This is a genomic window from Pseudoalteromonas sp. ABE4_541 (assembly GCF_056312285.1).
In genome coordinates this window covers 57672-144668 of record NZ_JBSVEM010000012.1, presented here as the reverse complement: position 1 = coordinate 144668, position 86997 = coordinate 57672, and the positions used below count along the sequence as shown (strand labels likewise).

Annotated in this window: 70 protein-coding genes (1 of these 70 cut by a window edge); 38 read left to right on the top strand and 32 right to left on the bottom strand. The window is 43.0% G+C overall.

Annotated elements, in window-relative coordinates:
- Positions 1 to 183: 183 nt before the first annotated feature.
- Positions 184 to 9621, top strand: a complete 9438-nt coding sequence (locus ACW689_RS13260) for an Ig-like domain-containing protein (protein ID WP_476292092.1) — start codon at positions 184 to 186, stop codon at positions 9619 to 9621.
- An 85-nt stretch (positions 9622 to 9706) separates the two neighbouring features.
- Here the strand turns inward: ACW689_RS13260 and ACW689_RS13255 are convergent, their stop codons facing one another.
- Entirely contained in the window at positions 9707 to 11011 is a 1305-nt protein-coding gene (locus ACW689_RS13255; RefSeq protein WP_476292090.1) for an inosine/guanosine kinase, read from the bottom strand.
- 411 nt (positions 11012 to 11422) lie between these two features.
- Between ACW689_RS13255 and tadA the strand changes: the two genes are divergently transcribed.
- Positions 11423 to 11926 (top strand): tRNA adenosine(34) deaminase TadA, encoded by a 504-nt coding sequence (tadA, locus tag ACW689_RS13250; RefSeq protein ID WP_476292088.1) that lies wholly within the window; start codon positions 11423 to 11425, stop codon positions 11924 to 11926.
- Here tadA and ACW689_RS13245 read toward each other — a convergent pair.
- On the bottom strand, positions 11917 to 12075 hold the full coding sequence (locus ACW689_RS13245) for a hypothetical protein (RefSeq protein WP_476292086.1): 159 nt from the start codon (positions 12073 to 12075) through the stop codon (positions 11917 to 11919). The genes tadA and ACW689_RS13245 overlap by 10 nt on opposite strands.
- 93 nt (positions 12076 to 12168) lie before the next feature.
- Positions 12169 to 13536 (bottom strand): membrane-bound lytic murein transglycosylase MltF, encoded by a 1368-nt coding sequence (gene mltF, locus ACW689_RS13240; RefSeq protein WP_476292084.1) that lies wholly within the window; start codon positions 13534 to 13536, stop codon positions 12169 to 12171.
- Positions 13537 to 13767: 231 nt separating this feature from the next.
- Between mltF and purL the strand changes: the two genes are divergently transcribed.
- Positions 13768 to 17652 carry a phosphoribosylformylglycinamidine synthase gene (gene purL, locus ACW689_RS13235; protein WP_476292082.1) on the top strand — a complete coding sequence of 1295 codons (3885 nt, stop codon included), beginning with the start codon at positions 13768 to 13770 and terminating at the stop codon, positions 17650 to 17652.
- Positions 17653 to 17717: 65 nt separating this feature from the next.
- Here the strand turns inward: purL and ACW689_RS13230 are convergent, their stop codons facing one another.
- Positions 17718 to 18218 carry a lactoylglutathione lyase family protein gene (locus tag ACW689_RS13230; RefSeq protein WP_476292080.1) on the bottom strand — a complete coding sequence of 167 codons (501 nt, stop codon included), beginning with the start codon at positions 18216 to 18218 and terminating at the stop codon, positions 17718 to 17720.
- A gap of 94 nt (positions 18219 to 18312) precedes the next feature.
- On the opposite strand from ACW689_RS13230, the gene ACW689_RS13225 reads away from it, so the two are divergent.
- Positions 18313 to 19203, top strand: a complete 891-nt coding sequence (locus ACW689_RS13225; protein WP_476292078.1) for a LysR family transcriptional regulator — start codon at positions 18313 to 18315, stop codon at positions 19201 to 19203.
- Here ACW689_RS13225 and ACW689_RS13220 read toward each other — a convergent pair.
- Entirely contained in the window at positions 19200 to 19868 is a 669-nt protein-coding gene (locus ACW689_RS13220) for a hypothetical protein (RefSeq protein WP_476292076.1), read from the bottom strand. The two genes, ACW689_RS13225 and ACW689_RS13220, sit on opposite strands and share 4 nt — an antisense overlap.
- A gap of 249 nt (positions 19869 to 20117) precedes the next feature.
- On the opposite strand from ACW689_RS13220, the gene ACW689_RS13215 reads away from it, so the two are divergent.
- From ACW689_RS13215 to ACW689_RS13205, 3 genes are read left to right on the top strand one after another with little or no spacing between them, the layout of a single operon-like run.
- Positions 20118 to 22619, top strand: coding sequence for an intermembrane phospholipid transport protein YdbH family protein (locus ACW689_RS13215; RefSeq protein WP_476292074.1), 2502 nt, complete (start codon positions 20118 to 20120; stop codon positions 22617 to 22619).
- A gap of 11 nt (positions 22620 to 22630) precedes the next feature.
- Complete coding sequence (locus ACW689_RS13210; RefSeq protein ID WP_476292072.1) at positions 22631 to 22810, top strand: YnbE family lipoprotein; 180 nt, start codon at positions 22631 to 22633, stop codon at positions 22808 to 22810.
- Positions 22811 to 22820: 10 nt separating this feature from the next.
- Positions 22821 to 23141: a YdbL family probable chaperone protein gene (locus ACW689_RS13205; RefSeq protein WP_476292102.1), complete on the top strand. Its 321-nt coding sequence runs from the start codon at positions 22821 to 22823 to the stop codon at positions 23139 to 23141.
- Positions 23142 to 23178: 37 nt separating this feature from the next.
- Here ACW689_RS13205 and ACW689_RS13200 read toward each other — a convergent pair whose 3' ends face one another.
- Both ACW689_RS13200 and waaA read right to left on the bottom strand, forming a co-directional pair.
- Entirely contained in the window at positions 23179 to 23730 is a 552-nt protein-coding gene (locus ACW689_RS13200) for a DUF1415 domain-containing protein (protein WP_476292070.1), read from the bottom strand.
- An 8-nt stretch (positions 23731 to 23738) separates the two neighbouring features.
- Positions 23739 to 25001 (bottom strand): lipid IV(A) 3-deoxy-D-manno-octulosonic acid transferase, encoded by a 1263-nt coding sequence (gene waaA / locus ACW689_RS13195; protein WP_476292068.1) that lies wholly within the window; start codon positions 24999 to 25001, stop codon positions 23739 to 23741.
- A 148-nt stretch (positions 25002 to 25149) separates the two neighbouring features.
- Between waaA and ACW689_RS13190 the strand changes: the two genes are divergently transcribed.
- From ACW689_RS13190 to hldE, 3 genes are read left to right on the top strand one after another with little or no spacing between them, the layout of a single operon-like run.
- Positions 25150 to 26601 (top strand): capsule assembly Wzi family protein, encoded by a 1452-nt coding sequence (locus ACW689_RS13190; protein WP_476292066.1) that lies wholly within the window; start codon positions 25150 to 25152, stop codon positions 26599 to 26601.
- A 54-nt stretch (positions 26602 to 26655) separates the two neighbouring features.
- On the top strand, positions 26656 to 27246 hold the full coding sequence (locus ACW689_RS13185) for an SIS domain-containing protein (protein ID WP_476292064.1): 591 nt from the start codon (positions 26656 to 26658) through the stop codon (positions 27244 to 27246).
- Entirely contained in the window at positions 27246 to 28703 is a 1458-nt protein-coding gene (gene hldE, locus ACW689_RS13180; protein ID WP_476292062.1) for a bifunctional D-glycero-beta-D-manno-heptose-7-phosphate kinase/D-glycero-beta-D-manno-heptose 1-phosphate adenylyltransferase HldE, read from the top strand. The genes ACW689_RS13185 and hldE overlap by 1 nt, the downstream gene beginning before the upstream one ends.
- A 1-nt stretch (position 28704) precedes the next feature.
- On the opposite strand, the gene ACW689_RS13175 is transcribed toward hldE, so the two are convergent.
- A complete protein-coding gene (locus ACW689_RS13175; RefSeq protein WP_476292060.1) occupies positions 28705 to 29421 on the bottom strand; it encodes a 3-deoxy-D-manno-octulosonic acid kinase in 717 nt (238 codons plus the stop codon).
- Between the two features lie 124 nt (positions 29422 to 29545).
- Between ACW689_RS13175 and ACW689_RS13170 the strand changes: the two genes are divergently transcribed.
- The 6 genes from ACW689_RS13170 (at position 29546) to glpG (ending at position 34790) form a co-directional block, all read left to right on the top strand.
- Positions 29546 to 30592: a glycosyltransferase family 9 protein gene (locus ACW689_RS13170; protein WP_476292058.1), complete on the top strand. Its 1047-nt coding sequence runs from the start codon at positions 29546 to 29548 to the stop codon at positions 30590 to 30592.
- Positions 30589 to 31152: a D-glycero-beta-D-manno-heptose 1,7-bisphosphate 7-phosphatase gene (gene gmhB, locus ACW689_RS13165; RefSeq protein WP_476292056.1), complete on the top strand. Its 564-nt coding sequence runs from the start codon at positions 30589 to 30591 to the stop codon at positions 31150 to 31152. The genes ACW689_RS13170 and gmhB overlap by 4 nt, the downstream gene beginning before the upstream one ends.
- A 159-nt stretch (positions 31153 to 31311) precedes the next feature.
- Positions 31312 to 32508 carry a glycine C-acetyltransferase gene (locus ACW689_RS13160; protein WP_476292054.1) on the top strand — a complete coding sequence of 399 codons (1197 nt, stop codon included), beginning with the start codon at positions 31312 to 31314 and terminating at the stop codon, positions 32506 to 32508.
- A gap of 43 nt (positions 32509 to 32551) precedes the next feature.
- On the top strand, positions 32552 to 33577 hold the full coding sequence (gene tdh / locus ACW689_RS13155) for an L-threonine 3-dehydrogenase (RefSeq protein WP_476292052.1): 1026 nt from the start codon (positions 32552 to 32554) through the stop codon (positions 33575 to 33577).
- 68 nt (positions 33578 to 33645) lie between these two features.
- Positions 33646 to 33963, top strand: a complete 318-nt coding sequence (gene glpE / locus ACW689_RS13150) for a thiosulfate sulfurtransferase GlpE (RefSeq protein ID WP_476292050.1) — start codon at positions 33646 to 33648, stop codon at positions 33961 to 33963.
- A complete protein-coding gene (glpG, locus tag ACW689_RS13145) occupies positions 33960 to 34790 on the top strand; it encodes a rhomboid family intramembrane serine protease GlpG (RefSeq protein WP_476292048.1) in 831 nt (276 codons plus the stop codon). Before glpE ends, glpG begins: the two co-directional genes overlap by 4 nt.
- Here the strand turns inward: glpG and ACW689_RS13140 are convergent.
- Positions 34771 to 35166 carry a flagellar basal body-associated protein FliL gene (locus tag ACW689_RS13140; protein ID WP_476292046.1) on the bottom strand — a complete coding sequence of 132 codons (396 nt, stop codon included), beginning with the start codon at positions 35164 to 35166 and terminating at the stop codon, positions 34771 to 34773. The genes glpG and ACW689_RS13140 overlap by 20 nt on opposite strands.
- A gap of 178 nt (positions 35167 to 35344) precedes the next feature.
- Between ACW689_RS13140 and ACW689_RS13135 the strand changes: the two genes are divergently transcribed.
- Together ACW689_RS13135 and ubiA are read left to right on the top strand one after the other, a co-directional pair.
- Positions 35345 to 35890 carry a chorismate--pyruvate lyase family protein gene (locus ACW689_RS13135; RefSeq protein WP_476292044.1) on the top strand — a complete coding sequence of 182 codons (546 nt, stop codon included), beginning with the start codon at positions 35345 to 35347 and terminating at the stop codon, positions 35888 to 35890.
- The gene (ubiA, locus tag ACW689_RS13130) at positions 35868 to 36743 is read left to right on the top strand and encodes a 4-hydroxybenzoate octaprenyltransferase (protein ID WP_476292042.1); all 876 of its coding nucleotides are present in this window, start codon (positions 35868 to 35870) and stop codon (positions 36741 to 36743) included. The genes ACW689_RS13135 and ubiA overlap by 23 nt, the downstream gene beginning before the upstream one ends.
- A gap of 56 nt (positions 36744 to 36799) precedes the next feature.
- Here ubiA and ACW689_RS13125 read toward each other — a convergent pair whose 3' ends face one another.
- From ACW689_RS13125 to ACW689_RS13115, 3 genes are all read right to left on the bottom strand, one after another.
- The gene (locus tag ACW689_RS13125) at positions 36800 to 37699 is read right to left on the bottom strand and encodes a LysR family transcriptional regulator (RefSeq protein WP_476292040.1); all 900 of its coding nucleotides are present in this window, start codon (positions 37697 to 37699) and stop codon (positions 36800 to 36802) included.
- A 110-nt stretch (positions 37700 to 37809) separates the two neighbouring features.
- A complete protein-coding gene (locus ACW689_RS13120; RefSeq protein ID WP_476292038.1) occupies positions 37810 to 39336 on the bottom strand; it encodes a DUF3369 domain-containing protein in 1527 nt (508 codons plus the stop codon).
- Between the two features lie 63 nt (positions 39337 to 39399).
- A complete protein-coding gene (locus ACW689_RS13115) occupies positions 39400 to 39795 on the bottom strand; it encodes a DUF2721 domain-containing protein (protein ID WP_476292036.1) in 396 nt (131 codons plus the stop codon).
- A gap of 37 nt (positions 39796 to 39832) precedes the next feature.
- On the opposite strand from ACW689_RS13115, the gene ACW689_RS13110 reads away from it, so the two are divergent.
- From ACW689_RS13110 to tsaD, 3 genes are all read left to right on the top strand, one after another.
- The gene (locus tag ACW689_RS13110; protein ID WP_476292034.1) at positions 39833 to 40165 is read left to right on the top strand and encodes a putative signal transducing protein; all 333 of its coding nucleotides are present in this window, start codon (positions 39833 to 39835) and stop codon (positions 40163 to 40165) included.
- Positions 40149 to 40739: a YjaG family protein gene (locus tag ACW689_RS13105; protein WP_476292032.1), complete on the top strand. Its 591-nt coding sequence runs from the start codon at positions 40149 to 40151 to the stop codon at positions 40737 to 40739. Before ACW689_RS13110 ends, ACW689_RS13105 begins: the two co-directional genes overlap by 17 nt.
- Before the next feature lie 87 nt (positions 40740 to 40826).
- Positions 40827 to 41840: a tRNA (adenosine(37)-N6)-threonylcarbamoyltransferase complex transferase subunit TsaD gene (gene tsaD, locus ACW689_RS13100; RefSeq protein ID WP_476292030.1), complete on the top strand. Its 1014-nt coding sequence runs from the start codon at positions 40827 to 40829 to the stop codon at positions 41838 to 41840.
- Here the strand turns inward: tsaD and plsY are convergent.
- Positions 41837 to 42424 carry a glycerol-3-phosphate 1-O-acyltransferase PlsY gene (gene plsY / locus ACW689_RS13095; protein WP_476292028.1) on the bottom strand — a complete coding sequence of 196 codons (588 nt, stop codon included), beginning with the start codon at positions 42422 to 42424 and terminating at the stop codon, positions 41837 to 41839. The genes tsaD and plsY overlap by 4 nt on opposite strands.
- A gap of 113 nt (positions 42425 to 42537) precedes the next feature.
- On the opposite strand from plsY, the gene folB reads away from it, so the two are divergent.
- From folB to ACW689_RS13080, 3 genes are read left to right on the top strand one after another with little or no spacing between them, the layout of a single operon-like run.
- Positions 42538 to 42891, top strand: coding sequence for a dihydroneopterin aldolase (gene folB, locus ACW689_RS13090; protein ID WP_476292026.1), 354 nt, complete (start codon positions 42538 to 42540; stop codon positions 42889 to 42891).
- 2 nt (positions 42892 to 42893) lie between these two features.
- Positions 42894 to 43382, top strand: coding sequence for a 2-amino-4-hydroxy-6-hydroxymethyldihydropteridine diphosphokinase (gene folK, locus ACW689_RS13085; protein WP_476292024.1), 489 nt, complete (start codon positions 42894 to 42896; stop codon positions 43380 to 43382).
- Positions 43379 to 44182: an undecaprenyl-diphosphate phosphatase gene (locus ACW689_RS13080; protein WP_476292022.1), complete on the top strand. Its 804-nt coding sequence runs from the start codon at positions 43379 to 43381 to the stop codon at positions 44180 to 44182. The genes folK and ACW689_RS13080 overlap by 4 nt, the downstream gene beginning before the upstream one ends.
- Before the next feature lie 51 nt (positions 44183 to 44233).
- On the opposite strand, the gene ACW689_RS13075 is transcribed toward ACW689_RS13080, so the two are convergent.
- Complete coding sequence (locus tag ACW689_RS13075; RefSeq protein ID WP_476292020.1) at positions 44234 to 45337, bottom strand: tRNA nucleotidyltransferase/poly(A) polymerase-related protein; 1104 nt, start codon at positions 45335 to 45337, stop codon at positions 44234 to 44236.
- 103 nt (positions 45338 to 45440) lie between these two features.
- Between ACW689_RS13075 and ACW689_RS13070 the strand changes: the two genes are divergently transcribed.
- Together ACW689_RS13070 and ACW689_RS13065 are read left to right on the top strand one after the other, a co-directional pair.
- Complete coding sequence (locus tag ACW689_RS13070; RefSeq protein ID WP_476292018.1) at positions 45441 to 46355, top strand: ExeA family protein; 915 nt, start codon at positions 45441 to 45443, stop codon at positions 46353 to 46355.
- A 9-nt stretch (positions 46356 to 46364) separates the two neighbouring features.
- Positions 46365 to 47396 (top strand): general secretion pathway protein GspB, encoded by a 1032-nt coding sequence (locus ACW689_RS13065; protein WP_476292016.1) that lies wholly within the window; start codon positions 46365 to 46367, stop codon positions 47394 to 47396.
- Between the two features lie 3 nt (positions 47397 to 47399).
- On the opposite strand, the gene ACW689_RS13060 is transcribed toward ACW689_RS13065, so the two are convergent.
- On the bottom strand, positions 47400 to 48641 hold the full coding sequence (locus tag ACW689_RS13060; RefSeq protein ID WP_476292014.1) for an HD-GYP domain-containing protein: 1242 nt from the start codon (positions 48639 to 48641) through the stop codon (positions 47400 to 47402).
- A 148-nt stretch (positions 48642 to 48789) separates the two neighbouring features.
- Entirely contained in the window at positions 48790 to 52593 is a 3804-nt protein-coding gene (putA, locus tag ACW689_RS13055; RefSeq protein WP_476292012.1) for a bifunctional proline dehydrogenase/L-glutamate gamma-semialdehyde dehydrogenase PutA, read from the bottom strand.
- A gap of 289 nt (positions 52594 to 52882) precedes the next feature.
- Here putA and ACW689_RS13050 point away from each other — a divergent pair, with 289 nt between their 5' ends.
- Positions 52883 to 53368 (top strand): winged helix-turn-helix transcriptional regulator, encoded by a 486-nt coding sequence (locus ACW689_RS13050; RefSeq protein ID WP_476292010.1) that lies wholly within the window; start codon positions 52883 to 52885, stop codon positions 53366 to 53368.
- Positions 53369 to 53405: 37 nt separating this feature from the next.
- Here ACW689_RS13050 and ACW689_RS13045 read toward each other — a convergent pair whose 3' ends face one another.
- Entirely contained in the window at positions 53406 to 54041 is a 636-nt protein-coding gene (locus tag ACW689_RS13045) for a TIGR04211 family SH3 domain-containing protein (RefSeq protein ID WP_476292008.1), read from the bottom strand.
- Positions 54042 to 54216: 175 nt separating this feature from the next.
- Between ACW689_RS13045 and ACW689_RS13040 the strand changes: the two genes are divergently transcribed.
- The gene (locus ACW689_RS13040; RefSeq protein ID WP_476292006.1) at positions 54217 to 55737 is read left to right on the top strand and encodes a CYTH and CHAD domain-containing protein; all 1521 of its coding nucleotides are present in this window, start codon (positions 54217 to 54219) and stop codon (positions 55735 to 55737) included.
- A 169-nt stretch (positions 55738 to 55906) separates the two neighbouring features.
- A complete protein-coding gene (locus ACW689_RS13035; RefSeq protein WP_476292004.1) occupies positions 55907 to 56815 on the top strand; it encodes a DMT family transporter in 909 nt (302 codons plus the stop codon).
- Positions 56816 to 56880: 65 nt separating this feature from the next.
- Here ACW689_RS13035 and ACW689_RS13030 read toward each other — a convergent pair whose 3' ends face one another.
- A complete protein-coding gene (locus ACW689_RS13030) occupies positions 56881 to 57705 on the bottom strand; it encodes a sterol desaturase family protein (RefSeq protein WP_476292002.1) in 825 nt (274 codons plus the stop codon).
- A complete protein-coding gene (locus ACW689_RS13025; RefSeq protein WP_476292000.1) occupies positions 57695 to 58102 on the bottom strand; it encodes a hypothetical protein in 408 nt (135 codons plus the stop codon). The genes ACW689_RS13030 and ACW689_RS13025 overlap by 11 nt, the downstream gene beginning before the upstream one ends.
- 77 nt (positions 58103 to 58179) lie before the next feature.
- Between ACW689_RS13025 and ACW689_RS13020 the strand changes: the two genes are divergently transcribed.
- Positions 58180 to 59142 carry an AraC family transcriptional regulator gene (locus ACW689_RS13020; RefSeq protein WP_476291998.1) on the top strand — a complete coding sequence of 321 codons (963 nt, stop codon included), beginning with the start codon at positions 58180 to 58182 and terminating at the stop codon, positions 59140 to 59142.
- Positions 59143 to 59197: 55 nt separating this feature from the next.
- On the opposite strand, the gene metK is transcribed toward ACW689_RS13020, so the two are convergent.
- On the bottom strand, positions 59198 to 60349 hold the full coding sequence (metK, locus tag ACW689_RS13015; protein ID WP_476291996.1) for a methionine adenosyltransferase: 1152 nt from the start codon (positions 60347 to 60349) through the stop codon (positions 59198 to 59200).
- Positions 60350 to 60807: 458 nt separating this feature from the next.
- Between metK and tkt the strand changes: the two genes are divergently transcribed.
- Entirely contained in the window at positions 60808 to 62799 is a 1992-nt protein-coding gene (gene tkt / locus ACW689_RS13010; protein ID WP_476291994.1) for a transketolase, read from the top strand.
- A 66-nt stretch (positions 62800 to 62865) separates the two neighbouring features.
- Here the strand turns inward: tkt and ACW689_RS13005 are convergent, their stop codons facing one another.
- From ACW689_RS13005 to lptD, 7 genes are all read right to left on the bottom strand, one after another.
- Positions 62866 to 64881: a methyl-accepting chemotaxis protein gene (locus ACW689_RS13005; RefSeq protein ID WP_476291992.1), complete on the bottom strand. Its 2016-nt coding sequence runs from the start codon at positions 64879 to 64881 to the stop codon at positions 62866 to 62868.
- Positions 64882 to 64997: 116 nt separating this feature from the next.
- On the bottom strand, positions 64998 to 65798 hold the full coding sequence (locus tag ACW689_RS13000; protein WP_476291990.1) for a symmetrical bis(5'-nucleosyl)-tetraphosphatase: 801 nt from the start codon (positions 65796 to 65798) through the stop codon (positions 64998 to 65000).
- A 5-nt stretch (positions 65799 to 65803) separates the two neighbouring features.
- A complete protein-coding gene (gene apaG / locus ACW689_RS12995) occupies positions 65804 to 66193 on the bottom strand; it encodes a Co2+/Mg2+ efflux protein ApaG (protein ID WP_476291988.1) in 390 nt (129 codons plus the stop codon).
- On the bottom strand, positions 66177 to 66983 hold the full coding sequence (gene rsmA, locus ACW689_RS12990) for a 16S rRNA (adenine(1518)-N(6)/adenine(1519)-N(6))-dimethyltransferase RsmA (RefSeq protein WP_476291986.1): 807 nt from the start codon (positions 66981 to 66983) through the stop codon (positions 66177 to 66179). The genes apaG and rsmA overlap by 17 nt, the downstream gene beginning before the upstream one ends.
- A complete protein-coding gene (gene pdxA / locus ACW689_RS12985; RefSeq protein WP_476291984.1) occupies positions 66980 to 67978 on the bottom strand; it encodes a 4-hydroxythreonine-4-phosphate dehydrogenase PdxA in 999 nt (332 codons plus the stop codon). Before pdxA ends, rsmA begins: the two co-directional genes overlap by 4 nt.
- A 6-nt stretch (positions 67979 to 67984) precedes the next feature.
- Complete coding sequence (gene surA / locus ACW689_RS12980; protein ID WP_476292100.1) at positions 67985 to 69277, bottom strand: peptidylprolyl isomerase SurA; 1293 nt, start codon at positions 69275 to 69277, stop codon at positions 67985 to 67987.
- Positions 69278 to 69293: 16 nt separating this feature from the next.
- Positions 69294 to 71537, bottom strand: coding sequence for an LPS assembly protein LptD (lptD, locus tag ACW689_RS12975; protein WP_476291982.1), 2244 nt, complete (start codon positions 71535 to 71537; stop codon positions 69294 to 69296).
- An 87-nt stretch (positions 71538 to 71624) separates the two neighbouring features.
- Between lptD and ACW689_RS12970 the strand changes: the two genes are divergently transcribed.
- The 3 genes from ACW689_RS12970 to djlA are packed head-to-tail and all read left to right on the top strand — an operon-like array spanning position 71625 to position 74141.
- A complete protein-coding gene (locus tag ACW689_RS12970) occupies positions 71625 to 72638 on the top strand; it encodes an aminoglycoside phosphotransferase family protein (protein ID WP_476291980.1) in 1014 nt (337 codons plus the stop codon).
- Entirely contained in the window at positions 72635 to 73312 is a 678-nt protein-coding gene (gene murU, locus ACW689_RS12965) for an N-acetylmuramate alpha-1-phosphate uridylyltransferase MurU (protein WP_476291978.1), read from the top strand. Before ACW689_RS12970 ends, murU begins: the two co-directional genes overlap by 4 nt.
- Positions 73302 to 74141, top strand: coding sequence for a co-chaperone DjlA (gene djlA, locus ACW689_RS12960; RefSeq protein WP_476291976.1), 840 nt, complete (start codon positions 73302 to 73304; stop codon positions 74139 to 74141). Before murU ends, djlA begins: the two co-directional genes overlap by 11 nt.
- 1 nt (position 74142) lies before the next feature.
- Here djlA and ACW689_RS12955 read toward each other — a convergent pair whose 3' ends face one another.
- Positions 74143 to 74973 (bottom strand): DUF3530 family protein, encoded by an 831-nt coding sequence (locus tag ACW689_RS12955; protein ID WP_476292098.1) that lies wholly within the window; start codon positions 74971 to 74973, stop codon positions 74143 to 74145.
- 192 nt (positions 74974 to 75165) lie between these two features.
- Between ACW689_RS12955 and ACW689_RS12950 the strand changes: the two genes are divergently transcribed.
- Both ACW689_RS12950 and nhaD read left to right on the top strand, forming a co-directional pair.
- On the top strand, positions 75166 to 76092 hold the full coding sequence (locus ACW689_RS12950) for a polyprenyl-phosphate transporter (RefSeq protein ID WP_476291974.1): 927 nt from the start codon (positions 75166 to 75168) through the stop codon (positions 76090 to 76092).
- Positions 76093 to 76536: 444 nt separating this feature from the next.
- On the top strand, positions 76537 to 77913 hold the full coding sequence (gene nhaD, locus ACW689_RS12945) for a sodium:proton antiporter NhaD (protein WP_476292096.1): 1377 nt from the start codon (positions 76537 to 76539) through the stop codon (positions 77911 to 77913).
- Here the strand turns inward: nhaD and ACW689_RS12940 are convergent.
- The 4 genes from ACW689_RS12940 to ACW689_RS12925 form a co-directional block, all read right to left on the bottom strand.
- On the bottom strand, positions 77905 to 78900 hold the full coding sequence (locus ACW689_RS12940; RefSeq protein WP_476291972.1) for a 6-phosphofructokinase: 996 nt from the start codon (positions 78898 to 78900) through the stop codon (positions 77905 to 77907). The two genes, nhaD and ACW689_RS12940, sit on opposite strands and share 9 nt — an antisense overlap.
- Before the next feature lie 174 nt (positions 78901 to 79074).
- Positions 79075 to 79476: an MmcQ/YjbR family DNA-binding protein gene (locus ACW689_RS12935; protein ID WP_476291970.1), complete on the bottom strand. Its 402-nt coding sequence runs from the start codon at positions 79474 to 79476 to the stop codon at positions 79075 to 79077.
- A gap of 738 nt (positions 79477 to 80214) precedes the next feature.
- Positions 80215 to 82467, bottom strand: coding sequence for a bifunctional diguanylate cyclase/phosphodiesterase (locus ACW689_RS12930; protein WP_476291968.1), 2253 nt, complete (start codon positions 82465 to 82467; stop codon positions 80215 to 80217).
- An 83-nt stretch (positions 82468 to 82550) separates the two neighbouring features.
- Positions 82551 to 85223 (bottom strand): insulinase family protein, encoded by a 2673-nt coding sequence (locus ACW689_RS12925; protein WP_476291965.1) that lies wholly within the window; start codon positions 85221 to 85223, stop codon positions 82551 to 82553.
- 161 nt (positions 85224 to 85384) lie between these two features.
- Between ACW689_RS12925 and sixA the strand changes: the two genes are divergently transcribed.
- Complete coding sequence (gene sixA / locus ACW689_RS12920) at positions 85385 to 85852, top strand: phosphohistidine phosphatase SixA (protein WP_476291963.1); 468 nt, start codon at positions 85385 to 85387, stop codon at positions 85850 to 85852.
- A 402-nt stretch (positions 85853 to 86254) separates the two neighbouring features.
- Positions 86255 to 86997: the 5' end (the start) of a TonB-dependent receptor gene (locus tag ACW689_RS12915; protein WP_476291961.1), read on the top strand. Its footprint extends 1570 nt past the window's final position; only the first 743 of its 2313 coding nucleotides appear in the window; the start codon lies at positions 86255 to 86257; its stop codon lies off the right edge, out of view.

Sequence of the window (86997 nt, the reverse complement as noted above, 5' to 3'; positions counted from 1 at the left end):
AGTAGTACCGGCAACCAAACCATAACTTTGACCCAAACGGATAACTCAACGGCTTTGAGTGCAGGTACATACAGTAATTGTACGGTCACGGTGACAGACTCTTCTGGTAATGCCAGCAGTGCTTTGAGCGTTTCCAGTTTTACTATCGATACGACCGCGCCAACAGTAGCCGAAGTCACCGCGGTGACAACGCCTACCAATGATACAACGCCAAACTATACATTTAGCACGACCGAAACAGGCACGTTATCGGTTGGCGGTAGTTGTGGTACATCCAGCTCGACGACCATTAGCAGTACTGGCAATCAAACCATAACCTTAACACAAACGGATAATTCAACGGCTTTAGCCGCTGGCACATATAGCGATTGTACGATTACGATTACGGACGCTGCGGGTAATGCAAACACAGCCCTTGCCATTACCTCTTTTACCATAGATGCGAGTGCCCCGACTTTCGACAGTGCCAACTCAACACCCAATGACAATGCGACAAATGTGACCGCGAGCAATGATATTGTGATCGACTTCAGTGAAAATATTGCGCTTGGTTCTGGGAATATTACGATCCGTGATGTAACAGGCAGCAGTGACTTTGAAGTATTTAGTGTTACCACTGAAAGTGATGGTACAACCACCAGCCCGAGCGCGGGGCGAATTGGTATCACAAATGATAAAGTTTATGTAAATCCAACCAACAACTTAACGGGTAACCGCAATTACGCGATTCGCATTGATGCCACGTCGGTAGATGATAGCGCAGGTAATAGTTTTGCGGGTATTAGTGACGATACCACTTTCAACTTCTCGACAGCTAATACCGCGCCAGTCGTTGATTTAGACTCAGGTTCAGGCAGTGATAACAGTAGTGCTTCGTTCTCTGAAGCTGGTGGTGCGGTAAATATCGCTAGTAATGCAGCAGTGACAGAGTCTGATGGGGACACTATCACCACTATTACAGTAACGCTGACTAATGATCAGGATGGTGCCTCTGAGGGCTTAAATGTGACTGCAGCGGCCCAAAATGCGTTAACTGGTATATCTGGCTCGTCAGATATTACACTGCAAGACACCATCACCGTATCGGGTGCAACTGCAACGGCTTCCGAAGTGCAAACATTCTTACAAGCTGTGACTTATAACAATACAGCCAGCTCGCCCAACGAAACAGCCAGAACCGTGACTGTGGTGATCAATGACGGAACTGACAACAGCACCTCTCGCACTGCTACAGTATCAGTGAGCAATGTAACGGCGGCAAGTAGCACTGCAGCGAGCTTTAATACCACTAATGGTACAAATTTATCCCCAGCAATTACCTTTACCAGTGATGATGAAACGCTGACAATTGCAAATACAAGCCATATTTCAGGATCAACGGCTGATGGTGGCACAGGTACAGACACCTTGAATGTGCCTACAGGTGCAAATCTAGCAAACTTTACTTCACTCACCAACTTTGAAATTTTAACACCTGATAGTGGTGCATCTGTAACGCTAACGGAAACGCAGCATGACGCGTTCACGACGATTAACGGTGCAGGTACAAACCAATTTACCATCTCTAGTGCGAATGGTGATCAAGCGTTAACTGCTGATAGTGATATTGAAACCTATGTATTAAACAGTGCGATGAGTTTAACTTTATCAGCGGCAGGGCAGAATGTAACTGCTAGCAGTGGCGATGATACTATTAAAGTCGCAGGGTTTACTACAACGGGAACCCTGTCAGGTGGGTCTGGTACAGATACTCTACAAGCGGATACCGGTGCGAACATCAGTGGTGCCTCAGTGAGTAGTTTTGAGTCACTGACCTTATCAAGCGGTGCCTCAGTGACCATGACCGAAGCACAGCATGATAACTTTACTTCGGTGACAGCGGCGGGTACTGAGAGTATTACTATTACTAATACAAGCGACGGCCTAACGGGTAACAGCGCCATCGAAACGTATGTATTATCTGCTGCGAATACCTTTACTTTGGGTGCTGCGTCGCAGAATCTGACCGGAAGTAGTGGCAACGATACGCTAAACGTTGGCACATTAACGGCAACCGGTACACTTGCTGGTGGCAGTGGTACAGATACTTTATCTGTCGATAATGGCGGCAGTATTGCGAGTGCTAACGTCAGCAGCTTTGAAAATCTATCCGTAACGAGCAATGGTTCAGTGACTTTGACTGTTTCACAGCTATCGGGATTTACCGGCACGGTGTCTGGTAGTGGAACGGAGTCGTTAACGGTATCTGGTGATGGTGATGTTACTACGGTCTCTGCACTTGAAAATTATACTTTATCGGATGACTCTACTAACTCAAGAGCAATCACTATCAGTGGTGCAAGTCACTCTGTCACAGGCTCATCAACCACAGATGCAATTACCTTTAATGTGGGCTCGTTGACTTATACTGGAACGATAATTGGCGATAATACTGTTGCCGATACATTATCGTTAAGCTCTGGCGCAGATATTACAAGTGCCAATGTTTCAGGTGTAACTAACCTGACGTTAGCGTCGGGTGCATCGGTATCCATGACGACTAGCCAGCATGGCAGCTTTACCGGAACGGTTACCGCCGCTGGGTCAGAAACGATTACCATCAGTGGCAATGGTGACATTACGACTTTATCGAACGTTGAAAGTTACAGTGTTGGTGATGACACAACGAATACCAGAGCAATTACAGTTTCAAGTGGTACAACAAGTGTTACAGCAAATTCAACGACTGACGCAATTACATTCTCCATTGGTGGTAGTACTTATACTGGCACATTAACTGGCAATACGACAGTTGCCGATAGTGTACAAGCTACTGATGGTGCAGATGTCAGTGGCGGTGTGTTTAGCAGCATTGGCACGCTTAACTTAGGTAGCGGAGCAACAGTCGCAATTGATGTTGCTAACCTTAGTGACTTTGCCACGGCAATTACGGGCAGTGGTGGTAGCGAAACGCTGAAACTGATGGATGGTGGCTCATTCAATTTCTCAACAACCACCGTATCAGCTATTGAAGGCATTGCCATTGGCACTAACAATAATACAACAATCACATTGACCGATAATTTTAGTGCTGATGGGCAAACTGTGTCGGTAACAAATACAACTGGTAGTGCAATTTCCGCTGATTTAACTATCAATGCCTCGGCGTTTGTAAGCGATGTTTTGCAGATAACAGCAACAGATTTAGATGGCTCTGATACCATCACAGGCGGCAGTGGTGCAGATACCATTCGTCCTGGTGCCGGCACGGATACCATGACGGGTAATGCGGGCAACGATAACTTTTCAGGTGCTGCGAGTGATTTAAATGGTGATACCATTGCCGATCTGGCAGTGGGCGACACCATCACGGTCACAGGGATTACAGGTCTTTCTACTAGCAATGTGCGCTTTAATGGCTCTAGCACGCTTGAGATTGATACCAATGCGACGGACTTTTCTGGCGTAGAGGTATCGCTCTCACTCACTAACGCTCCGAGTGCTGACTTGGTATATACAGTAGCCGATTCGGGTAGTAATACATTGATCACTTTCGAAGCGGCGAATGAAGTCCCTGTATTTTCCAGTCTCAATGGTGGTAATACTTTCACTGAAAACGGCTCGACCGTCGTCATTGATAGTGATGTGACAGTTGCTGATACTGAGTTAGACGCATTAAATAGCAACAATGGTAACTATAGCGGTGCGTCACTTACGATTGCGCGCTCAGGAGGTGCAAGTTCACAAGATGTGTTCAGTAATACAGGTTTACTGGGGACTTTGACTCAAGGAAATACATTTGAATACAATGGCACCTCAATAGGCACGGTTACAACAAACTCTTCTGGTACTCTAGTGCTTACTTTCAACAGCAGTGCAACCTCAGCATTAGTTGACAGTGCGTTACAAGCTATCGGTTACACTAACAGCTCTGAAGACCCAGGCTCCTTTGTGACGCTGAACTATACCTTTAACGATGGCACCACAAATAGCACTGGTACAAACCAAGCCACGGTGACTATCAATGCAGTTAATGATGCGCCGACAGATATTGCACTGACTGCAACCAGCATCGCTCAATCCAGCACGGGCACATCTGCAACGGTTGCAACGGCCAGTAGTACAGACGTGGATAGTAGCAGCTTCACCTATAGCCTCGTCAACTCAGGTACAAGTGATAATGGTACATGTACTGCAAATTCAGGTAATGGCAGTTTCCAGTTTTCGAGCAGTACATTGCAAACTCAAGCTTCTACGTCGCCTGGTGATTATGTTATCTGTATTCAAACCAGCGATGGCGCAGCAAGCTATCAGGAATCATTTACTATTACAGTGAGTGATGATGTAGCGCCTAATGCGCCCAGTACACCGGATTTAGACACAGGCTCTGACACAGGAGCTTCGAGCACCGATAATATTACCAGCGACACAACGCCGACTTTCAGCGGCACTGCGGAGAGTGGTTCAACGGTTAAGTTGTATAGTGATCAAGTTGGTGGCGGGGCAACAGTCATCGGCAGTGCAACGGCGACAGGCGGAAATTGGCAAATCACGACCAGTGCGCTTACTACGGGCGTATCACACGCCATTAGCGCGACGGCGACTGACTCTGCCAGTAATGTGAGCGCTAGTTCAGCTTCATTGAATGTGACAATTGATAACACTGCACCTGCCACACCAAGCGTCCCTGACTTAGCGGCTGCTAGTGATAGCGGTAGTTCAAACACGGATAACTTGACCAATGATACAACGCCAACGTTTACAGGTACGGGCACGACGGGCGACACCATCACGCTTATTTCAAGTAATGGAGGGACGATTGGTAGTGCTGTGGTCACTAGCAGCGCTTGGAGCATAACACCTAGTGCCGCTATTAATTCAGGTTCTCACTCCGTTTTTGCAAGGGCTTCGGATACAGCGGGTAATACCTCGGATAGTTCGACTTTATCAGTAGTGGTTGATACTACAGCCCCAACGGGGGGGAATGCGACAATAAATCAAAGCCAAATCAATGCAGATAATGAAGCGGCGTTGAGTTTCTCTTTGAGCGGATTAGAAAGCTCAGGGACTTTCACTTATCAGATTTCAGATGGTACAAGTTCAGTTAGTAGCAGCAGTGCAATTGCCATTACGAGTACCACGGCGCAAGTAACGTCTGTTAATGTGACTAGTCTAAATGAGGGAACATTGACATTGACGGTATTGTTGACTGATGTTGCAGGAAATCAAAGTGGTACGTTTAGTGACACTGTGACCAAGCAATATAATGTTGCGCCAACAGCTGCAAATGACACGCTTACTACCAATGAAGATACCGCAGGCACAGTTAATGTTGTAGCCAATGATAGTGACCCTGAAAATGCGCTACAGGCTTCCTCGGTTACAGTCAAAACGTCGCCAACTAAAGGGCAAATTTCCATTAACAATGGCAGTGTGACCTATACACCGAATGCTAATGCCAATGGTTCAGACTCGTTTACTTATACGGTGAAAGATACAGCTCAAGCTGAGTCAAATGTTGCGACAGTTTCGATTACGATTACACCCGTCAACGACTTACCTGTGGCTGCGAATTTCACGCCCAGTATCAATGAAGATACACCAACATCCGCACTAACAATACGTGCAAGTGCAACAGATATAGAAGATACGAATCCTACTGGTAACATTGAAATTGCCACTGGGCCTAGCCAAGGCTCGGTTGCGATTAATCAGACTGCGGGTACACTCGTCTATACGCCAAGCGCCAACGTGTCGGGTTCAGACTCACTGAGCTATACAATTTTGGATAGTGAAGGCGGGCGTTCAAATACTGCGACTATTTCAATCACGATAGCTTCAGTGAATGATACGCCAGTGATTTCAGGTACGCCACTAACTTCAGTAGATGAAGATATATTATATAGCTTTACACCATTAGCCAGCGATGCGGATAGTGATAGCTTGACGTTCAGTGTAACCAACTTACCGAGTTGGGCTAGTTTTAACACTTCCACCGGAACGCTATCTGGCACGCCCACTGAGGGGCAATCAGGAACATATGCGGGTATCGTCATCACTGTTAGCGATGCTCAAAGTTCACAGTCGCTTAGCGCGTTTAGCATTTTAGTCAATGCAGTAAATGATGCGCCAACAATTAGCGGTATACCAAACGCAGCCGTAAAACAAGACGAAGCGTACAGTTTTACACCAGAAGTGGCTGATGTTGACTCTAGCGCGCTGACATTAAGCGTTACTAACTTACCGAGTTGGGCGAGCTTTAATAGTGGAACAGGTGAGTTATCTGGTACTCCAACAAGTGAGGATATCGGTACTTATACAGGCATCGTTATCACAGTAAGTGACGGCTCGCTACAAGCAAGTTTGCCTGCGTTTGATATTGTGGTTGAGTCTGTTAATGCTGCGCCGGTTGCCAACGATATGGCGCGTAATATTGACGAAGACAAGAGCACCAGTTTTGTTGCTGATGTGAGCGACCCCAACGGTGATACATTCACACTGAGTGTCCAAAACCAGCCGCAAAATGGGCAGGTAACCGTTCAGGGTAATTTACTCACTTACACGCCTGCGCCTAACTTCAATGGCACGGATGCGTTTACTTACAGCGCATCCGATGGTGAATTTGAATCGAATGTCGCCACGGTGACAATTACAATCGCAGCTATCAATGACAAGCCAGTTGCTATTGATGATAATTTTACGTTAGATGTGGTGCCGTCGAGTCAATACAGTTTATCTGTTCTAGATAATGATACTGATGCCGATGGTGATACCTTAGCCATAATTGGCGCCAAGGCCACACTGGGCAGCGTTATCATTTCAGGTAATACGCTGACATATACTGCGGTGCCGAACTCGCGAGGACCCATTGTTGTTAATTATGTCATTGAAGATGAAAATAAAGCACGGGCATCAGCAAAAGCGCTTGTCACACTAGTCGATGAGTTAGGTGGAGAAGCGCCAACGATTATTGCGCCAGATAATGTAACGGTAAATGCAACGGGCCTATATACCAAAGTTGATTTAGGTACTGCGGTGGCAACAGACTCGCAAGGAAATCCGTTGCCAGTGTCATTGGTGAATGGCTTTCCATTATTTGCTCCGGGTCAAAGCATTGCCTACTGGCAGGCAACAGATGAGCAAGGTTTATCGGCTACGGTGAGTCAAAATGTAAATGTTAATCCATTAATATCTCTACAAAAGAATAGTCGTATTGCGGAAGGAAGCAGACATTCGGTTGTTGTTTATCTCAATGGTCAAGCGCCAAGTTACCCTGTGGTGATCCCATATACAGTTTCGGGAACAGCTGATAATGCAGATCATGACTTAGTATCTGGTGAAGCAGTGATTAACTCAGGCTTTGAAACTCGTATTGAGTTCGCAACATTTGCAGATAGTGAAAGTGAAGGAAACGAGACGATTGTGGTTACTTTAGATGGAAGTTTGAACCTGGGTACTCGTTCGTCGTCAACAATCACTATCTCGGAAACGAACTTGGCGCCAGAGGTTGTCACACAAGTTTTACAGCAGGGTGAGGAGAGAGACTTAGTTACCGCAACGGATAATGAAGTATCCATCACGGCAACGATATCGGAGGCGAATCTAAACGATCAGGTAAGTGTTGTATGGAGTACCTCATCGCCGTTGCTCAATACATCGACTGATCCGACGAGATTTGTATTTAACCCACTTAATATTGAAAAAGGTATTTATAAAGTAAAGGTCACTGCGACGGACAATGGCACGCCAAGCTTGTCAACGCAAAAAGACGTCTACATTGAAGTTATCGAGTCGCTGGTTGCATTGGGTGAAGAAGACTCTGACGGTGACTTAATTCCTGATTCACAAGAAGGATATACAGACTCGGATGGTGATGGTATTCCAGATTATCAGGACGCTATTTCAGAGTGTAACGTGATGCAAGAACGAGCGCTTGAATCGACTCAGTTCCTTGTCGAAGGGGATCCTGGTGTTTGTTTACGCAAAGGTGCAACAGTTGCTCAAAATCAAACGGGTGGATTGCAGTTGTTAGATGAGGAGCTGCCAAATGATCCGAATGCCATTAATATCGGTGGGCTGTTTGACTATATCGCAAGTGGTTTACCGCAAGCTGGCGACACATACAGTATTGTATTGCCACAGCGAGTACCTGTACCGTTGAATGCTGTATACAGGAAATTTAAAGATGGTACATGGCATAACTTTGTTATTGACGGTGAAAATAAAGTATTGAGCTCGCAAGGAGAGCCTGGTTTTTGTCCTCCGCCAGGCGATAGTCAATGGGTTGATGGCATGGTAGAGGGCAGTTGGTGTGTTCAGTTACGTATTCAAGACGGTGGGCCGAATGATGATGATGGTATTGCCAATGGTGTCATCGTTGATCCAGGCGGTATTGCCGTATTGTTAAATGATAATGCGTTGCCAGTTGCTAATGCTGATGCCACGCAAATCATAGCGGGTCAAGCTATTGTTATTGATGTGCTTGATAATGATACTGACGCGGACGGTGATGCAATTTCGATTACGGGCGCAACCGTTGATTTTGGTACGGTTATCATTGAAGAAAATAAGCTATTTTATACTCCACCCTCCTTGTTTGTAGGTAACGCAACCATCCAATACAGCATAACCGATGGTCAAGGTGGTACAGCGTATAGCACCGTATTGGTTGCAATCATCGTTAATAAGGCGCCAGTGACAGTTACTGACACTGGGTTATCTGATGGTGCTACCTTGCTTCTTGATGTGCTTGCTAATGACAGTGATCCTGAAGGTTTGTCGTTATATTTAGTGTCCGCGAGCGCCGAGTACGGCACGGTAAGTGTGACCGCTGATAATACTTTGGAGTATCGACCACAAGCGCTCTTTACAGGTACCGACACAATTACATACCTTGTTAGAGATGAGTTTGGCGCGACTGCGCAAGGCACGGTAACTGTAACTGTTAAAGGTGTGCAAGAAACCAGTATTACTAACAGCTCTTCAGGTTCCTTGGGAGGATCATTCATGTTATTGCTATCAGCCTTGTTCATTCGTCGAAGCAAATTGTTTTTGCCCGTTTGTACTTTGATGGTGTGCGTTAGTTTGGTTCAAACCCAAGCTTATGCTGCGCAGTGGAAAGTGATGGGCACTGTAGGCCAATCGACTGCCGATATACAGGTACCGCCAACTGAGCTAACGGCAGTTAAGGTTGATGATAAGGGCACAAGCTGGTCTTTCGGCCTGTTCTATCAGGTTGTTGCCGATTGGCATGTTGGAATGAAATACATTAATTTGGGTAAAGGGAGTGTGGACTTCGAAGGCGCAGTCTCGGATCCTGCGTTAGTACAAAGCTCATTGGCTAGTGTGGCACCAGCTTTGCCTGAAGGCGTGTCAGTTGAAATAGATTTTTCTAAGAGTTTGTCAGATAAGTTTACGGGACGTATGTTTTTTGGTGCATTTAGTTGGGAGTATGAAATAGAGAGCTTACGTGATGGGAGTGCGCTTGAAACGGTAAAAGAAAATGATGTGAGTGGCTATCTTGGAGGTGGCATCCACTATGCAATTTCTTCACAGTTAACAGTGGGGTTTGATTATAGCTATTACTTCATATCCAAAAATGACATTGATGAAATTGCATTAAACGTGCAATATCGATTCTAACGATATCCGATTCGTTGACATAAAAAAGCCCCAATAGAAGGGGCTTTTTTATGTCAACGAATTTAGCTTCGCTCTACTAATGTGTTCACTTATCCCAATAAGACTGTTCTAATGAATCTTCACGTTCAGGTAAGCCACGAGAAAGACGTGGTGAATGCTGTACTAGCACTTCGTAGCTAGCACGGTTTGCGTACTTACTAATTTGCGCTAAAGAAGAGTAAGTGATTGCCTGTTGTTCATGTTTAGCAGAATTTGGCACATTTAGTTTGTGATATTCGTTTGCTGATAGATCATGAAGTACCGCAGCCAGTGCACAATCGCCCGCACCGTTGGTATTCTTGATTGAATCAGGGCCACCCATGTAAGGTGCTGTATGGCTATATGCTCTGATTGGATTCTTACAATCAGTTTTTCGCATACCACGAGAGAATTCGTAGCGGTTAAACTCAGCAATCGCACCCGGTAACAATGGATATTCAGTTTCACGTTTGAAACTGTCGTCAACGTAACCGGCCATAAATAGGCCTTTTGGTCCAGCGGTACAGATCACAAGGTCAACCCAATCGAGAGCTTTGTCAGCGGCCAAAAGAGGGTCATTAAAGCCAGTGATGGCTTCACCTTCTTCTTCGTTCATCGCCAGAATATCAACGTGTTTTTCAACAAACTCTGCCCACCAAGTAGGGTCTTGTTCGATTAAGAACTTAGTACCGAGCGTCAATACGACGGGGACGCCTGCTTGGTTGGCATAGTGAACCGCTTGCATTGTGGCTTGCGTCATGGTTTCGTCGCCAGTGGTGCGCATTAGGTAAGCGCTGATCACAAGTGCTGAAGCGTTCTCAATCAATGATTGAGAAATAGACTCTGGGCTCAGGTAGTTCATCAAGCCTGCACTAATTGCAAAAGTACGCTCACCTGTGTCGTCAATTAAAGTGAAACAACGACCAATTGGGCCATCAACCGGTTGCAAGTAATTGAGATCTACGCGGCTAGAGGTGTTACATAAGAACTTATAAGCGTAACTGCCAACGGTAATATTTTCACTCATTACACCGAGCAAAACCGAACGGTCATCAGCAAGCACAGAATAATTGTGCATGGTATTGCCAATTGTGCCGCCTGCAAACTCGTAGTCAATCATGTCATCGCGCTTTAAACGCTCGTATAAAGCGTTGGTAATATCGCTTGCGATTACTTGCGACATTCCACGTTGCAAACCAAACTCATCCAAAAAAGCTTGGTCAACTTTTGCTTCTATATCTACAACGATTTGGTCAATGCCACATATGTAGCTATGCTTTAAACCATTTTCACTACCTAATTTGTTGATTAGTGGGTCTTTATCTTCAACTGGAAAATAATGTTTATGCCTGCGGCGTCCCGGAAATTTCATGTTTTACCCGTGTGTGTTGAGCTCAAGAAATAAAAAAAGCGGCGAATTATAGCTTAAGTGTAGCCCCGAGAGCCACGTGATTTTTCGATTTTCTAGGTTGTTCGCACTAAATTGGCGAAAAACCATCAACTTTTTGTGGATTTTACCCAAATTAGGGTTTTTAACGGTCCATTTTTTGTAAGGTTGAAGGTGATGCTATTTGAAGCTACCTCATAGCGGCTTTTCCTCTATAGCGAACCTGAAAATAACTTCATATTCGCTTATCTAAGGCTGATCTCATATCACATCAACTGTGGATAAGAGTTTTGATGGCTCAGAATCGAGGCGTTGCAATCTCTTCATTGGGCAAATTCGCTTATGTGCAGCTGAGGTTATATAATACGCGCTGATTAAAAGTTGATACAAACAACCATGAATGACCTAGAACAAGATCAGTACTGGATGTCTCAGGCACTTGAGTACGCAGACAAAGCGCAGCAGCAGAACGAAATCCCGGTTGGTGCGGTGATTGTTAAAGACAATCAATTCGTCGCGGCTGGCTGGAATGAATCTATCTGCAATCACGACCCGTCGGCTCATGCCGAAATGCAGGCTATTCGTAAAGCAGGCCAAATCATAGAAAATTATCGTTTAGTTGATTGCACTTTGTATGTCACGTTGGAGCCGTGTCCGATGTGTGCGGGGTTACTTGTTCACAGTCGTTTAAAGCGAGTCGTATTTGGCGCTAAGGACGCTAAAACCGGTGCTGCTGGTTCAATTATGAACATTGTGAGAGAGCCTAAACTCAACCATCAGCTGGAAGTGACAGAAGGGGTGTTAGCAGAGCAATGCGCGCAAATGCTTTCTGCGTTTTTTAAGCGCCGTCGAAAAGAGATCAAAGAAGCGAAAAAGCAACAAAAAGCGGCTCAAGGTTGAGCCGCCATTTCTTCCATTTGTAGTAGTGCAAATAGCTTTCTTCGAAGTAGCACTTTTTTGTGTGTGTTTTTAAGCATGACACGACGTCTGTTTGGTGATGTATGTCGTGTATTACGTTTAAATTGATGAGTTCGACGTCTTTTTAGCATCGGAACCTCCTTATTATGTGTGAGAGAAAACACGTGTTGCAGCTTTACAGGAGAATATTGCAACTTTATGACATATACCTATTAAGATGCATTCTATTTGCCAAAGTTCCCAGTTAGTGCATTATTTTCATCTAACCAAACGAGAGCATCATAGTAACGGCGAATATTATCAACATATTGAACAGCTACATCTCCGCGCGCATATCCATATTTGGTCTTTCGATAGTAGCGCTTTTTAATCAGCAAAGGTAGTCGTTTTTTAACGTCAGCCCAGTTGTCCGGATCACCGCCTTGGCGCTGGGTTATAATACGTGCATCGTTCACATGCCCCCAGCCCACATTGTAAGACGCTAAAGCAAACCAAGTTCGGTCTGGTTGCGGTATACGCTTAGGTATACGCTTGACCAATTTAGCTAAATACATTGAGCCACCACGAATATTTTGCTCAGGTTCGAGTCTATTAGTGACGCCGACTTGTTTTGCTGTGGGTTGTGTCAGCATCATGATACCGCGTACCCCTGTTGGCGATTTTGCTCTTGGGTCCCACATTGACTCTTGATAGCTCAATGCAGCAAGTAAGCGCCAATCAATATTACCTGCATATTGTTTGAACCAAGCTTGGTACTTTGGCAGTACTTCATGGGCAGCCTCAACAAAAGCCAGCGCATTGACATAATTAAATGATTCAATGTGGCCGTAGTACTTTTCTTCCAAAGTATATAAAGTATCGGTGTCACTCAAATGCGAGAAAAACGACAGCATCAACGCATACAGGGAATCGTCATTATCATTACGTGTAACCCAAGCAACAGGTTCTTCTTTCGTGACTGAAAAGCCAATACTCACTGTTGGGTGGTAGCGCCTAAAAAGCGCAAGCGTGTGCGAATCGGCGATGGTGTAGTCAATTTGCTCATCAATTACACCCAATAATAGTTCTTCCTCATCTAAATCACTGATGGCATGCCACTGCAATTCAGGGTTATTTTGTTTCAGTGCTTGTAATGTCAAAATGTGACTGGAACCTGCTAATACAGAGATTGGCTTATCGATGTCTTTAATACTGCGTGGACGGGGTCGACCTTGCTTAAAAACGAGTTTCTGGCTGATGGTACGATACACTGGGCCAAATCTATATTTATCTGTGCGCTTTGAATGAAAGCTCACTCCTGAAGCTACAATGTCTAAATCACCGCTATCAAGGCGGGCAAACATTTCCGGTAGGCTAAAAAATGGCACCATTTGTAACTGTACGCCCAAATAGTTAGCAAATGCCTCACTGAGCTCATACTCATAACCTTGTTCACCATTGCGCGCTTGAAAGTAGTTTCCTGGGCCTGCCAGCGTCCCTACGCGTATTGTTTGTTTATGCTTGACTCGTTCAATTTGGCTTTGTGGTGATTGCTCGCAGGCCGCCAAAAAACACAATAATAAAACGATACATACTCGCTGAAGTACATGCATTTATCTGCTTCCTATTTTGCAATCGCCATACTTCCACGTTAGCTAAAATTACTTTTGAACGCAAAACTAATGCGACTCAACCAGCTTGAGTATGCGCATAACAAACTGGTTTTACATTAAAAGTGGTATTTTTGTGAGTTTTAGCATGATTAGTATTAAACCCAAGCGACATTTCTACTATAATGGCGGCCCTAAATATCGTTCAATCCCTAACCCCGGATGAAAATACCTATGTTGATCTTACGTGGTGCGCCAGCACTTTCTGATTTCAAAGTTCAAAAAATCCTTAAAACCTGCACTGAAGCAAATTTACCTGTAACTGGTATCTATGCTGAATTTATGCATTTTGCAGATTTAACTGCACAACTAAGTGACTCTGAACTAGATAAACTAAATAAACTACTCAAGTACGGCCCGACTATTGCCGAACATGAGCCGCAAGGTGTACTAATTTTAGTGACGCCGCGTATTGGTACCATTTCTCCGTGGGCATCAAAAGCAACTGATATCGCTAATAACTGTGGACTGGATAAAGTTCATCGTGTTGAACGTGGTATTGCTTATTATGTTGAAGGCAATTTAAGTGCAGAGCAGCTCAATGACGTTGCAAAACTTGTACATGACCGTATGACCGAATCTGTTCACAGCAGCCTTGAAGATGCAGGTCAGCTATTTCGCGTAGAAGAGCCACGCCCGATGTCTTCAGTGGACATCCTTGGTGGTGGCCGTGAAGCGCTAGTTACTGCTAACGTAGAGCAAGGTTTTGCGTTGGCGGATGACGAAATTGATTATCTAGTTGAGAACTTCACTAAATTAGGTCGTAACCCGAACGACATCGAATTATTCATGTTCGCACAAGCGAACTCAGAGCATTGTCGTCACAAAATCTTTAACGCTGATTGGACAATCGATGGCGTAGAACAGTCTAAATCGCTGTTCAAAATGATCAAGAATACTTACGAAACGCATCCAGAAAACGTACTGTCTGCTTATAAAGATAACGCAGCAGTAATGAAGGGTTCTAAAGCGGGTCGTTTCTTCCCTAATAATGAAGGCGAGTACAGCTACAATCAAGAGAACATTGAAATCTTGATGAAGGTTGAAACCCACAATCACCCAACGGCGATTGCACCATTCTCTGGCGCTTCGACTGGTTCTGGTGGTGAAATTCGTGACGAAGGTGCAACAGGTCGTGGCTCTAAGCCAAAAGCAGGCCTAGTTGGTTTTACTGTATCTAACCTTCGCATTCCTGGTTTTGAGCAGCCGTGGGAAACAAATTTTGGCAAACCAGGTCGTATCGTTGATGCACTCGACATCATGATTGATGGCCCACTTGGTGGCGCGGCGTTCAACAACGAATTTGGTCGTCCTAACCTACTTGGTTACTTCCGTACTTACGAAGAAAAAGTGAACAGTCACAATGGTGAAGAGGTGCGTGGTTACCACAAGCCAATTATGCTTGCAGGTGGTCTTGGTAACATCCGTACTGAGCACGTGCAAAAAGGTGAAATTCCAGTAGGTGCTAAGCTAATTGCACTAGGTGGCCCTGCGATGAATATCGGTCTGGGTGGTGGTGCTGCATCATCAATGGCATCTGGTCAGTCAAACGAAGACTTAGACTTTGCTTCTGTACAGCGTGAAAACCCAGAGATGGAGCGTCGTTGTCAGGAAGTTATCGACAAGTGTTGGCAGCTAGGCGATGAAAACCCAATCGCGTTTATTCATGATGTGGGCGCGGGTGGTCTTTCAAACGCATTCCCTGAGCTTGTAGACGACGGTGGCCTTGGTGGTAAATTCCAACTACGTAACATCCCGAACGATGAGCCTGGCATGGCACCACATGAGATTTGGTGTAATGAATCACAAGAACGTTACGTACTTGCAGTAGCGGCAGAAGATTTTGCACGTTTTGAAGAAATCTGTAAGCGTGAGCGCGCGCAATACGCAGTCATTGGTGAAGCAACTGAAGAGCGTCACCTAACAGTTGCGGATAGCCACTTTGATAACAACCCAGTTGATCTTCCACTTGAAGTACTACTTGGTAAAGCACCTAAGATGCACCGTGACGTTGAGTCAAAAAAGGTATCTGGTCAAGCACTTAAAACAGACAGCATCAACGTTGAAGAAGCGGCTAAGCGTTTACTTCGTCTACCGACTATCGCTGAGAAAACATTCCTAATCACCATTGGTGACCGTACGGTTACTGGTTTAGTAGCACGTGACCAAATGGTTGGCCCTTGGCAGGTACCAGTAGCAAACTGTGCTGTAACAGCCGCTGCGTTTGACACTTACCACGGTGAAGCTATGTCAATGGGTGAGCGTACACCTGCAGCACTTCTAAACTATGGCGCATCAGCACGTTTAGCAGTCGCTGAAGCGTTAACGAACATTGCTGGCGCAAACATTGGTGGTCTTGAGAACATCAAACTATCTGCAAACTGGATGGCAGCAGCAGGTCACCCAGGTGAAGACGCAGGTCTTTACGAAGCAGTTAAAGCTGTGGGTGAAGAGTTATGTCCTGCACTAGGTCTAACTATTCCAGTTGGTAAAGACTCAATGTCAATGAAGACAACATGGCAAGAAGATGGTGAAGACAAAGCGGTTACAGCACCTCTGTCTCTCGTTATCACTGCATTTGGCCGTGTAGAAGACATTCGTAAAACAGTAACACCTCAGCTTCGCACTGACAAAGGCGACTCAAGCCTGATCCTAGTTGATTTAGGTGCAGGTCAAAACCGTATGGGTGCATCAAGCCTTGCACAGGTTTACAAGCAGCTTGGTGACAAGACGCCTGACGTTGATAGCCCAGAGTTATTAAAAGGTTTCTATAACGCAATGCAGGCATTAGTAGCTGATGAGAAGTTACTTGCTTACCACGACCGTTCAGACGGTGGTTTATTCACAACTGTAGCTGAAATGGCGTTCGCAGGTCGTACAGGTGTAACTGTAAACCTTGATAGCCTAACAGGCTCGGATATCGAAGCACTTTATAATGAAGAGCTAGGTGCAGTAATTCAGGTTCGCAATGACGACCTTGCAGCAGTTGAAGCTGTGCTAGCAGATAACGGCCTTAGCGCAATCAGCCACACTATCGGTGCATTAAACGCAGAAGACAAAGTTATCTTCAACCGTGGCGGCGAAGCTGTACTTGCAAATACACGTACTGAGCTTCGTACTATTTGGGCTGAAACAACTTATAAGATGCAAGCACTTCGTGATAACCCTGAGTGTGCTAAGCAAGAATTTGATGCTAAGTTTGACGAAAAAGATCCAGGTCTTAACGTAAAACTAAGCTTCGACCTAAACGAAGATGTAGCTGCACCTTACATTGCAACAGGTGCAAAGCCTAAGATGGCTATCCTACGTGAGCAAGGTGTTAACTCACACGTTGAAATGGCTGCGGCATTTAACCGTGCAGGTTTTGCAGCGGTAGACGTACACATGAGTGACATCCTTGAAGGTCGCTTAACGCTAGACCAGTTCAAAGGCCTTGTAGCATGTGGTGGTTTCTCTTACGGTGACGTACTAGGCGCAGGTGAAGGTTGGGCTAAGTCAATTCTATTCAATGACATGGCACGCGATCAATTCCAAACATTCTTTGAGCGTCAAGACACGTTCAGCTTAGGTGTGTGTAACGGTTGTCAGATGCTATCAACTCTGAAAGAGCTTATCCCAGGCACTGAGCACTGGCCACGCTTTGTAACCAACAAGTCAGAGCGTTTTGAAGCACGTTTCAGCCTTGTTGAAGTACAAGAAAGCCCGTCAGTATTCTTCCAGGGTATGGCAGGCTCTCGTATGCCAATCGCGGTATCTCACGGTGAAGGTCATGCTGAGTTTGCAAACGACGCAGCAGTGAAAGTAGCACTTGAGTCTGGCACAGTAGCGGTTCAATATGTTGATAACTTTGGTAAGCCTACAACGCAATACCCGAACAACCCGAATGGTTCACCTGAAGGTATTACTGGTATTACATCAACGGATGGTCGTGCAACAGTCATGATGCCACACCCAGAGCGTGTATTCCGTGCAGTGGCTAACTCTTGGCATCCAGATGAGTGGAAAGAGGACAGCCCATGGATGCGTATGTTCCGCAATGCTAGAAAGAATATCGGCTAATCATTTAGTTTGATGAAAAAAGGTCACTTTGGTGACCTTTTTTGTTTTTAAGTAACTAGTAACAGCTAGTAAGCTCCTTCACTATAAATCAACTCATAACTGTGACTGTAGATCTCAAGGATGTTACCAAACGGGTCTTCCATGTAGATCATGCGATAGGGTTTTTTACCCGGATAGTAGTAACGAGGCTCTGCCATACGTTTTTTGCCTCCGGCTGCGACGATACGCTCAGCAAGGGCTTCTACGTTCGGGTCTTGCACGCAAAAGTGAAAGATACCTGTTTTCCAATACTCGAAGTTGTCCTCTGGGTTAGTTTGATTTTTAAACTCGAACAACTCGACACCAATCCTATCTCCCGTTGATAGGTGGGCAATGCGAAACCTGTCCCAGCCCGCGCCAAATACATCTGTGCACATTTGGCCTATTGCGCTGTTATCTTCGGTAATATCTGTTGGTTTCATAATTAAATACCAACCAAGTACTTTCGTATAAAACTGTACAGCCTTGTCTAAATCTGGCACAGAAATGCCAATATGCGAAAAGCTGCGTGGGTAAGTGTGATCCATTGCTTGCACTCCTAATTAGTGAATACAGGCAGGTTACAAATTCAATGTTATTAAGTAAAATTATCATTAATTATATTTTTAAGTATATTTAGAAATGATAAATGTCACTTGGCTAAAAACATTCTGCACCTTAGTAGAAGTTGGGCACTTCACTCATACAGCTCAAAAGCTCTTTATGACACAGTCTGGTGTGAGTCAGCAGGTCAAAAAATTAGAGCAGCAGGTAGGTGTGGAGTTGCTTATAAGAGAAGGTAAACGGTTTACCTTGTCCGATGCTGGGTACCGCTTGTACATGCAGGGGACGACAATTTTAGCGTCACTTTCGTCAGTGGCACAGGAAATAAAAGAAGACCCACCTTATCAAGGACGAGTTCGAATAATGTCGCCAGGCAGTGTTGGCTTGAAGTTATACCCAAAGTTACTTGAACTTCAGTCGAAATACCCTGAACTGTGCATTGATCACCGCTTTGCACCTAATAGCGATATTCAGCGAGCAATAAGCGATTCTAAAATAGAGTTTGGCTTTATGAGCACAAAACCAACGTTAGCAGAAGTGAGTTGTGAATTAGTGAGCAGTGAACCGCTGCTATTGGTTACACCAGCAAAGGTAGAGAGTGTTTCATGGGAGCGGTTAACTGAACTTGGTTTTATAGATCATCCCGATGGCGCACATCATTCGAGCCTATTACTCAGTGCTAACTTTCCAGAGTTTCAGCATAACCAGTTGATTAAAACAAAAGGCTTTTCAAATCAAATTGGGCTTATTTTAGAGCCGGTAAGTAAAGGTCTAGGCTTTACTGTATTACCGGCCTATGCCGTTGATGCGTTTAGCAAGCAGACACGGATTAAAGTACATACGTTGCAGGTGCCTGTTAAAGAACCAATTTACCTATGCACGCACAGACAAAAAAGATTACCAAGTCGAGCGAAAACAGTTCAGTTAGAAGCGCTGAGTTGCTTAACAGACAAAGGAAAATCTATTTAATCTAGATTTTGTGTATCGTAGTACAAAGGTTTTAACGAACCGCAATTTACAAACTTTAATGTCAATTCACTGTGTGGGGGGACACGTTGTGAAGTGCGATATTTTTGCATACATGCACTGGTTAAATCGACAAAAATTAAATGGTTGAAGCTAGGTGATTGCTCAATTTTATGAATATAAATTCGCTCACTTTCACCTAGCGTGATCATGTCGTATTCTTGCCATTGAGACGAGGGTTTGAGATCGGACAAGGCTCTAGAGTAGAGTTTTTTACTAAACACGATTGGCGCATCAGAAAGTAATTCGCTGCCACCTCTATCGTAATGGCCGCTAAACACTTGTGCTTTTACTTCCACTTCCTCTCCACGCATTAAGCGCTCAATATTGAAAGGCTTGGGCTTAATGGTTACCAGTTCTGAGTCACGTACTAGGCTTAAAAATGCCACCCCGGGGTTTTCAATTTTATAAACAATTTGCACATTGTTTGGGTACTTGTAACTGGGAAAATTTGCAGCATAAATGCTTGAACCACGATTTAATAACACCATGCCGTGCTCACCATAGTAAGCTGGGTTTAATGGTGGGGGCTCTTTCTTTTCATCCGCTTGAGAGGCGACTATTGGTAAAAATGTCAGCAAAAATATGGCGGCGTTACGTATCATCATTGAACTCTAGCCCATTATTGGTTTTAGATAGGTGTGCGGAACTTTCTAAGCACAATTTTTAAACTGAATAAAATATTATACGTTAAAGTAACTCGAATTGCTTGGTGAATATTGCGTTCATAACTAAGCCAATCGCTACAACTTATTACAATTACTTTGTCACAGGGTGCGTAATTTCATTTATGATATCTCTCATCATTAGAATATTGGCGGAAGATAAAAGGTATGCATTTAAAGCACTTAAAGTATATGTTTGTTTCTTTATGCTTAGTCTTACTGTGCCTTTATCTTGTTCGTTCACCTATTTCAGTTAGAATTGCCAATCATTTCTTAGCGCCGTTGAATGCGCAAGTGACTTGTTTAAGTTGGTCATTGCATAGTTGGCGCACTATCCAAATTGAGCAGCTATGCATTAATACTGAGCAGGGCGATGCGAGGGTTACTAATGCGTTACTAAGCCGCGATAATTTGTTCATTGCACAGCTCGATGTGAAGCCAAAGGTCGCGCAACAACAAAAGCAAAGCAAGCAAGCATTTAAGCCTTTATCACTGGTTTTACCTCAGCGTCCAACGCTAAATATTACGCGCTTGAATATTGCAAAAACGCCTTACACGCCGCCGTTGGCTTTAAGTGTGCAGGAAACTAAGCTCAATCACTTCTCAGTTACAGGTGATATTAAGGCGGCGATCGCATTGGCAAGTAGCGAGATAAATGCGCGACTCGATGCATCAAGTCCGCTAGTACAAAGCCAATTGCCTCAATTGATTTCATCATTGAGTGGTCACGCTGAGATTCAATTTTATGGCGATAAATTACAAGCAAATATTGCACATACTTTACAGGCTCAGGTGCAGTATCAAGCCTGTGAGGTTCGTTTAGATAGTACTGGTGCGAGCACGTTGTTTTTTGACTTGAATACACAAGTCGCTCAAGTCGATATGGCTAAACCAACAAACACACTTAGCCCGTCTGGTTGCGGTAGTTTGTTGCCAGAAGCTCACCGAGAGGCGCTTGAAGTATTGCTCACTAAACCTGTTAATATTCAATTCGCGCAACCGCTCCAATTTGACGATGGTCTGCTCAAAACGACAAATGTGAATGTTACAAGCTTGGATGAACTCACCCAGTTGCAAATATCGAATATACGCTTCGAACCTGCGACACTTTCTTTGTCTAGCGATGTGACATTTAAACATCAGGGAGCACATTTGGGGTCCCTACTTTGGCAAGGCTCAGTCAATTATCAAAATAAACAGCTGTTAAGTGAGGGCGCGTTTGAACATTCAGCGCAACACATGGGGTTGCTGCCTATGAAACATCAGGGGATCTCACTTTCGGGAAAAACACTTCTCTCTCAATTAGCAGGTGATGTAACGTTTAATTATCAAGGTCTTGGTCGGGTAGATTCGTTGAGTCATGATGCGTTTGAAGGAGAAGAGCTACAATTTGATATAGATGCTAATATGACACTCTCTGATGAGTTGCAGGGCGATGTCAATCTGGATGTATTATTAGATAGTGCACAATTCCAAGATGTTGCGCTTAAGCAAGCTAAAGCGCATGTTGTGGCTGTGCTTGATACCGAGCAGCAACTCACACTAGAAAGTAACTTGCAAGTGGCAATGCTTGCTCATCCGCACGTTTCAATTAGCGGCGTCAACTCAAACTACCAATTCAAAGCTGATGTTGGTGCTGGGGAGGTTTTTGTAGATATCGTTGGGCAAACAACGCTCGCAAAGCTAAAAACACCACAATTGACCCTGAGTAATTTGACCATTGATAGTAAAGGCCAGCAAAATCGAGGGGGGCGTTTTGAACATGTCATACAGGAGCTGGGATTCTCTGGTTTGTTTACGCATCAATATTCACCAATTCATCATGCTTTTGAATTCAATTTAACCTCTGACAATGTTACCGAGTTGCAACCTTTGGTGAGTCAGCTAAACCCCAAGTTAAAACTCGTGCAGGGGCAACTTTCATTGCATAGTCATGGCGATTTAAATTTACGAACGGCTGATTTTGAATCACAAGTAAAGAACCTGTCATTGCTATATGACACGCATTATATTGACGATATTGATACCCATATTGTTGGTACCTTTGATTCAGGAAAGGTTAATATCCCCGATTCTACAGTGACTGTAGGACAGGTCCGCTCTGGTGTGGTGTTATCTCAGTTGAAAACGCATTTGCAGGTTGAAGCGAACCAAGCTTATTTGTCACAAAGTCATGCCAAGGTATTTGATGGCTCGATTGACGTACCTATGATTAAATTGTCAACCGAGCCTCAAGTCATAGACGTACAAGCGCAGGCACTTGATTTGGCAGAAATTGCACAAGCGGGTCGAGATGCTGGTATTGAATTGACTGGGCGAGTATCTGGAAAGTTTCCGATCAAGCTTGAAGATATGCAAATGAGCATTGAGCAAGGTCAGTTGGTTAATTCTGGTATTGGACAGTTGAAGGTGGCTCAGAATGCGTCAATTGAAGCACTTAAAGCGCAGCAACCTAGCTTGGAATCTGTAATTGGTGTGCTAGACAATTTAACGATTGATAATTTAACCAGTGATGTGGCTTTATCTCCCGATGGTTGGCTCACCTTAGGCGTGAAAATCGTTGGAGAAAATAAGGCACAAGCACAACCCGTGAATTTTAATTACACACATCAAGAGAATGTTTTTATCCTTTTTAGGGCATTGCGATTGAGTGATGAATTGACCCAAAAAGTGGAAGACGCTTTAACTAAATAGGAGCAGAGCCAATGAAATGGACCCTAATGTTGATCAGCTTACTGGCCTTAAGTGCCTGTACGCATAAAGTACAGGTGGAAACCAAAGAGCCGATCACTATCAACTTAAACGTCAAAGTTGACCACGAAATTCGTGTCAAAGTTGACAAAGAACTTGATGATTTATTTAGCGATGACAGCGAGTTATTCTAAGGAGAGCATGATGAAAGCAACTAAATTAATTACCGCTGTGGCAGCGTTGGGCATGGTATTTTCTGCATTTGCGTTAACGCTTGATGATGCTAAAGGGCAGGGGTTAGTCGGTGAAACTGAAACAGGCTATTTGGCGGCTGTGGGTTCTAATGCACAAGTGCAAGCGCTGATCTCGGATATTAACACCAAACGCAAAGCAAAGTACCAACAGTTAGCGAAGAAAAACGGCATCAGCTTATCGCAAGTTGAGGCGTTAGCAGGTAAAAAGGCCATCGAGAAAACGAACAAAGGTCACTTTGTGAAAGTGAATGGCCGTTGGGTGAAGAAGTAACGCTTCACCCTATTGAGTGGTCTGAATGTGTCTTTCATTATTTATGGCAGTTTTTTAGTAATTGCTGCCAAAATGCCTCACCTTTTCGACGAGCTAAACGAATGTTATTCTCGGGAATGCTTTCAGGGTCGTCGTAATTCTCTAACGCTTCGGCCATGCTAAGCTCACGAATTAAATGTAAAGTAGGGAACGGTGCGCGATTGGTGTAATTGGCTGCATCATCGTCTTCGCTATCGGCAAACACATAATCAGGATGAAAGTTGGCAATTTGATAGTGTCCTTCGTAACCTTGTACTGCAAGCATGGCATTGGCTAAGTCAACCAGATCTAAAAAGTCAGCGAAGTCTGCAAACCCGTTTTTGAAAATGAGTAAGGTAGTTTCTCGTGCGGGGAAATTATCCAACGCTGCGCATGCCTCTAGCATGTCCATCACCGCATCATCGTGACTCGCTGAATCTGACACTTGGTAATGAATCGTCTTTTGTTCAACTTCTTTGCGAGCGAATGGGCAAAAGTTATATTTAACAATCACTGAGCTAACCCAGTTTTGCATGATCTGTTCGGGTGCTAAGGGGGATGAAGTGCTCATTCGTATCGTTACCTTTGCAAATGTTGACTAATTAATGCCAGTGTTTTAGCTATTGCACCTTGGTTTTGTGCTAAGCATTGAAATGCGCTTTGGCCTTGTTGCGCTCTTTTTTGCGCATCATTGAATAGCGCAATAATGCTGGTTGCAAGCTCAGTGCTATTTTTGACAATTTGAGCCCCCTCAAGTGCAATTAACTCAGGATAAACATGGGCGAAGTTGTAGGTGTGTGGTCCTGACAAAATTGGCACCGAGAAAGCGGCTGCCTCTAAAGGGTTGTGCCCACCTCGCTCGATTAAACTGCCCCCGATGTATGCGACATCTGCACTGCCAAAGAGCATTTTTAGTTCACCTAGGGTATCAGCCAGTAATACTTGGCTACCAGGATTGAATGATTTGCTACGCAAGCAGTGTGTAAAAGATGATGCTGAAAGTAGTGCATCGACTTTGGTGAATTGCTCAGGATGCCTCGGAGCGATGACCAATAGAGCGGTTGGGTGCGTTTCTAATACCTGTTGATGCGCGCTGAGTACCTGCTCATGTTCACCCGGATGAGTTGAACCCGCAACCCAAACTGGTCGGCCTGAAAATTGAGTTTTTAATTGCTCGGCGGATGTTTTCTCGTCATTACTTAATTGAATATCAAACTTGATAGACCCTGTGACAGTCACTTTGTCAGGGGATAAGCCTAAGGCTACAAAGCGTTCCGCATCTTGCTGGTTATGGCTAGCCAGCACATCAATGCTTGTCATAATGATTCTGCTCAAGGCGGCGATTTTTTGATAACCACGAAATGACTTTTCAGACAATCGAGCATTAAGCACCTGAACATGGCAGTCATATGTTTTTGCATGTGCGAACAAGTTTGGCCAAAGCTCAGTTTCAAGGACTAATAAAAGCTTAGGTTGAAGTTGCTTGATAAAGCGCTTGCTCGAGAAGTAAAAATCAATGGGTAAGTAACAGCATGCCACATCGGCACCCAAACTTTGTTCAATTTGTGCGCGTCCTGTCGGTGTGTTGCATGTGACAACCAATGACTCGTTTGGGTGTGCTTTTTGAAATGCTTTAATTAGCGGTGTCGCTGCGAGCACCTCTCCGACAGAGGCGCAATGAAATACCACGGCTTGGCTTGGAAAGTGTTTAGGGCAATAGCCCAAACGCTCGAAAAAGTGCTGACGATACCCAGTATTTTTTTTGCCACGAATCCCATATAAGTAGACAAAAATAAGCGGTGAAAGTAGCGCTAACAACAATGAATAAAGTAATCGGGCCATGGCATCAAGCAGCTATTAAAAATGGTATTTTAACGTGTTCAGCCAATAAATTGAAATAGACTAACAAAATTACACATTTGTGGGTGTGCTCCTTGCTGGGTTATTTGATAGTATGGCGGCACTTTTATCAATGATTGCTTGTAAATTTATGTCGTTAAAATTCTCAACCTGGATTGCTGGTATCGTGCTGCTTTTTTCAAGTTACGGCTATAGTGCGCCAACAGCATACTTACCGATAGGTAAAGACAAATTACTTGAATACCAAATTGACCGTATGTTTGCCCTCACTGACGGTGTGCCTATGGCTAAACCTTATCGCATCAGTGAAATTAATATGGCGCTACGTAAATTACATGGCATCAATGAACCATTGCATCGCAGTATTCGTAAGCGACTTGATCCATATTTCAGCAAAGATGATGTTACGCGACAGGGAATTAAACTACGTTATGATTCAGGTGAAACAGTGCAGCTTGCCAATGATCGAAGCAATAAGTCAGATGAATATGCAGAGCTAACATTAGAGGGCGTCTGGCGAGGAAGCCAAAGTACTTTGTTGCAACTCGGTATGGACTACCGAGTAAATCAAGGTGACTTGGTACCGTATAACACCTTTTATGCCTTCGGTGGGGATACATTTCAGCTAAACTTAGGTTACAAAGAGCACTGGTTTTCTCCTTTTAAAAGCTTTGCGCAGGTTTACTCGAATAATGCACAGCCTTCACCTTCTGTTTCTCTTGGTTTAATTGCGCCATTAAAAAACTGGTGGAACTTTGACTTTGAATTATTTTACTCGGAATTAGAGCGCGTCGAAGACGGGATTCGCTACAAAGGCGAGCTACACACAGGTAAACCTAAGTTGGCGGGTACACACATCAGTATTGAACCAATCGAAGGCTGGACTATTGGCGTAAACCGCATGATGCAATTTGGTGGTGGTCCACGCAAAGTGAGCACCAGCGATATTATTAAAGCATACTTTGACCCTGCAGGGAGTGACAATAAATCGGCAACCTTAAGTCAAGACGATGAGCTGGGCGATCAGTGGGCTACTATCACCAGCACAGTACAAACCAACTTTTATACGCCGGCAGAGTGGTATTTTGAATATGGTGGCGAAGATACTAAAGGCCATAAGAACTATCAGTTTGGTAATACTGTGGCGAGTTTTGGGGTTTATCTACCACAGTTAACCAATAACACCACGTTGCGTTATGAATACACCAATATGCATAGCCTTTGGTATGAAAACGAAATTTATCCAACTAAGGGTAACACCATTAAAGGGGCGGTTGTTGGGCACTTCGCTGGTGATATGCGTGTGTTTGGTGACTCAGCGCCAAGTCAAATTCATACGCTAGAAATGACTTTAAGTGAAGACGTAAACTCGATGTGGAGAGCAAAATTTACCCAAGTAGAAAATGAAAGTGGTTATGTGAATGAGTTTAATGAAGTAGGCCAAAACTACGAAAAAGCGCAAGCATTGCAGATCAGTAACAGCCGCATGATTGATAAGCGCCAAGTTGAGACCACATTAACAGTGGGTAAAGATGTTTTTGGTGAAAACTATACTTGGCTATCGCTCAATGTATACTGGTAGTTATAAGATATAATTTACAAAATCATACCCTAAAGCGGGAATATAGGAATGAATATGTCGCAAAACGAAACAATCGAACAAAGCTACTTAGCAAGTTTAGAGCGTCACAAAGCTTTGTTTGACACTATGGCAAACTATCACCAAGAGTGTTTGAGTTTATTACAAGCCTGCCACAGTACGTTAGCGCAAGGCGGTAAAGTAATTTGGTTTGGGAACGGTGGCAGTGCTGCAGATGCGCAACATTTAGCGGCTGAGTTTGTGGTACGCTACAAGCTAGAACGTGGACCTTTGGCATCAATTGCTTTGACGACAGATACGTCAATTCTCACCGCACACAGTAATGACTATCATTTTGACAGCGTTTTTGAACGTCAAGTTCAAGCGTTGTGCAAGCCAGAAGATTTAGTGATTGGTTTAACTACCTCGGGTACCAGTGCAAATATTAACCTTGCTTTAGCTGCGGCGAATGAGATTGGTGCGTATACGGTGGCGTTTACTGGCCGTAATGGCGGCAAAGTAAAAGATATTGCCAAGCTGCCAATCATCATTAAAAACGACGAAACAGCGCGTATTCAAGAAGCGCATATGTTTATCGGTCACTGGTTGTGTGAAGCGGTTGATATGCTGGTTGCGGAGCCGCAATAATGGATTTCTCACGCTTACAAAAATTAAACCAAGCGCGTGTGTTGGTTGTTGGTGATGTGATGTTAGATCGCTATTGGCATGGTGATACTGGACGTATTTCACCTGAGGCACCGGTACCAGTAGTTAAAGTAAGCAGCTTAGAAGACAAAGCTGGTGGTGCGGCTAACGTGGCTAAAAATATCGCTCATTTAGATGGCCAAGTGGGTTTACTTGGTTTGATTGGTGAAGATGATAATGGCCAATCGCTTGTGCGGATTTTAGAGAGTGAAAAAATCGCTTCTCAGCTCGTTACCATTGAAGAGTTGCCGACAATCGCGAAGATGCGGGTGATCAGTCGCCATCAACAAGTGGTGCGTTTAGATCTTGAAGAAACGTTCACAGAGCAACACAGCCGACTATTGTTGGCGCGCTTGGAGCAAGTGCTAGACGATTATGACTTTGTTTTATTCTCTGATTACAACAAAGGTGCGCTCAGCGCTATCAAAGAGATGATAAGCCTAGTGAAAGCGGCGGGTAAAACCGTGCTTATCGACCCGAAATCAAGTGATTTATCTTTATATCGTGGTGCTGATTATATTACCCCTAACTTGAATGAATTCAAGTTAGGGGGTGGTCAAGTAGACAGCGAGCAAGTACTCACTGAGAGTGCCAGAAAGCTCATCGCTGATAACGGCATTGGTGCGATGTTGTTGACCCGTTCAGAGCAAGGCATGTCTTTGATATCGGCCACTGAAAAGCATGACTTCCCTGCACAAGTGTTGGAAGTGAGCGATGTGACAGGCGCTGGTGATACTGTGATAGCCACTCTCACCACCATGCTTGGCGCAGGTATGGAACCAAAAGATGCGGTTGAAGTGGCAAACATTGCGGCAGGCATTGCGGTAAGTAAACTGGGTGCTGCGACGGTATCGCCAGAAGAGCTAAGCCGCAAAATGGGCCAGTATTTGCGTGAAACAGGTGAGCATTACCAAACGCCTTTTGACGATGTTTTAAAGCATATTGCTTTTGCGAAAAAGAACGGTGAGAAAATCGTTTTCACCAATGGCTGTTTTGATATTTTACATGCGGGTCATGTGCGTTACCTTGCACAGGCGAAAAGCATGGGAGATAGGTTGGTTGTTGGCTTGAACAATGACGACTCCATCTCGCGCTTAAAAGGCCCTGAGAGACCCATTAATGCACTTAATGAACGTGCCATGGTGTTGAGTGCTTTGGCATCGGTTGATTGGGTGATCCCGTTTGGCTGTGAAGCCGAAAATGATACTCCAGCAAAACTGATTGAACAGGTAAGTCCTGATATTTTGGTCAAAGGCGGTGACTACAAGGTTGAAGACATTGCTGGTGCTGATTATGTGCTAAGCCAAGGTGGACAGGTTGAAGTGCTGGCATTTTTAGATGGCTGCTCTACATCCGGTATTATTGAAAAAGCCAAAATGGGTAAGTCACAAAATTCGTGAGTTACCCAATCGCATTTTGGTAAGCGTGGAGTAGTGTTTGCCAATCTTGCTCTGAATAATTAAAGGTCGGCCATTTGCCGGCCTCTTTATTAAACGAGCGCTGCAGGCGTTCTATATTCGCTTGTTGCCAAGTTTTTTGAGGGTGGCGCAGTTGGCCACGATCAAAATCAATCAAATACACCTTGCCATCATCGCTAAACAAAATGTTGTTGATGTTTAAATCGGCGTGATAAACCCCTTTGCGATGAAACTGTGCAATGGTATTGCCGACGAGCGTCAGCTCTTGCGTCGTGGCTCGGCGTGCTTGCAGAAGCTCACATAAGCTGGTTGCCCCACTAATGGCAGAGGTTATCAAATCGCCACGATAAGCTAGCCCGTGTTGGGTGACTTTTGCAGCCACAGGTTTGGGGACGTTTAAGTTTAATTCATCTAGTTTACAGAGCAGCTCAAATTCTAGATAGACACGAGTTTTTTCTAAGCCTAAAAACAAATATTGATCTGACAACACTTTACCAACGAGTCCACCCCGCCAGTAATGTTTTAGCACATTAACTTTGCCATCTTTTTGATAAAACCATGCGGTTGCGCGACCTTGTTTTGTAGCAACAATGGCGTCCAATTTTTGCCAGTAGTTTGGTTCAAACCAATCAAGTTCTACCGTGTCATACGCGCCATCGGGAGACAGTAAATAATGCTGATTATTTTTGGTAATGTTCATTCAATGCAGGTTGATAAAAGTGCATGCGACAAGTGTACCGTGTTTTTTCTCGGCCTTAAACTTGCAAACCACATTGATTAATTTAAGATCGCAGCCCTAACCAATTTTAATTGCAGGAAATTAGGTGTCTTTTTCTCCTCGTTCTATTTGTATTCTTCGGCTTTCAGCAATAGGTGATGTTTGCCACGCCGTAGCTGCTGTGCAAGCTATTCAAGCAACATACCCAGATGCAGAGATCACTTGGGTAATTGGCAAAGTTGAGGCCATGTTATTGGCCGATTTGTCGGGCGTGAAGTTTGTTATTTTTGATAAAAAACAAGGCAAAGCTGCATACAAGGCACTGAAACAAACATTTAAAGGCCAAAGGTTTGATGTGCTGCTGCACATGCAAGTTGCACTAAGAGCAAATCTTGCAGCGCGCTGTATTCCTGCGAAGGTAAAAATTGGCTTTGATAAAGGTCGAAGTAAAGAGCTGCATTCGTTATTTGTAAATCGTAGAATTGAGCCGCAAACCGAGCCGCATGTGCTAGAAGGCTTTCAGAATTTTGCGCGTGCCATTGGTGCTCAATGTGATAGGCCAACATGGAATATGCCTGTTACCGAGCACGATATTGAACAGGCCCAAACACTGCTTGCTGGATTAAACGACAGAATCTTTGTTATTTCACCTGCGGCTAGCAAAGCAGAGCGTAATTGGTTACCTGAGCGTTACGCAGTGCTTGCTGAGCACGCCGCTAAGCAAGGTTTTTCTGTGGTGATAACAGGCGGACCAACTCCGTTGGAAGAAACATTAGCGGCGTCTATCATTGAACATGCACAATGTGAAATCACAAACTTAGTCGGTAAAACACAGCTGAAAACGTTACTCTGTGTACTTGAGCGTGCATCTCTAGTTTTAGCACCTGATACGGGCCCTGCCCACATGGCAGTGACCGTTGGCACGCCTGTGATAGGCTTGTATGCGCACTCAAATCCCGCACGAACGGGCCCTTATATGTACCAAGATTATGTGGTAGAGGTATATCACCAAAACCTGCTTGAACAAAAAGGTAAAACGGCACAACAGCTGCCTTGGGGAACACGTGTGAAAGGCTGCGACCTAATGGCTCAGATCAGCACTGAGCAAGTGAGTAATATGTTTGACCGTGTGGTCGAGGCAGAAAATCTATGAGTACAAAACAAAAAGCACTTTTTCTTGATAGGGATGGTGTGATAAACGTCGACCATGCCTATGTACATAAAATTGAAGACTTCGAGTTTATTGAAGGTGTATTTGAGGCATGTCAGCAATTTATCGCTATGGGTTATATCATCGTGGTGGTGACCAATCAGTCAGGGATTGGCCGAGGTTATTATGATGAGCTGCAATTTGCCAAACTGAGTGAGTGGATGTGTGATGAATTTGCAAAACATCAAGTGAACATTGCCAAAGTGTATTATTGTCCCCACCATCCAGAAAAAGCATTACCTGCGTTTAAGCAAGACTGCGATTGCCGCAAGCCTAACCCTGGCATGTTGAATCAAGCGATTGAAGAGTTTGATATTGATGTGGCACAAAGCGTGATGGTGGGCGATAAAATTTCGGATATTGAAGCTGCACGTGCGGCAGGCATTGGTACTGCTATTTTAGTCGAATCTGGTCAGGTGTTTTCAGCGCAAGCTAAAAAGCAAGTAGACCATGTGTGCACTTCTTTAAAATGTGTACCAAATTTGTTGCAACTTATCTCATAAGTATTTTATTTGACCACATTGCGCGTGATAATCACAACTCGTGCAATTACGGTTTGAACCTTTTACAATATCGACCCAATTTGATTTGCCCTGTACGCGATTTTACAGACAACAATCTGTGCGTATTTTGGGACCCCGTGCAAACAATGGAGACTCCAAATGAGAGCATCGGCCTTTTATAGCCAGATCCAAAACCAGCTTGAAGAAGTAAAAGCTGAAGGTTTATATAAAAATGAGCGTGTTATCACTTCTTCTCAGCAAGCTGAAATTGCCGTTTCAAGTGGTGATTCAGTTATCAATTTTTGTGCTAACAACTACTTAGGACTTGCTAATCATCCAACCTTGATTGCGGCAGCCAAACAGGGATTAGATGCTCACGGCTTTGGTGTGGCTTCTGTGCGCTTTATTTGTGGTACGCAAGATATTCACAAAACTTTAGAAGCCAAGATCAGTGAATTTTTACAAACTGAAGATACGATTCTTTACTCTTCATGTTTTGATGCCAATGCGGGTTTGTTCGAAACAATTTTAGGCCCAGATGACGCGATTATTTCTGATGCGTTAAACCACGCCTCTATCATTGATGGTGTTCGCTTGTGTAAAGCCAAGCGTTTTCGTTATGCAAACAACGACATGGCAGATCTAGAGAAACAACTTATCGCTGCTGATGAAGCGGGCGTAAAAAACAAGTTGATTGCCACAGACGGCGTGTTCTCAATGGACGGCGTGATCTGTAACCTAGAAGCGTTATGTGATCTAGCAGATAAATACGACGCGCTTGTGATGGTTGATGACTCGCATGCTGTCGGCTTTGTAGGTGAAAATGGTCGTGGTACACCTGAGTATTGTGGTGTAATGGATCGAGTAGACATTATTACGGGTACGCTAGGTAAGGCACTGGGTGGTGCATCAGGTGGTTATACTTCAGGTAAAAAAGAAGTGATCGATTGGCTACGTCAACGTTCTCGTCCATACTTATTCTCTAACTCATTAGCGCCATCAATTGTAACCGCATCGATTGCTGTACTGGATATGCTTAAAGAAGGCAAAGCGTTACGCGACACACTATGGAACAACGCAGCATACTTCCGTGAGCAAATGGAAGCGGCTGGTTTTACTTGTGCAGGTAAAGATCACGCCATTATTCCTGTTATGTTAGGCGATGCAAAAGTAGCGGCGCAAATGGCAGATAAGTTACTGGCCGAAGGTATTTACGTCACTGGCTTTTCATTCCCTGTAGTGCCTAAAGGCCAAGCGCGTATTCGTACGCAAATATCTGCGGCGCATACACGTGAGCAGCTAGACAAAGCGATTGACGCCTTTACCCGTATTGGTAAAGAACTAGGCATTATTTAATTTATGAGCAAGCGAAAAGCTTGCTGGTCACCGAGTAACGAGTATGAAAGCTTTATCTAAGTTAAAAGCGCAGCCAGGGATATGGATGACAGACGCACCCAAACCGGAAGTTGGGCACAACGATCTGTTGATTAAGATCCGTAAAACCGCGATTTGTGGCACTGATGTACACATCTATAAGTGGGATGAATGGGCACAAAATACCATTCCAACGCCAATGGTTGTGGGACATGAGTATGTCGGTGAAGTAGTCGACATGGGCCAAGAAGTACGTGGCTTTAAAGTGGGCGACAGAGTGTCAGGTGAAGGTCATATTACATGTGGCCATTGTAGAAACTGTCGTGCGGGTCGTGTGCATTTATGCCGTAACACTACGGGGGTTGGGGTAAACCGTGAAGGTTCGTTTGCTGAATATTTGGTGATCCCAGCATTCAATGCATTCAAAATCCCAGACAATATTTCGGATGACTTAGCCTCGATTTTTGACCCATTTGGTAACGCTGTTCATACCGCTTTGTCTTTTGACCTAGTGGGTGAAGATGTGTTGATCACAGGGGCAGGTCCAATTGGTATTATGGCGGCCGCAGTGGCAAAACACGTTGGTGCTCGCCATGTAGTTATTACCGATGTAAACGAGTATCGTCTTGAGCTTGCTCGCAAAATGGGCGCAACAAGAGCTGTTAATGTAGCTAACGAAAAGCTTGAAGATACCATGGAAGAGCTTGGTATGACGGAGGGCTTTGATATTGGTTTAGAAATGTCAGGCGTACCAGTGGCATTTAACAGCATGCTGAACAATATGAACCATGGTGGTAAAATTGCCATGCTTGGTATTCCACCGTCTGATATGGCGGTTGACTGGAATCAAGTTATTTTCAAAGGGTTGGTGATCAAAGGTATATATGGTCGCGAGATGTTTGAAACTTGGTATAAAATGGCTAGTTTGATCCAGTCAGGCCTAAACCTTGAGCCTATCATTACGCATCAATTTCACATTGATGAGTTTCAGGAAGGGTTTGATACGATGATTTCTGGTCAATCAGGTAAAGTGATCTTAAACTGGGATTAGACCCTGTAGTTATCAATTTTTTCTAAGGCGGCATTGGTCGCCTTTTTCATTCTAAGAGTAGTATTTATATGTCAATGAAGCACATTTCTGTTGCGCAAACCAAAGAGTTGCTCGGGCGTGAAGATGTTGTTATTACGGATATTCGTGATGAAAACAGTTTTGCACAAGGCCATATCCCTGGCGCAGAGCATTTATCTAACGCAAACATTGGTCATTTCATGCAGGAAAAAGACTTTGACCAACCTATTATTGTTGTTTGTTACCATGGGATTAGCTCACAAGGTGCTGCAAATTATTTAATTGAACAAGGGTTTGAAGACGTCTACAGCATGGACGGCGGCTTTACACAGTGGGCAAGTGAATTGCCGGACCATGTAGTCAAATGATGTTATTGGGTACCTTTAATCATCCTCGTGCAGTGCAAGGGGCAGCCGATTATTTTAAGTCACAAGGCGTGCCAGTGAAGTTACGCTCATCGGATGGTATTTTGGTTGAGGTTTGGGTATCCAATGAATTTCACACACAAGCTAGCGTGCTTTGGGAAGAGTTTCTAAAAAATCCAAATCACGACAGGTATATGGCTGCGTCTTGGCATAGCGGCGAAGCAAAGTCGCCATTTAAATATGCATCAAGTGAATTAAACTTAGTACAGCGGTTTATGGACTTACACTGGTTTGTGAAGCTTGTTTTTATTCTTTGTATCAGTATATTTTTTAGTTTCTATATTTTTGATGCTAATCGTATTTTTTATCATTTACAGTTTAAAGCAGATGAACCCATTAGCTGGTTTACGCCTGTTTTATTGCACTTTGGTGCGTTACATTTAGTCTTCAATTTAAGCTGGTGGCTGCATTTGGGGCAGCAAATTGTGACACGTTCAGGTGCTACCTATATTTACTTGTTGTTTGTTGTTAGCGCGATCGTAAGCAACTGGGCCCAGTTTCTAATGGTAGATAGTCGTTTTGGAGGGCTCAGTGGGGTGGTGTATGCGTTGTTGGGCTATGCATGGGTGTTTAGCGCAAAAACACCTTCTCAACCAGCGATAGTGAGTAAAAGTGTGATTGGATTCATGTTGCTATGGATGGTATTTGGGTTTACTGAGTTATTTTTTATCAGTATGGCAAATTGGGCCCACTTGTTTGGCTTGCTAAGCGGTATGTTTGTGGCTTTGATACAGCCAAGTCGCATAGCTGCTAGTGATAAAGATATTTAGTAAATAATACATCTCTGACTATCTCTTCACCTGTTTCTTCTTTTAGTAGCAGCTTTAGCCTATCAGCACAACGTCGACGAATTTCTTCTCTCCCTGTTAGAGATTTGATTGTTTCTTCTGGTTCCTTACCAAGAATTTGCACTATGGCATCTCTCAATAAAGGTGTGTGATGTTCTACGACGCTGATATTACTCATATCTTCCAACATTAAATCAACTGTGACACGAACATATCCAAGCTTTTTATTAGATTGGCCGATATAGTTTGTGATTATGTCAGGTTCAAAACCAAAGTAGCCTACATTCGATTCTGCGTTTGCACCGAAGCTTGCAATGGTCAAAGCAAGAGCGGAGAGTAGTTTGTAAGGCTTGTTCATAACGGTTTGAATTCCCATTGGTTCATCTTCATTTTCACATTGCTAAGTGTATACGTAAATCAATTTAAATTACATATTTGTGATGTTTATGCCGTTAAAATATCAACAAACTTTTGTGATAAGCAGTGCAATGCTATGATACGCGGGTATTCCTCTAATATTAGACAAAAGTTATTTGATGACTCCTTTCTCAATTGATTTTGATTGGCATACCTTAGAGTTATGTCCCGAATTACCAAGTACGGTCGTGCCAGAACTGTTTGATGATGGCTCTTTAACTGCATTACTTAAAAGTCGCACAGAGCATTTTCGTGTTGATGTGTTACGAGAAAAATGGTTAGCATCTGAAGAGCAACATAAAGATATACTTGGCCCTCAATGTAGGCAGATATTGTGCCGAGAAGTATTGTTGATGTGTGATGATATTGCTCGTGTTTACGCGCAAAGCTGGATAAGCACACAGGCTTCGGATATGGGCGTTCGCCAGTTGGGTAACAGGCCTCTCGGAGAAGTATTGTTTCAAGACCCTATTTGGCAACGCTCAGAACTGGAAGTCGCTAAAGTAGAAGCTGATGCGCAGTTTAGCGCCTTACTCAATGATTTAGACTTACCTGCAGGACCTATGTACGCGCGTCGCCGACTGTTTAGCAATGAAAGTGCTAAGATTATGGTTTGCGAGATTTTTTTGCCAAGGAGAGAGTATGCAACTCAGTGCGCTTCATAGATCCAATTTACCCGCATATAAGCGTTTAATGAGAACCGATAGGCCGATTGGCACGCTTTTGTTACTGTGGCCAACATACTGGGCACTCTGGATAGCCAATGAAGGAATGCCTTCAATAGATTTATTAATTATTTTTAGCTTAGGCGTATTCATCATGCGCAGTGCTGGGTGTGTCATTAATGACTTTGCAGATAGAAAGGTAGATGGTGCGGTAAAAAGAACCGCTGATAGGCCATTAGCGACAGGGTCGGTTGAACCCGGTGAAGCGCTCACTTTATTTTTACTGTTAATCGGTATCGCATTTGTACTGGTGTTACAGTTATCTTGGCAAACTGTCGGATTATCTATCATCGCTTTGATGTTGGCGGCGTGCTATCCCTTTATGAAACGTTATACGCATTTACCTCAAGTTGTACTCGGTATGGCATATAGCTTTTCTATTCCAATGGCTTTTATGGCCAGTATTGATGAAGTTCCCTATTACGCTTGGTTGTTATTTTTGGCTAACATTTTATGGACGATAGCTTATGACACTATGTACGCCATGGTGGATAGAGATGATGATTTAAAAGTCGGGGTAAAATCAACAGCTATTTTATTTGGCAGCTATGATAGGCATTGGATCGCTTTATTGTATATTGCGTTTATCGTAATATTAATTTTTATTGGTTTAGCATTGAGTTTTAGTTGGCCATATTTTTTGGGTCTTGGGATTGCATTGATTCTAATGGTACAGCTTCAAATTCAAATACATAGCCGCGATAGATTGCAATGCTTCGATGCATTTCTTAAGAATAACCGAGTTGGACTAGCTGTTTTTGTTGGTGTTGCAGTATCTGTATTAGTTAGATAAATGCAATTTAATTCAGTCAATCAATAAGAGGTGCGATGCACCTCTTATGAATATATTTATACGTTCGGTGCATAAGCTTTACGTTTTGCCGAATCTTCGATGAGGCTTAGTAAATGCTTGATATGACCGTCACGATTAACATGGTGGTTAGTCTGTACGACTAATTGCTCATGATTAAGATCTTTGTTTGTTTTGAGTATCACTAAACTCGGGTCTTGCGCTATTGTATTTGCGTGTTCAATGCTTGCAATAGCGAAATGGTTTGATTGCTTCAAGCCATCCATAACCTGATCAATATTGCCAATCTTCATACTGCTGCTTTTATTCAGCCCATCAACAGCTTCATTCAACATTGATTGAACTTGCTTAGACTGTGAGAAACACCCATACATTGGATAATCAACTAACTCGTCTTTTCGCAACGAGTCTTTACTGGCAAGAGGATGATGCTTAGCAACAAACAAAATCAACTGATCGGGTAAATAAATATCACTCACCACGTTACTCGCACTTTGCAAGTAAACACTAATATCTATTTCCCCTAATTGTAACTTACGAGTTAGCTCATGCTCATCTTGTAACTGCATTTCAATTTTAATGTTAGGGTAATCAGCAAGAAATTGACCGCAAGACATAGGGACAATCGAGCTTGCATCGCTGGTGTAACCAATGACAAGTTTCTGTTGATCTCTGCCAAAAAGACTTTGTTTGATCGTTTTTTTGGTGAGCTCAAGTTCGGATAGAGTTGTTTTACAGTAGCTTAAAAACATCTCCCCTTGCTCTGTTAACCTTACTGAGCGAGTAGAGCGTTTTACAAGCTCACATCCAATCTCGTCTTCAAGTGTTTGAATGCTACGAGTTAGAGCGGATGTACTAATTTGTGTTTGTTCAGCGGCTTGTCTGAAGTGACGTAAATTGCCAAGTGCAACAAACTGTTCTAGTTGTTCAAATCTCATTCGAAATTCCTTTTATTTCTACATACAACACAACGATAATGTGCATTTTCCTAATACTAATACAAGTAATGGAAGATTGAAAGTGAAACTTTTACATTTTGCTTACATTCTCAATCGGGGTAACTATCCCTGATTGCAATAAACTGGTCTAAATTGTTTATAAATAAATCAACGAGCTTGGGGTCAAATTGTTTCCCTCGCTCTGATTGTATCAGTGCTAATACTTTTTCTAAAGGCCATGATGGTTTGTAACATCTATCACTGCCTAATGCATCAAAAACGTCTGCAAGCGCGGTAATTCGGCCAACAATATCAATTTGTTCACCTTTTAGGCCTCTAGGGTAGCCTGAGCCATCCCATTTTTCATGATGCTGGTGTGCTATTGTAGCGCCACATTGCAATATTTCGTTAGAAGAATGTTGTAAAATTTCGTAACCAGTTTCAGCGTGGGTCATCATTACTTGCCATTCTTCATCAGACAGTTTGCCTGGCTTGTTTAGAATTTGATCAGGAATGCTGATCTTTCCTATGTCGTGCAATGGTGAAGCAAGCTTAATAATTTCTGCTTTATAATCGGATAGTCCATAAAGCTGTGCAAGTAACATACTGTAATGGGCAACACGCTTAACATGAGATCCTGTCTCTTTTGAGCGTCGTTCGACAGCTTCACCTAAAATATACGAGAGTTCTTTTTGTGATTCTTTCACTGTTTCACGTAGTTTAATGTTGTCATAAGCAAGGGCAATGTTGTTAGCAAAAAACTCTAGCAATTGACGATCGGTACTGCGCATTTTTGATTCTTTACCTACATAAAGCATGGTTTCGCCACCTCCTGCGGATGGAAAATAACCAACATACTCTGTATCGGTAGATTGCGATGCTTTTAAATTATGAGACTCAATAAATAAATGTTTTACATTGTTAGGAATGTCTGACGAACATGGCTCTACACCGACACCTGATGCAGCAAGAAGCTTAAATTTTGCGCCTGATGCTTGGGAGTTATTAATAGCCGCGGCGCAGTATATGTCGTTATCGCTGAGGCCCATTACGTTGGATACGTGTGCCAATATTGTTGACGCAAACTCCCTGACACTATTACATTGCAAAAATGAAGAAGACGCATTAATTATTTGCTCTAGCCCACGTTTATGTTTCTCAATAATTTGAATATCACGATGTGCACGAAGGGCGGAGTAGAGTAGTGTCTTTAATTTAACGGCAGTGAGTTCCGTTTTATTTTTATAGTCATTAATATCGTAGTCTCTTATCACAGACTCTTCTGGTGCTTCGCCAGGTTGGCCCGTTCGTAATATTAGTCGTACATCATGATTAGCTAAGTCGTTACGGATGTACTTAATGAGGTCCAACCCAGCATGATTTGTTTCCATAACCACGTCGACCAAGCCGACAGAAATAAGAGACTCTTTTTGTAATATTTCTTTTGCCTGTTGCGCTGAATAAGCATGATGGAAACGCAACGCTTTTTGCTCGAATTCAAAACCTGAAAGAACAAGCTTAGTTACTTGATGAATGTCTTCTTCATCATCAACAATTAAAATGTCCCAATATTCAGAATTGAGGCTTAGATTTGTTGTTTCTTCTAAGGATTCATCTGAGAAAAGAAAGCTGCTCACTCGCCGACCCCATAATCACTATTTACCTAATCAGTATAGTCATTAAAACTGGGGCCTGCTCAATCAAGATGTTGGCTTTTTCTCTATATTTTGCAATTCTATTTCAATCGCATCACAAGAAATATGTATTTCATACAATGAGATGATGAGTGAAATAGTAAGGCAACATAGGCTTGCACCAAATAAAATAATACCAGTCACGGAGACTTCAATAAAAAGTGCAAACATGGATAAGGTGCAAAGTAAGAAGGCGACAACCCCCCAAACTTGCATAAACCTGATAAGCTTTATGCGCTTTCTCAAGTTGTCTATTTGAGCTCGTACCAATGGACGAATGCTTTCTCCCTCTCTTGCATTAAGTTCTCTAATTAGCTGTGCAAGTACTAAAAAGCGATTAGTATAAGCAAGTAGCAACAATGAGATTGCAGGAAATAAAAGTCCGGGAGTAGTGAGCGTCATGGTACACCTCGTTGACGTTACAAATTGAGAAATCATTATGACAGATAATAGCTTTAAATGGCGATGTGTATTTACCACGGATAATTTGTTGGAAGCACATATCGTTCAAGGTTTACTGAACCAAGCTAAAATACAAGTCAGGATCGATGGTGAGTCACTTATTGGTGCAATTGGCGATATTCCAGCAGAGCAAGCAAAACTTAGTATATTGGTTTATGAGATAAAAGAGCGCGTAGCCCGTGAAATATTGTTAAACTACGCGCAAAATCAGCCCACCTCGGATTGGTGCTGCAATAACTGTACTGAATTAAACGGCCCAGCATTTCAATATTGCTGGCAATGTGGAAAACAAAATGACCAAAGCAAATAACTTTCAACGCATCAGAGAGCTTAATTATCTGCACAAAGCGGTTCTAGCAGCAGCAATCATCGAACGAATGCTGCCAAATTATGGCTTGTTCAGTGAAGCCACTGGTTTTGGTGATGAAACGGCGTTGCGTAACGCTTTGAATGTATGTTGGGAAAAAATATTACTACCGAAAAGTAAAATTAGTCTCGAGAAGCAAGTTGAAAAAATTGAGCCAAACGTTCCTGAACTATCTGAATTTGATATGTTTGGAACCTATCCTGCAATTGACGCAGCTACTGCGCTACTTGGTTTAATGCATGGGCTAATGGCAAAGGATGAACAAGAGTTTGTGAGTATTGCTAAAATTTCTCAAGCAACGGTTGCACGCTATGTTGAATTCATCCTCATGAATGAAGATATTGAACTGGATAACAAGCTCGTTAGAGAACATCCTATTATGCAGTACGAAATTGATGTTTTATCGGAGTTAATCGAGTTTGTAGAAAACATGGGCCGTATTACGGCGGAAAATGTTAAATCCCTTAAGCAGCATGCTATTGCTGATGGGCAAACCAATATTGGACTGGCGATTTAAAGGCCAATATGCAGGCTTTTACTTGCCCTTCAAAACGACCTACAGGTAGAATACGGGCCCTTTTAAATTGGTCTTGGGAGACTTAGTGTGCGAATTTTAGGCATTGAATCATCGTGTGATGAAACCGGTATTGCGATTTATGACGATGAGCAAGGTCTACTTGCACACCAGCTATATAGTCAAGTGAAAGTACATGCCGATTACGGTGGCGTAGTACCTGAGCTGGCTTCTCGAGATCACGTTCGTAAAACCATCCCTTTAATTGAAGCGGCATTTAAACAAGCTGGATGTGGTCCAGAGTCTCTAGATGGTGTTGCGTATACCGCAGGCCCTGGCCTAGTCGGTGCGTTACTCGTGGGGACTTCAATTGGCCGCTCATTGGCATTTGGTTGGAATATCCCTGCGGTTGCTGTGCATCATATGGAAGGGCATTTACTTGCACCTATGCTAGAAGAAGATGCGCCGGAGTTTCCATTTATTGCTTTACTTGTTTCAGGTGGTCACACCATGATGGTTAAAGTGGAAGGCATCGGTGAGTATGAAATTCTAGGTGAATCTGTGGATGATGCCGCCGGTGAAGCATTTGATAAAACCGCAAAGCTACTTGGCTTAGATTATCCTGGCGGCCCGTTGCTTGCTAAAATGGCCGAGCAAGGCGTTGCAGGGCGGTTTGTATTCCCGCGTCCAATGACGGATAGGCCAGGTCTTGACTTTAGTTTTAGTGGATTAAAAACGGCCGCAGCTAATACCATTCGTGCCAATGGTGATGATGCTCAAACCAAAGCGGATATTGCCCATGCGTTTCAAACGGCAGTGATTGATACATTAGCAATTAAATGTAAAAGAGCGCTTAAACAAACAGGTATTAAACGTTTGGTTATTGCCGGTGGTGTAAGTGCGAATACTGAACTGCGTGGCAAGTTAGAGCGCGTCATGCAGGGTATGCAAGGTAAAGTGTATTACCCACGAACAGAATTTTGCACCGACAATGGTGCGATGATAGCGTTTGCAGGTATGCAACGTTTAAAAGCTAAGCAATATGCGACGCTAGACATGAAAACTCAGCCGCGCTGGCCGCTTGATAGCTTAAAACCGCTTTAAGGTTTTTTCTTACCTACTTTAGGCTCTTTGCCTTTTAAGAGCCTTTTAATATTTTCTCTGTGTCGAAAGATAATGAGTACCGTTAAAAAGCTTACAGGTAACGTATAAATTGGTTTAATTAGCCAGGTATACAATGGCGCCAAGGTGACGGTGATTATCGCCGCCAAAGATGAATAACGGGTCAGCCAGACGATGACTAGCCAAGTGCAAATTAATAACCCGCCCAAAGACAAACCAATAGGTAACAAGGCACCAAATGCTGTGGCAACCGCTTTACCACCATTGAAATGAAAAAAGATAGGGTAGATGTGACCTAAGCAGGCTGCAACCGCAATCGCACCTAGCCAAATGGGCTCAATTTGCAAAAAATACGCCCCCCATACCGGTATTGTACCTTTTAAAATATCAAATACTAGTACCAGTATTGCAGGGAGCTTACCACCAATGCGTAATACATTGGTTGCGCCAGGGTTGTGCGATCCTGCAAAGCGGGGATCAGGCAAGCCAAATACTCGACATACCAGCACGGCAGAGGATATAGAACCAATTAAATAGGCGCAGGCGCACATTAAACTAACTAACACTGTATTCCTTATTTTGTCTTGTGGCGTTTTCGGCTATGATCGGCGTTTATTGTTGGCTGTGGGATCATCAATGAGTAATCACAGTCTAGAATTACGCAACCAGTGGAGTATCAATGGATAAGGTTTATATCTCACAACTACACGTCGAAACTATAATAGGAGTTTACGACTTTGAGAAGGAAAGTAAACAAAGCTTGTACTTTGATATTGAGATGTTGACCGATATTTCGGCTGCTGCAAGTACAGATGATATAAACTTAGCGGTTGATTATGCCAAAGTAAGTGAGCGGGTTACTGAACATACCACAGCCAAACCGGTCGAGCTTTTAGAAACGTTGATTGAGCAGTTGGCCTCGTTGATTTTAAATGAATTCAATGTTGCCCAAGTAACAATAAAAGTAAGTAAACCAGCAGCTGTGCCAGCAGCGAAAACCGTTGGTGTTGAGATCACGAGAGCGAAGTTGTAGCGATGGCGCAAATTTATATCAGTTTGGGCTCAAATGTTGATCGAGAACATAATCTAAAAGCGGGTCTTATTGCATTAAAAAAGTTTTTTCCAGATTTTACACATTCAAGCGTGTATGAAAGCGAAGCGGTTGGGTTTAATGGTAGCAACTTTTACAATTCAGTGTTAGGTGCGCAAACATCTATGCCTTTGGAGCAAGTATGTGCATTGCTAAAGCAAATTGAATTAGAAAATGGTCGGACTCGTCAGGATAAGAAGTTTAGCCCCAGAACGTTAGATTTGGATCTGCTATTTTACGATGCTGTGATATGTGACAGCCCTGCGCAGTTACCCAGAGATGAAGTGACCAAAAATGCCTTTGTGTTGCTGCCTTTATTTGAAATTGCACCGAATTACATTCACCCCTTATACAAACAAACCATTGCCAGTATTTGGCAAGCGTATAACAACCCGAATCAAAAACTATGGAAAGTGGAGTTTTCATTGCCATGAGTATTGTTGAAATTATTATTTTGGCGTTAGTCCAAGGATTGACTGAGTTTTTACCCATTTCTAGCTCGGCACACTTAATTTTACCATCGAAAATATTGGGGTGGGTTGATCAGGGGACTGCGTTTGATGTGGCTGTGCATGTCGGTACCTTGATGGCTGTGATTATTTATTTTCGCAAAGAAGTGGGTGATATTCTTGGGGCATGGTTTAAATCGTTAGGGTCCCAAGGTAAAACAGACGACAGTCAATTGGGCTGGTGGATCATTGTTGCCACGCTTCCTTCGTTGTTGATTGGTTTTTTGGTTAAAGATTATGTCGAAGTCTATTCTCGTAATGCTTGGATCATTGCAACAACAACCGTTGTGTTTGGCTTGCTGCTTTGGTACGCCGATGCCAAAGCAAAACAAATTAAAACTATCTACCAAATTAACTTTATGAGTGCTTTGTTGATTGGCTTATCGCAAGTTGTTGCGATGGTATTTCCAGGTACATCGCGTTCAGGTATCACGATGACAGTTGGTTTGTTGCTCGGTTTAAATAAACAAAGTGCAGCTCGTTTCTCATTTTTGATGTCAATTCCTGTGATTGCAGCAGCGGGTTCTTATTACATTTATAAACTTTCAAGCGGTGAGGAAATCATAGATTGGCAGGCGATAGGACTGGGGACAGTTTTGTCTTTTGTAGCTGCCTATGTTTGTATTCACTTTTTTCTAAAAGTAATTGAGCGAATGGGTATGTTCCCATTTGTAGTTTACCGTTTAGCACTCGGTGCCGCTTTATTTACTTTCCTACTCTGGTAAGGTTTAAGCTTGAGAAGAAGCCCGCGTATCGAATTCGCGGGCTTTGTTATTTTAAAGCGCGGTTATAACAGCTTGCAGGCGCTTTATGGCCAGTTGCTCTTTTATTTCAGCCCCTTTATAACCATTCGAGATAATACTTTGTACATCTACGGCACGTGCTTGCTTTGCCGCTCGTTCGATAGTTACTAGCAAAGTGTCGCTCTGCGCGTTTTTCATTTTGCTTACCTCACAAAATAGGGTAAAACGTTCAGGGCGACGCCAAATATCTATCGAGTTGAAGAATGCCAAAAGTGCTTCCGCGTCAAACTGGTCTTGATTGAATAAATGCTGATAGCGGCAAAAATCGCGGGCGCTTTGCGCGTATTTGACTGGCACCTTATGGGTTTGTTCAATGTGTTTAAGTGCATCAACATCAGAATCAGCAAGCCACAAGCAAAATTGAATAAGCTCAAAGTGTGCATGCACTTTTGGTAATTGCTGAACCCGCTGGGTGAGCCATTCACTGCGCTTTGGCCCCCAGTTTTTAAGCATTGGGAGTATCAGTTCTAATGCACTAATTTGTTGTAATACATCACTAAAAGTGGCCACACAGCCATCCTTTAAGCATTTTTCAATTTCTAGCCACACACGCTCTTTAGTTAAAGTGGCAAGCTCACCTTGGGCGACCATGGTTTTCATGAGTGCCAATGTTTCTGGCGCTATGGTGAAGCCTAGGTAGTGGTAACGTGCAGCAAAACGGGCAACGCGCAACACACGTAAAGGGTCTTCACTGAATGCAGGGCCTACGTGGCGCAACACCTTAGAGTTAATATCATCTTGGCCATTAAATGGGTCAACTAGCTGGCCATGCTCATCCTTGGCAATTGCATTGACGGTCAAGTCGCGGCGCAATAAATCTTCTTCGAGCGTAATTGATGGAGAAAAATCGCAAATAAACCCGCCATAACCTTGTCCGTGTTTGCGCTCGGTTCGCGCCAATGCATATTCATCTTTAGTTTGCGGGTGTAAAAATACCGGAAAGTCTTTACCTACTTGAGTATAGCCAAGCTTAACCATTTGCTCTGGTGTTGCGCCAACCACAACATAGTCTTTATCAATGACAGTGCGACCAAGTAACTCATCACGTACCGCTCCACCCACCAAATACACTTTCATATAAGCCTCAATAAAACAATTTGCGCAATTTTAGAAACAGGGTTTTCACTTAGCCTGTTTTTTTGCCATTATAGGCACCATCATAACAAGAAAGAGATGTATCGTGTATTTACGCTATTTTGGACTAAGCGAAAAACCGTTTTCTATCGCACCTAACCCTGAGTATTTGTTTTTAAGTGACAGACATAAAGAAGCGCTGGCTCATTTAACTTATGGTTTGGGCGATGCAGGTGGCTTTGTGCTGTTAACAGGGGAAGTCGGTACTGGTAAAACAACAGTAACGCGCAGCATGCTGGCACAATTACCTCAAAGTACCCAAGTGGCGTTTATACTCAATCCTGCGCTTTCTGAGTTGGAGTTACTTGCTAGCATATGTGATGAGCTAAAAATAGATTATCCTACTGAATGCGAAAGCCTAAAAGTGCTCACTGACCTTATCAAAACACGTTTGCTAGAAAATCACGCATCGGGTGGTCACACCATGTTGATCATTGATGAAGCACAACATTTGGCGCCAGAAGTACTAGAACAGCTCAGGCTGCTAACAAACTTAGAGACCGATCATAAAAAATTGCTACAGATAGTTTTGGTGGGTCAACCTGAGTTGCAACACCTGCTGCAGCGCAATGAGCTTCGTCAGCTCGCACAGCGTATTACGGCGCGTTATCACTTACTTCCACTGACGCAGTCGCAGGTGTATGCATATATTCAACATCGCTTGCAAAAGGCGGGATGTGATAACATGGTTTTTGATCATGATGCGGTTGCTTACATGCATAAAGTCACTGCTGGGATACCGCGCTTGTTGAATCTTTTAGCTGATAGGTGTTTACTTGGTGCCTATTCAGCGCAGCAGCATGTTGTTAGTAAACGTATAGCGATGCAAGCGGCCAAGGAAGCATTACCACTTGATCTCGTCCCTGTGCAAACACAACAGCAACGGCCTCCTATCTGGTGGCTATCTTCGACCGCAGTCGCCAGCTTCATGTTTGGTTTTGCTTTTTCATTTGTATTTTAGTGGTGGTTTATGTCGTATTTAGTTAATGCATTAAAACAGTCTCAGCAAAGCGGGCAGGGTGAGAGTGACCACTTAGCATATCAGCATCAAAAGCAACTTAAGCTGTATCGTTCATTGGTTATTGGTTTAACGGGCGTGATTGTTGTGGGAGGCTTTTCTTTAGCCGGTTTTGTGACTGGCAATTATGTGCAATCGGGTTTGTTCAAATCGCAGCCTATCGAAGCGGATATTCAGGCACAACCCGAAGTTTCAGCAAACGTGCAAGAACAGCAACAATCAACGCAAGGTAATGTTTCGACACCTGTAGTGGCTGGTAATGTGAATACACAAGTACAGCAAGGGAGTGCATCACAGAATATGATGATGCCAACCAATGCGAATATCGCGCCCATTATGACTAACAATGCTATGAACACCACTGCTGTACAGTATCAATGGATGACGGTGCAAGTGGGTGTTGATAACTTAGGCCAGCCTGTATACCGTCAGCAACTAGTACCTGTGACAACTTCGCAGCAGCTGCCAGGTAATGTAATACCTATGAGTGCACCTACAGCATCACTTCAGTCTTTTGGACAAAATAACGTGGTGGCTCAGCAGCCGCCAGAAGATTTGAGTCAGTATCGTGTGGTAGGCAAACCTTTAAGCGAACCTTTACAACAAGCCTTACAAGAAAAGAAGCAGGATCCGGAGCTGGCAGGCGTTTCTAGTGAGCTGAAAAAAGCGTTTGCCAGAGCCGTTGCTGAGACAGAGCACTCGACTTCAAATGAAGTGACGAGCAGCAGTAAAGACTCTGCGCGAGCGACACCGATTGAGTTATTACCTTCGGACTTGCAAAGTAGTCTTCCATCCCTTCGCTACCAAGCGCACATATACTCCACAGAAATAAGTAAGCGCTGGATTAAATTAAATAATCGCGAATTGTATGAAGGCGATAGCATAGGGGCGCTGCGTGTTGTGGAGATCACGCCAGAGCAGACACTGTTTGACTTTGATGGCTATGAATTTAGCATGAAAGCAATGCAAGACTGGCTGCCATAAAGATTATGGCAGCATGGAATGTTTGAAGAATTTTAGTAGGTTTAGACTAAATTCTTCAGGCTTTATTGCAGCTTCAATTTCATCCTCTTCACGTTTACTCGACAGATCAATGTCTTTTACCTCTGTGTAGTGCATGTGCTTTGCATGATAAAAGATTTTAACCACAGGTCTGAGTGGTGTATCCGGGTTACTTTGGCTTATCACACCCACCCGTTGGCTTTTCAATTTAACCAATGTGCCAACCGGGTAAACACCTATACAATGAATGAAAGCGTTGAGTAGAGATTCATCGTAGTGATGTGGCACATGCTCGCGTAGCACTTTGAAAGCGGCGACCGGGGTGCGTCCATGTTTGTAAACTCTGTCTGCGATGATAGCGTCGTAACTATCGACAATGGCAATCATACGTGCATATTGTGAAATTTCATCTCCTTGTTTTCCATATGGGTAGCCGCTGCCGTCTAAACGTTCATGATGAAATCCCGCTATTTCTGTGGCGATGTCGCCAAGCCTTGCATTAGCGACAATGTCGTAACTATATCGGGCATGCTGTTTCATCTGCTCATATTCTTCTTCGCTGAGCGCACTGGGTTTGTTAAGTATTTCATCCGGCACTTGGATCTTACCAATGTCATGCAGTAACGCGCCGGTGGTGATCTGCTCAATAAGTGTTCTGTCTAAAGATAAGTGTTTAGCAAAAATGCTAATGAGGATCGCGACATTGATAGAGTGCTCTAATAAGTATGCGTCTTTATCTTTGATCTGTGCGATACATGCCAATGCATCCTGATTTCTAAATATCGAGTCGATTAAGTCGCTAGCAGTATCTTGAAAAGGCGCGAGATCGAGCTGTTTGCCATTTTTTAAATCGTCAAAGGTTTTTTGCTGTAGTGCTTTCGCTTCTTTATAGAGCGCATTTGCTTTATCCAGTTCGTTTTCAATAGTGGTTGATTTGTGAAATGGATCGAGCTTTTTGGGCGTAGTGGCTTTTATCTCTGTTAGTGAGGATAACGCTTCGTGGGGATGTTCTTGTTGTTCTTCAGGTTTTTCAGGCGTGTTTTTTTTCGGCTGTAGGGTCTTATCGGGGTCGATTTCTACCGCCATAACACCCGCTTTGAGTAAGTTATCAATACCATCTTGGGTTTTTACCCAGCCTTGGTTTTTGACTTTCACATGGCCAGTTTGTTTAGTAACGCCAACGACAAACATTCCCGGTTTTAACTCATTGATATCTATAGTTTTCACATTGCTATCTTTTCTGAATAGGTTAATTTAAAGGTTAGCAAAGGTTTACTTAAAGGGAAGAAACGGAGTGAGAATTTCTAGCGCTAAATGAAAATCGGCAATAAAAAAGCCAGCATTTGCTGGCTTTTCAAAGTGTTACTTAGAGTTATTACTCTTCATCTTCTACTAGGGTCATCAGTGATGTATTACCACCCGATGCCGTGGTATCGATGCTGATAGTTTTCTCAGTTACTAGACGGTTGATCAACGTATCGTAGTACTCAGCGCTGATCACTGGCAAAATGGCACCAGTACGCGCAGCAAGTTGCTGCGAGAAGTAACCCAATCGAGATGAACGTGCAGCCACGACCGCACCTGCGAGGTGAGGGTGGGCCAAAATTGCTTGAAGTTGATTTGGCTTAGCAACTTGGAATACACCTTCGGCAATACCCGTTGAGATGAACTTATCTCTAAATGCTTGAGCTTCTTCATAGAACAATTCTGACGCAACCGTAATAACCGTGTTACCTGCGGCAAGTGCTGTAATAATTGAAATAGCCCAGAAGTTGAAAGATGTACTCTTATCCGCATAACATACCACACAGCCACGAGGCTCAAGGTGAAGCGTATTTGACTCACCCGTAGGACCTGGCAATGTGGTGTATGAACGCATACGCTTTTCAAGGCGGTTCAACTGCGCACGTGCATCCGCTAATGTTTTCGCTAAATCATCCGCAAGGTCGTCAATGATCTCGACGGTTGCGACTTTTGCTAGTAACTGACGCACAGCAGAAACACGGTCATTTAGCGGCGTGTTTCGCCAGATTTTCTCGTCACGCATTGAATTACGCATAAGTTTGTCGACTTGCTCTGCGGCACCTGGGAAGTCGTGCGTTTCTAACTCATCTGCTGTTAAGTTAGTCATTTGCACGTTTTCAGGCGATGCTTTCTCTTTAACCAAACGGAATAGGTAGTTTGGACCACCGGCTTTTGGCCCTGTACCCGATAAGCCACGGCCACCAAATGGCTGCACACCAACGATTGCACCGATCATGTTACGGTTTACGTAAACATTACCTGCGCGAGACATTCTTGCTAGATACTGACAACGTTCTTCAATACGTGAGTGCACACCCATTGTTAAGCCATAGCCAGTGCCATTGATTTGGTCAATCACGCTATCAAGATCTTCGGCTTTGTAGCGTACGATGTGTACAATTGGACCGAATACTTCGCGTTTTAGTACAGATAAATCTGCGATCTCATACAAACGAGGAGCGAAGAAATAGGCGCCATTTTCGTTGTTATCTGGGATCTTAGATTCGAACAACAATTTACCATTGCTCTTCAAGTATTCAACGTGCGCATTAAGCGTGTTCAATGCCTTTTCATCGATCACCGGGCCTACATCGGTAGACAATAGCGAAGAGTCGCCTACGTGTAACTCTTGTAGCGCACCTTTTAGCATAGTGATGATGCCATCAGCAACGTCATCTTGTAAGAACAATACGCGCAGCGCAGAACAGCGCTGACCGGCACTTTGGAAACCAGAAGAGATAACGTCGTCCACAACCTGCTCAGGTAGTGCTGTTGAGTCAACGATCATACAGTTTTGACCACCTGTTTCTGCGATCAATGGCACTTGAATATCGTTACGCTCTGCCAGAATTTGTGAGATCAAGGTCCCTGTTTCTGTCGAGCCAGTGAACATAACCGCTTGGATGCGCTCATCCGGCACAATGTGTTTACCGACTTCACTACCACGTGCAATAACAGGCTGTACAACATGCTCAGGTAGACCCACAGTGTGCATGAGTTCGATACAACGTAGTGCAATGTAGCTTGTTTGCTCAGCTGGTTTTGCAATTACTGTATTACCTGTAACGATGGCCGCAGCAACTTGGCCAAGGAAAATAGCCAGTGGGAAGTTCCATGGGCTAATACATAAGATCACGCCACGGGCTTCAAAGCGTTCATCTTGGGCAAGCTCTTCAGCACGCGCAGCGTAATAGCGGCAGAAGTCTACTGCTTCACGCACTTCATCAATGCTGTCTTGGGTAACTTTACCTGCTTCTTTAATACAGATTGCAACCAATTCGTCGTGGTGACGCTCAAGAATATCTGCCACGCGACGAAGTAAGTCTGCACGCTCTTTAACAGGCGTTTGTGACCAGCTAGCAAATGCTTTGTCAGCATTTTCAAGCATAGTTTGCATTTCATTGCTTTGGTGAATACGAACTTGACCCACAACTTCTTTATGATTGGCTGGGTTGCGTACTGCTAAGTGGCCTTCTTTAACTTGGCTTTCGTCAATAAGGTGCTCATTGAACCAGTTGTCTAAGTTTTCTTTAAACGGCGTCAACCCATTGATGTCGGTTAAGTCCATACCTTTTGAGTTAGGACGCTCATCACCATATAGCTCGATCGGTAGTTTAATTTGCTTATTAAACTTGTTGCGTAAACCTTGTAGTGTTTCAACAGGATCTGGCAGCAGTGACTCAACAGGTTTAGACGTATCAACAATGGCGTTTACGAACGATGAGTTGGCGCCATTCTCTAGTAGTCGACGTACTAAGTAGGCAAGTAAGTCTTCGTGTTGACCTACAGGTGCGTATACACGGCATTGGATTTTGTCGTTTTCTACGATTTGGTCGAAGAGAGATTCACCCATACCGTGCAAGCGTTGGAACTCAAAGCCTTGGTTATCGCCCTTAGCAACTTCTAAGATGGTAGCGGCAGTGTATGCGTTGTGCGTTGCAAACTGAGGGAAGATCACATCACGTGCTTCAAGCAGTTTAATGGCACAGGCTTTGTACGATACGTCTGTCGTTGCTTTACGGGTAAATACCGGGAAGTGATTTAAACCATCTTGTTGCGTGGTCTTGATCTCTGTATCCCAGTATGCGCCTTTAACTAGGCGAACCATTAATCGACGACCAACACGACGGGCTAGATCGGCAAGCCATTCAACCACAAAAATAGCGCGTTTTTGATATGCCTGAACAGCAAGACCAAAACCTTGCCAATCGCCTAAGTCATCATCAGAGAATACGGCTTCAATGATATCTAAAGAAATATCTAGACGGTCAGCTTCTTCAGCATCAACGGTAAAGCCGATGTCGTATTTTTTAGCAGCTAAAGCTAATTCTTTTAGCTTTGGCACAATTTCATCCATGACGCGGTCGCGATGGCTGAATTCATAGCGAGGATGGATAGCCGACAACTTAACAGAAATACCAGGACTCTTGATTGGACCTCGGCCGTTTGCTGCTTTACCAATCGCGTGGATAGCAGTCATATAGCTGTTAAAATAGCGCTCGGCATCGGCCATGGTACGTGCACCTTCGCCTAGCATGTCGTACGAGTATACGTAGCCTTTTTGTTCTTTATCAGCGGCGCGTTCGATAGCCTCGTCAATGTTTTGACCCATGACGAACTGTTTACCCATGATTTTCATGGCAAAGTTCACTGACTTACGGATCACAGGCTCGCCTAAGCGACCGATGGTTTTTTTCAAAACACCAAATTGCTGATCTTTGTTCTTATCTGTGTAGTTTACCATTTTACCGGTAACTAAAAGGCCCCAGCTTGATGCATTCACAAATAGAGAGTCGCTGCTGCCAAGGTGTGAACTCCAGTCACCCTTAGACAGCTTGTCGCGAATTAAGTTATCTTGCGTTTGTTTGTCTGGCACACGCAGTAGGGCTTCTGCCAAACACATCAACACAACGCCTTCTTCTGTTGAAAGCGAAAATTCATTTAATAAGGCATCAACGCCATTTTGGCCGTCTTGGTCTTTACGAATATTTAAAACCAATTGACGTGCACGTTCCCATGCTCGGCTTCGCGCTGTAACACCTACCTCAGCAAGCGGCAAAATATGATCAATAACTTCGTTTTCATCAATTCGGTAGAAGTCACGGATTTTTTGTCGGATAGGACAGTTCGTTGTCAAATCGCCGTTATAAAGCATAAGCAACCCTCAATTTAGAGTAGAGTCAAAAATACATGTAATTAGCGCCTACATCCTTGGTGTCAATGTAGGAGGCCAGAAGCCTTTTTAATTACGACAAATTCAATGTTGTGCGATTTAGGCACCATATCATAGAGGAAACCTGTTTGAAAATTCACCGCACAACATTCGCTTTTATATCAATTTTCGCGGCCATTTTATCCAAAAGACAGCAGTATATGCTGTCTTATTTTTTCCGATTACGGTAAATTAGCGGGTGATTGTTAACTCTCACAGAATAAAATGCTGAATGACTACTTCCATCAAAACCCGCGTACTTGATCGCATTGATTTAGCTATTTTAGATGTATTACAAAAAAATGGCCGCATCTCGAACGTAAATCTGGCTAAAGCCGTGAATTTAAGCCCCAGCCCTTGCCTCGACCGTGTTAAAAAGCTTGAGTCGGAAGGGTATATCGAAGGTTATACGGCACGTCTTAATCCAACCAAGTTGGGTCAGCACTTGGTTGCACATATTGAGATCACATTAAAAAGCTCAACGGAGTCCGTGTTTGAGACGTTTGCCCAGCATATTCATAAAATACCTAATGTTGTTTCTTGTGATATGGTTGCAGGGGGGTTTGACTACCTGTTGAAAATTCGTGTGCAAGACATGCGGCAATATCGAGAAGTTTTAGGGCAAATTGTGGAGATCCCGGGAGTCGGCACAAACCACACGTACATGGTTATTGAGCATGTTAAATCGGATATGGGTGTTGAAGTATTAAACCTTTAATAAAAAGGTCGCTAAGTTAGCGACCTTTTCTGTGTTCTTACCATTCGTCGTAACGCTTTTTGCGTGACAGCAAAGAAGTCAGTGCGACACCAAATAACAACCCCGCAAGCGCAACACCCCCACCGTAAGTGAGCATCAAATGTTGTTCTTTTTGTTTTTTTGCTTCGCTGGCTTGTGTTTGTTCATTCAGCGTTGTTTGTAGCTCTGTAATACTTTGTTGAAGGCGTTGATTTTCAGCTCTTAATCCATTGTTTGCTTGTTGTAAGATCGGTTGTTCATCACGTAAAGCTTGGATAATCGTATCACGGTCTTCTAGTGCCAGCTGAGCACTTTCTAATTGTTGACGAAGACCAGGTTCTGTGGAAACGAACTTTTCCTCCACCCATACTTCTCGGCCTTTATCATCGACAATTTGAACATACCCACTGTCTGGCTCGGAAATGATAGAAATAGGGGTGCCAGCATCAACTGAGCCGAGAATACGGTAGTTCTTCCCAGGACCTGAGTGAACATAGATGAATAAATTGTCATCTATAAACCCAGCATTGATAACCTGTTCAACTGTGGATGATGCATCGGTTGTTTCAGTGCCATCCTGTTGCTGTGTTTCTTGCGCAGTTGCATAAAATGAACTTAGCATTAACAGGAACGGCAATATAATTCTGTTTAGCATATGTTTGTCCACGTTTTTTTAAGTTTTTGAAAGTCTGTAGAAATAGTATGGATTAAACGCCTTAATAGCAAGTGGCAGGGGAAACTTCGCTAAACTTGCAGCAAAAAGTTTGCAAACCTGCTTATCATTGTATATTTTGAGCGTTCGATAATTACATAGGTAATCACTTGCCCAAATGGACACTGAAATAGAACTGAAGTTTTTACTTTCAGACAATGAAGTTCCTCTTATCCCAGGACTTATCACACAATTTGCAAAAACGGTTATTAATCAACCAGCTAAAAACCTTAAAAATGCCTACTTTGATACCCCAAGTCGAGAGCTAAGAGCGCTGGACATTGGTCTGCGTACGCGCTGCTGTGACGACGATTGTGAGCAAACAATCAAGTTGGCCGGTGAAGTTGTTGGCGGGTTACATCAGCGACCAGAGTATAATTTACCTTTGGAATCTGGCCGACCAGACTTGAAAGCCTTTGATGTGGATATTTGGCCGCATGGCATGCAAATTGATGCGATCTGTGAGAATCTATTCCCGATCTTCAGTACTAATTTTATTCGCCGCACTTGGTTAATAGAAACCGAGCAGGGTAGCAAAATAGAAGTCGTATTAGATAAAGGTGAAATTGCGGCCCAAGGGCAAGTTGAGACGATTTCTGAACTTGAAATTGAGCTAGTTGAAGGTCACCGTAGTGACTTGTTTTTGCTCGCTGATCACCTTATTGATCTGTCAGGTATGCGATTAGGGCTTTATTCTAAAGCTGCAAGAGGCTATCGATTAGCGGATGATAAGCCTCTAAAGCCAAATAAATTTATTGGTTTTGTGCCACTGCCTTTAGGGGCAACCCAAGAACAGGCTTTTATCGCGACAATAAATTACGGTATTCAGTTTGTGCAAAAACACGAGCAGTGTTATTTCGACAAGCCAAGCCTAAAAACGCTCAAGCGTGTGATTGATGGTATTACCCTAATACGTCATAGCTTTCGTATGTTCTCTGATATTGTAGATAAAGCATCTACGGAACATTTACGCAGTGAACTTAAATGGTTATTGAGTGAGCTAGCTTGGGTAGAAAATGCGATACACTTGAAAACTTACACTTCAAAGCGCCATGCTTATTATAAAAAAATCAACAATGCGCCGGAGCTAGCGCAAGTAATTGATGATTTGAAGGATGTTCAACCAACGCCAACGGATATTGAAGATTTGTTCCATTGTGCCCGATACAATCGTTTGATTTTGGCACTAACGCGTTGGCTGGTGGATAAAGGTTGGCGTCAAAATTGGGATCATAGTGCGCTTAACGCAGCACAAATGCCGGTAAGCGAGATTGCTAGAACAATATTTGATCATGATTGGCAAGAATTACATGACCTGCTGCCTGAAGGGAAGGTTTTGTGCAAAGATGACTATTTGCACCTGCGTAGCCGACTTGAGAATACGTTACTCAATGGCAATTGTCTTGGGGAGCTGTATGATAAAGAAGTTCGCCAAGAATTTAGAACACCTTGGATAGACATAGTGTATGGTATTTATGAGTTAGATACGCTGTCGTATTTAATGCAGTTATGCCAAGGTCAGGAGTCTGAAGAGTTGGAAGATATTCAGCAGTGGCTTGAGAAGAAAGCTGATTTTTTAGTTTCCGCAATGGAACAAAGTCGGGCTGCATCTTTTAACGGTTTTCCTTACTGGCGATAAGCAAAGCTAGATATGTTCTTTGTTCTAAATTAGCTAGGTAGCCAAATTCGGTTATCTGGCTTTTTGGTGCTTTTATGAGCCAAGCGTTACTGCTTGGCCAATTTCTTTACTTTGAAATACGCTCAGTGTTTCATCCTAACTTTTACTCAATTTCATTTTAAGGAAGAATATGACGAGCTATGCCTCAAGTACACGCCAGTCAGACTCTCCATTGATCATGATGCTTGTTATGGCAATGATGCTTTGGGGGGCGAGTTGGATCTCGGGTAAACTGATTGCTGAATTAGCCCCTGCACCTGTGACCGTATTTTATCGTTTGGCGATTGCCACTGTGAGCATGTTGCCGATTTTGTGGATAGTCAATCGTTTTAACTTGGTGACACTACGTTTTTCTCGTAAAGCGCTGTTTTGGTCTTTACCTGCCGGTATTCTCTTGGCTTTATATAACCAATTGTTCTTTTTAGGTTTACACGATGGTCTGCCGGGAAAAGGGGGCATGTTGGTCACTACAACTAACCCAGTGTTTACTTTTTTGCTTGCTATCCTTATTCATCGACAGAGCACTAACCGTTTCCAAAGTATTGGCTTAGCACTTGGCCTAATCGGTGGCATGTTTATGATTGAAGTGTGGCAATTTGACATGGAACAACTGATTGCAACGGGTAATGGTTATTTTATCATGGCATCCCTAACATGGGCTTTTTTAACACTCGTAAGCCAACAAGGGACTCGTTTTGCGGATTTTTTGCTGTTTAGTACATTAATGTACGCGAGTGCTTCATTGGTGAGTTACGGATTTGCTTATGACTATTCACCTCTGAGTAGCGCGGCTGATTATTCAATATTTTATTGGCAGCATATGCTGTTTTTATCTGTTGTTGTGGTGAGTATTGCCACCAGTGTGTTTTTTTTAGCTAATCAACAGTTAGGCTCAGGTCGTTCTAGTTCGTTTATTTTTGTTGTGCCCGCTTCGGCTATGGGGCTATCGGCTTGGTATTTTTCTGAGCCATTATCATTACCAGTGGCTTGCGGCGCAATGATGGCGCTTGGAGCGGTATATTTGATAAACCGCAGATAATTTGAGCTCATAAAATGCTGGCTTGTTGTTCTAACAAGCCAGCGATGTTGAACAATATAAACCCGCTAATCTAGTTGTTTAAGGTGTTTTGGTTTATCCACTAAGACCTTGAGTTTATCCCGCCAGCTTCGTTTTTCTCCTATGTTCAGCAGCAAAATCCGCCATGGCGTTAACAGTGCATCATTAAGACTAAGCTGATAGGTTCGTTCAGCGACACCATATTGAGGGGGTTGCGAACAAATTGGCTTAACAAAGGTGCCAAATAGCTTGTCCCAAATAATAAGTACGCCCGCAAAGTTTTTGTCTATGTAATGGCTATTTTTAGCATGATGCAAACAGTGATGGGTTGGGGTATTAAAAATAAGTCCTAGCCACTTAAATTCAGGGCTTTGTTCGGTATGTACGAAAAACTGGAATGCGAGATTCAGTGCAACAATCGCAAACACTAATTCTGGTGGATAACCCAGAATAACGAGTGGCACCCAAAAGATCCACATGCCAACGACAGGGTAAAACAGGCTTTGGCGCATTGCAGTAGAAAAATTCATATGCTCGGAGCTGTGATGTACGATATGTGCAGTCCATAGCCAATTAAAGCGATGGCTGGCACGATGAAACCAATAGTATAAAAAGTCTTGTACAATGAATGCGATGAGCACGTTGAGTGCGTTGAGCTCGATATTGAAAAGAGCAAAGTTTTGATAAACATAGCCAAATAGAGGCATAAGCAGCAACAGAGAACATATTTCTGAAGCTTGGTGTGAAAGCGCCAAACAGGTGTTCAATATAAACTCTCGTAATGAGTAGCCACAGCTCGCTTTGCAGTACTCCGCGATGATTGCGATGGCAAACAGGGGGCTTAGAGCAAGCAATATGTAATCAACTGACATGATAGAGCTTCCTTAAACGCTTAATGGCTAATTTAAAATCAATAAATAAAACAAGTTTGAGTAACCATGTGGGTAGCCAAGTATTGCTACGGCCATATATTTGATAACGAAGATGAAGTTGATTGTGTACTCTTGTCAGACTGACGATGCCGCGATGCGCCTTGATTGGGCCATGACCTTCAATTTGATAATGCAATTTTTGTGGAGATAGATGCGTGATCACTTCAACAAATGTATGACCGCGTAGGGTGACTTCACGTCGTTGTAAACCGCAATCATTCGCTAGAGGAATAAATTGACCTTTAAATATTTTACTCAGCTCTGCACAATCAGCTAGTTTTTCAAGTGAAAACACACTGTGTTCGTTTAACTTTTGGGTAATATCGAGTAATGGCATGATGGTCTAAAAAAGTTCATCGTCAAACTAGCATATCTGTATCCGACGGGGCATACTTGACTATACGAGCCATTTTTTTGTCTTTTCACGCCATTATGTTCGATGTATGTCGCCAATATTGCCAGCCGTTAGAGAAATATTTACCCGCACAAAGTTTGCATAAGAGTCGTATTGATATGCAGCTTTATTTTGAGGCGCTCAACCAAGCAGCCAAAGCCAATCAAGATCCCTTATGGGGCTTTGAACTAGGTAAGCAAATAAATACTGCGAGTTACGGTTTACTTGGTTATTTTGTTGAGTCGGCCAACACACTTAATGAAGCTCTGCGAGCACTTTTGTCATTCGATAAAACGGTGGCGAATATTGGTCAATGCCATTTTTTAGAGCAAGGTGAGTACGCGTCGATTGCTTGGCAACCATTTGAAGATAACTTGCAAGCAGTGTTACGTAATATGACTGCTTGGGTGGCGACTGTTCGGCGTCTTACTGGCCAGCAAGTTAAAGCAAACAAAGTGTTTTTTAAAAATAAATTCAGCTATGAACAACAACAACGCCTAACGAGTTGGTTTGGCTGTACTGTGGTTGTTAGCGCCACTGAAAATCGCATAACTTTTGATAAAGCACTGTTATCACTCCCTATTTTAACATCTAACGAATTAGTTGCGGCCAGTGTTCATACTGCATTGAGTGAGTTGCAACATGCCTATGATTATGAGCATCATTGGATGAGACATTTACAAAGCACACTGCATAGTTGCGATTTGCACAAAATGTCATTAGCGTCATTAGCGCAGGCGCTTGCTATGTCGACGAGAACACTACAAAGGCATTTAAAATTACATGAGTTATGTTTTTCCGACTTGTTAGAGCAAGAAAGGAAGCGGCGATTTGCTCAGTTTTGTACTGTGATGAGCAAGCAAGGACTAAGTGATTTACTCGGTTACACGGAGCAAGCGTCGTTAAACCGTGCGGTAAAGCGCTGGTATGGCATGTCACCAAGTGCTTATGTGAAACAATTACATCGTGATAATCGGCGTTAAAATGCAGCCATTAAAAAAGGTGCCCATGGCACCTTTTTTAATGAAGTATTGATGATTACAGACCCGCTGATGCTTTAAGTGCTTCTGCTTTATCTGTTTTTTCCCAAGGGAATTCATCACGACCAAAGTGACCGTATGCAGCTGTAGGCTGATAGATAGGACGCTCTAGGTCAAGCATCGTTAGGATGCCGTATGGACGTAGGTCGAAGTGTTCACGAATGATCTCGATTAAACGTGACTCTTCAAGTTTACCAGTGCCAAATGTTTCAACACTAATTGACGTTGGCTCTGCAACACCAATTGCGTAAGATACTTGGATCTCACACTTGTCAGCAAGACCAGCCGCAACAATGTTTTTAGCAACATAACGTGCAGCATACGCAGCTGAACGGTCAACTTTAGATGGATCTTTACCAGAGAATGCTCCACCACCGTGACGCGCCATACCGCCGTATGTATCAACGATGATCTTACGACCTGTTAGACCACAGTCACCCATAGGGCCACCGATAACGAAACGGCCCGTTGGGTTGATAAAGAACTTGGTTGCTTCAGTGATAAGCTCTGCAGGTAGAGTTGGCTTGATGATAGTTTCCATCACTGCTTCTACTAAATCGTTTTGTGAAATAGTGTCACAGTGTTGAGTTGAAAGAACAACGGCATCGATACCAACTGCTTTACCATTTTCGTAGGCAAACGTTACTTGAGATTTTGCATCTGGACGCAACCAAGCTAGCTCACCGCTTTTACGAACTTGTGCTTGACGCTGAACTAAACGATGTGAATAAGTAATTGGTGCAGGCATTAGTACGTCAGTTTCGTTACAAGCGTAACCAAACATTAGACCTTGGTCACCAGCACCTTGATCTTCAGGGCGTGAACGGTCAACACCTTGGTTGATGTCTGGAGACTGTTTACCGATGGTATTTAAAATGGCACATGAATCAGCATCAAAACCCATATCTGAGTGCGTATAACCAATTTCACGAACAGTTTTACGTGTTAACTCTTCGATATCAACCCATGCGCTAGTGGTTACTTCACCACCAACCATAACCATACCGGTTTTTACGTAGGTTTCACATGCTACACGTGCTTTTGGATCTTGTTCTAAAATTGCATCAAGAACTGCATCAGAGATCTGATCAGCAATTTTATCCGGATGACCTTCAGAAACAGACTCAGAAGTAAATAAATGTTTTGCCATTGTATTTATGCTCACAAATACCGCGCTTCACAAACATCTGGACAGCGCTAAAAAAAATAGGCGGGTATTTTAACCAAATCTACCTCGCATGCATAGTTTTTTTACACCTAGACGTCTAAATAACCTCAGCTACACATAAGCGAATTTGCGCAATGAAGCTATTTCGCTCACTCTCTTCGTTATTTTCACTTGTAATAGCGCACTATTACTTCGCGAAAACGCCTTGATGTTGAGCAAAATATCGTCATTGGATATAGAAGAGGGTGTAACATCTCTATTCTGAGTTATCAAAACTCTTATCCGCAGATGAGGTTAAATAAGGTTATTTTCTCGGCGTTGGAATAAAAACAATAAGCTTAGACCTTTTTCTAGGAATTATCATTGCAGTGTGGACCAAAAATAAGTCAGAATGGGGCCCTAAAAACCCGCGCACAGACAAATAAAAGGTAGGAGAACTCATGCCCTCTCGCAAAGAGCTAGCAAATGCAATTCGCGTCCTGTCAATGGATGCAGTTCAAAAGGCCAAATCAGGCCACCCTGGAGCCCCAATGGGAATGGCGGATATTGCAGAAGTGCTTTGGCGCGATTATCTAAAGCATAATCCAAGTAACCCACTATGGGCTGACCGTGACAGATTTGTGTTGTCAAATGGTCACGGCTCAATGCTTATCTATTCACTTTTACACCTTAGTGGTTACGATCTCTCTATTGACGATTTAAAGAACTTTCGTCAAATGCATTCCAAAACACCTGGTCACCCTGAATATGGTTATGCGCCAGGCGTTGAAACAACGACAGGCCCTTTAGGTCAAGGTATTACCAACGCGGTTGGTATGGCGATTGCTGAAAAAGCGTTAGCTGCACAATTTAACCGTGATGAGCACAATATTGTTGATCACTATACTTATGCATTTTTAGGTGATGGCTGCTTGATGGAAGGTATTTCTCATGAAGCTTGTTCACTTGCAGGTACACTAGGTCTGGGCAAACTGATCGCATTTTGGGATGACAACGGCATTTCTATTGACGGTGAAGTAGAAGGTTGGTTCAGTGATGATACACCTAAACGTTTCGAAGCTTACGGCTGGCATGTAATTGCTGGTGTTGATGGCCATGATAGCGATGCGATTAAAGCAGCTATTGACGCTGCGCGAGCTGAATCTGATAAACCGACGTTGATTTGTTGTAAAACAGTGATTGGTTATGGTTCCCCAAATAAGTCTGGTAGCCATGATTGTCACGGTGCACCACTAGGTGACGAAGAAATCCAAGCTGCAAGAGAGTTCTTAGGTTGGGAACATGGTGCTTTTGAGATCCCAGAAAACGTTTATGCTAAATGGAATGCGACAGCGCAAGGCCAACAACAGCAAAGCGAATGGCAAATTAAATTTGCGCAATACCAAGTAGAACACCCTGAACTTGCCGCAGAGTTTGAACGTCGTATGGCGGGTGATTTACCAGTAAACTGGTCTGAGCAAACAGAAGCTTATATTGCACAGCTTCAAGCAAACCCAGCCAACCCTGCAACACGTAAAGCATCACAAAATGCATTGAATGCATACGGTCCATTATTACCAGAGTTTATGGGTGGTTCAGCAGACTTGGCTGGCTCTAACTTAACTCTATGGGATGGTTCGAAAGGTCTTAGCGCTGAAGATGCGTCTGGTAACTACATTTTCTATGGTGTGCGTGAGTTTGGTATGTCAGCCATCATGAACGGTATTGCCCTACACAAAGGGTTTGTGCCTTACGGTGCAACATTCTTAATGTTTATGGAATACGCACGCAATGCGGTACGTATGGCTGCATTAATGAAGCAACCGAGCATTTTTGTCTATACCCATGATTCAATTGGTCTGGGTGAAGATGGTCCAACCCACCAACCAGTTGAACAGATCGCAAGCATGCGTTTAACCCCTAACTTAGTTAACTGGCGCCCTTGTGATCAGGTTGAATCTGCAGTTGCTTGGCAACAAGCAATTGAGCGTAAAGATGGCCCAACATCATTGATCTTCACGCGTCAGGGCTTAGAGCAGCAATCACGAGATGCTGAGCAAGTTCAAGCGATCAAAAAAGGTGGTTATGTATTAAGTTGTGATGGAAACCCGGAAGTTATCTTAATTGCGACCGGTTCAGAAGTTCAACTTGCAGTAGAGGCAGCTCAAGAGTTACGTAATGCAGGCAAGAAAGTGCGTGTAGTCTCTATGCCATCAACAGATGTGTTTGATGCACAATCAGCTGAGTACAAAGAAAGTGTGCTTCCAGCAGCGGTTACTCGTCGTGTTGCTGTTGAAGCAGGCATTGAAGACTATTGGTACAAATATGTTGGTTTAAATGGTGCGGTAGTTGGTATGAGCACCTTCGGTGAGTCGGCACCAGCTGGTGAGTTATTTGCTCATTTTGGCTTTACAGTCGAAAATGTTGTAGCTAAAGCAAACGCTTTATTCTAAATAGCATGACATAAAAAACCCGCTTTTGCGGGTTTTTTTATACCTTAAAAGTGCGATTTGTTTTCATCACACCTTAAACTGTTCCACCGACTGGCGTAACTCTTCAGCAAGTTTCGCAACTTCGCTACTAGAGATAGACGTTTGGTTAGCGCCTTCGGCTGTTTGTTCTGCAATCGACACAATTGACTCTAAACGTTCACTGATCTCTTGTGCTACTTGCTGCTGCTCATTTGCTGCATTAGAGATCTCTTCACTTACGTCGTGTGCTTGAGACACGGCTTGGGTAATGCTATTGAGGGCTTCGTTGGCCAAATCACTTTGCTCAACGCAAGATTCAGCTTGTTGTTTACCCTTAGACATGGCTCTAACGGCTTCTTCTGCACCGGCTTGCAAGGACTCGATCATTGATTGGATCTCTTGGGTCGATTCTTGCGTTTTGCTGGCAAGAGAACGTACTTCATCAGCTACGACGGCAAAGCCGCGCCCCTGTTCACCTGCGCGAGCCGCTTCAATCGCCGCATTTAACGCCAATAAGTTGGTTTGTTCGGCGATGCCTCTGATCACATCTAAGATACCACCAATCGAAGCACTATCTTGATGAAGTTTATTGATAACGCCAGACGCCTCATCTACCTCACGAGCAAGTTGTTCAATGGTGTGCTTATTGTCGTGCGAAATACCTTTAACACGCTCTGCTTCCTTATCAGCGTTTTTAATTTCCAACAATGCTTGGTGGGCGCTATTACTTACACCGTGTGCAGTACTGCTCATTTGCGTTGTTGCAGTTGCCGCTTGTTCAACTTGTGCTTGTTGATCGCGTATAGCTTGGCTTGACTCACTGGTAATAGTTGAGGTTTCTTCTGACGCTGCGGCCAGCTGTGTAGAACGCGAAACGATGCCGGTTATCAACTCACGAAGACTACTTATCAGCGTGTTACAGCTGCGTGACAGCTCACCAAATTCGTCTTGTGCAGAATCATCTAGTTTCTGCGTCATATCGCCACCGGCAACGATGGTCAGCACACGGTTTACTTCCGCTAGTGGCTTAGTAATCAGGTTGACAGTGATGTAAGCAACACCAATGGCGATTAGAGTGGCGATGATCATACCAGCCCAAGTCCAGATATTGGCTTTACTTACGTCTGTTTGTACTTCTTGTTGTAGGTCAAATGCGACTCTGCTGGCTTCATCTAACAATTCGTCTAGTTGCTTTAAGGCCGCGGTTGTAGCACGTTCCGCATCTTGTAGCTCTTTGCGCGTCATTTCTGTTGCATCAATAGAACGTTTTTTATTATTGAACAAACTATTGTTGCCTGAAAGCTGCTTTTCTAATTCTTTATAGTATGATTCGAGGTCAGCAAACAAATCAGCATCTAATTGCTCAACAGGGCCTTTCATTAATTGCATATTGCGAGCAAGCTCTTCTAATAGGTAGCTTTGATCCTTTTTCACAATCGATAAGGTATTAAGATTATTGATTGTCAGCATGTCAGTCGCATTGGTCACCACCGACGAGAAGTTATTCTCCATGCTGGACGCGGCTTGATAAGCACGTGAATTTTGTTCTTTTAAATCATCTAAATCGATAATATCGAGTACGACGGTGGTTGCATCTTCTGCATTTAGTTCGATATTTTCTAGCTGCACTTTGATCGTTTTACGTAACTCAAGTTCTAATGCTTTGTCTTTTTGTAGGCTTTCTACAGCACCAATAAAGGCTTCGAATGTTCTACCAACATCATTGGCGCTTTTCGATAACTTTGGATTATCACTGACTACTTGCTGGAGCTGAGTATGGCTTTGTTCAAACGTCTTTTTTCTTTTTTCGAACTGTGATTTCAGCGAGTCTAGTTCCGTAGGAACTTGAGTGTAGAAAGTGCCTTGCGCCATCTTACTCATTAAAGAAAACTCAACTTGTAACTCTGCGCTTTTGTCTAGTGCAGGGAGGGAGAGAGTGTTGACTAATTGAGTTGATTGATCGATGTTGGCGATCCTGAACAACGAGTTTCCGCCAATTAACAGCAGTAAAAGGGTGATAAATATAAAGCCACCCCAAATTCTTTGGCTTACAGTCAAGTTCATACAGTTTCCATAAATTTACTAATAGGATTGAATAACTTATCGGTTTTATTACGAATAAGTTAAGTATTTTATAGCAGATGTGCCTAAAAAATTCAGTAAAACTGCGCTAGTTTACCTTATTTGCTTGAAAAATGCTCACTAGAAAGTAAATCTATCAAAGTCATCGGTCCACCCCATACACACCCCGTGTCGAGGGCAATGATATTTTTCAAGTTTGTTTTCCCTTCAAGTGCGGCCCAATGGCCAAATACGTAGCGAGTATCATCATTTTGAAAGCGTTCATGTTTGAACCAAGGGGTTAGCGCTTGCGTTGAACTTGCAGGACCTTTTTGCTTTAGATTGAGCTGCGAATCTTGTGTTAAAAAGCGCATACGAGTGAAAACATTCACGATAGCTTTGAACTTATCAATTTTGTCTAGCTCTGAGAGCGCTAGACTTGGATGTTCACCATACATGTTTTTATAAAAATAGGGAGCTTGTTCAGATTGATAACATGACTGAGCAAACTTGGCATATTTTAGCGCTTCATCCACGTCCCAGCTTGGATGAATTCCTGCGTGTGAAACAAAGGTATTGAGTTCGGGTAAAAAAAGTGCCAGTGGCTGCGCGGTTAGAAATTCAATGTACTGCGAAAGTTTGTTGCTGGCGAAAATAGCATCTAGTTTATCTTTTGGATTAGGCGCTTTATTTAATGCAGTGCAAGCAAGAAAGTGTAAGTCATGGTTACCTAATGTGATGGTAACTGCATGTCTATTTTGGTATAAAAAATCAAGGCAGGCATGGGAGTCAGGTCCCCTAGCAATCACATCACCAACCAGATATAAGTGGTCTTTACTGGGATTAAAATCCACCATATCGAGTAGTTGCATAAAGGGTGCGAAGCACCCCTGTAAATCGCCTATTGCGTATTGAGCCATAACAACTAATGTAGAATATTTGGACAGGCTAAACGAAATACATCAATCGGCGCTTTGAATTCACTGCCAAACTCATTACGCATGACATAGTAGCCTTGCATTGTGCCAAGTGGCGTGTCTAACACGGCACCACTGGTGTATTTATAACTCTCGCCAGGACCAATCGTGGGGGTTTCACCAACGACACCTTCGCCTTCTACTTCCGTTTCTTTACCATTGGCGTCAGTTATCAGCCAATAACGGCTATGCAGCTTGGCGCTACACAGGCTGTGGTTTTTAATGGTGATGGTGTACGCAAAAACATACTTGTCTTTTTCGGGTTGAGACTGCGCCTCCACATAAAAGATTTCTACTGAAACCTTAATTGGAGAGCCTAAATTACTGCTTGTTGTCATAAATCCAATTAGCTATATCGATAAATTGAGCAAGTGATAGATTCTCGGCACGTTTGGCTGGATCGATCCCTAAACTTTCTAATTCTTCGCTGCTTAGCAAGTTAGATAAACTATTGCGCAACGTTTTACGGCGTTGATTGAATGCTTCTAAACAGACGGTATTGAGTAGCTTCGTACTCTTAGCAGTACGTTGTTCCGGCTTTTTAGGGATCAAACGTATCACCGCTGAGTCAACCTTGGGTGCAGGCTTAAAGCACTCTGGTGGTACGTCGATGACAGGCATTGCGTGACAGTAATATTGTGTCATGACGCTTAAGCGACCAAATGCTTTTGAATCGGGTCCTGCAACCATACGCTTTACGACTTCTTTTTGCAGCATAAAGTGCATATGTTCAACATTGTCTGCAAATTCGAATAGGTGAAACAATAACGGTGTTGAAACGTTATAGGGCAGGTTACCGAAGATTTTTAACTTTTCATCCCCTTTGATAAGGCTAGAAAAGTCAAACTTCATCGCATCGCCTTGATGCACCGTTAATTTAGGGCCCATAAACGGATGATGGATCAGACGTTCTGCCAGATCTTTATCAAGTTCTACCACTGTAAGGTGGCCACTTAAATCGACAACAGGCTCGGTGATTGCACCAAGGCCTGGGCCAATCTCCACCAGATTATCACTTGGTTTAGGGTCTATGGCGGTCACTATTTTATCGATGATCATGTCATCATTTAAAAAGTTTTGGCCAAAACGTTTACGGGCGCGGTGGCCCAAATGTACTTTGTCTGTCATGAATTCTGTGCTTTTTCAGTGGCGAGCTTGATTGCTTCGCGGATCGCTAAATCAAAACTACCCACCTCAATGTTATTTGTTGCAGCTAAATCAAGAGCGGTACCATGATCTACTGAGGTGCGTATAAAGGGTAATCCAAGGGTAATGTTCACCGAATTACCAAATCCTTTATATTTTAACACAGGTAAGCCTTGATCGTGATACATAGCCAGCACGGCATCGGCATTATCTAAATATTTTGCTTGGAATAGGGTGTCTGCAGGCAGTGGGCCGATAAATTTCATGCCTTGTTGATTAAGCGATTCTAGCGTGGGTGTGATGGTATCTATTTCTTCACGGCCAAGGTGGCCACCTTCTCCGGCATGCGGATTAAGACCACACACCAACACTTTTGGATCTTCAATGCCAAATTTGTTTTGTAGGTCGTGATGTAAAATGGTCGCGACTTTGCTCAAACGAGCAGCAGTAACTGCCTTAGACACATACTCTAACGGAATATGGGTGGTAACAAGGGCCACTCTCAAACCTTCGGTAGCAAGCATCATGACGACATCAGCGGTATTTGATTGTTGTGCGAAATATTCAGTATGGCCACTGAAGGAAATACCAGCGCGATTGATTATGCCTTTGTGAACGGGACCTGTTACAACGGCATCAAAGGTGCCATCCATATTTTTCTCAGAGGCCAAACGTAGTGTTTCAAGCACATATTGGCCATTTTTTTCGTCTAAAGTGCCAGCAACGACATCACACCCTTTATCAACTTGGAGATAATACAAACTGCCTGCAGGTGCTGGAGCCGGTGTATCGCTGGCGTTGAACTCAAGCATATTAATGTCCATGCCCAATTCTGTTGCTCGCTTTTCCATCACAGACTTATCTACAACGGCTACTAGTTGCGCGGGCCAGCTCTTCTGAGCCAGCCTAATAACTAAATCAGGACCAATACCCGCAGGTTCTCCCGGCGTAATGGCAATTCTTAAACACTTAGTCATCTATCATTACTCTTGCGGGAAAATATCAATGTGTGCTTGCTCTCTGATTTCGCTTTGCCACTTGAAGGCTTCTTCTTTAAATTTACGGTTGTACAACAGGCCGTGAGCACGATTGAGCTTGGCTTGTTCCGTTTTGTCTGCGACTCGTTTGTCGAGTAACTGTACGATATGCCAACCGTATGAGCTTCTAAATGGCTCACTAATTTCGTTTTGATCTAATGACAATAATGCATCTCTAAAAGCTGGTACGTATGTTGTTGGGTCTGTCCAGTCATATTCACCGCCTTTTAGTGCCGAACCGGGATCTTCCGAGTGTTTTTTAGCGAGCTCTGCAAAATCGGCTTTGCCTTCGCGAAGGTCTTTAACAAAGCCGGTTAACATGTCTTTAGCCTTCTCTTCACTTAAGATGATTGAAGGTTTGATCAAGATGTGGCGTGAACGAACTTCAGTTGTCTCAACAACTTGTCGACCACGAATATCTTGGATTTTGAGAATGTGGAAGCCTGCACCAGAGCGAACAGGGCCGATTATCTGACCTTTTTTCTGACCTTTTACTGCTTCTGCAAATAGCGATGGCATCTCGTTGATCCCCATCCAGCCAAGCTGACCACCTTCAAGGGCTTTCGCACCACTAGATGATGCAATCGCGATACGCTTAAATTCTTTGCCTTCATTTAAAAATTCAATCACTTTGTCAGCACGTGTGCGCGCATCTTCAATTTCTGCGGGGGTTGCCTTGTTTGGGATCTTAATCAGAATGTGACCTAGATCGAACTCTTCAGAGTTACCGGTTTGCTTAGCCAATATTTCTTGAAGATTAGAAATTTCTCGTGGGCTGATATAAACACGGCGGTCTACGTTAGCACGACGTACTTGGCTAATAGTAATCTCTTTACGAATTTGTTCACGATATTGTGCAAAGCTTTCACCACTTGCTTCTACAGTTCGACGCAAATCAGCAATAGTGCCACCTTGCTCTGAAGCGATGTTGGCTAAGGTTTGATCAAGCTGTGCATCGGAAATCTCCATACCCATGCGTTCGCCCAGCTGTAGCATCAGCGTTTGGTCAACCAAGCGGTCAACGGCTTGAATACGCAATGTTTTATCAGACGGCAACTCGGTGTTTTGTTGTTTTGCTTGTTCCTTTACACGTGAAATAATTTGCTCTACTTCACTTTGCAAAACGACGCCATCGTTCACAACGGCAACAACTTTGTCAACTTCGACTCGCTCGGCAAGTACATTTTGGTTAAACCCAAGCCCAATCAGGGCTGCCAGTAACAACTTCTTAAAATTCATCATATTCTAATATTTATCAATTATTTAAAAAATAGGGGCGACGATAGTGGAACAAGCCTTGTTGTAAGACCTTGTTAATATCGTATTTTGACTTACCACCTAGACCTTTGAGTACAAAGCTAATATCTATACTGCTATCAAACTTTACATCTTGATTTATTGTTCTATTTAAATCTGTTTCTATCTGTCTTTTACCTGTTACTTGAATTGCCCAACAGCAGCTTTCATAACGCACACCCGCAAAGACTTCAACACTTCTGGCTGTTGTCAGGTCGCGGTGATAGCTTGCTACCATCTGCCAATTCTCATTTATTGGTAAACTGGTAAAAAGACCTACTTGATCGATTTCATATCCTGAGACATCGCTAGCATATCGATGGTTCAATTGAACCAATTTATTCTTATCACCTTTGTAATCGATCGTGGTATGAGATTCGATGATCTCTTTTGCATCTGCATCATACTGTACCCCTGCAGAGAAATACCAACGTCTATGCCAATGTATCATGGTTTCAGCTGCAAACAAGGCGTTGTAGTTTGTTTGATTATCTAAGCTCTGTGCACTTGGCTTTACGTCATCTTCTAGATACAAAATCTGGCCTGCGCTGAAGTTAAACCGCTCTTGGCTTTTTGCATCAAAAATTCGCGTTGTTGCGCCTAATGTTATTTGGTTTGCTTCTGCAATACGGTCTACACCAGAAAAACGTTGATCTCTGAACAAACCGTAAAAGTCATCTTGCATTTTGGTCGTATCGTACAGCGCGATGTTTTGCTGATTTCTATCTGGGGTATATAAATATTGCACTTGAGGCTCAAGTGTTTGAATACCATCTTTTATAAACATGGCAGTATCTCGCTCAAAATTTAGTTGCGCATGCATGCGCAACTTTGGCAATGTGCGAGATACGTTTTCATCATAAGGTGTGTTTTGTAAGTCACCTTTTTGTTTGTATCTGGTGTGCAGCAAACTGAGTTCGCTGATAAAGGACCAGGCATATTCGTTAAATTTGAAGCTGGCTTTTGGCTCAATATGAAACCGTGTTGCTTCTTTGACTTGTAATGCATCATTTTTGAAATGTGCTAGCTCACCATGTACATCAAAGTCGAGACCATAAAGGTTGTAAGCTGAACGGTTTCTCCAACTAATTTGTGGTAAAGCGGCGTAAGACTCGGTGTGGTCACCTAATACTTCAAATGTTTGCAGTTTGATATCCGTTAACCAATGTGAGCCCAGATAGCTAAGTACTCCCGTTCTATCGAGCTGAGTACCTGTTTCATTAGCATAATCAGAATTTAAATCAGTTAAATAGTTATCATCACTGACATTCGTGACATCAACACTCATACGCCATTGTTCACTTAGGTAACTTTGTTGATCCCAGTGAACTAAGTAGCGTTCATCTAAACTGGGCTCAGAGTCATCTTGTTCTAAAAATTCAACACCCAGTAAACCCTTATGTTGTTCTGTCAGGTAACGGAACTCGGTAATGAGCTGCACCCCTTGATTCGCCATGTACCTTGGTGTGATTGTTGCGTCATAGTTTGGCGCGATATTCCAATAGTAAGGTAAGGCAACTTCTAAGCCATAGCGACTAGAAGGAGCAATCTTGGGCATGAGAAGCCCCGACTTCCTTCTATCATCTATGGGGAAAGTAAAATAGGGAACGTATAAAACAGGCGCATCAAGTATTTTAAGCACGGCATTATGTGTTTCGCCCCAGCCTTCTTCTTTAGATAGGGTGATGTTATCGGCTTCAAGTGCCCAAAATGGTTTATTTGATGGGCAAGTGGTGAAACTAGAATTGATCAAGGCGACTTGTTTGTCTGAAGCCGAAAGTTTTTCTGCACCACCATGGCCTTGTTGCTGAGTGAGTTGATAGTCAGCACCGAGTAAGCTTATTTCGTTATTATTTAAATCTGCGTATAAAGCATTGGCGCTTACGTTAGTATATGGATCTTGGTAATTAAGCGGGCCGGTTGCGTTAAGTAAACTTTGTTTTTTATCAATGAGTGCACTGCTGGCTTGGAGTGACATCTTGCTGGTGTTTATTACAACATTACCAGAAAATTCGGCACTGTCTTTGCCTTGCATTTCAACGTCATCTGCTTGGATGTCAATTGCATCTTTGGGTAAAGCGCTTAAAGGCTGCCAATTTTTGGGTTGTAAGTATTCGCTACAAAGCTTTGGTGCAGGTACTGTTCCGGCTATCGCATTGGTACTGGCAAAAATTACCGCGATGGCCCCCCATCTTTTCGTCATTGATTAACCTTGAACGCCATTATTGATATTAAGCAAGACATGATAAAGTAAAACTTAGTGAAATACAGTAATTAAGAGTGGAATTTTGTGACAAAAGAGCAAAATAGACAAAGCTTACTAAAGGCTTTTTTAAAGCGGTATTTTTCAACAGACCACTACAGTTGGTGTGCAATAACGAGTGATGCTAGTTTTCGACGTTACTATCGGGTCGTGTCTGGGCAAAAGCACTTTATTGTGATGGACTCAGACCCAAGCAGAGTAAACAACGCGCCTTTTGTTGAGTTAAATCGGTGTTTTAGTGAAGCGGGTTTGCGTGTGCCTCGTATTTTTTTAACAGATCTTGAACACGGTTTTTTGCTCTTAGAAGACCTTGGTCAGACGCATTTGGCAGATCGGCTTCTATTGCCATCGCTTGAGCATGATTACGAAAATGTCTTACGCCTCTTACCACAAATAGCGGGTACCCCAGCATCTAACAGCATGAAGCCTTATGATGCTGATTTTATTGCAATGGAGATGGATATATTCTGGCAGTGGTTATTACTTGAATGGTTGGGGCTCGATGAGCAAAACTTACCACTATTTCAATGGCGAAGTCTTAAAGAGCAGCTTGTTAGTAACATACTGGCACAGCCGCAAGTGACTATGCATCGAGATTTTCATAGTCGAAACATTATGTATGTAGATACGCAGTGGGCACTAATTGATTATCAAGATGCAGTGCAAGGTCCCGTAACTTATGACGCCGTGTCTTTATTGCGGGATTGTTATTTTAGATTACCCAGCGAGTTATTCGAGCGTTTGCAAAAGGTCAGTTATGTCCAATTATATAACGCCAAGTTACTTGGCGACATGGGCTTTGAATCTTATTGCCGTTACTTTGACTTAACGGGGGTGCAAAGGCATTTAAAAGCCGCTGGTATTTTTTGTCGACTATTGATCCGTGACGGAAAATCAGGATATCTCAAAGATGTATTGCCTACTTTGGAATATGTCTGTGAGGTTGCAAAGTGTTACGAGCCATTTCAATGGCTTGAAACTTGGTTGCGCCATGACATAATGCCAAAAGTAGAAGCTAAGCTGGACCTAATCACTGAATGAAAGCCATGATCCTTGCCGCAGGCCGCGGTAAACGTATGATGCCGCTCACGGCTGAGTTACCAAAGCCTATGTTAGAAGTCGCAGGAAAGCCGTTACTTTATTATCACTTGATGCGATTAAAAGCCGCAGGTATCAAAGAGGTGGTGATAAACCTTGCGTGGCAAGGTGAGAAAATAAAACAGTTTTTTGCCGATGGTACGCTATTTGATATGAAAATTACGTATAGTCAAGAGCCTGAAGGGGGCTTGGAAACGGCAGGTGGCATTATCAATGCGTTGGCACTATTGTGCCAAGAGGACGATAGGTTTCTTGTTATTAATGGTGATATCTTTACCGACTATGATGTGAGCTCGATGCTTCAATTACAGTTGTTCGAAGCTCAAGCGCATATCGTGCTGGTTGAGAATCCAGACCACAATCCTGAAGGAGACTTTTGTTTGGCGGAGCAACCCCAGAACGAACAGAAATATACCTTTGCAGGCATTGGTTTATATCACAAATCATTTTTTGAAAAGCAGACAGGTGGCTTTGTGCCTTTGGGTCCTATGTTGTGTGAAGGGCTGACAAGCGGACATGTGTCAACTGAGCTATATCTGGGGCAATGGAGTGATATTGGTACGCCAGAACGTCTAGCGCAGATCAACCTTGAACAGGAGCAGCAGCATGTGGGGTAAACTACTAGGCACTTGCTTTGGCTTTATGTTTGGTCGTTGGTTAGGTGCTATTTTGGGATTTTGGCTTGGTCATATGTTTGATAAAAGCCTAAAACAAAGTTTTGACAAGGTGGGCGGCTTTCAGGGCTTTTTCAGTGGTGATGATTTACACCAGCGACAAGCACTGTTTTTCTCTAGCTGTTTTGCGGTGATGGGGCATATCGCAAAGTCTAATGGGCGAGTCAGCGAAACACATATTCGTGCTGCGACAGCATTTATGGATGACATGGGGCTACATGGTGAGGATAGAGTTGAGGCACAAAATGCTTTTCGCGCAGGGAAAGAACAAGATTTCAAATTAAAAGAAGCAATTACTGACTTTAAAGAAGTTTTTGCAAGGCGTTACGATTTGGTTCAGCTGTTTTTAGAGATCCAAATTCAAATGGCGTTTTCGGATGGTCATCTTGCTGCCAGTGAAAAGCAATTACTGCAAAAAGTGAGTCAATATCTTGGTATTTCTGCGACGCACTTTAAATTTATCCTCAAGCGCTATCAAGCGGAGTTTAGCTTTCGACAGCATCAGCAAAGTCAACAGCAGCAATACAGACAACAGCATAGACAGGCTAGCAGCTCTGAGCCCGCTTTTTCTAAAACGCAGGCCTTGGCGGTGTTAGGTTTATCGAGTAATGCGACAGAGAAAGATATTAAGCGGGCATATAGAAAGCTCATGGCACAGCATCATCCGGATAAGTTAGTCTCTCAGGGATTGCCAGAGCATATGATGGAAGTGGCGAAACGCAAGAGCCAAGATATTCAATCAGCTTACGAATACTTGAAAAAAGCAAGCTAGTCTATAGTTGTCGTAAGAAGCCATCAACTTCCTTGCGCAAGCGCTGATGTTGCCTAATTTCGGTACTGGCGCCAAACAACTCACGTTGTCGGTAGTCAAATTTACTGTTGCGCTTCACCCAGCGTTTTCTCTGCTCTGCGCTTTTCAAGATTGTGTCATTGTCTTGAGAGTAGATAACGTCGAGTAAAGGCGGGCTGACTAATGAGATAATGGCAGGCAGGTGCTTGTTTCGTTCACTATTGGGTAACTGAGCGCTGATTGAGACAAATGCATCTATACGAAGATTGGGTAGCGAGGCTAGATGCTCAGAAAAAACGCCAGCACTGACACCTTCGGCAATCACAACCAGTTGCTCCTTGCTGGTCATTTGTAACTGTGCATAAAGCGCCTCAAAGTTGGCAATTAAACGCTTTTTGTAATCATTGAGAACCGCTTCTGACCAACCTGTATTCTCTTGTGGTAATTTTTCATCGTTTAGTGGGTCAAACTCATCTGCTAGCCAGTTTAGCTCGGGTGTTTGGAGTGTATAAGTATCAAAGCCGTCATCGGTCAGTGATTCAAATAAATAGCCCGCACTATGAGGCGACAAAGGGGTATGCTCAGCTTCTGGAAGTAAAATAACAATCCCCCGTTTGTATGCACTCATATATGGCGAAAAAAGCGCCATTACTTCACCATTTTCGGTGTCTAAATTTATAATGCGCTCTTCAGAGAAGTACTCTTTAATGTCATTTTGCTCTATTGAGGTTCGAGCTGGAGGCATAATAAAAGCGGCCCTTTCTGCGTTGCTTGGAAAAGACGCGCAAGTGAGTAGAGCACAAATAAAAAGCATAAATGAACGCATAACGTTAAGCACACCTTGAAAATAACAATAAGCTAAAAAATGTATCGGCCATCATGGTGTTTTTTTTAGCTTAAATTATTGATTAATTTAGTCGCTTCAATGCCATTGCTGTCTGTTACTGAGCAAATCAGTTAAACTAGGCGCAAAAATAATTATGGAGTACAGTGAGTGGCGCAACATATGGGTTCAAAAAAAGACTACTTATGGCTATTTTTAAAAGGGGCAGGAATGGGCGCTGCAGATGTAGTGCCAGGTGTATCCGGTGGCACAATTGCGTTTATTACTGGAATTTATGCTCGCTTTCTTAATGCACTAAAAAGTTTTGATCTCAGAGCATTCAATATACTCAGAACGCAGGGGGTTAAAGCCTGCTGGCAGCATGTTGATGGTGCTTTCCTCTTCGCTGTGTTTGCAGGGCTTATCACCAGTGCGGCGTCATTGGCCAAACTAATTACGTATCTATTGGCACATCACCAGTTATTGGTTTGGTCATTCTTTTTCGGATTGATCGTTGCTTCTTTTATGCACGTGGCAAAACAGGTCAAAAACTGGCATTGGCAAACGGTTGTGAGCTGTCTTTTGGGTGCCGTTATAGCCTTTGTTATCACCACCATCGCGCCGTCTGAAGCTCAGCCTCATTGGTGGATGTATTTTGTCGCGGGCGCTATTGCTGTGTGCGCGATGATATTACCGGGCATTTCAGGTAGTTTTATTCTATTGCTCATGGGGATGTATGGTCATGTGCTTTCAGCGGTGACGCAAAAAGATATCATGTTGGTTGGATTGTTTCTGATTGGGTGTGTATGTGGATTAATGTTGTTTTCTCGCTTTTTATCTTGGCTACTTGCAAGTTTTGAGCAACTTACTTTTGCTTTACTGGCTGGCTTTTTACTTGGATCACTCAATTTACTTTGGCCATGGAAGCAAGTTGTATCGACATACATCAATTCTCACGGTGTTGAAAAGCCACTGTTGCAGAAAAACATTAGCCCAATGGATTTTGCAAGTTTGACTGGTGCAGACCCACAAACCTTATTCTGTGTTGCATTAGCTGTCGCTGGTTTATTGCTTATTTTAGCGATTGAAAAACTCAGTAGTAACAAGTAGTCGCCTCTCATGGAAGCCGCTTAGGTATGTGTTGCACAACTGACAGGTGCAACACATATTATCTTCTTTTCCTCACGACTTCTTTATATAACCCGCACAGAGCATGATTGAAATTGTGAATTTAATGCCTGTATAGATTTGTGCCCCCTAGTGCATGTCAGCATGATTTTTTTTCAATACCCAGATGCAGCGATAATACGGTGCTGGTCAACGTGAGCAAATACGAGGGCTAGAGCAGTAAAAGTTGCTTTGTTATGTAAGTCGATTTAGTGGATGTAATGCTTAACTTACTAGTTATGAATAAAAAGCAATCGACGTACTTGTGAATCATGCTATGTTTTTACGACCAATATTTTACCGAATACTCGTTATAACAATAGGATAGCAAAGGACATGGGTGGACTAAGTTTAAAGTTGAGCTTTTTTTGGATTATCGTAACATGCATGGTGATGCCTGCATGGGCTAGCGGTAGCGAGAGGGTGGATTTAACTTCGTCCAGTTTGGGTATAGTGTGTATTGTTATTTTTGTTATTGCCTATGTGCTGGTTATGGTTGAAGAAAAGCTTCACTTGAGGAAGTCTAAGCCTGTTTTGGTCGCTGCGGGTATCATCTGGATCATCATCAGTATCTACTATGTCACTCGTGACATTCCTCACGTCACGGAACATGCTTTTAGGCACAATTTATTAGAATTTGCTGAGTTAATGTTATTCTTGCTTGTCGCAATGACCTACATTAATGCCCTTGAAGAGCGAAAGATTTTTGATGCACTAAGAGCGTGGATGCTCCAACGCGACTTTAGCTATAACAGCTTGTTTTGGATCACTGGGTTTCTATCTTTTTTTATCTCGCCTATTGCAGACAACTTAACCACAGCGCTATTGATGTGTGCTGTGATCATGAAGGTGGCAGAAGGGGATAAGCGTTTTATTAACCTCAGCTGTATTAACATTGTGATAGCCGCGAATGCGGGGGGCGCATTTAGTCCATTTGGTGACATTACCACCTTGATGGTTTGGCAAGCGGGCATGGTCCAGTTTAATGAGTTTTTTACTCTGTTTATGCCTTCTTTGGTTAACTATATAGTCCCTGCGGCAATAATGAGCTTGTTTGTTGAAAAAAAGCGGCCTTCAGCAATTTATGCACCTGTTATATTACAACGTGGAGCGAGAAGGATCTTAGGGTTATTTTTGCTTACAATTTTGACAGCGGTGTTATGTCACAGTCTTCTACATATGCCGCCAGTTCTGGGGATGATGATGGGGCTAGGTTACTTGCAGCTATTTGGTTATTACCTTAGGGTGACTTTGGAGCAGCAGCGAAATAAGGCACAACGTCAAGGTGATAAAGCACGTATTGATTTACTCGGTAGCGTGGTACCGTTTGATATATTTCATAAAGTAGCTAGAGCTGAGTGGGATACATTGCTGTTTTTCTACGGCATTGTTATGTGCGTAGGTGGCCTTGGTTTCTTGGGATACCTGAGCTTACTCTCCGAAGTATTATATGGTGCTTGGTCAGCGACTAGTGCGAATGTGTTTTTGGGCGTTTTATCGGCCGTCATTGACAATATTCCAGTTATGTACGCTGTTTTGACAATGCAGCCAGATATGTCGCACGGACAATGGTTGCTGATCACGCTAACAGCGGGGGTTGGTGGTAGTTTGTTATCAATTGGCTCTGCGGCTGGGGTCGCACTTATGGGACAAGCGAGAGGGTATTACACTTTCTTTGGTCATTTAAAGTGGGCGCCAATTATCGCGTTAGGGTATGCTGCAAGCGTCCTAACGCACCTATGGCTCAACTCGAGTTTATTTTAAATACTGAGTAAGCTGCTGATCGTGGGCTGTGACCCATTGCTGGTTAACGGGCTTAGATACAGATATCACCTTATCTAAGCTTGTATATGTTATAGTCCCTGCAACTTTGCCCACCATAACATTGTCTAGCCTTTGATTGAGCGCCTCAATGGCTGCAAGCCCTAATTCGGTCGCTAGGTTTCGGTCTTCTGGAACTGGTGAACCACCACGTTGTATATGCCCTAAGATGCATATGGCACTGTCAACACCTCCTTCTGACGCAAGGCTATCTTTTAGGGCTTGTGCACCCCCAGGCCAGAGATTTTCGGCTAAAACAATTAAAAAGCTGCCATGAGTTTGTTGTTGCTTTTGAACGGCCTTGAGTAAATATTGAACTTTATGATTGGCTTGCTCGGGTGAAAAATTTTCAAAAGAGATAATTGCTTCAGCACCGGTTGCTAAACCCACATTAAACGCAATATGTCCACTGTGACGTCCCATGACTTCGACAATAAAGATACGTTCAAAGGCATTGGCGGTGTCTCTTATTTTGTCGATCGCATGAGTTGCAGTGCTGACAGCTGTAGCAAAGCCTATCGTGTTGTCTGTGCCGCTTAAATCATTATCTATGGTTCCAGGTAACCCGATAACAGGCTTGTTCCAGTGTCGTTTTATAGCTTGCAAGCCCTTGAGTGAGCCATCTCCACCAATGACGATAAGTGCATCAATCTCATGCTTTCTCAGCGTATTACAAGCCTGTATGACGCCATCATGAGTGTGCATAGCTTGGCAACGTGCACTTTTTAAAATCGTACCCCCTTGCTGTAACGCAGGGTTAATATCAAACTCAGTGATTTCGACATATTGGTCATCGATAAGACCATTGTAGCCATGGTAAAATCCGACGCATTGGATGTTGTAAAAACGACAACTTAATACAATTGCGCGAATGGCTGCATTCATTGCTGGCGCGTCTCCACCGCTCGTTAGTACGGCAACTTTCTTCATTTTTTGTCCTTGAACCCGATAGCATTGGTTTGATTATAAGCAAATGTACGCTGAGCTTAAGCGTGTTTGCACTTTTTTTTGAGCTACAACAAACTTGAACGTGATTTGGGGAAGGAAATGTCGTTGAAACAGAGGAAATGGCCCTCGCGCAGAGCGAGGGGGGCCAATCCGAAATTACTTATCGCCAGTATTGACGAATTTTGCTAACTCTTCTTTCTGTGCAGTTGGTAGGTTATCGACAACAATGTTGTACGATGTATCTATCATCTCTTTGATTTTTTCTTCAGGTATTGAACCGTCCAAAATAATCGTGTTCCACAAACGTTTGTTCATGTGGTAGCCTGGTACGATTGATGGGTACTCATCTCGAAGTAACAAAGCCTCATCAGGATCGCACTTCAAATTAAGCCACCAGACTAGCTCACCGTTAGCATCTACTTGACCTTCTTTCCCTTCTGACAGGGTTGCAAACATCTTATGCTGGACTTTGTAGACGTCTATATCTTGCGCGAACGGTTGAGTGATAAACGTAGCAGGTTTACTCTGCAAATAGTCGTGTACGCTTTTTTGATCCATTGACCGTGTCCTTGACGTAACTAAATAATTTAAAACAACATGATTTAATTTTAGCAGCTATTGCGCGAATACTGTAATTGCCGTTTTAAGAAACAGCTTGAAAAATAGTCTACTTGATGTACTCATGAAATAACTAATGCCTAGCAACAAAATGAAATCGTTTGTATTCAATTAGTTGCTTTTTTGGCATTAATTTCATTGCTACTTTACGGTCGACGCTTTCATTTTTAGTATTACAATTTTATGACTCTTTGAAGTGTCCACTTCTAGAAGGGTCCAACAAAAATGCAGCCTAACGTTAAATCATACCACTTGGTTTCAATTTTTAGTGCAGTATAGTAGCCTTAAAAATAAATATTTTAATAATCGGCGTACTATCTAGTTATTCTGAATAATTCTGTTAACTAGGCGAAAATTGAGATGCTATTAAATGAGATAATGCAAGATTTTGCAACAATAATTGTTTGTCTGTACAAAATGTAGTCTGTTTGCTAGCATCTGTGCCCAATTTTGTATTTGAGGAATCACTGTATTATGGTGTGGTTATTGATGTCTTTGCTAGGCGCAGTGTGGTTGTACGTGGAATCCATCATAAAAGGTATGCCGGTAAAGCGTTGGGTGTTTGTCGGTGCTATGTGTGGACCGTGTGCCTGGTACCTTTTCAGAGTACATCATCGTAGAGCTTGGGTTCGTACACAAATGACACAAAGCTGTATTTGGCGTGCGTAATACTGATTTTTAGCTCACTACCGCGAGTTTTGGCGCTGTACCGTTTTCTCTATTTTTTTGTGCTTGAAGAAAAACGGTAAATTCTTTGGCTGACAGTGGCTTTGAGTAGTAATAGCCTTGTGCTGTTTGGCAGTTTAGCTGCTCCAGCATGGCTAACTGTTCTACTTTTTCTACACCTTCTGCAACGACATGCAAGTCTAGGTTATGCGCAATCGTAACAATAGAGTCAACCATGTTACGGCCTATATCAGAGTTTAAGTCATCTACAAACGCCTTATCGACCTTTAAGGTGTTCAATGGAAACTGCTTGAGGTAGGCCAATGAAGAGTACCCAGTGCCAAAATCATCAATGGCCAAATGTATTCCCCTTGCGCTGAGTGAACGCATGATTGAAATAGCTTCCTGTGGATCTTCCATAATTGTGCCTTCAGTTATTTCTAACTCCAAAAAGTAAGAAGGAAGTTGATTTTTTTGCAGGATAACATCTATACGAGTTGTTAAATCGGGTAAGCTGAACTGTTTTGCTGATAAATTGACTGCAACTCTACCGTTAAATAGGTCCTGATCAATCCACTGCTTAACGTCTCTGCAAGCTTTATCAAGCACAACTTCACCAATTTCGATGATTTGGCCTGTTTCTTCTGCAATGGGAATAAAGACACCGGGGCTAATAATGCCTTTCTTTGGTGTGATAAAACGAACCAAGGCTTCCATACCGACTAATCGGCCTGTTTTTATATTAAGTTTGGGCTGGTAGTAGACTACAAAATGATCTTCTTTTAAGCCAAAGCGCATCAAATTCTCAATTTGTAAGCGTTTTACAGCTTGCTCATTCATTGAGTCGTTGAAGAATAAGTAGTGATTGCCTCTTTGTTTTGCGTGATACATGGCTGTATCTGCATTTTTTAGTAATATTTCAGGTGTTGCACCGTCATCTGGAAACAGCACAATACCAACAGAAGATGTGATGACCAGTTCGTGATTTGCGAGTTTAAATGGGGTCGCGATCGCAGCCAGAAACTGTTTAGCTGTTCTAGTGATGGTGTGGATGTCGTTTGTTCCTGTCATCACGAGTGCAAATTCATCGCCACCAAGTCGATAGAATGTATCTTTTTGCCGAGCCAGCTTATTCAGTCTCATTGCCAACTTGGAAAGCAAGCTGTCACCTAATTGGTGGCCCAACGAGTCATTAATTTTTTTAAAGTTATCGAGATCGAAAACCAGTAAGGCATGTTGGGTATCTTGCTCTGCCAGCTTTTTGAGGTTAGTAAAGAATAAATTGCGGTTTGGCAATCCTGTTGTTCGGTCTCTATTAGATAAGTTATGTAATTGAGATTGGGCTTTTTTTCGTTCAGTGAGATCCGAATAAACCACAACATAGTTGGTGATCTGGCCATGGCCATTTTTAATCTCGTCTATCGTCACTTCAATGGGGAGTAAAACATCTTTATGATTACGAAGCCGTAACTCTTCCTGCCAATGTTCAGTTTCGCGTAAAGATGTGATCACTTGATTAATATATCTTTCATCATATCCCGGTAGGGTAAAGTTCTGATTTAAATGTTGAACTCGTGTTCCGCCGAATAAACCTAAGTAACTTGGGTTCACGTCAACCAATTTAAAGCGATGATCGTAAATGGCAATTGCATCCGTGAGAGATTCGACACATTTTGCGAATAGGTTCAATCGCTCTTCGGTACTTTTTAAATGGCTAATATCGCGCACTGTGCCTGTCATTCTCATTGGGTTAAGATTTTGGTCCTTTTCTATTATTTTTCCTCTATCTAGGACCCAATGATACTGATTTAAGTTATCTTTTAATCGATAACTGGCCTCGAAAAAAGCGCTTTTCTCGGAAAAATGCTGCTTGAGTAATTTGTTAACCGTTGGTAAGTCTTGTGGGTGAATGCGTTCTGCGTTGGGAATAAAGTGCTTTGATTTACTTTTATTGAGCATAAATTTGTCATTAATGCGCACTACTTCACCAGTTGTAATGTTCCAGTCCCATAGTGTATCGCCGCTGCCTTCTACTGTGCTTTTCAACCTTTGTTCAGATTGCTTGAGTATTGAATGGCGCTTTTTCAATTTGGCATTTTTGACAACGAGTAAGGCAATCGCAAATGAAAATAACGTGAACACGCTCACTAATAGCGGATCAAGACTGGAAAGCTGTTGATTATTCGTGAGTGCTAGGAGAGGTGCGCTGAGCACTGAGTTCAACAGCATCATAGCGAAAATTGTTTTTATAGTGTTTTTTTTCATAGATGCATGACTCATTATTGCACGTCCTAATCTAAATGAAGCAGGCGGCAGAGTCAAAAAGATTTCGATGTTTTGTTGAGATTTTAGTTACAAGTGAATGCGACTTTTGGGTGATCTTTGCTAAAGACTCTTTTTATATATGAAATAAAAGAAGCCTTATCAAGGTTATCTATTTGTGAAACCATCCTTTTTTGCATATTAAACTGATGATCGTCATTGGTGATGGCTATCCATAATCTTTGAGCGCGTAGACGCAGGTTTTTATCTTTTTCGGCAACTTGTAGCCGTAAAGCTTGAAGTGCGTCTTGCCATGACTGTGTACTCAAAGAGTCTATTTTCTCGACGAATTGAGAAATAAACTGCTCATGTCGTGCTAGTAAAGTTTGGCTATCGTACTGCGGTGACTGGATATAAAATGCAATACCTGCACGTGTGTTAAAAGGGGCGTAACCTGCTCCAACTAAATAGCCTAGTTGTTGTTGAGTTCTTAATGTTTCAAAGTAATTTTGACTAACCAACTGATTGAGCATCATTAATGACACTTTTTCAAAAACATCATCACTCAAAGCTTGTATATAGCACACCATCGCATGTTCATGACCATCTCGCTCTATCTGATGCATAGTATTGGTGGTTAACACATTTAACGGCCTTTTTAAATCTTCAAGTATTTCACTTTGTGCAAATAGTTTGCGTAATTTTTTTTGCATTTTTAATGCGTGTGCTTGCTGCCAGTTTCCATGTAAGAAGGCTTTTATATGCACAGAACTGAAAAATAACTTACGGAACTGACAAAATTCATTAAAGCTAATATTTTTTAGCGCTTTTGCAAGGGCAATTGGTTCTGGGTTCCATGGCATCAATTGTGCGCCGAGGATACTAAATAGTTCACTAACGGGTTTATTGTGGTTGTGGTTTTTCCAGTGACGAATGAGTTGTTTTTTGTATTCTGCAAAGCGAGTGGCGCTTATTGATGTGTGCAACATATGCTCTAACAATTGTAATGCAAGCGTAATTTGATTACCTGACAGACCTGCGGTGTGCAGAGTTAAGCCTCCTTGGTGAGAGTTAATATGATAATTTAGCCCCGCTAATTCAGCGGGATAATACTGTTCAGCCATACTGTCCATAAGCAAATCTGCAAACAGCCTTGTCAAAGCCATATGTTTAGTACTTTTAATGCTGCAAAGAGAATCAATCTCAATGTAAAAGTGTCCTTTAGTAACTCTGAAGGTCGTGTCTTGTTTGAACCAAAAAGCGAATCCAGGCTTATCCTTCAAAAGTGTCGGGGTGCGCTGCTTATCAGTAATATCAAATAGCTCGTTTTCTACTTGTAAGTAAGGATTTACTTTGGGTAACTGCATTTCAGGTAAGGGTGTATCAATGGCACTCAGCGCATTGAGCCACTCTTGACTGAGCTGCTCAATTTGATACGGCGTATGGTACCACTTTGCTTTTAACTGCGCTTCTACCTCTGGATGTATAAGAACAACACGCATATTATTGGGCTGTAAGTAAGCGCATAGCTGCTGATGAATTTGTTTGTCAAAGCCTTGCATAAGGTAATCGCCATATAAATAGTCATCAGCCTCATAGTGGTGCATATTTACACTGATGTTGCTAACCCAGTCAATCAGCCGTGAGGGTTCCTGATTATTAAACGCAATATCAAGCAGTGTTTTTTTATCTTTATATAGGTGGGGCAGCTGCTCGGTTTGGGCTCTAATCAATGCGATGTACTCAAACAGCATTTCAATGATGTCTTCGTAATAGTCAATACCTTCGTCTGTTAGTGCAAAACTGATGTTAAAGTCTTTAAAGTTGCTGCCACTGATCCCACCGCCAGCAGACAGCGCATTTATCCACCCTTGGCTTTTGAGAATCGAGTACAGTGAGCCTTCACCCTCGTAGCCAAGTAAATGTGCAAGAAAGCTAACGCTTTTATGTTTATAAAGATCGTCGATACCTGGCATCGCAAAACTAACAATCAATTTTTGCATGTGTTTTCGCGGTGCAATATGCAGTAACAGGCGCAAGTCTTGTTCGCGATATAAAGGAGCCAATATTTTGGCTTTGGACTGACTAGTGCCTTTTACATCAACAAAACTCTGGAGAACTTGATTCTCTAATTCATCAAGAGTATGTGCCCCTGCAACCACAAGCGTCATCCATTGCGCTTGATAGTGTAAATTGAAAAATGCGCGTACTTCTTGAGCTATGCAATGCGCTTTGTTCTTTAATGTTTCTTTATTTCCCACAGAAAACTTTGAAAACGGGTGAGCAGGGTTCACAGTTTCTTTATGAACTTGGTAGATTCGTCGGCCGTCGTCCTTTATTTTCATTTTGAATTCGGCGTCAATCGCATTGCGTTCATTTTCTGTTTGAGAGGCATCTAAAAGCGGTTCGATAAAAAATTCAGAGAAAAGCCCTAAAGCTTGGAAAAATTGCTCATTGGCACAGTCAAAAAAGTAGCTACTATGTTCGGTTCCAGTCCATGCATTACTTTGTCCGCCTGCTTGGCTCACAACCTGAGAAAAATAACCAGGGATTGGGTGTTGCGATGTACCCAAAAATAGCATATGTTCTAGAAAATGAGCCATGCCTTGTCGATCAGTGGGATCATCGAAGTGGCCTGCGTTCACTGTAAGAGCGGCTGCGGACTTATCGCTATGTGGATCGCAAACTAATAAGACACGTAGACCATTGTCGAGTTGGAGTCTGCGATATGTGCGATTATCATTATTACTAACTTTCAAATTATTGCCGCCGATACAAAGAGTGTGAGTGGATGAAGTTTACAGTTAGCTAAAGCTGATTTCGTTTTATACTTATTCTTCATTTGTTTTAATATAGCGAACAAATGAGGTATTTAGCTACTGATTATCATGCAAATTAGTAAAGAACATTCGAGAGTGTAATGAAAACAATTCTAATTATGCGCCATGGTGAAGCCGTGCCAATGCAAGTGAATGATGAATCTCGGGCGTTGACTGAGCGGGGTGTAAATCAGGCAAAAGAGATGGCATGGTGGCTAAAAGGGCATTTTAAACCGCAAGCAGCACTAATAAGCCCCTATCTCCGCGCTCAACAAACTGCGCAACAAGTTTTGGCACAGAACGACATCAGTTATGTGGAGATTTGCAAAGATGTGATCCCAACTGGAAATGCTGCGTTTGCAATTGATTATCTTGAAACCTTGATCAGTTTAAATAGTGAACTTGATGTCTGGTTGATCGTTGCGCATATGCCAATAGTGAGTTATTTGGTTGAACAGTTGTGTCCTGGCCATCTCCCGATCTTTAATACTGCGAGTGTTGCAGTTATTGAGTATAACGAAGTAGAACAAAAGGGGCGTTTACTCAGCATGAACTCGCCCTCACTGTAATAGTCATACCGTGCAGCAATGTAGAAAATTTCCAATGGCGCAATAATTGTGTTTCTGATTTGAGGAAAGTTATTATTCGCTGCCATCTTTGCTGGTCCTTGGTAAGGACAATTGTCCTCTTTTTTGTATTTTTTGTTGCGAAAAGCTGCAAACGTCTTTCTTCTTGTTGCGAAAGTTTGAAAAAAATCTATTTTTAGTAGCCTGCTTGGAAGTAATATTTTAATTTGCTGCTATAATGAGTGCGTCACGTTCAGCCTTACAGGTTCGCTTTGCACTCTCGGTTGTAAGGTCCGCGCAATAATTTTAAAAATGGCGCGAAAAATTGAACGTATCACGCCAACGTTTTACGGCGACCATACTACCGTTGAACAAAAGAGTGCGCATAAAAGGTTAAACCCCAACATGAAAGCAATGAAAAGATCTACGTTAGCAACTTTAATTAATGCAACGTTGCTCTCTGCTGTCGCAGGTACTTCATTTTCTACTCTCGCTGCTGAACAAACTACTGAAGCTAAAAGTAATCAATTGGAAGTGATTCAGATCACTGCACGTAAACGTGTAGAGAATGCGCAAGAAGTGCCCGTAAGTGTGTCTGCACTGCAAGGAGACAACCTAGACGCCTATAGCTCAGCCGGTATGGATATTCGTTTTATGAATGCGAAAATCCCAAGCTTATCTGTCGAGTCTTCTTTTGGTCGTACATTCCCACGCTTTTATGTTCGTGGTTTAGGTAATACCGATTTCGACTTGAACGCTTCACAACCTGTTTCACTCGTTGTTGATGAAGTGGTTCAAGAAAACCCAATTTTAAAAGGTTTCCCTGTTTTTGATATCGCGCGTATCGAAGTATTGAGAGGCCCGCAAGGCACGCTGTTCGGTCGTAACACGCCAGCAGGTCTTGTTAAATTTGACTCTGTAAAACCAAGCCAGTCATTTGATGCTTACGGTGCCGTTTCTTACGGTAGCAAAGGTGCGGTAGATTTTGAAGGTGCTGTTGGCTCTGGGTTAACTGAGCGTTTGTCGGCTCGAGTATCTGTACTTTGGCAAGATAAAGAAGACTATTTAGATAACAAAGCGCCGGGTTTCGAAAAAGAAGACTCGTTAGGTGGTTATAACGAAAAAGCGGCACGTGTTCAGTTTTTATA

Coding starts and splice junctions, on each gene's coding strand:
- ACW689_RS13255 (WP_476292090.1), bottom strand. CDS start 11,011: ATGAAATTTCCGGGACGCCGCAGGCATAAACATTATTTTCCAGTTGAA.
- tadA (WP_476292088.1), top strand. CDS start 11,423: ATGAATGACCTAGAACAAGATCAGTACTGGATGTCTCAGGCACTTGAG.
- ACW689_RS13245 (WP_476292086.1), bottom strand. CDS start 12,075: ATGCTAAAAAGACGTCGAACTCATCAATTTAAACGTAATACACGACAT.
- mltF (WP_476292084.1), bottom strand. CDS start 13,536: ATGCATGTACTTCAGCGAGTATGTATCGTTTTATTATTGTGTTTTTTG.
- purL (WP_476292082.1), top strand. CDS start 13,768: ATGTTGATCTTACGTGGTGCGCCAGCACTTTCTGATTTCAAAGTTCAA.
- ACW689_RS13230 (WP_476292080.1), bottom strand. CDS start 18,218: ATGGATCACACTTACCCACGCAGCTTTTCGCATATTGGCATTTCTGTG.
- ACW689_RS13225 (WP_476292078.1), top strand. CDS start 18,313: ATGATAAATGTCACTTGGCTAAAAACATTCTGCACCTTAGTAGAAGTT.
- ACW689_RS13220 (WP_476292076.1), bottom strand. CDS start 19,868: ATGATGATACGTAACGCCGCCATATTTTTGCTGACATTTTTACCAATA.
- ACW689_RS13215 (WP_476292074.1), top strand. CDS start 20,118: ATGTTTGTTTCTTTATGCTTAGTCTTACTGTGCCTTTATCTTGTTCGT.
- ACW689_RS13210 (WP_476292072.1), top strand. CDS start 22,631: ATGAAATGGACCCTAATGTTGATCAGCTTACTGGCCTTAAGTGCCTGT.
- ACW689_RS13205 (WP_476292102.1), top strand. CDS start 22,821: ATGAAAGCAACTAAATTAATTACCGCTGTGGCAGCGTTGGGCATGGTA.
- ACW689_RS13200 (WP_476292070.1), bottom strand. CDS start 23,730: ATGAGCACTTCATCCCCCTTAGCACCCGAACAGATCATGCAAAACTGG.
- waaA (WP_476292068.1), bottom strand. CDS start 25,001: ATGGCCCGATTACTTTATTCATTGTTGTTAGCGCTACTTTCACCGCTT.
- ACW689_RS13190 (WP_476292066.1), top strand. CDS start 25,150: ATGTCGTTAAAATTCTCAACCTGGATTGCTGGTATCGTGCTGCTTTTT.
- ACW689_RS13185 (WP_476292064.1), top strand. CDS start 26,656: ATGTCGCAAAACGAAACAATCGAACAAAGCTACTTAGCAAGTTTAGAG.
- hldE (WP_476292062.1), top strand. CDS start 27,246: ATGGATTTCTCACGCTTACAAAAATTAAACCAAGCGCGTGTGTTGGTT.
- ACW689_RS13175 (WP_476292060.1), bottom strand. CDS start 29,421: ATGAACATTACCAAAAATAATCAGCATTATTTACTGTCTCCCGATGGC.
- gmhB (WP_476292056.1), top strand. CDS start 30,589: ATGAGTACAAAACAAAAAGCACTTTTTCTTGATAGGGATGGTGTGATA.
- ACW689_RS13160 (WP_476292054.1), top strand. CDS start 31,312: ATGAGAGCATCGGCCTTTTATAGCCAGATCCAAAACCAGCTTGAAGAA.
- tdh (WP_476292052.1), top strand. CDS start 32,552: ATGAAAGCTTTATCTAAGTTAAAAGCGCAGCCAGGGATATGGATGACA.
- glpE (WP_476292050.1), top strand. CDS start 33,646: ATGTCAATGAAGCACATTTCTGTTGCGCAAACCAAAGAGTTGCTCGGG.
- glpG (WP_476292048.1), top strand. CDS start 33,960: ATGATGTTATTGGGTACCTTTAATCATCCTCGTGCAGTGCAAGGGGCA.
- ACW689_RS13140 (WP_476292046.1), bottom strand. CDS start 35,166: ATGAACAAGCCTTACAAACTACTCTCCGCTCTTGCTTTGACCATTGCA.
- ACW689_RS13135 (WP_476292044.1), top strand. CDS start 35,345: ATGACTCCTTTCTCAATTGATTTTGATTGGCATACCTTAGAGTTATGT.
- ubiA (WP_476292042.1), top strand. CDS start 35,868: ATGCAACTCAGTGCGCTTCATAGATCCAATTTACCCGCATATAAGCGT.
- ACW689_RS13125 (WP_476292040.1), bottom strand. CDS start 37,699: ATGAGATTTGAACAACTAGAACAGTTTGTTGCACTTGGCAATTTACGT.
- ACW689_RS13115 (WP_476292036.1), bottom strand. CDS start 39,795: ATGACGCTCACTACTCCCGGACTTTTATTTCCTGCAATCTCATTGTTG.
- ACW689_RS13110 (WP_476292034.1), top strand. CDS start 39,833: ATGACAGATAATAGCTTTAAATGGCGATGTGTATTTACCACGGATAAT.
- ACW689_RS13105 (WP_476292032.1), top strand. CDS start 40,149: ATGACCAAAGCAAATAACTTTCAACGCATCAGAGAGCTTAATTATCTG.
- folB (WP_476292026.1), top strand. CDS start 42,538: ATGGATAAGGTTTATATCTCACAACTACACGTCGAAACTATAATAGGA.
- folK (WP_476292024.1), top strand. CDS start 42,894: ATGGCGCAAATTTATATCAGTTTGGGCTCAAATGTTGATCGAGAACAT.
- ACW689_RS13080 (WP_476292022.1), top strand. CDS start 43,379: ATGAGTATTGTTGAAATTATTATTTTGGCGTTAGTCCAAGGATTGACT.
- ACW689_RS13075 (WP_476292020.1), bottom strand. CDS start 45,337: ATGAAAGTGTATTTGGTGGGTGGAGCGGTACGTGATGAGTTACTTGGT.
- ACW689_RS13065 (WP_476292016.1), top strand. CDS start 46,365: ATGTCGTATTTAGTTAATGCATTAAAACAGTCTCAGCAAAGCGGGCAG.
- putA (WP_476292012.1), bottom strand. CDS start 52,593: ATGCTTTATAACGGCGATTTGACAACGAACTGTCCTATCCGACAAAAA.
- ACW689_RS13050 (WP_476292010.1), top strand. CDS start 52,883: ATGACTACTTCCATCAAAACCCGCGTACTTGATCGCATTGATTTAGCT.
- ACW689_RS13045 (WP_476292008.1), bottom strand. CDS start 54,041: ATGCTAAACAGAATTATATTGCCGTTCCTGTTAATGCTAAGTTCATTT.
- ACW689_RS13040 (WP_476292006.1), top strand. CDS start 54,217: ATGGACACTGAAATAGAACTGAAGTTTTTACTTTCAGACAATGAAGTT.
- ACW689_RS13035 (WP_476292004.1), top strand. CDS start 55,907: ATGACGAGCTATGCCTCAAGTACACGCCAGTCAGACTCTCCATTGATC.
- ACW689_RS13030 (WP_476292002.1), bottom strand. CDS start 57,705: ATGTCAGTTGATTACATATTGCTTGCTCTAAGCCCCCTGTTTGCCATC.
- ACW689_RS13025 (WP_476292000.1), bottom strand. CDS start 58,102: ATGCCATTACTCGATATTACCCAAAAGTTAAACGAACACAGTGTGTTT.
- metK (WP_476291996.1), bottom strand. CDS start 60,349: ATGGCAAAACATTTATTTACTTCTGAGTCTGTTTCTGAAGGTCATCCG.
- tkt (WP_476291994.1), top strand. CDS start 60,808: ATGCCCTCTCGCAAAGAGCTAGCAAATGCAATTCGCGTCCTGTCAATG.
- ACW689_RS13005 (WP_476291992.1), bottom strand. CDS start 64,881: ATGAACTTGACTGTAAGCCAAAGAATTTGGGGTGGCTTTATATTTATC.
- ACW689_RS13000 (WP_476291990.1), bottom strand. CDS start 65,798: ATGGCTCAATACGCAATAGGCGATTTACAGGGGTGCTTCGCACCCTTT.
- apaG (WP_476291988.1), bottom strand. CDS start 66,193: ATGACAACAAGCAGTAATTTAGGCTCTCCAATTAAGGTTTCAGTAGAA.
- rsmA (WP_476291986.1), bottom strand. CDS start 66,983: ATGACAGACAAAGTACATTTGGGCCACCGCGCCCGTAAACGTTTTGGC.
- pdxA (WP_476291984.1), bottom strand. CDS start 67,978: ATGACTAAGTGTTTAAGAATTGCCATTACGCCGGGAGAACCTGCGGGT.
- surA (WP_476292100.1), bottom strand. CDS start 69,277: ATGAATTTTAAGAAGTTGTTACTGGCAGCCCTGATTGGGCTTGGGTTT.
- lptD (WP_476291982.1), bottom strand. CDS start 71,537: ATGACGAAAAGATGGGGGGCCATCGCGGTAATTTTTGCCAGTACCAAT.
- murU (WP_476291978.1), top strand. CDS start 72,635: ATGAAAGCCATGATCCTTGCCGCAGGCCGCGGTAAACGTATGATGCCG.
- djlA (WP_476291976.1), top strand. CDS start 73,302: ATGTGGGGTAAACTACTAGGCACTTGCTTTGGCTTTATGTTTGGTCGT.
- ACW689_RS12955 (WP_476292098.1), bottom strand. CDS start 74,973: ATGCTTTTTATTTGTGCTCTACTCACTTGCGCGTCTTTTCCAAGCAAC.
- ACW689_RS12950 (WP_476291974.1), top strand. CDS start 75,166: ATGGGTTCAAAAAAAGACTACTTATGGCTATTTTTAAAAGGGGCAGGA.
- nhaD (WP_476292096.1), top strand. CDS start 76,537: ATGGTGATGCCTGCATGGGCTAGCGGTAGCGAGAGGGTGGATTTAACT.
- ACW689_RS12940 (WP_476291972.1), bottom strand. CDS start 78,900: ATGAAGAAAGTTGCCGTACTAACGAGCGGTGGAGACGCGCCAGCAATG.
- ACW689_RS12935 (WP_476291970.1), bottom strand. CDS start 79,476: ATGGATCAAAAAAGCGTACACGACTATTTGCAGAGTAAACCTGCTACG.
- ACW689_RS12930 (WP_476291968.1), bottom strand. CDS start 82,467: ATGAAAAAAAACACTATAAAAACAATTTTCGCTATGATGCTGTTGAAC.
- sixA (WP_476291963.1), top strand. CDS start 85,385: ATGAAAACAATTCTAATTATGCGCCATGGTGAAGCCGTGCCAATGCAA.